The following is a 114,732-nucleotide window of genomic DNA, read 5'->3' on the forward strand; positions in this document are numbered from 1 at the left end:
TGTGATCCCGACGAGTTGATCGCTGCGCTGGTTCGTGCGAATGCGGACAAGGGTGCGAAGCTGGAACTCGAGGCGAAGTGCACCTACACGCTCACGGCTTTTCAGGATGACAATGGTTTGCCGGTGATCGTGCAGCCGGTCAGTATCGAGGGGAATGGCGCGACAAGTCTTCACCGACAACGACGAGGTTGAGGTGGACGGCGAGACGGTGATCGTCAGGAACCGGCCGACCAACTGCGCGGGTAGTGACGTCGAGGTGCCGAACTGCTTCGGCTGATCCCGAGGCGGCACGGAGACATCGACGTCGAGGTGCCCCTGGACAACGGACACTGACGGGGGTGGCCCCGGGACCGAGCCGCGAGTTCGGTCTCGGGGCTCAGGCGTCTCGAGGCCGCTCCACGACCCTGGCCGGGCCGACCGCGTCACGAGTGATCCGAGTCCGACCGAGCCGCAGCGTTGCTTGGGACGGGGATCAGGGACCTGACCCGGCGGCTCCCTCGGGTGCCTGTTCGCTGATTCCGAAGATGGTGGAGCGGATCTGCCGGTTGGTGGTGTCGAGTTCCTTGATGGCGCCGTGGATGCGTTGTTGGACGGCGGGTTCGGTGCTCATGTCGCCGGCGGTGCGCAGGCGTAGGCCGACGCCGAAGAGTCGTTGGATGACGAGGTCGCGCATTTCGTGGGCGATGCGGTCGCGTTCTTCGAGGAGCATGAGGTGTTCGCGGTCGCCCTGGGTGCGGACGCGTTGCAGGGCGAGGGCGGCGAGGTCGGCGAAGGTCTGGATCTGCTCGGTCTCGGCGCGAGCCGCGGCGGCGTGGGGTGAACCGCGATTCCAGCCTACGCAAAGTGCACCCAGGGGCTCCCGGTCGGTGATCAAAGGGATGACCATGCCGAGGCCAAGTCGGTCGACAGCCGTCCACCCCGGCGGTGGCTGGTACCCCGGTAGGCGGGTGTAGTCGTCGCTGACGATGCGCCGCCCGGACGCGAGGACGCGTGAGATGAGACCCCATCGGGGGACGCGGACGTCCGGAGGAATGCCGTCGCGGTCGACCCCCTCGAAGACGATGACGTACATGCTGTCGGGGTCGGTCTGGTCGGCCAGGACGACCCCGGCGATGTCGGCGCCGGAGATCTCCTGGAGTTGGCGGATCACCAACCGCATCGCCTCGTCCCGGTCCACCTCGCCAAGGAGCAGTTGCGCCATCTGGGAGGCGGCCTCGAGCCACCGCTCCCGGCGCCGCTGGTCCTCCTGCGCCCGGACCCGTTGCAGGGTGAGCGCCGTCTGGTTGGCGAACGCCTGGACGAGGTCCACCTCCTGCACGGCGAGACGTGCCTGGGGAGAGCCGCGAAGCCAGCTGACGACCAGGACCCCCATCACCTCGTCCCGGGCGTTCAGCGGCATGAACATCGTGAGCCCGAGGCCGGAAAGGGGCTCCCGGCGCTCCGGAGTCGGCTGGTAGCGCGGGTCCGTCATGAGGTCCTCGGTGACGATCGCCTGCCCGGAGTCGATCACCCTGCGCGCGATGCCGTGGCGCGGGATCCGCTCGCCAGGTCTGGGGCGTTCGTCCAGTCCGGAGACCGCCTGGAAGACGAGGTCGCCCGGATCGTTCGGATCGGCCAACAGGATGACGGAGTAGTCCGCGCCCGAGATCTCGCGGATACGCCGGGCTGCCCTGTGCGTGGCGGTCGCGAGGTCGATCTCGCCGAGCAGGCCGCGGATCATCTCCGACGTCTCCTCGAGCCACTGCTGCCGTCGGTACTTCTGGCGGAGCAGACGGAGGTTGTCGACCGCGCTACACGCCGCCTTCGCCAGCGTGGCGGCGAGTTGTTCGTCCGCCTCGGAGAACAGGTCCCCCTCCTTGTTCAGCAGACACAGTTGCCCGTAGGGCGAACTCTGAAGGTGGATGGGGACGGCGAGCAGGCTGGTGATCGCCGGAGACGTCGTTCGGGTCGTGGAAGGCCATGGCCCGAGCCGCCTCGGCCGGCGTAGTTCGGACGTCTGTTCGGTGAGTTCAGCCGAACTCAGCAGGGCCTGCGCGTCCTCGGTTGTCAACCCAAAGGTGACGAACTCCGGCATGTTCCAGTCTGACTCGGAGACCAGCAGAATGCCGTATCTCGCGCCGGTGAGTTGACACGCGGAGGCGACGATCTGTTGCAGTGTGGGCCTCAGGTCGACGTGTTCCTCCACAACGCCCAGTGTGGACCGCGCCTGCCGCCTGTCGACCGGTAGGTCGCACCTGCACCACACCGGCAGTAGTCGGTTCGCAGGGAGAAGTGAGGTTTGGGGAGGTTTCGTCTCGGGCCCCGGTCGAGTTCGTCGCTCGGTCCGGGGCCCGCTGTGCTGCCTGTCGGCGTTGCGTCGGTTCGCGAACCTGTGGATGAGCCGCGAGCCGTGGATCAGCCGAAGCAGTTAGGCACCTCGACGACAACCCCGTCGCAGTTGGTCGGCCGGTTTTTGATGATCACCGACTCGTCGTCCACGGTGATCGGGTTGCCGGTGAAGACTCCACCGGGCGGGGTCGTCGCGAGGTTCTCGGTGATGCGCGAGTCGACGATGGAGAACGTCGTGTCGCCGGTGTTCGCGACACCGCCGCCCTGCGAGGCGGGACTAACGGCACGGTTCCGGTTGACTTCGCTCCGGCGGAGCACGAACTCCGAGATCTCGCCGAGCCCGAAGTTGTCGACGCCCCCGCCGAGTTCGGTGGCGGTGTTCTCGTTGATCTTGCTGTCCTCCACCACCGCCTGGCCGCCGCCGAAGTTTCCCACGCCGCCGGCGCTCGTGGCGGCCCAGTTGTGGCTGACGTCAGTGTGCTTCACGTAGAGGGTGCCGCCGAAGTTTCCGATACCGCCGGCGACCTCGCCGCTGGTGTTGTCGGTCACCCAACTGTGGGTGACCTTGGTGACCGAGCCGATCTCGACGTCGATGCCGCCGGCGTCGTCGACCGCGGTGTTGTGGTCGACTCGGGTGCTGGTCACGTTCATGACGCCGCCGTCGTTCTCGAGTCCACCACCGAAGACACCGGCGTTGTTGTAGCTCACGGAGCTACCCTCCACACTCAGGTGACCCGCGCTGTAGACGCCACCGGCATCGGCCGTGGCGCTGTTGTTCCTGATCTGGGTGGACGACGTCCAGTCCTTGCCGTCCTTCCCGTCCTTGTCGCCGTCCTTCGCGTCGCCGGTGATCCGGGTGTTGCCGAAGTTGGCGATGGCACCGCCGGAACCGTCGGTGCGGTTGAGGGTGAAGGTGCTGTCCTGGATGGTCGCCCGACCGCCCTGCTGAACCAGGAGCCCACCGCCACCGAACTCCGCGGGAGCATCGCCACCCTTCACAGTCACATCGCGAAGCTTCAGGTTCCCACCGACACCCACGCTGAAGATACGGAACCGCTCCGCGTTCGCCGCGCGCACAATTGTCGCGCCATTCCCCTCGATACTGACCGGCTGCACGATCACCGGCAAACCATTGTCATCCTGAAAAGCCGTGAGCGTGTAGGTGCACTTCGCCTCGAGTTCCAGCTTCGCACCCTTGTCCGCATTCGCACGAACCAGCGCAGCGATCAACTCGTCGGGATCACACCCAACCTCCTTGACCTTCTTACCGTCGCGCCCCTTGTCATCCTTCTTTTTGTCGCCGTCCTTGGAAGCATCGTCCACGGGGCTGATCTGTCGCACGGCGGTGGAGTCCAGAGCTGCCAGCCCGGTCGGCGTCGCCCCCGTCAAACCGCCTGCCAGAACAGTGAGACCAGTCATCCCGGCCAGCCCGCCGGCCGCCGCCAGAAACCAGCGCCTTCGTGTGCGTCTTTGGTGCTGAATCCATCGGTGGTGCCCCCCGACTCGGCGCTACGTCCGTAACAGGCTATTGAGGCGTGGGTAATCAACTCAAAGGCAATCGTCGGTTCGATGAATCAATCTGTGCCTTGGCTCCGGTGTGCGCGCTTTATGAATTGTCGAACGCGGTCGAGCGTCGCGACGGAGCCCTTCGCTGGAGCCACGGCGGGAGCGCGACGTGGCTTTTGGTAAGGCAGCGCGCACGGGTGGGGCGCCGCCCGGACCCTTCGCCGGCGCGGAAATTCGGATGCTCGCTCGCGGCCGGCGCGGAAATTCGGATGCTCGCTCGCGCCGACCGGCTTACCGTATGACCCATGTTCCTTGTCTGAGGGGAGCGGCCGCACCGCGGCCATCTGTGCTGCTGCCCCTGTGACCTTTCTGCCGCAAGGAACTCCCGCATGCCTTCTCATGACATGGCCGTACTCGAAGGTGCCCTCTCGGTCCAGGCCGTTCTGGACTGCCGTACCCGCGACATCGTGCGGATCGACGTTGCCCGTAACGCCCAGGACCCGCGGATCGGTCGGGTGGTCGAGACCGCGCGACGCCATGGTGTCCGCGTCCACGTCGCCGATCGGGCCGCTCTGGACCTGCGCGCCACCGGTCGGACCCACGGCGGCGTCCTGGCACTTGTCGGACCGCGCCGATTCACGCCGCTCGACCAGCTCGGACGTGGCGCCACGACACCCTTCGTCGCCCTCCTGGACGGCGTCGAGGATCCGTACAACCTCGGGCAGGCCGTCCGGTCGCTGTACGCGGCCGGCGCCCACGGTCTGCTCCTGCGCCGCCCCCGTCGGGCCGGAGCCGACATGGTGATCGCCCGTGCCTCGGCAGGGGCGAGTGAGCGGATGCCGACCACTCTCGTCGAGGGGGCCGGGGAACTCGAGGCGGCGGTCCGCGAGCTGCGCGACCGCGGTCTGCGGGTGGTCTGCGCGCATCGCTCCGACGCGGACGTCGTCTACGAGGCCGACCTCTCCGGGCCGCTCGTGCTGGCGATGGGTGGCGAACGTCGAGGGCTGACCCGACGACTCGCACTGAGCGCCGACGTGCGGGTCACGGTGCCGTACGGTCGATGGTTCCGGCCGGCGCTCGACATCACGAGCGCGACGGCGGTGGTCGCCTTCGAGATCGCCCGGCAACGCCGCGCGGCCGCGCCGGCAAGAGGCGGATCCGCGGGTGCGTCACCGGACGGGGAGGCGATCCGCACCTGACGGAGGGCCGGTCACGCTCGTCCGGGGGATCGCAGGCCGAACCCGGTCACCCGTCTTGGACTCGGACGACGCGGTGTTAACGTCATGTCAACGTTTGCTTCTTCTGTGTAGTGCCTCGATCCTCCGCACACCGAGGAGGGGGCATGTCGTTCTCGAGGCAACCCCACCATTCGATGAGCCGCCGTCAGTTCGTCGCGTCCTCCGCGGCAGGCGCGTTCCTGTTCGGTACGGGCGCGGCGGGATGCTCGTTCTTCTCGACAACTCCCAGCCAACGACAACGAGCGGCCGGCCAGGGCACCGACGCCCCCGCCCGGGCCGCTCTGGAGGCGCCGACGCTCACTCGCCGCGTCGAGGCGGGTGACCTTCCTCCCCTGAAGGACCGGCTGCCGGAGCGACCCAAGGTGGAGCAGCCACTCACCACGGCGGGGCGTTACGGCGGGACGCTTCGCGGCGTGGCGTTCGGGCCGGACACCTCCAACGACCTCCAGACCGCCATGGTCCCGGGCCTGTTCCGGTTCTCCCACGATCTGGTCGACAGGTCGCCGGAGGTGGCCGAGTCGTTCGAGCTCAGCGCCGACATGAAGACCTGTGTGTTCCGGTTCAGGAAGGGCATGCGGTGGTCGGACGGTGAACCGTTCACCGCCGATGACGTGATGTTCTACTTCGAGGACTGGCAGTTCGACAAGGACGTCTCGCCGGTCCTGAGTGACGACTGGGCCCCGGGCGGAGAACCGATGCGGGTTCTTCGGGTCGACGAGTTCACCGTACGGTTCGAGTTCGCCATCCCCTATCCGGGCTTCGGGTTGTTGCAGGACACCGGTCGTCCCGCCACGCCTTATGTGCCCAAGCACTTCCTGCGCGACCTCCATCCGAGGTACAACCGTGACGCCGCGGCGCAGGCGAAGGCGGCGAGCTTCCAGAACTGGCAGGACAGGTTCCTGCACTACGCCGAGTCGGACTGGGGCGAGCAGGCTCCGGAGCGTCCGGTCCTGGGTCCGTGGATGCCGGTGGGCAACGACCAGCAACGCCAGCGGTACCAGCGCAACCCGTACTACTGGAAGGTCGACTCCGAGGGCCGCCAGTTGCCGTACGTGGACGAGGTGGTCGTCGACTACATCAACGACGTCGAGCTGCTCGTCCTCAAGGCGCTCGCCGGTGAGGTCGACGTGTCGGCGCTGAGCCTGGAGCCGGTTCAGTTCCCGGTGTTGAAGAAGGGCGAGCAACAGGGCAACTTCCGGGCTCTGCGGATGAGCAGCGTACGGGGCTCGGAGGTCGCGGTTGCCTTCAACCAGGTGCACAAGGATCCTGTGCTCCGAAGGGTCTTCAACGACGTTCGCTTCCGCCAGGCGGCCTCGCTGGCGATCAATCGCGACGAGATCAACCGGCTGGTCTTCCTCGGGCAGGGCACACCGCGCCAGGCCACGATCAACGAGGAGGCCAGTTTCTTCAAGCCGGACTGGGCGCGGCACTTCGCGCAGTTCGATCCCGACCTCGCCAACCAGCTCCTCGACGAGATGGGGTTGAACGAGAGGAACGCCGCGGGAGTACGCCTGCGCTCGGACGGACGACCGATGGGGTTCCAGCTCGAGTTCACTCCACTGGAGGGGCCCAAGGGCCCGGTCGCGGAGTTGGTCGTCGAGCACTGGAGGCGGGTCGGCCTCGACGTGCGAGCATCCCCCAGGGAGAAGAACTCACTGGTCGCCCGGCTGGAGGCCGGCGCCCACGACGCCAGTGCCTGGCATGTCGAACGGCAGTTGGAGCGGGCGGCGTACAGCTCGCGGACGTACGTGCGGCCGGGCGGCGACTCGGTCCTCACCTATGCCCACGACTGGCGGGTCTGGTTCGAGACGGGCGGTGAGGCCGGGACCGAGCCGCCGGAGGAGGCGAAGGAACTCGAGGCCGCGTTCAACGAATGGCCGCGGTACGCGATGGGCAGTCCCGAGTATCGCCGGACCGCCCAGAAGATCTACGACCTCGTGGCGGAGACGCTCTGGGTGATCGGAACCGTCGGGCAGGGGATAGCGCCGGTGACGGTGACGAACGACCTGGAGAACGTCTTCACCGAGGCGGTACTCCAGGGCGAGGTCAGGGTGTGGTGGGGCGGAGACAACTGGATCTGGCTACCCCATCGAGCCGAGCAGTGGTTCTTCAGGTCTGGACGCTAGTCGCGTTCGGTGACGTCGGTGCCTTCCGTGATCTCGGTGTTCTCGGTGTTCTTGGTGTAAGGCGGAAGGTCCGGCGCGCCGGTGAGGGTGCCGGGGTCGAGGAGGGTGGCGAGTTGTTCGGCGGTGAAGCCGTGCTCGACCGCCACCTCGTGCACCGTCCGGTCGGTCTCCAGCGCCTCCTGGGCTATCCGGGCCGCCTCGTCGTAGCCGACGAGCGGTGAGAGGGCGGTGACCAGCATGACGCTTCGCCGGAGGTTGTCGGGACCCTGCCCGGTGGCCGCGATGCCGGCCACGCAGCGGGTCGCGAGGTTGTCCGCGGTGGCGGCGAGCAGTTCGATCGACTCCAGCATCGACACGGTGGCGACCGGCATCATGAGGTTCAGCTCGTGGTGGCTGCCGGTCTGGGCGAATCCCATCGTCGCGTCGTTGCCGACCACCCGCGCCACGACCATGTGCGCGGACTCCAGCACGGCGGGCGGGGACTTGCCCGGCATGATGCTGCTGGTCACGCCGGCGTCCGGGAGGATCAGCTCGCCCAGGCCCGCCCTGGGTCCGGTGGCGAGCAGCCGGATGTCGGAGGCGACCTTCCACACGGCCAGAGCGGCTGCCTTGATCAGGCCGTGCGCGGTGATCATCACGTCGAGGGTCGCCTGGGCGTGGAAGTGGTTCCGCGTCTCCCGCACCTCCAGGCCGGTACGCGTCGACAGCCGGGCGCAGGTCCTGGCCGCGAACTCCGGATGCGCGTTGATGCCGGTGCCGGCGGCGGTCCCGCCGAGCGGGACGTACAGCAGTTCGGCCATCGCCGTACGAAGCCGGCGGCACGACTCCTCCATCTGACCGGCGTAGCCGTGGAACTCCTGCCCGAGCCGGATGGGCGCCGCGTCCTGGAGATGTGTACGGGCGACCTTGACGACCGGCCAGAACGCCCGCGCCTTCACCTCCAGCGCGTGGCGAAGCCGTTCCATGGCCGGAAGGAGTGCCACCCGCACCGCGATCGCCGCGCTGAGTTGCATCGTCGTCGGGATGACGTCGTTGGACGACTGGCACCGGTTGACGTCGTCGTTGGGATGCACCGCTCGCGCGGAACCGGTGGGAAGACGGGTGGTCGCGAGGTTGGCGAGCACCTCGTTGCAGTTCATGTTGGTCGAGGTGCCTGACCCGGTCTGGTAGACGTCGACGGGGAACTGGTGCCAGTGCCTCCCCTCGATCACCTCCTGCGCCGCGGCGGTGATGGCGGACGCCACCAAGGGATCGAGGAGGCCCAACTCCGCGTTGGTCTCCGCCGCAGCCTGCTTGACCAGCGCCAAGGTCCGAAGGAACGCCCGCGGCATCGGCTGACCGGAGATCGCGAAGTTCGCGACCGCCCGGTCCGTGGACGCCCCCCACAGCCGCGGACACTCCTCGGAGGGCTCAGGCACCGTCGGATGCCTTGGAGACCCGGTGGTCGGCCTCGTCGAAGAACGTCTTCGGAACCTCGACACCCCAGCCCGGTGCGTCACTGAGTTCGATGGTCCCGTCGCGGACGACCGGGACGGGTTCGTAGATCTGGCCCACCCGCCGCTGCTTCTCGATGCTCCACTCCTGGAACTGCGAGACGGCCGGCATGGCGAGGGCGAAGTGCGCGGTGAAGATCTGCACCATCGACCGGTTGGAGCAGTGGGGTGTGCAGGGGATGCCGGCCACCTCCGCGAGTTCGGCGACCCGCTTGGCTCGGGTCAGTCCGCCGACGTAGCAGATGTCCGGCTGGATCACGTCGACGAGGCGCTGGGAGATCATGCGCCAGATGATCTCCAGGGAGAACTCCTGCTCGCCCGCGCCGACGGGGATGTCGAGGTCGGCCGCGACCCTGGCCATGTTGTCCAGTTCCCAAGCCGGGTTGGGCTCTTCCAGGTGGCAGTAGCCGTACTCCTCGAGCATCCGGCCGACCCGGACCGCCTGTGCGGGGGAGTAACAGCCGTTGGCGTCGGCCATGATGTCGACGGAATCGCCGAGGGTGTTCCGTAGCAGCGGTACCAGGGTGGCGGTGCGGTTCTTCTGGGCGTCCGCGTCCCGACCGACCCGCTTGCCGATCTTGATCTTGACGCAGTCGAAGCCGAGTTCCTCGACATGCCCGGCCAGTCGGGCGGCCTCGTCCTCAGGGGTGGTCTCGCGGCTCATGCTCGACGCGTAGACCGGAACGTTCTCCCGGACCTTGCCGCCGAGCAGGTCATAGACCGGACGGCCCTGCGCCTTGCCCATGAGGTCCCACAGTGCGGTGTCGACACCGCCGAGCGCGCGGAAGAAGAACGAACCCCAGTACTTGTACTGCGCGCGAGCGCACTCGTCGACGAGCGTGCCGATGGCGAACGGGTCGCGGCCGAGGAAGTGCGGTGCCACCAGGGAGTGCAGCACCTCCGCGCTGATGTGCGCCTGGCCGGGCGCCGTCTGCCCGATCCCCTCGGCTCCGTCGTCGGTGCGTACCCGCACGATGCAGACGTTGTGATGGACGTAGGTCTCGATGCGTTCGACGCGCGTCACGCGATCTCCTGGGCTAGTCGATGAAGTACTGGCAGGGATTGCTCGGTCCCGGAGTGGGATACCGCGCTGCCTCCCACATCACCTTCGGGACGTTGTGGAAGTCGTCTCGTACGATGCCGTATCCATTGGGCGGGAGGCTCATTCCCATGATCCAGAACTCCTGCTTGGCGATCTGGACGATCTCACGCATCGCGTCGAACTGCGCCTGCTCGCTGACCGCCGTCATGAGCTTGTTGCGGTAGATGTCCATCTGCCGCTTCATCGGCTCCGGCGGCTCCTCACGCTCGCCCGCACCGATGTACCAGTTGTTCCACAGCGGGGCGTAGATCGCGCCACCGGTGGAGCCGCAGAAGAACCAGCGTGGGTCGAGCAGCGCGTCCTTGTAGCCGGGTGACCCGTCGTCCAGCGCACCGTCGTGCTCGTTGGCGTCGACGCGTTCGTTCCACAGCGTGCCGTCGACGTTCTGTGCCCGCATGTCCACGCCGACCGCGAGCCAGTACTGGCGCATGAGTTCCAGGGCGTCGAACATCTCGAAGTAGCGTGTCTGGGCCATGATCGAGAAGGTGATCGGGTTGCCGTCAGGTCCGAGTCGGATTCCGGCGCTGTTGCGCTGGGTGTAGCCGGCGCGGTCCAGGAACTCGTTGGCCAGCTTGGGGTCGTACTCGGTGTACTGCTTGCCCATCTCCTCGTCGGCGAACGGCGCCTCCGGTCGCGGCGCGATCTGCCACGGCACGCCCTGCCGTTGGTAGACGATGTTGATGACTTCCTGCCGGTTGATGGCGTGGGACAGCCCGATGCGGAAGTTCTTGTTCCGGAAGATCTGCCGCTTCACCGGATCCTTGTGGGTCATGTTCAGGTGGATCGTCATCGTGTTGAGATAGGAGTTCTTCAACTCGAAGAACTGGTACTTGCCCTTCTCCCGGTTCCTGGCCAGCACCGGCTTGTTCTTGGGTGTGTTGATGTGTCTCTCGTGCATGCCGAGCTCGCCGTTCGACGCCTTCAACACCAACGTCTCCTCGTCGCTGACGACATCGAAGACGACGCGGTCGAGGTAGGGAAGCTGGCTCCCCTGCGGATCCACCTTGTAGTAGTACGGATTCCGCTCGCAGACGAACCGGTTGCCCTGGCCCAGTGCGTTGGTGGGCACCCAGGCGTGCATGCGGGGAAGTTTCGGGTTGGCCCACAGATCGGCCTTGGACTCGAACAGCGCCACCCAGTCCTGCTTGCCCTCCGCCTTGACCACGTCGGCGATCCGGGGGTTGTACTTCTTGTGGAACTGTTCCAGGTAGTGCCGCGGCAGGAGTTCGAACGCGGTGTCGTAGGTCGCCAGCCACTGCAGGAAGAGGCCGCTGGGACGCGCGAAGACGAACTTCACCGTCTGGTCGTCCACGCGCTCGACCACGACCGGTTTGCCGCCGGCCGTGAGGTACTCCGCCCTGACTGGTGTGAGTTCGGCGTCGTTGAAGACGTCCTCGTACCAGAACATGATGTCGTCGGCGCTGAACGATTTGCCGTCCGACCACTTCAGGCCGGTTCGGAGCTTGAACGTGTACTCCGTGCCGATCTCGTTGGTGGCGAAGGACTGCGCGACGTTCGGCACGATCTTCTCCCAGTCCAGGTCCCAGCCGACGAGCCGGTCCTGGGTGAGCAGGGTGCGCGCCAACCAGGCCGTGTCCGAAGGACCAAGGACCGCGGTGTTCCACGTGCCTCCATAGACTCCGACGCGTTCGACCGGTTCGACGACCAGGGGCGTGTCGGGCAGGCGTTCGGCCAAGGAGGGCAGGGCGCCGCTCTTCACCCGTTGGGCGAGCATCGGCGCTTCCTTGCCCTTGGCGGCCTGGGACGCCGCGGGCTTTCCCCCTTCCTTCGCGGTGGGTTCGGTCGAGAACACACTGCACCCGGCCAGCACGGAGGTACCAGCCACCGCGGCGCCACTGATGCGGACGAAGTCCCTACGACTCATGGCGTTCATCAACGGGACCTCTTTCTCCGAGGAAACGCCCGCGGCGAAGGCTCGCGTCAGGAGCCAGGCGTCGGGTCAGCCAGTTGAGATCGGCCTGTTCACCGCCAACTCGCTCATTATGAGGACGGAACGCGCCTACCGAATGGCGGCGTCAGGCTCCGGCCACGGGCATTACCGGGTACGGTCGCCGACCGCCTTGGCGTTGAGATAGCGCTGCTCGGGAATGCTGGTGGCGAGCCGGGCGGCGGTGGCGTAGGCGGCCCTCGCCTCCTCGATCCGGCCGTCCCTCTCCAGCAGATGCGCGTGGACGGCGTACAACCGGTGGTTGCGACGGAGCCGGCGATCACCCAGCAGCGGCTCGAGCATGGCCAGCGCCGCCGCGGGACCGTCCACCTCGGCGACGGCGACGGCGTGGTTCAACGTGACCACCGGGCCGGGTGCGAGGTCGTGGAGCATGCCGTAGAGGATCTCGATCTGCGGCCAGTCGGTGTCGGCGGCGCTCTCGACTTCGTCGTGGACCGCCGCGATCGCCGCCTGCAGTTGGTAGGGACCCACGAGTCCGGTCGGGAGCGTCTGCTCGACCAGCCGGACCCCCTCGGCGATGAGTGCCTGGTCCCACAGTGCGCGGTCCTGCTCGGCGAGGGGGACGAGCGAGCCGTCGGGCCGGGTGCGGGCGGCCCGACGGGCGTCGGTGAGCAGCATCAGCGCCAGTAACCCGCTCACCTCGCCGGCTGCTGGGAGATGGTGGTGCAGTCGGCGGGTCAGGCGGATCGCCTCGTCCGCCAGGGACGTGTCGGTCAGGTCGGCCCCGGTAGTGGCGGTGTGGCCCTCGGTGAAGATGAGATACAGCACCTGCGCGACCGCGGCCACCCGGTCGGGCAGCTGCTCGGCCGCGGGCAGGGTGAAGCGCGCGCCGACCTGCCGGAGCCTGGCCTTGGCCCGGCTGATCCGTTGGGCCATCGTGGCCTCGGGGACGAGGAACGCACGGGCGATCTGTGCCGTACCCAGCCCGGCCACGGCCCGCAACGTCAGGGCCACCTGGGACGGGCGGGGGAGCGCCGGGTGGCAGCACAACAGCAGCAGTGCCAGCGAGTCGTCGCGCTCGGTCCCGAGGGCGTCGTCGGCGGCGGGCGCGAGAAACGCGTCGGGTGGCGTGTGCCGGGCGACCAGGTCCTCCCGGTCGGCGCGGGCCTGGTCGGCCCGCCACTGGTCCACCAGGCGGCGCGAGGCCACCGTGATCAGCCAGCCGCCCGGATCGTTCGGCATGCCGTCCTCCGGCCACCGCCGAGCCGCGGCCAGCAACGCCTCCTGTGCGGCGTCCTCAGCGGTGTCGAAGTCGCCGTACCGGCGGACCAGCGCGCCGAGGACGCGTGGCGCGTACTGGCGCCACGCGTCCTCCAGACCGGCGTAGGTCACTGATCGTCGCCGCCGGGCCACATCACCGGACGGAGTTCGACGACGCCGCCGGGTTGGGCGAACCGCGCGGCGATCTCCTCGGCCCGCTCCCGGGTCTCGCAGTCGATCAGGAAGAACCCGGCCAGCTGTTCCTTGGTCTCGGCGTACGGACCGTCGGTGACGAGGTGGCCCTCCGGGCTCCAGCCGTAGAGCGTGGCCGAGGCGGGGTCGGCCAGTGCCTCCGCCGTCACGAACTCGCCCGATGCGGAGAGCTCGCCGAGCAGGGCCTCGAACTCCCGATCAGCCTTCTCGTGATACTCGGCCGGCAGCGCCCGCCCCTCCGGGTTGTAGCGCGAGGTCGGGTGGCCCCACGGGTCGGGGTTGGCGTGGATCAAGATCACGTACTTCATCGAAGTGCCTCCGTCTGTGGTTCGGTCGGGCGCCGGGTCGCGACCCTGCGATGGAGACGTCGGAGCCGACGACGCGTTCTCGACAGCGAGCAGGCACAGATTCTCAAAGTGGAGGACCGACGCCCGCAGGTGGGGTTCGCCTGGCCGGGCGGGCCGCGTCCACGGCTGCCGCTCCGCTCAGCGTGTGGGGCCGCTCATATTTCCCGCCATCGCGGAATTCCCCCGCTGGTAGGCACGCCGCGCCGACGGGTTCTCAGGCGATTCTTAGCCGACCTCATTACTGTCCGTTTGCGATGGCGTGTGACATCTCGAGTAGAAACTAGATGATCTCTATGCGTCGGCGGCTTCGGGCAATGGTGAAGGAGCGCGTGTCGGGGCATCCCCGGCTGCTTCAGGGGGTGCGGCGGGCTCGAAGGGTCGCTCGTCGTCCGGCGCGGTGGCCGGCGGCGCGGCAGGTCGTGCGGCGGAGGGTCGCGGCTGACGCGCGGTTGGTTCGTTCGCCGGTGTTCGTGATCTGTCCGGTCCGGTCCGGGTCGACGTTGTTGCGGGTGTTGTTGAACAGCCATCCCGACATCTGTGCTCCGCACGAGCTGCACCTGCGGTTCGTGCGGGTGCAGTTCGAACGTCATTACGCCGAGTTGTCGATGAAGGAACTCGGGCTGGAGCAGGACGAGCTCGAGTACATGCTGTGGGACCGGGTCATGCACCGGGAGCTGGTGGCGAGCGGGAAGCGGGTTCTGGTCGACAAAACGCCCGGGAACGCGACGTTCCACGAGCGGCTCGTGGCGGGGTGGCCTGATGCGCGGTTCATCTTCCTGCTGCGCCATCCCGCGTCGATCGTGGCGTCGTTGATGGAGACGAGACCTGACCGCGAGCTCGGCTCGACCGTCAAGGAGGCGTTGACGTACCTCGAGGGTGTCGAGGAGGCGCGCAACTCCGTGCCTGGTCTGGTGGTGCGGTACGAGGATCTGGTCGCCGATCCGGTGGCGGTGACCCAGCAGGTGTGTCGGTACCTCTCGGTTCGGTGGGATCCGCGCATGTTGGCGTACGGCCAAGCCCGGCACGGCACGTTCCGCGCCGGCATCGGCGACTGGACGGTCAAGATCCGTTCGGGGCGGGTGCAGCCGGGGCGAGCGCTGCCTGATCCGGCGGACGTACCCGAAGGTCTGCGGCCGATCGCCGAGGCCTGGGGCTACCTACCTGAGCTGACCCGACTGACCTGAGCTGACCTGCTCAGACCTGGTCGTGCTGCACGCTGTCGGACACGTTCGGCGCGGCGGCACCGTCGGGGTTCGACTGCGTCGTGGATTCCTGGTCCTGCGCGATCGTGGGCAGGGCGGTGGGAGTCGGGTCGTCGTCCCGGAGTTCCTTACGGAACACCCGCAGCGACTGGCCGAGCCCCTTCGCGGTCTGCGGCAGTCGGGTGGCGCCGAAGAGAAGAATCAACACGACACCAATGATCAAAAGTTCAGGAGCGCCCAAACTACCCATAATCGACCTCTCGCTCAGCACATAACCAGGCGAGTCTGCGCCAGCCTTCGGTGACGCACAAGGCAGCGGAGGAATGACTTTGCCGACGTTTGAATCATCGGTGGTGCGGAGGGGGCCGGGTAACGCCGAAGCGCGCCGGTTCGTCGGTCACGCGCGACGGCGCTGGAGGCTCCAACGGACGACCATCGCGATCGCGATCCCCGCCAGTACGCCGACCACGCCGACGAGCACCGCGATCACGATCAGATCAGCAGGTCCCATCAGACATCCCTCCTCTTCCCGGCCGTCGTACGCCAGCACGACACACCCAGCCATACCCAGGCCGACCCCCCACGACGCCGTTCGTGCTGGAAAGCGCGTGAAACCGCGCGCCCGGCATGCACGGACGCGTGGGGAGCCTGGGCGCGACTACCGGATCCGGCTTTCGGCGACACCGAGCCAGTGGCGCACCTCGGCCGGTCCGTGGTGTCGGATCGACCAGTCGACCAGCCGCACGCTCATGTGCGCCCAGTACAGCTGGAGCGTGGCCGGATCCAGGAGGTCGGACAGAAGCCCGTCCAGCCACGCCGCTGTCCTCTCCTCGCGAGTCGCGAGTGAGAGGTCGAACCGGAGGGTGACAAGTGCGAAGTGGCGGTCGCCGCGTCCGAGACCGTCCCAGTCGACGATGCCGGTGATGCGCCCGGACGCGTCGACCAGGACGTTGCCCGGATGGAAGTCGAGATGCACGAGGTCGTCCCCGGTCATCGGCCCCGGGTGGGCGGCGCCGACCTCGCGCGCCCGGCGCAGGAGCCGCCGGGTGCGGTCGCTGTGGCGTTCCAGTGATTCGTGGACGCAGAAGCCGGGGCCGCTCGTTCGCAGATACAGGTCGGGGACGGGGACGTCACGCCGGTCCGTCAGGAGGCCGGCGAACCGTTCGTTCATCGCGATCATGGCCTGGACGAGAGCGCCGTCGGTCCGCGCCGGCCTGGCGCCGGGCAGCCGCTCCTGGACGACGGCGATGGCGTCGGGGAGTTCGGCGACCAGGGTGTACTCCGGGACCGGAATGCCTCGCCCGCGGGCCAGCCGGAGGAGGTCGGCGGTGAGGCGCAGGTGGCGCAATGAGGCCGGCGATCCATCCGGCCACCAGGTCAGTACGCCGTCGCGGCCGTCGGGCCAGCGTACGTAGGCCGCGCCCACCTGGCCGCCGGGCGCGCGGCCGAGCAGGGTGAGCCGGATGCCGGTGTGTTCGAGGATCCCGGCCAGTAGGGCCTCGGCGTCGAGGGTGCGGACCCGGGCGAGCGACTGGTGGTCGTCGGGAGAGTGGCCCAGGCCCGTGGCAGTGGGCTCCGGATGTCTGGTCATGAGACGGGTGCTCCTTGATGTCGACGGGGAAACGTGCCCCCTCTGACATCGGAGCCGGATGGCTGTGCGGCCCATGGCACCAGGGAGATAACCCTATGGGTGCTGTCAAGCCCTGCCGGGTGGAAGCGCGTCGTCCCTGGCGCGAAGGAGTACGACGCAACACCCGACCAGGAGCGGCAGCCCCACCAGGTGGTAGCTGATGTCTGGCCAGTGTCCACCCCGGGCGGTCAGGTTCAGACCCCACAGGAACCCGAGCGTCGTGAACCCGCCGGCGATCAGCCCGGCCGTCCGCGCCCGGGCCGGCGCCAGCAGCATCACGGCGACACCGAGAAGCAGGACGACGCACAGGATCGCCTCGGCGATCCCGGCGTGCTGTGCGTCGAAGGGCTCGGACCGGCCGTCGACCCGACCGGACAGGTGGAGTGCCGATGCCACGGCCAGGCTGACCGCTACCAGCGCCATCACCCCCGCGACCCGGCGTGGGCTCCCGCTCGGCCGGACCGTCGCCATGTGTTCTGCGTCCATGCGTCGATGGTGCGCGACCACGAGGATGCCTGTCGTCATCCCTTCACCGCCACTTCGCCTACCGCCGCCGGGGTAGTGCGCGGGTCGGGCGTACTCCGGCTGAGGTATCCGAAGCGGTTGGGGCCGGGCAGACGCACCGACACGAGCCCGGTGTCGTCGGCGCCACGGCAGCCGTCCGAATTCAAGTCCGTTAGCTGTCGAAAACAAGGGAATCCGATGGGCGAGAGGAAATGCGTTTAGCTGCGCACAGCACACACATGCCGGTGTACCGCGACGGGCCATTCGCATTCTTTGGCCGGTGGTATTTCGGCAGTCGTTCACGTACCGGTCACGGGAATGCGTCGGCCGCGGCCTAGCTTCGTGGACGAGCGGTTCAGCCCGATGCGTCCGCCCTTGAAAGGGTGTGGGATCCGTGCGGTAGCGCCAGGAACACCACGCCGCTACCGGCGTCGATAGGCCATGTCCGCCATTCGGCTGGGTGTTCGCATCGCCATGCCGTTCTCCCGCTCCTCGAGCAAGAAACGAGACTTCGTGGAAAGGACTCAGTGCATGTTGCCACCAGATCAGAGTTTGACACCTGGTGCGAAGAAGAAGCTCCGGCTGGCGCTCACCGCCGCGACCAGCGTGCTGGCCGGACTGGTCGTCGTCCCCGTGTTGACACCGGTCGTCGCCGAGGCGGTGGACCCGCCCAAGGCGACGATCACCGGCGTCGTGTTCGCCGACAAGAACAAGAACGGTACGCAGGACAAGGGCGAGCGTGGCATCAAGGACGTGAGCGTCTCCGACGGTCTGACCATCGTCCGGACCGACCGTGACGGTGCCTACCGGTTCGAGACCGACCCGGAGCGCAGGATCACCGACCTGGTGTTCATCACCCAGCCGGTGGGTTACTCCGTCGGCATGGACGAGTCGTCGACGCCGCGCTTCTACCGCGATCTCGGCCAACTCGCCGACGACGAGGAACGGGCGGTCGACTTCGCGCTCGTTCCGGATCCGAAGAGTCGGCGCGACACCTTCACCTTCGCCAACATCGCCGACCCGCACGTCAACCCCGGCAACCCGTTGCGGACGGCGCAGGCATGGACCGAGCAGATGAAGGAGATCGGCTCGACCCAGGATCTGGCGTTCGTCCAGGTGAGCGGCGACCTCACCGACCGGGCGACCGAGGCCGAGTTCGAGACCTATCGTGCGGGCACAGCCGCTTCGCACGTGCCGGTCTGGCCCGCGGTGGGCAACCACGACGTCACCGGGGGAACGGGCTACAGCAGCCAGATCGACATCTACCGGCGCCAGCTCGGACCCGAGTGGTACTCCTTCGACCACGGCAACCGGCACTTCGTCGTGGTGGAGAACAACGGCCGGGCGCCCTTCGAGGAGCAGTTCGAGTGGGTTCGGCAGGACCTCGCCGCCAACGCGGTCGGCAAGAAGGTCGTGCTGCTCACGCACCAGCCGCTCAACGTGCCGTTCGGTGCGTCGCCGACCTACGACCGCTACGTCGACCTGTTCGGGCAGTACGACACCGAGTTGGTGCTCGTGGGGCACGCGCACTCCAACGACGTGGACGGCGAACTCATCGACGGCGCCAAGCACGTTCAGACCAACTCGAGCTCCTACACCGTCGACCAGACCCCCACGGGCTTCCGCTACGTGCACATGCAGGGGAAGGACTTCAAGAACCCGTTCCGGATGTACGGAGTGGAGAAGAGCCTGACCCTCACCAACCCCGTCCCGGGCGGAGAGGTCTCCTCGGCCGCGCTGGACCAGGTGCAGGTCAACGCCTACGACTCCTCGGAGGAGGTCCGCGAGGTTCGCTACCAGGTGGACGGTGCAGGGCCCTGGTACCGCATGAAGTCCTCGGGCGAGATGACCTGGTTCGGGGAGCGGCGCGGACGTCCCCTGTCGGCCGGCGAGCACTCGATCAGCATCGAGGCGGTGGACGAGACCGGTGCGCGGTGGACGAAGTCCGCGAGCTTCACCGTGACCACCGACAAGCCTGCGGTTCCGGTGGCCGGTGAGGACTGGGCACAGCACCACGGCAACGAGCGGCACAGCGGTGTCGCGGCGAGCGAGCTGGACCCGAACCTCGAACTCGCGTGGAGTTACCGGACGCCCGGCACGTTCCACACCGGCTCGCCGGTCATCGTGGACGGCGTGGTCTACGCCGGCACGCGCGACGAGGACGGCGATGGCAACGCCGCCGTTCACGCGGTGGATCTCAAGACCGGCAAGCGGCTGTGGGAGTTCGAGATGGACTCCTCCGTGCACCGGACCGTCGCCGTCCACGACGGCGTCGTGTACGCACAGAGCCTCCGCAGCAGGCTCCACGCACTGGACGCGGCGACCGGAAAGCAGCTGTGGATGCGTGAGCCCGAAGGGACGCCGGAGCCCTACAATCAGCGCACCACCGGCTACTACGGTGTCACCGTCGCGGACGGCAAGGTGTTCTGGACGCACCAGGAGCGTTTCGGCGTCGGAAGTCGCGGTGTGATCGCCGCGCTCGACTCGAAGTCGGGCGAGACGATCTGGGAGTCGCCGATGGTCTCCAACGGTCCTGCCGGCGGCACCCCCGTGGTCGCCGACGGGCGCGTCTATGTCGGCAACGGTGGCGACAACGGCGGCAAGGTGCTCGCCTACGACCTGGCGACCGGCGAGCAGCTGTGGGCCTCCTCCAACGCGCTCGGCGGCACCGGAAGCGGTGTGCCCACGGTCGCCGACGGGCGGGTCTTCGTCGGTGAGGACAACGCGATCATCGCCCGCGACGCCGCGACCGGTGAGGACCTGTGGCTGCACCGGAGTGGCGGCACGAGCTACCACTCCAACGACGCGACCCCCGCGACCGCGGCGGTCGCGGACGGCACCGTGTACATGGGCTTCCCCGATGGCCGCGTGTCGGCGCTGAACGCGGTGACCGGTCAGGTCGCCTGGACCAAACAGCTGCCCGGCAGGTTCTACTTCGGCGGTGTCTTCGCCTCACCGGTGGTCAGCGGTGACACGCTCTACCTCGGTTCCAACAACGGACACATGTACGCGCTGGACCGAGCGACCGGCGAGCAGCTGTGGGACTACGAGACCGGCGCCTGGAACGCGGCGGGACCGGCGATCAGCGGCAACACCATGGTGTTCGGTTCGTGGGACGGCAACCTCTACGCCTTCACCCAGAAGAAGTAACGAAGACCAGCCAAGAAGTAGGCGGGGGTTGACGTGTCGTCCCGCGGGTGGGGAGGGTCCAGGTGGCCCTCCCCACCCGTTCCGCTGTGGCAGACTCGCCCCGATGAACATCTCCAGGACGCAACCGCCGGCGGTGGCGATGCTGTGGGAGACACACGAGCCGCGCGACGCTCTCCTGAGCAGGTTCGGATTCGACGGTGCCGACGCCGCGGCTCGGTGGCTCGCGGGCGTTCTCGCGGCAGAGTGGGGCGTCACGATGCGCTCCTGCGAACGGGTCGTCATCAGTGCAGGCAACGCGCTCGCCTGGATCACCACGGACGCCGGCCCGCTGATCGCGAAGTGGTCGGCGGTGTCGAAGCTTCATCCGCGCCTCACCGAGGTCGCCGCGCTGACTGCCTGGCTGGACGACCGAGGGCTGCCGGTGTCCGCACCCATCGCGTCCTCCCGCGGCGTCCTGCAGGTCGAGGTTGACGGCGTGTCGATGGGTCTTCAGACGGTGGTGGACGGCGTACACCTCGACGTCGACGACCGCGACCAGGTCCACGAGGCCGGCGTCGTCCTGGCGCGACTGCATCTCGCACTGGCCGACTATCCCGACGGCGACCGCGTCGCGGCACAGCCGAAGCAGCGCCCGGCAACCTCGGCTGAGCCGCTGGTCCAGCGCATCGTCCGGTGGCTCGACTCGATGCCGCTGGAGCGAAGGTCGAGGGCCGCGGAGTCGCTTCGCGAAAGCCTCGCGGCGCTGGGATCGAAGGGCACGGCAAGCCTTGCCGTACAACTCGTCCACAACGACTTCCGTTCCGCGAACGTGCTCTGCAACGGCGGCCGGATCACCGCCGTCCTCGACTTCGAGGAGGTCGGCCTCGACCATCCGGTCGCCGACCTCGCCGGCGCCGCCGTTCTCCTCGGGACGCGCTTTCGGGGCTGGGGACCGGTCTCGGCGCGGACCCGCGAGGTCTTCGTGTCCGGGTACCGGTCGGTCCGCGCGCTCTCGGAGCCCGAGGAGGCCTGGTTGTCCGCGCTGATGTTGTGGCGAACGTTGGGACACGTTCCGGTCGGAGACGATCCCGCCGGATGGGCCGGCTCCGCGGACGAGCAGGCGTTCGGGCACGAGGGAAGCAGACGCTAGAGCCCGTCAGGGTTGCCGGGGTAATGACCGGTCGACGCCGTGGACGGGCGCTTCGTGCCGGCTCGTGGACCGCGCCGATCAGGCGCTGGCGTCGATGCTCTCGACGATGGTGCAGGCCGACTCGTTCGGATCGCTCCCGACCGTACCGAGCGCGGCTCGACTGAGAATGGCACGCAACTGGTCCGCCTCGTCGGGCTGGAGGCCGCCCAGGACGTGGCGTTCGACGTCGGCGACCCTGACGGTGAGTCGCGCGAGCGTCTTGGTGCCCTCGGCGGTGAGGGTGACGCGGCGGGACCGGCGGTCGGCCGGATCAGGCGTCCGTTGAACGAGACCCCTGGCCTCGAGGTCGTCGAGCAGGTACGTCATGGCGGTGCGGTCGATGCCGAGGTGGTCGGCCATCGCGGCCTGGTTCTGACAGACCCCGCTGTTGGCGGAGTCGAGCACCTGGAACCCGCGCGGACCACCGGGGATCTCGGCGATGGCATCGCCAACCGCCTTGTGGTAGGCGCGAAACAGCGTGCCGAGCGCCCATCCAAAGTCTTGGCTGGCCTCTGGCCGATCTTCCTGGCTGCCTGCCACGGGCGCGACTCTACCACCCCGGACGACGATCCTAGGCGAGTCAGATGATCTGTTGCTCAGATCATATTCTGCCGCGAAGGTTGCCTACCGATCGATAGTTCCATACGATCCCCGATGATTCAGATAATCTGATATTGAGACTATTCTCCGAGGAGACCGTTGATGAGCACTGTTTTCCGCCTCGACTCGAGCATCCGCAAGGAGGGTTCGGTCACCCGGGCAGTGGCGTCGAGCCTGGAGTCGGCCCTGACCGCCGAGTTGGAGGGCGCGACGGTCGTCCGCCGTGAGATCGGCCTGACTCCGCTGCCGTCGACCGTGTGGGCGCAGAGCGCGTTCGCCGGCTACGTCGCCGAGGAGCAGCGCACGGCCGAGCAGAAGGACGCCGTCGCGCTGGCGACGACGCTGGCCGACGAGCTCGTCTCGGCCGACGCCTACATCTTCGCTGTGCCGTTCTACAACTACGGCGTGTCACAGCACTTCAAGACCTGGGTGGACGTCGCGCTGACCGACTCGCGCTTCGCCCCCGGCCTGGTGCCGCTGCCCGGACGGCCGGCGTACCTCGTCGTCGCGCGTGGCGGTGCGTACGGACCCGGTACGCCCCGTGAGGGCTGGGACCACGCCACCGACTGGCTGCGCCGGGTCCTGGTGGACATGTGGGGCCTCGAGCTGGAGATCATCGAGAGCGAACTCACGCTCGCGGAGGTCACCCCGGCCATGGAGGCCCTCCGCGAACTCGCCGCGGACAACCTCCGCAACGCGCACTCCGCTGCCCAGGAGCACGGCAAGCACCTTGCCGGCCGGCTCATCTCCGCCATCTAGGCGCCGTCTGGTCGTCGTCTGGCGTCATCCGGGCGCGAGCTGGAACGGTGGGTGCGGAGCGTGTTCCGTCGCGCTCCGCACCCCCTCCGTAGTTGCCCGTGGCCGCCGGGAACCGGTTCGAGACAGCCCGCCGTAGGGTGGCCGTATGTGTGACGAGGCGGCCGATCTGCAAGACGTCCGCACCACCGTGCCCCGACCTGCCGAGGGATCAGTGGTCGACCCGATCGGACTCGAGCCGGTCGACGAGGTGGAGATCCTCACCTTGGTGGACAACGTCTTCGACGGGCTGCTGACCAGTGACGAGCGAACCCGCAGGGCCGGTTTCGGCGCGGGCGTGACGGCGGCGCCGGTGTTCGAAGGGGGCACCACCACCGTCGGCATGATCGCCGAGCACGGGTTCTCCGCGCTGGTGCGGGTCCGACGTGGCGAACAGACGAGCACGCTGCTCTTCGACACCGGCCTCTCGCCCGACGCGATGGTGACCAACGCCGACCGGCTCGGGATCAGCCTCGCCGACATCCACGCGGTCGTCCTCAGCCACGGACACTTCGACCACGTCGGTGGCCTCGTCGGTCTCGCCGGGAAACGCGGGACGCGCTCGCTGCCGATGGTGGTCCATCCGCTGGCGTGGACGAAGCGTCGCCTCGCGATGCCGGGAGGTGCCCGGGAACTCCCGACCCTGAGTAGGCGGGCGCTGCGCGGCGAAGGCTTCGAGGTCGTCGAACGACGCACCCCGTCGTTGCTGCTGGATGGCTGCGTGCTGGTCACGGGCGAGGTGGACCGCACCACGGAGTACGAGCACGGCATGCCTCGCCCGCACGAGGCATGGACCGGATCGGAATGGATCCACGACCCGCTCGTGCTCGACGACCAGGCCCTGGTGGTGCACGTACGTGACCGGGGGCTGGTGGTCCTCACCGGCTGCGGCCACGCCGGCGCGGTCAACATCGTCCGGCACGCGCAACGGTTGACCGGGGTGCGCGAACTCCATGCCCTGGTGGGCGGACTGCACCTTGGTGGCCCCGCCTTCGAGCCGGTCATTCCGCCCACGGTGGCCGCGTTGACCGAGTTGGCGCCGAGCCTGGTGGTTCCCGGGCACTGCACAGGCTGGCGTGCCCAACACGCGCTGGCCGCCGCACTGCCGAGCGCGTGGGTCCAGGGGAGCAGCGGCACCACCTACCGCCTCGCCGCCTGATCACGCCCCTCCACGTCGACGACATCCGTGGAGGGCTCCGAGCGAGCGGCCGCGAGCGCCGAGCGAGCGCCCTACTCCGGAACCGTGCCCCGGCTCGACGCCTCCGCGTCCGTTGCCGCGGCGCGGAGGTGAGCCGCCGTTGCCGCTGGTTCGTAACCGGCGGGCACGCCGTCGACAAGGATCACGTCGCCGTCGATGTGCCGACTGCGCAGAGGCCGGATGTCGTCGTACGCCGGGGACTCGTACCAGTCACGTGCCGCCTCGATGCCGGGAAAGCCGATCACGACCACGGCGCCGGGCCAGGATCCCTCGCGGACCTCGTGCGCCGTCCCGTGGACCAGGAAGCGTCCGCCGAACGGATCGAGCGTGGTCTGGATGCGCTCGATGTATTCCGCGACCTCCGGGTGGAAGTGTGGGTTGTGCAGGTTGGCGATGGCGTACGCGGTCACGATTGCCTCCCGTTTCGTGAGCTGAGCCCGTCGATCATCGTAGCCGCGACCCGACGACCGTTGTGGAGGTCGAGGAGGCGCTCGTCACCGCAGGGCCGCCTCGAGTGGCGCGGGTTGGGTTGTGGGCGCGGGCGACAGGACGGGATAGTCGGTGTAGCCGGCCGGTCCGCCCACGTACATCAGGGCCTTGTCGCGCACGGGATTGACCGGTGCGCCGAGGCGGAGTCGTTCGACCAGGTCGGGGTTGGCGAGGAACGGACGCCCCAGCGCCACCAGGTCGGCGCCCGCGGCCAGCAGCCGCTCGCCCCCGGACCTCCCGCCGTCGGCGGGGATCTGCGCCGCCGGCAGGGTCGGGTTGGCGATCAGCGTGGTCGGCCAGGCCCTCCGTAGCCGCGTGAAGAGGGGCTGGTCGGGGTCGGCGAAGACGATGTGCAGGTACGCCAACTCCAGTTCGGCCAGGGCCGGCACGAGAGCGCGGTAGATGTTCTCGGTGTCACCTTCCTGAATACCGTTGACGGTGAGACCGGGGGAAAGGCGGACCCCCACCCACTCGGGGCCGATCGCGTCGGCGACGGCTCGCGCCACCTCGACGGTGAACCGGACACGGCCGGCCACCGAGCCGCCGTAGGCGTCGGTGCGGCGGTTGGTTCCCTGGGCGAGGAACTGGTGCAGGAGATAGCCGTTGGCGCTGTGCACCTCGACACCTGCAAAGCCCGCCTTGACAGCACGACGGGCGGCGAAGTCGGCCACCGTGCTTCGAATCTCGTCCCGGGTCAGCTCGCGTGGCACGACGGCGGGTCGGTGCCCGCCGGGAGTGTGGATCGGCTCCGGGAACGGGATCGGCGAGGGCGCGACCGGTGTCAACCCGCTGTTGTCGGGGTGCCCGATCCGACCACCGTGCTGCAGTTGCAGGAACATCCGGCCACCCGCCGCGCTCACCGCCTCGGTGACGCGCCGCCATCCGGCCACGTGCGCGTCGCCGTAGATTGCCGGGATGTTGGCGTAGGTCTGGCCCACGGCGTTGGGTGTCGCGGCTTCGGCGATGATCAGTCCGGCGGAGGCTCGCTGCGCGTAGTAGGTGGCCATGATCGGTGTGGGTGTGCCGTCGGCACCGGCGCGGGTCCGCGTCATCGGCGCCATCACGAGGCGGTTGGGCAGCCTGAGTGCACCGAGGCGGGCGGGCTCGAAGAGGCGGGAACTCGAAGCGGTGTCCATGAGGGTGTATCTCCTTCTGGGGTTCGGACGTGGAGGTGGCAGAGGAGGATCGGAGGAGCCGGAACGTTCTGCGTGGGTGTTCGTCAGGTCGCGGCCGTGCGCCTGGCGGGGAAGCCGTGGGTGCGTGCCCCGGTCACGGCGGCGAGCACCGGCACCAGGAGCACCAGGACCGCCCACGGGAACGACGAGGACCCGGCGAGCCCGAGCAGGATGCCGCCGACGACTCCTCCACCGGCCATCGCGACGTTCCACAGCGTGACCAGCATCGCGAGGGCGGCGTCGGCGGAGTCTCCACCGGCGTCGCTCACCGCCGTCTGGAGGAGGGTCGGCACTCCGCCCCAGCCGAGACCCCACAGGGCCGCCGCGAGGAGGACCAGGGCGTGGCTCCCGCTGGTCGCGGCGAGGAGGACCGCGGCCACCGCGACCAGGACGGTGCCGGCGAGAAGCAGGGCGCGCAGCCGACGCTGGATGTGGACACCGACGATCCAGATGCTCACCAGGGAGGCCGCGCCGAAGACGAGCAGGACGACGTCGGTGGAGTCGGCCATGCCGAGGTGCCCGAGGAAGGTGGCGATGTAGGTGTAGAGGATGGTGTGTGCCAGGACGAACACGAGCGTGACGAACAGCACCGGAACCACGCCGGGTACGGCGAGCGCGCGGGTCATCGGCACCCTGGCACCTCGGTCCTGCCCGGCCTGGTCCGGGACCCCCACGCCGATCCACCCGAGCAGGACCACGGTGAGGACGGTCATCGCGAGGAACACAGTCCGCCAGCCGAGCGCGTTGCCGAGGAAGGTGCCGGCGGGTACGCCGAGGGACAGCGCGACCGGGATCCCCGCCATGGCGATCGCGATCGCCTTGCCCTGCAGGTGAACCGGCGCCATCCGGCGGGCGTACCCGGCAAGGAGCGCCCAGGCGAGACCGGCGGCCACGCCCGCGACGAAGCGCGCCACCATGGTCAGGGCGTAGCCGAAGGAGAGCGCGGTGACGGTGTTGGCGAGCGCGAAGCCCGCCATCGCCGTCAACAGCAGCCGCTTGCGGCGCCACGAAGCGGTCGCGGCGCTCAGCGGAATCGCGGTGAGTACGGTGCCGATCGCGTAGATCGTGACCGCCTGCCCCGCCGCGGACTCGCTCACCGCCAGGTCGACGCTCATCGCGGGCAGCAGGCCGGCGGGCAACGTCTCGGTCAGGCTGGTGATGAAGACGGCGGTGGCCAGCGCGAGCAACGCCAGCAGCGGCATCCGCTCCTGCGGGGTGTCGCGGGGAGCGGCGGTCAGCTGTGTGCTTCGCATCGTCGTACCCACATTCCTGGTCGGCTCCGGTCCGCTCGGTGTCCCGGGCGGTCTCGACGAGACGATCGTGGCGGCGGGCGCTTCGGGTCCGCTGATGGTCCGCTGACGGTGGGCTGATGGTGCGACGACGCTTCGCCGGCACGGTCTGGATACGGTCTTCGGATGCGGTTCGGAGTGCTCGGTCCACTGACCGTGTGGGGCGTCGACGGCGAGCCGGTCCGGGTTCCCGAGGCGAAGGTCCGGGCGCTGCTGGCCGATCTGCTGCTGCACGAGGGACGGTCGGTCTCCGTCGACCGGCTGGTCGAGGACCTGTGGGGCGACGACATACCGGGCAAACCGGCGAACGCTCTGCAGGCCAAGGTCTCCCAGTTGCGCAGAGCACTCGGTCGTGAGCGCGTGGTGCGGGAACAGTCCGGATACCGGCTGCGCCTCGACGCCTCCGACGACGTGGACGCCGACGTGTTCCGGTCGCTGGTCGCCAGGGCGGCTCAGCTGGGGCAACCCGCCGCGCGGGCGGGCCTGCTCACCGAGTCGCTGGAGCTGTGGCGCGGCCCGGCCTACGCCGACTTCGCGGACCAGGAGTTCGTTCGTACGGCGGCGGAGCGGCTGGCGGAGGAGCGCCTGATCGCCCTGGAGGAGCGGGCGCGGGCGCGTCTCGCGGCGGGGGAGCATGCTGGGCTGACCGGTGAGCTGGCCGAGCTGGTCGCGTCGCATCCCCTGCGGGAACGGTTGCGGGCCGTCCAGCTGCGGGCCCTGGTCAGTGCGGGTCGGCAGGGCGAGGCGCTGGCGTCGTACGCGGATCTTCGCGAGCGCCTCGCGGAGGAGCTGGGCGTCGACCCGAGCCCGGAGTTGGCCGCGCTCCACGCGGCGATCCTGCGGCAGGACGAGTCGCTCGCCGTGCCCGCGCCGCCGGCCGCCCCGCTCGGCGGCTCCCAGCGGACCAACCTCCCCGTCCCGCTCACCGCGCTGGTCGGCCGTGGCCGGTCGGTCGAGCAGGTCGGGCGTCTCCTCGACAGCGCGCGCCTTGTCACCCTGACCGGGCCCGGCGGTGTCGGCAAGACCAGGCTGGCCGTGGAGGCGGCCGGACGACTCGTCCGTGCGGCCGAGGCCGGCGTTCCCGAGGGGGTCTGGTTGGTCGAGCTCGCGGGCCACCGTGGGGGAGTGACGGACCTGGTCCGGGCGATCTCCGGCGTGCTCGGGGTCCGCGACGACGGGGGCTCCGGGCAGCTCGCCACGCGGCTCGCCGCCGCCGTGCGCGACCGTCGTACTCTCCTCGTCCTGGACAACTGCGAGCACGTCGTCGAGGCGGCGGCCGAGCTCACCGACCTGCTGCTGCGCAGCGCACCCGGCCTGCGTGTCCTGGCCACCAGCCAGGAGCCACTCGGGCTCGCGGGCGAGGCGGTGTTCCTGGTCGAGCCGCTCGATCCGGCGGATGCGGTCCAGCTGTTCGCGACGCGTGCCGCGGCGGCGGCCCCCGGTTTCACCCTCGCGGGAGCCACCCGCGAGACCCAGGAGGCGGTCGCGGAGATCTGCCGCCGCCTCGACGGCATTCCGCTCGCCCTCGAGCTGGCCGCGACCAGGGTCCGCGGCCTCGGCGTCCAGGAGTTGGCGGCTCGCCTCGGCGACCGGTTCCGCCTGCTCGGGTCCGGGCACCGCGGTGCACCGGCGCGCCAGCAGACGCTCCGAGCGATGATCGACTGGAGCTGGCAGCTGCTCGACGCGTCCGACCGTGCCGTACTCCGCCGCCTCGCCGTCCACGTCGACGGCTGCACACTGGACGCAGCGGAGGCGGTCTGCGCGGGTGGTGCGGTGCGGCGCGAGGATGTCCTCGACCTGGTGACCCGGCTGGTCGACAGGTCGCTGGTCGTCATGGTGGACGGGCCCGCTGGCACGGCTCCTCGCTACCGGATGCTCGAATCCGTTGCCGCCTACGCGAGCGAACGGCTGCGGAAGTCCGAGGACGCCGCCGGCGTCGCAGAGCGGCACCTGCGCTACTACCTCGACCTCGCCGAGCGGGCCGAACCTCACCTCCGTGACGGCGAGCAGCGGGCCTGGCTTCGTCGGCTGGACGCCGAGTCCGCCAACCTGCGATCGGCGCTGGCGGAAGCGGTACGTCGGGCCGGTCTGGACGACGAGGCCGCAGCGGAGGAGGCCGAGCGTCTCGCGACCGCGCTGACCTGGTGGTGGCTACTGCGGGGCCGGCTCGGCGACGCCTACCGTGCCCTCTCGGCGGTCCTGGAGGTGGCACCCGGAGCCACCGAAGTCCAGGTGCTGCGCGGCGCGTTCGCGCTTCTCACCGGTGACCGGTCCGCGGCGGTGCCCCTCCCTGATTCGACCACCGGCTCCACCACCGGCTCCGCGGATCCGCTGCGCCGGGCCCGGGCCGGATGGCTCCACGCGTACGGGCTGTTCAACGTCGGCGATCCCGTCGCCAGCGAGGACGCGAACGCCCGCGCGCTGGATCTCTTCACCGCAGCCGACGATCGGTGGGGCACCGCCGCCGCCCTTGGACTGCGCGGGATGCACGCGTTGGTCCGGGGCGACCTCACCACCATCGAGCACGACGGCCTGCGCGGCGCTCGCCTCTTCGCCGAGGTCGGCGACCGTTGGGGGGAACTCCAGACCGTCCAGCCGCTCGCCGCGCTCGCCGAGATCAGGGGCGCGTACGACGAGGCCGCACGTCGCCAGCACGACGGGCTGCGCATCGCGGAGGAGCTCGGCCTGTGGACCGAGGTGTCCGCACGGCTGTCCGGGCTCGGCAGGCTGGCGCTGCTCCGTGCGGACTGGGAACGCGCCCACGACCTGCACGAGCGCGCCCGACGACTGGCTGCCGAGCAGGGCTACACCTACGGCGAGATCCACGCCGAGATGGGGCTCGCCCTCGGCGCGCGTCGCTGCGGTGACCTCGACGCCGCCCAGGGGTATCTCGTCCGGATCCGCGACGGGCACGCTGGGGTGTCGTCGAAGATCGGGGACCATCTGCTGCTCGCCGAACTCGGCTTCCTCGCCGAACTCCGTCGGGACGCGGACGCGGCGACGGCCAACCACCTTCGTGGCCTGGAGATCGGGGCCGCTCTTCGCGAGCCACGAGCGCTCGCCCTCTCCCTGGAGGGCATCGCGGGCGCGGCGACGCTGTCCGGCGACGCGGCTCACGCCGACCGTGCGGGCCTGCTGCTCGGCGCGGCGGACGCGGCGCGTCGAAGTGTCGGCGCACCGTTGCCGGCAGCCGAACGCGGGGACGTCGACCGGATCGCGACGGCGGCGACGGCCGTGCTGGGCGGGGCGGCCTTCGACGACGCGTTCCGCCGGGGTGCGCAACTGAGCCTTGCGGAGGCGGTGCGGGTCGCGCGGGCCACCCGGAACGCGCCGGACGCGCCGGACGTGCGGGACGTGCGGGCAACGGGAGACGAACCCTAGGTCTTCGTCGCCAGACGTCCCGCCGCGAGTGCCGCGAGGTCCACCTGGTCGAGCGCGGTGACCACGATGTCGGCGTCGGCCTTGGCCAACAGCTCGGCGTCGTTCGCGCGCGCGATCCCGATCGCCCACATCGCACCGGCCTTGGCCGCCTCGACACCCGCCTCGGCGTCCTCCAGGACGATGGCGTCCCTCGGCGCCACGTCGAGCTCGTGCGCGGCGGCGAGATAGATGTCCGGGTGCGGCTTTCCGTGCGCGAAGTCCCTGCCCGACACGTCGGCGTCGAAGAAGTCCAGCAGGGTGAGCCCGGGACCCACGGAGGACGAGGAGATCTTCTGCTCGGCGGCGAACTTGTCAAGCCGGATCTGACGCAGGAACAGTTGGGCGTTCTTCGACGACGACGCGGCCGCGACCCGGAGTCCGGCGTCCTTCACCGCGATGATGAACCGCAGTGCGTCCGGATAGGCGGTGAAGTCGCCGGCCTCGATGAGCCGGACCACCATCGTCTGCTTCCGGTCGGCGTACTGGGTCGCCCTGGTCTCCTTCTCGTCGTCGGGGACGTGGAAGTAGCTCAACGCCGAGCGGGCGCCGTCCATGCGGGGCTTGCCCGACATCTCCTCCTGGTAGACCTGGGGCGTGAACGCGTCGGCCGACCAGGTGGTCTGGCCGGCGATGTCGCGCCAGTCGGACTCCATCAGTTCGCGCAGCGACTCTCGCCATGCCTTCTCGTGCGGCGAGTCGACGAGCACACCGTCCACGTCGAAGATCGCGCCCATGAAGCGTGTCGGCATGCGTCCTCCCTACCTGTCTAGGTGACGAGCGGTTCCGCGAGGCCGTTGTTTCTCAGCACGAACGAGGTGCTCTCGCCGGGGCACAGGTCCCGGACGTCGGAGCCGATGCCCACCCGGACCGGTCGGCTCACTCCCTCGGGATGGACCGAGAGCCGCAGGCAGCCACCCTCGAAGGCCACCATGAGCGGCGTACCTCGAAACGTCATCGCGAACCTCAAACCGTCGAGCCGCCGTGGCAGCCGCGGATCGAAGTACAGAACGCCGTCCCTGATGTGGATCCGCGGGTACGAGCGTTGGACCAGGTCGAGAGTCCCGCACATGACACCCATGTGGATGCCCTCCTGAGTGGTGCCACCCTGGATGTCGCGGAGGTCACTCTCCAACGCCACGAGGAACCGTTCCCAGGAGCTCCTGGGGTCATAGGCCGCGAGAACCCCCGCGTGGGTGACGAAACTGAGGGTCGAGCCGTGTGAGGTCCGCCGGTCGTAGTAGACGATGTTCCTGTGCGCGGTGTCCGGACCGTAGGCGTAGTCGAGTCGTTCGAAGATCTCCGCCAGCTCGTCCTCGGCGAAGAGGAAGAACAGCATCACCGTGTCGGCCTGCTTCGCGAGCTTGTAGCGGTTCGGATCGTCGCCCTCTGCCCGCAGGATCCGGTCCAGCCGTTGGATGTTGCCGTACTTCGCGCGGTAGGCGTCCCAGTCGAGCTCCTCGAGGTCCTCGTATCCCTCGAACTGGCTGATGATTCCGTCGTCATGGAACGGCACGTACATCCGCCGGCTCATGTCCTCCCAGCTGGTGAGCTCCTCGTCGGTGAGGTCGAGACGCTCGCACAACGCCTCGGCGCGACTCTTCGGCAGCAGCGACAACACGTCGTGCGCGAGCCGACAGAGCCACGCCACCATCACGTTGGTGTAGGCGTTGTTGCGCAGGCCGCCCTCGGTGGAGCCCGGGTACTTCTCGTGGAACTCGTCCGGCCCCATCACGCCGTGGATCTCATAGCGACCCCGCTCGGCGTTGAAGACGGCGATCGAAGCCCAGAACCGCGCGATCTCGAGCATCATCTCCGCGCCGTAGTCGGCGAGGAAGGCCAGGTCGTTGGTCGCCTGGAAGTAGTGCCAGATGTTGTAGAAGATCGCCGCGCTCACATGGCGCTGGTTGTGGCTGAGGTCGGGCTCCCAGCGGCCGGTCAGCGGATTGAGGTGGATGCGTTGTGTCTCCTCCTTGCCGTCACTTCCGCTCTGCCAGGGGAACATCGCCCCGCGCAGCCCGGCGTCGTGGGCCGCTGCCTGTGCCGCGCCCAGCCGGCGGTAGCGGTACATCAGCAGGCCGCGGGTGACCTCCGGCATCCGGAAGGTCAGGAACGGATACACGTAGAGCTCGTCCCAGAAGACGTGCCCGCGATAGGCCTCGCCGTTCAGGCCGCGGGCTGGTACGCCGGCGTCCAGGTCGACGGTGTGGTGCGAACAGACCTGCATGAGGTGACCGATGTGCAGGCGTAGCAGGAGTTGCACGTGGTCGTCGCCGGGCACCACCATGTCGCAGTCGCGCCAGAGTTCGTCAGAAGCAGAGATGTGACGCTGCAGGGCGTCGCTGAAGTCGCTGTAGCGCAGCGCCGACGTGCCGGCCCGCTCGAGGGTGTCACTGGTCGCCGGATCGCGGGAGTTGATGAAGGCCACCATCTTCTCCACCCGTACGGGCGTTCCCTGGTGCACGTCGAAGGCGAGCACCTGGTGGATGTAGTCCTCCATCTGGTAGAGGCCGCGCTCCACCGCGACGGGCTCCTCGCCCTCGAACACCCGGGTGCGCGCCGCGTGGCTGACGTACAGGTTCGACTGTCGTGTCTGCACCTTGAGCGCGATGACCTCGGGCCCGAACGTGCGCGGGGAAACAGGGTCGAGGTGGCGCCCCTCCAACGGCTTGTAGCGGGCCACGCCCTTGTTGGTCATGCGTCCGTCGATCGCCGATATCAGCTCCACCCGGCCCGACCAGTTCTGCGGCGTGAGCGTCCACTCGATACCGGCGTGGTGGACGTCGGCCATGCTGACGAAGCGCCGACTGCGCAGTGTCGTCTCGCGACCCGCGTGGTCGCGGAAGCGAAGGTCGCGGATGACGGTGGCCTGGTGGATGTCGAGTTCGTGGCGGTAGCTGAGCAGTTCGACGTCGGCCAGCCTGATCGCGTCCTCGCCCTCGATCCGGAGCTTGAGCACCAGCCAGTTGGGCAGGTTGACCAGATCCTCGTTGAGGACGGGTAGGCCGCCGAGGATCGTGGTCTCGCGGTTGTAGATTCCGTGGACGTACGTGCCTGGGTAGTGCACGCCGTCGGCGTCCTCCCACTCCGCCGTGCCGCGCGAGCACAGATAACCGTTGCCCGTCGAGGTGAGTGCTTCGCGCAGCCCTTCCTCGGCAGGGTCGAAGCCGTCGAACGTCAGTGCGAAGTCCTTCACCTGACCTCCTGATCGTTCCCTTGGAAGATCGGCAGAGGTGCGTGTGGATGCTCGACACATCCCGGGAGAATCGGACGAGTCTCGCTATCCGCGTGTAGTCCGAACTGGCGTTGGACGGGAACAGCCGCGACGGAATGCGCCATGTCTCGTTTCGGTGTCTTGTGACTCCAGGCTACCTCCCGGCGCGGGGCGACGGCCGACCTTCGCTCAGGCGGACCGCGCGCTGAGGGTCTGGAAGTGGACCAGCCGTCGCTGCATGTCTGCGTACGACGGCACCGAGGTCGCCGCCGGCACCGCGCGCTCGGCGCGGACGCTCGTCGCCACCGCCACCGCCGCGTCGACGGCCGCCCGGTAGGGGAGCGAACCGGTGCTCACCCGTCGGACGCCGAGCTTCGCGAGGGCGCTGAGCGACAGGCCCGGCGCCACGAGGACGTTCACGGGGACAGGGACGTGGGCGGTGAGTTCGCGCAGGTCGGCCGGCGCGGACACACCGGGGACGAAGATCCCGTCGGCTCCGGCCTCGACATAGGCGTTGGCGCGCCGGAGAGTCTCGGAGATCCCAGCCTCCTGCCCGAGCCAGTAGGTGTCGACCCGAGCGTTGACGTACACGTCGGGGCGGCGTCGCTTGACGGCGGCGACCTTCGCCGCGTGCGCGCTCGGGGCGACCAGCCGCTCGGCGGAGCTGTCCTCGATGTTGACCCCCGCGACGCCCAGGCCGGCGACGTAGTCCGCCACCTGCTCGGGATCGTCGTCGTATCCATCCTCGATGTCCGCGGAGATGTGGGCGGGAAGCACGGCGAGCACCCGGGCCAGTGCGCGGGTCGGCTCCTTGCTCGACCGGCCGCCGTCGGGACGGCCGGCGCTCGCCACCACACCGAAGCTCGTCGTCCCGATGGCGGGGAACCCGGCGTCGACGAAGGCGAGCGCGGACGCCACGTCCCAGGCGTTGGGGAGCAGCAGTGGAAGGTCATCGTCGTGGAGTTCACGGAACGTCGTGCGTGGAACATCCATGCCCAGAAGGTTAACGCCGGGACTCTTCGGCACTCGCCGAAGCGACGTCGTGTCAGCGGCCGTCCGAGGGAGTGTCAGCGGGCGTCCCAGGGAAGGGTGGGCCGCCGGGACTGCACGGCCATGCCGGCGATCATGGTGAGCACGACCACGGCGCCGTAACCCGCGATGGTCGTTCGCAACCCGATCAGGTCGACGAGTTCTCCCGCGACGAGAACGGGTGCGCCGTAGGCGAGATAGGCCACCAGATAGATCGCGGCGAAGACCTCGGCACGCTGGTGCGCTTCCGTCAGCGGCGAGATTACCCGGAGTACGGCGGGAAAGACCCAGCCGATGCCCGCACCACTGAGAACCACACCGAGGAGGAGGAGCCAGAACACGCCACCGACCACACTCAGCACCGTGATGGCGGCTCCCGCGACAGACACGGCGGCACCGGTCGTGATGCTGCGGCGATGGCCCATCCCGCCAAGGAGGATGCCGACCACGGCGGAGGTGGCGGGTTGCAACGCCACGACGACACCGTTGACGAGTCCGCTGTCCATCCTGAAGACGGCACTGTCGATCGAGGGAGCAAGGCCCAGGAACAGTCCGGACAGCATCCACGCGGCGGTGAGCACGGGCAGCGCGGCGAAGAACTCCGGCTGCACTGCGCGGGTCACTCGCAGCCGGGGAACGAGTGAGCGGACCGCACCCGCGCGCCGCGAGACCGTTTCCGGTGACGCGATGAGCACGATGATCGCGCCCACGAAGAACAACGACAGCGCCCCGAACACGATCGGGCCCGGATTCTGGCTGAACTGCGCCGCGACCCCGGAGACGAGCGCGCCCAGAGCGAGTGCGCCCATCGGGGTGATGCTGCTGATCAGGGTGCCGAGCCGGCGATGTCGCTCGGGAGCGAACTCGATGATCGTCGCGGTGAACGTACTCGTCGCGACCCCTGTCGCCGCCCCCTGAACGGCGCGTGCGACGACGATCCAGCCGATGCTCGGTGCGACGACGAAGATGAGCATCGCCGCGATCTGGAGGACGAGGGCGCCCACGAGTACGGGTCGTCGTCCGATGTGGTCGGACAGGGATCCCGCTACGAGCAGGGTCAACAGGAGCGTCAGGGCGTAGATGGCGAACGCGACCGTCAGCGTCCCGTCCGTAAAGTGCCATTCCTGTTGGTAACGGACGAACAGCGGGCTTGGTGCACCCGCCGCGAAAGGTATACCGACGAAGGCGATGATCGCGCCCACGAACGCCGCCATCGGGGAGAGTCGGCTCCGCCGCGTTCGCGCGGAGTCGTCGTCCCGGACCGTTCTGCTCCGGGATCCCTCCGAATGCGCCAGGTCCACTCCTCACCGCACGAGCGATTACGTCGAGCGGTCGACGCTAGCGCGGCCGTCCGGATGGGGGCAAACGGGCCCGGCGTTAGGGTGAAGGAGTCAAGAGGGCCTTGCGCCCGGTGGAGGCAAGCTGGTCCTGACGCGGGGAGTGGCGACAGATGACCAGAACCGACATCGAAATCACCGCCGCCGGTCGTCGCGTCACCGGAGTGGGTACGGGATCTGTCGACTCGGGCGCCCCGCTGATCGTCGCTCTGCCCGGTGGGAGCTACAACGCGAGGTACTTCGATCTGCCCAGGCACTCACTGCTCGAGGTCGGCGCGGCCACCGGCTTCCAGATCGTCGCCCTGAACCGCCCCGGCTACGCGGGTAGTGAGCGTCTCCCGGGTGATTCGGTGACCTTCGCCGGCAACGCCGAGATGCTCGACCACGCCATCGGCGCACTGTGGGAAAGGGTCCCGGGGCGCTGTCCTGGCGTCGTCGTCATCGCCCATTCGATCGGGGCGGCCATCGCGGTTCACCTCGCGGCGAGGGAGCCGCGGTGGCCGCTGCTCGGCGTCGCGCTCAGTGGGCTGAGCGACTTCTGCCGCGAGCCGATCGTCGACCTGTTCCACGCGATGCCGCCCGGGCAGGCCGTCGTCTTCAGCCCTGAGCAGCGTCGCGGGTTCATGTACGGTCCGGACGACACCGTCGACGCCGACGTACTCGAGGTGTCCGCGCCCTCGATGGAACCCGTCCCGGTCGAGGAACTGCTCGAGCTCACCGGTGAATGGGCCACCATGGCGCCCGAACTCCTCGCCGGCGTACGGGTCCCCGTCTTCAGCGTGCTGGCCTGCTTCGACCACCTGTGGGAGATCGACCAGGCCGGTCTCGACAGGTTCAACGGTTACTTCACGGGCACGCCCAGGTTGGAGACCGAGCTCCTCCGGGAGAGCGGACACAACATCGACCATCACCACGTCGGGCGCGCGTTGCACCTGGGGCAACTGAGCTTCGCGTGGGCGTGTGCCTTCGACCGATAGGCCGGTCCGCCGCGGCCGCGTGTGAAACAGCCACTAGGTCGTCCGGACCGGGAGGGTGCGGGCGCCGATCATCTCCGGCGTCGGCATGAACACGGGCGGGTTGCCCGGAACCGTTCGCAGCGACGGGAACCGGTCGAGCAGGATGTCGAGGGCGACCCGGCCTTCCAGTCGGGCCAACGGTGCGCCCAGGCAGAAGTGCACGCCGCGGCCGAAACCAAGGTGCGGGTTGGGGTCGCGGGTCGGGTCGAACACGTCCGGGTCGGCGAACTGACGTTCGTCCCGGTTGGCGGCACCCACCCACACCATGAGCATCTGGTCGGCCGGCACGCGCTGCCCGCCGATCTCGGTGTCCACAGTGGTGGAACGGGCGACCGTGGGGAACGGCGAGAGGATCCGGACGGTCTCCTCGATCACACCTGGCACCTTCGACCGGTCCGCCCGTACGGCCTTCGCCTGGTCGGGGTGGAGGTCGAGGGCCAGGACGGCGTTGCCGAGCAGCAGGGTGGTCGTGATGTGGCCGGCGACGAGCAGCAGGTTGGCGAAGTTGACCACCTGGTTGTCGGTGAGCCGTTCACCGTCGACCTCGGCGTGGACGAGCTTGCTCAGCAGGTCCTCGCGCGGCTGCCGCCTACGCTCCGCCGCGTGCTCGCCGAAGTAGTCCAGCATCGCCTGCAGGTCGCCGAGGCCTTCCGCCTCGGCCGTTGCGCCCAGGTCGGTGTCACCCTCCCAGAACCGCGCCTTGCTGGCGAACAGTTGGTCCACCCATTGCCGGAAGAGGTCCCGGTCGCTGGCCGGGACGCCCAGGAGTTCGGCGATGACGATCACGGGCAGTGGGTAGGCCAGGTCTCCCACAAGGTCGAACTCGTCCCGATCCGCCACGGCGTCGAGCAGTTCGTGGGTGATCTTGGCGATTCGGGGCTCCAGGTCGGCCACGACCTTGGGAGTGAAGACGTGGCTCACCAGTCTGCGCAGGTTGCGGTGGTCCTGCCCGTCCATCTGCAGCAGGTTGCCGTCGTTCAGTCGCGCCATGGTGCCGTCGTCGTCCGCGGCGAAGAGCCGGGTGAGATCGGAGGAGAACGTCCTGGGGTCGTTGAGGATCGTGAGCGCCTCCGGGTAGCCGAACACGTTCCACATCCCTATCTTCTCGTCGAACTCGACGAGTCGTTCCGGTCGGCGTCCGCGCAGCCAGAAGTGCTGTTTGCAGGCGCCCCATTCCTCGGCGACTCTCATCGAAGTGCCCCTCGTTCCGGTGGCCCTGGTGGCCACTCTCGCGAGCAGGATGCGGGGAGCCGCTTTTACCGCGGTTTCACGCTGGTTTCAGGCCCGGCCGACGCTCTCACTCGTCGTCGGTCTCGCTTCGGTCCACGCGGACCACGTCCTCGTAGGTGACCTGCAACCGAGCACGCCCACGAAGTGCAACCCGGTCACGACCAGGGCGAGGACGGGTAGCCGGAACTCAGGCAGGTGGGTGGCCGGCCGCGGCCAGTTGCCGCCGGATGAAGCGCTCCGCTCGTTCGTGTTCGAGCATCGGGTCGCAGAACTCGTCGTACAGGCGCTCGGTCAGCTTCCGCACCCTGGCCGGCTCGGTGGGAGCCAGGTCGTGTAGCTGGTGTGGATCGGCCTCGAGGTCGAACAGCTGATGCGGTGCGCGGGCGTTGTAGAGCAGCTTCCACTGGTTCTGACGCACCATGTAGGCACTGCCTCGGGTGCCGTGACCGTGATACTCGGCGAACACCGCGCGTTCGCTGGGCGAGGCCTGCAGATCCTGCAGCGGGGAACCTGCGAGGTCCGCCGGCCGTGGCACGTCGACCGCGGTGAAGACGGCGGCGTTCAGGTCCCAGTGGGTGACGGGCGTGGTGACCCGCTGTCCTCGTCCGAAGCCGGGCCCGGCGACGACCAGGGGAACCCGTGCGGAGTCCTCGTACATGCTGCACTTCCACCACATGCCGAACGTCCCGAGCATCTCGCCATGGTCGGAGGTGTAGACGACGACCGTGTTGTCCGACTGCCCGGTGCGTTCCAGCGCGTCGAGAAGCAGGCCGAGTTGCTGGTCGACGTAGGTGACCCTGCCGTAGTAGGCGCGACGGTGCTGACGGGTCAGCTCCTCGGTGAAGACCTGGGTGCCGAAGTGACGGCGCAGGTCTGCCGCGTAGGGGTGGTGCGCCGGTGCCGCGTCGACGCCGTACTCCGGTAGGTCGTCGTGGCCGGCGTAGCGGTCCCACAGCTCCTGGGTGACGTAGTGGGGGAAGTGAGGTGCGATCAGGTTCACCTCCATCGTCCAGGGTGTGCCGGGTTTCGGGCGTTCGATGAAGGCGAGCGCGTCCGCTACGCGCTGATCGTCCACGCGGAAGGGGTCCTCACGGACACCGACACCCTGTGCCCGCTTGTGGGAGTCCTGCCGCAACGCGAGAGGACTGCGACTGACGTGGATGTCACCGGCCAGCCGGTAGTCGGCGCCGAGCATCTCGGTGAAGCCGAGCTCGTCCGGTGGGCGATAGGCGTCGACCTTGCCGACGTGCACCGCGTGGACGCCGGCGGCGTCGAGCAGGCTGCCGTAGGACGGGTAGTTGGGCCGCTCGATCGCGAGGGAGTTGTTGTAGCACTGAATCTCGTGCACCGGTCGTCCCGCGATGAACGACGACCGCGACGGGCAGCACAGCGGAGACGGGGAGTAGGCGCTCTCGAACACCACACCGCGTTCGGCGAGCCGATCCAGGTGGGGTGTTTCGACGAACGGATGCCCGTCGGTGGAGGCGATCCTGGGATTGTGCTCGTCGGACTTGAGGATGAGGACGTTGTGACGGGACGGGCTACTTGACGGCACCGGCGACTCCCTCGACAAAGTAACGCTGGAGGAACAGGAACAACACGATGATCGGCAGCAGACCGATCGTCGCCGCCGCGGCCATCCCGCTCCAGTCGGTGAAGTACTGGCTCTGGAACGAGTAGATCCCCACCGACAGGGTACGCAGGTCCGGCTGGTTGAGCGTCAACACGAGCGGTAGCAGGAAGTCGTTCCAGGAGTGCATGAACTGCAGGATGATCGCGGTGGCGACGACCGGTTTCGCGAGCGGGAGGTAGATCCGCCAGAAGATCCGGAGGAACCCGGCGCCGTCCAGCATGGCCGCCTCCTCGAGTTCCTTGGGCAGTTGGCTGAAGTAGCCCGCGAAGAGCAGGGTCGCGACGACGTGCGCCCCGCCCGCCTCGGCGAGGGTGATGCCCCACAGAGAGCCCTGCAGGTGAAGCTTGTTGATCAGATCGAAGACCGGGATGATCGTGTAGCCCTCTGGCAGGAAGATGGCAGCGGCCAACACCCCGGCGACGACGCGCTTGCCCGGGAATCGGTAGCGGCCGAGGACGTAGCCCATCATCGCCACGGCGGGCACCGAGATGAGGATCGACATGACGGTCACGAAGACCGTGTTGAGGAAGTAGCTCCCGATGTGCGCGTCCTGCCAGGCACGGACGTAGTTGTCGAGGCGGATCACCGAGGGAAACAGCCCGAGCCCGCCGAAGATCTCGGCGTTCGACTTGATCGACGACGACACCATCCACAGGAACGGGTAGATCCAGACGAGGCACACCGGAACCAGAACGGCGCTGATCAGGGTCAGGCGCAGCCAGGTCCGTCCGCGACGGGAACGCCGTGGTCGTCGGGTCGGCTCGGTGCGGTTCCGTGGCCTTGTCGCGAGGGTCACCATCAGTCGTTCACCCGTTCACCAACTGCGACCGCGCCTGCCCGGCCTTGCGGGCGGCGTACACCTGCAGCAGGGCGATCAGCATGACCACGACTCCGAAGAAGCAGCCAGCCGCGGAGGCATAGCCGAGGCGGGGGACGCCTCCGGCTTGGTCGGCGGCGAAGGCGGTCTGGTAGATGTACACCTCGATCACCTGGGTCGAGAAGTACGGCCCGCCCTTGGTCATCGCCTGGACCACCGCGAAGACGTGCAAGGTCGCGTTGGCGGTGAGGAGAACGATGATCGCCGCGAAGGGCAGGAGCATCGGCACGGTGATGTGTCGGAGCAGCTGGAAGCGGCCCGCGCCATCCACCTGGGCCGCCTCGTAGAGCATCCTCGGAACTGTCTGCAGCGCCGCCAGCCAGTAGATCATCGTGATGCCGAAGTTCTTCCAGATCTCCACGGCCATGACAGACCACAGCGCGGTGTGTGGGTTGCCCAGGAAGTCGATGGGGGCGTCGATCAGTCCGAGGCCGGTGAGCGCCTGGTTCACCGGGCCGTGGAAAGGGCTCATGACGAACGTCATGACGATGCCGACGATCGCGGCTGTGGTCACCACGGGTAGGAAGAAGAACGTCCGGAACACCGGAGCGAGCTTGAACGCCTGGTTGTTGAGCAGGATCGCGATCAGGAGCGAGAGCACCAGCCGGATCGGCACCGCGACGAGCACGAACAGGAACGACCTGCCGAAGGCGTGCCAGAACATCGGGTCGTCGACCAGTTCGCGGTAGTTTTCGAGGCCGACGAAGTTCCGGTCGGCGGTGAAACCGGTCCAGTCGAGGAAGGAGAAGTACCACGACATCACCATCGGGTAGAACGTGAACATCCCGGCCAGCACCAGCGCCGGGAGCATGAAGACATAGCACCAGCGCGACGTCAGGAGTTGCCTCCACGTACTGGTGGACGGTCCTCCCGTGCTGGTGAGTTCAGCGGTGGTGCGTGTGATCGCCATCGAAGGCCTCCCGGGCCACCCGGGCTGTCAGGACAGTTCCGCGTACATCTCGGGCGTGTAGTCCTTCGCCGGATCCCAGTTGGGAAACTCCCAGTCCGCTCGGGACACCTTGGCACCCTTGGCCCGCGCCGCCTTGACGGCGTCCTCCAGCGCCCGTTCGCTGCGATCGTTGAGGTCGCGCAAGGTGGCCTTGATGTCGTCGATCTGGCCGCTGAAGATGCCCTGGGCGATGTCGACCAGGGCCGGCTTGACCGGCTTCTGCGCGAGGGTCACATGGACGGCGTCGGGGTTGCGGACCTCCACCATCGGCGCCATACGCAGCAACCTCGCGGCGATGTCCCAGCCGGCCTTGGCGCGGTCGCTGAGCAGGTCGGTACGCCGGGCGCGGGCGTTGGCGTCGGGTCGCTGCGAGGTCAGGTTGCCTTCGGAGGCCGTGACGATGTTGGTCTGTCCCTCCAGGCTGCCCATGTAGGAGAAGAGGTCACCGGCGATCGACTTGTACCTGCTCTTCGCGAAGACGAACGCCTGGTTGGCACCGACCTCCTGGTAGGCCGACGGCGCCCAGGTTCCCTTCGTCGGGCTTGGAGGCATGGCGACGCCGAAGTCGTAGTCGGGGTTGATGGTCGGCCATTCCGGGATGTCCCACGGTCCGTCGAAGATCATGCCCGCGACACGCTGCGGCATTCGCGCCCGTGCGTCGGACTCGCCGAGGCTGAGGAACCCCGGGAAGATGCTCCCGTCGGCCTTGAGTGCGAGGAGCAACTCGAACGCGTCGTACAACTCCGGCGCGGTGTAGGCGTACCGGCCCGTCTTCCAGTCGATCCAGAAGTCGGAGCCGCGGCGAGCGCCGGCGAGTTCGGCCAGGGCGCCGACGACGGCGCTGATGCCCGTCCCGTAGAGCATGAGCCCGTAGTAGTTTCCCTTGCCCTGTTGGGTGATCTTCTTGGCCGCGGTGCGGAACGTGTCCCAGCTCATGGGCTCGTTCTCCGGGTCGTGGCCCGAGCGTTCGAGGTACTCACGGTCGTACATCAGCATCTGGCCGTAGCGCTTGCTCGAGGTCACGGGCCAGGTGTAGGTGCGGCCGTTGAAGATGTGCACCCCGGGAACGAAGGAGTTCCTGGGGAATCCTGCCTTCCACTTCTCGAAGTCAGGGATCACGTCGTCGATCGGGACGACCCAGCCCTCGTTCACCATGACCTGGACGGGCACGTTGTTGGGCTTGGCGAAGACGTCGGGGGCGGTGCCGTTGCGTACGCCGAGGGGCACGACCTCGTTGATCCGATCCCAGGGCGAGTCCTGGTAGTCGATGCGGATGTTGGGGTGCTTCTTCTCGTACGCGCGGAACAACGGCTTCTCGAACATCGCCTTGAGGTCGCCGCTGTCCATCCAGTGGAAGGTGACGTCGCCGGTCGGGAGCTTCGCGCCGCTGTCGGGAAGGTTGTAGTCGTGCGTGGGTTTCGGGCTCGCCGCGCCGGCCGCGTTCGGATCCGTCACCACCTTGCAGCCCGCCAGTCCCAGTCCGAGGCCGGTAGCGCCCAAGGCGGCCAGTACCTGTCGCCGAGACATCGCCCCTCGGCCCACCCACGTGCTACTGCTCATTCCCTACTCCTGCTCGCCTGTCCGGGAGGGCCGGCGCCCCGTCGGGTCGTCGTCGGCCTGGCTGGGAGCGTACCCACTATTCCTATCAATCCGATAGGAAGTCCGGTAGATGAGACATGGCGGCTTCGGGTGGTTCGTCGGGCCTAGCCTCGACGGGACGGCTCGTCCTCGCGTGACGAGCGGAAAGGTTCGGCAGCGTGACGGGTGGCAGCGCAGGACCCAACGTGGTGGTCTTCTTCACCGATCAGCAGCGTTGGGACACGACCGGGCTTCATGGCAATCCGTTGGAGCTCACCCCGAACCTCGACCGGCTGGCACGGCAGGGCACCCACCTGTACCACTCGTTCACTTGCCAGCCGGTGTGCGCGCCCTCCCGCGCCGTACTCCAGACCGGCCAGTACCCCACGACGACCGGGGTCTTCCGTAACGGCCTGCGGCTGCCGCCGACCACGCCGACGCTGGCGCATCACTTCGGTGCGGCGGGCTACGCCACCGGATACATCGGAAAGTGGCATCTGGCGGACCGGACCGCGGTCGGCCCGGTCGCCCCAGAACAACGCGGCGGATACCAGTACTGGCTCGCTTCCAACGCGTTGGAGCACACCTCGGACGCCTACGACACGGTGATGTACGACGAGAACGGCGAGCCGGTCAGTCTGCCCGGCTACCGGGTCGACGCCCTCACCGACGCGGCCATCCGTTACGTCGACGCGCACCAGGCCGAGCCGTTCTACCTGTTCGTGTCCTATCTGGAGCCCCACCACCAAAATCACCGCGACGACTACCCGGCACCACACGGGTACGACGAGCGGTACCGCGGGCGTTGGGTGCCGCCAGATCTGGCCGCGCTCGGTGGCACCGCGCACAGTCACCTCGGCGGCTACTTCGGCATGGTCAAGCGCCTGGACGAAGCACTCGGTCGGCTGCTCGACGCGCTGGAGAGCATGGGCATCCTCGACAACACCGTCGTGCTCTTCACCTCCGACCACGGCAACCACTTCAAGACCCGCAACGGCGAGTACAAGCGGTCGGTGCACGACGCCTCGATCAGAGTGCCCACCGTCATCTCCGGTCCCGGCTTCCAGGGCGGCCGGGAGATCCGAGACTTGGTCAGTCACATCGATCTCGCGCCAACGCTGCTCGACGCGGCCGGCCTCGCGGTACCCGAGGAGATGCAGGGTCGCTCCCTCCTGCCGCTGGTGCGCGGAGAGAGGAACGACTGGCCGGACGACATGTTCGTTCAGGTCAGCGAGTCCCAGGTCGGTCGTGCCGTCCGTACGGCGCGGTGGAAGTACGGCGTGGTGTCGCCGGATGCCGACCCGACGACCGAGCCGGGCGCGAACCGCTATGTGGAGACATACCTCTACGACCTGCGGGCGGACCCGTACGAGCTGCGCAACCTCGCTGGACTCACGTCCCATCGGGTGGTCGCGGACCGTCTGCGTGAGCGCCTGGTCCGCAGGATGATCCAGGCCGGCGAGGCGGAGCCGAAGATCGAGCCGGCCACGCCGGCTGACGGGAAACAGTTGCGGGTGGCCGTCAACGAGGTCGGACAGTAGCGGAGCGGACGCCGGACGACCACGTCCGATCGCCGCCGGTACGCCGGGCCCAACGCCGACAGGCTGGACCGGTGTCCGATTTCACCAGGTCATACCGCGCCCTCAGGACGCCCGACTTTCGTCGACTCTGGACGGGAGCGACGCTCTCCACCCTCGGCGACGGCATGACGTTCGTCGCACTGTCGTGGCTGGTTCTGGCGCGACCGGGGGGTACGACCCAGCTCGGTCTGCTCGGCGTCTGTTACACCGCACCTGTCCTGGTGGGCGGGCTCGCGGTCGGGCCTGTGCTCGACAGGTTCGACAAGCGGACCGTCCTCATGGTGGACAGCGGGTTCCGTGCCGCGGTGGTGGCCACGATCCCGCTGACCGTCGCGTTGGGCGCGATGCCCACCTGGCTGCCGTTCGTCGTCGCCGGCTGCTACGGCCTGCTGAAGATGGTGCCGCTGGCGGGTTTCCCGGCGGCGATCCCGCAGCTCGTCGCAGACCACGACCTGGACTCCGTCAACGCGCTCGAGTCACTCAGCTTCAGTGTCGCGAGCGTGGTCGGCCCGGCCGCCGCCGGCGTGCTGATCAGCCAGATCGGCGCCGCCAACGTACTGATCGTCGACAGCGTGTCCTTCCTCCTCTTCGCCCTCACCGCGAGGACGGTACGGCGACCACTGCGACCCCTGCGACCCCTGCGGCCACAGCGACCGCTCGCGAACGCAGACGGGCTTGGCGGGCAGGTGCCTGCCCCGCCTCGTTCGGCCGCACTGGCGAGCCTTCGCGGTGACCGGGTGATCGTGGCCACGACCCTCGCGTTCATGGCATTCAACATCGCCGAGGGCATGCTGATGGTGGCCGCTCCCTGGCTTGCGAAGAACCACCTCCCCGGTGGGGCCGGCGTCCTCGGCGCTCTGCTGTCGGCGACCGCGGCCGGCGAGATGGTCGGCGCCGCCCTCGCCGGACATCGCCAACCGCGTCGACGGCTGCCCGCGATCGGATTGCTGCAGATCCTCGCCGGCACGGCGTTTCTCGCGCTGCTCGTGACGTCCCAGCACCTGGTGGTGATAGCGGGGTTCTTCGCGGTCGGGATGCTGAGCGCTCCCATGACGGTGTGGGCACAGTCCCTGCGGATGCGTCGGATCGCGCCCGCGCTCCACGGTCGGGCGTTCGCCGCGCTCCGTACGCTGATGCAGTCGACCCCACCGATCGGCACGGCGCTGGTGACGCCGCTGCTCGTGCACTCCCAACTCGCCATCGCCGCGGTTGTCATGGCTGCCGTCGCGGGGCTGCCCGGCCTCTACCTGCTGTTCGCGGTGTCGGAGGAGTCGCCGACCCGCGCGGTCGCGACTGCTACCTGAGTGCGGACGCTACGACGCGACGCGTGATCGCCGGGAACCTTCGGTCGACGAAGCGGGCTGTGGAACCGGCTCGCCGGTCCCGCAGCCCGCTCGACACTTGGCCGACCCCGCCGCCACGATCACGTCACCCGTGGCAGGAGGCAAGCCCATCTTGACGTCGTAGGTCAGTTGACCCGCATGCGGTCGAGCGTGGCCGAACGACGTTCTTCCTGCGCCTTGGTGAGCCGCAGGCCCGACGCGGAGGTGGCGGCACAGAACCGGTCGTTGGCGGGACGCTTGCCATCGACCAGGAACTTGGTGGTGACGTTCAGCGCGCAAGGGTTGTCATTGAACAGGTAGACGCCGTGTCCGCCCTCGTCGACGCTGACGAGCCGCGCGCGGTCACCGAGCTTGTCGCGCATCGCGAGCCCACCGACGTATGGCGTCGCGGGGTCCCGGAGGTTCTGCAGCAGCAGGATGTTGGACGGCCCGTCGTCGGTGATCTCGACCTTCTTCTCCAGCGGAGCCGGCCAGTACGCGCACGGCAGAATGTTGGCCGCCGATCCTCCCATGATCGGGTAGCGCGCCCGGTCGATCCGAGTGTTGCGCTTGTACGTCGCAACGTCACTGGGCCATTCGGTGTCGTTGCAGATGATGGCGAGCTGAGCGGAGGTGGGGTTGTCGTACGGGTTCGGTGTGGCGGCCTTCGCGCCGGGCTTCGCGCCGACCTGGGCGCCGACCGGCGGGAGGCCGGGTGACGTCGACTTGTCCATCGCCTTGCGGACCGCGGCCGTGTCGGACTCGGCCAACGCCTGCCAGAGTTGGGCGACCAGTGGGAAGCTCTGGTCGGAGTAGAGGCCGCTGAACACCTGCAGCCGGAACATCTTGCCGTTCATGCCCAGCACCGGCTCCTGGTCGAGTCGGGCGACGAGCTTGAAGAAGTTGTCACGCACCGCGGCCGGGGTCCGCCCGAGTCCGTAGGTGCCGTTGCGGGCGGCGGCGTACTTCGCGAAGTCGGGGAACCTGTCCTCCGCGCCGAGGCCGAACTGCCGGAAGCCGTCGACGTCCAGCGCCGAGTCACCGACGTTGCTGTCGAGGACCACCCGGTCGGTCCGGTCAGGGAACATCGACACGTACGCCGAACCGAGGACGGTGCCGTAGGAGATGCCGTAGTAGCTGATCTTCTCCTCGCCGAGCGCGGCCCGGATCATGTCCATGTCACGTGCGGTGTTGGCCGTGGACATGTGGCGAAGGGTGCCGGCCGTGTCGTGGTCGAAGCACTGCTTCGCGACACCCTTGGCAATCTCGGCCTGTGCCGCCACTTCGGCGTTGTTCGAGGCGTACGGCGGGATGTTGCTGTCGTAGCCCTGCTCCAGGGTGAGCCCGCAGGTGACCGGTGCGGAGGCGCCGATGCCACGCGGGTCGAAGCCGATGATGTCGTAGCGGTCGAGCACGTTCGCGGGCATGCCGAGGTTGAGCAGATCGAATGGCATGGACAGCCCGGGACCACCTGGGCCGCCGGGGTTCGTGAGCAGCACGCCACGACGCTTGGCGGGGTTGCCGATCGCCAGCCGGGAGACCGCGATGTCGATCGTCGCGCCGTCCGGCTTGGTGTAGTCGAGGGGAACGGTGACCGTCGTGCACTCCATCGGCGGCGGCAGCGGCCCGACGAGTGGATTCGTCGGGCAGGGGCCCCATTCGAGCTGCGACTCGCTCGCCGTGTTGGCCGTCGTGTTGGTCTTTGTGGTGGCCCCCGTGGCACTGGTGTGTCCCGTGCTCGCTCGCGCTTCGGCGGCGTTCGCGCTCGGAGTCGCCAGCAGCGACATGGCGAGGGCAGCAGTGGCGCCCAGCACCAGGCCACTTCGGCCAACCTGTCGTCGATGCATCTCAACCCTTTCGTTGGAATATGTCGACGTTGTCAGGCTAACCGCACGTACGCGTGCTCTGTGTCGTGTTCGTCCGTCCTGTCGGCGCGTCCTCTGATCAAGAGGGATGACACCTGGGGGATGACACTGAGGGGATGACACTGAGGGGATGACGCCGACGGGATGACGCCGACGGGATGACGCGGACGGATCGGGTCCGAGGAGACGACAAGAAAGGGCCGTCACCCGCGTGTCCCCGGGTAGGTTCAGTCGGTGTCCGGCCGCGCCACGTCGATGGGACCGCGCCCGAGGGAGCCGAGCCGGACCAGCGACTCGGCATCCGGGCTGCCCGGTTGAGCCGTACCGACCAGCAGTAACTGACCAGGAGTGCGCTGGACGTCGAAGCTCTGGTACGTCAACTGGATCCGCCCGACGTCGGGGTGGTTGAACACCTTGTGCTTGCGGCCCAGGGCGCTGACCTGGTGGCCGTGCCACAGTCCCGCGAACTCCGGGCTGGTGGCGAGGAGGTCCTCGACGAGGAGGGCGGTCCGTGGGTCGTTCCGGTCATGTCCGGCGCCCAGCCGCAGCGCCTCCACCGTGTCGCGGGCGACGGTCGCCCACTCGGCGAAGAGCTCTCGTGCGGCCGGATCGTGGAACAGCGAGCGGACCATGTCGCGAGGGTCCGCCAACGGGGACAGCAGGGCCCGCGCCAACGGGTTCAGGGCGAGGACTTCGAGGCGGCGGTTGATGACGTAGGCGACCGCCGCGGGGAAGGAGTCGACCAACTGGGCGAGGGAGTGGTCCACCTGGTCAGAACCGCCGGGAGCCGCGGGCGCGGGAACGAGGCCGGCGAGCCGGTACGCGTGCCAGCGGGCGTCGGTGTCCAGTCGGAGCGCTCGTGCGACGGCGTCGACGACCTGACCGGACGGGTTGGTCTCCCGCCCCTGCTCGAGGCGCGCGTAGTAGTCCGCGCTCACCCCGGCGAGAACGGCGACCTCCTCGCGGCGAAGTCCGGTGACCCGGCGTGTACCGGCACTGGGGAGGCCCACATCAGCGGGAATCAGGCGGGAACGCTGTGCGCGCAGGAAGTCACCCAGTGTTTCGCCACTCATGTCATCAGCCTACGGACGGCTTCCTGGGTGTCCCGCACCCAGGAAGCCCTGCCCTGGTTGCCGGGTGCCGCTTCGACGCATGCTCGAGCCCTTGGCGAGCAGGTGCCACGCTCGTCGGCCAAGGCAGCCAGTCAGTCTGATCGAAGGGGCCTCATGACGTTCTCGACCGACCCGACCAGCAAGGTCGTCCTGATCACCGGTGCGAGCAGCGGGATCGGCGAAGCGACCGCCAGGCGGCTGGCCGCCTCGGGCCACCGCGTCGCGCTCGGTGCCCGTCGTACGGACCTCGTCGCCGCCATCGCCGAGGACATCCGTCACGACGGAGGTGCGGCGAACCATCACGAGGTGGACGTCACGAGCCTGTCGAGCATGCGGCACTTCGCCCGCGCGGTGCACGAGAAGTACGGGCGGGTCGACGTTCTCGTCAACAACGCGGGTGTCATGCCGCTGTCGACGGTGGACGCTCTGCGGGTCGAGGAGTGGAACCGCATGATCGACGTCAACATCCGCGGAGTCCTGCACGGGATAGCGGCCGTCCTTCCCCTCATGCGGGCGCAGGGTTCGGGACACATCGTGAACCTCGCGTCGGTCTCAGGACATCGCGTCGACCCCACGGCGGCGGTCTACAGCGCGACCAAGTTCGCTGTTCGCGCCATCTCCGAGGGTCTGCGTCAGGAGAGCAGGGACGTACGTGTCACCGTTGTCAGCCCTGGCTTGACGCGAAGCGAACTCACCGAGGGAATCAGTGACACCGCGGTTCGGGCGGCCGTTCAGGACCAGATGGAGATCGCGATCCCCGCCGCTGCGATCGGTGCGGCGATCGACTACGCGATCCGTCAGCCCGCCGAGGTCGACGTCAACGAACTCCTCATCAGACCCACCGTGCAGGGCTGAACCTCAGCACCGGAGGTCGACGCCGAGGTGGCGGCGTAGGTGCTCAATCGTGGGGTCCTCGAGAGGCTGCGGCCAGGTCGCGCCCGTCCGCTCGGCGAGGGCCAAGGCCGCGCCGGATGAACTCTCGGTGCGCCGGATCGATCAGGTCCACAGATCACCGTGCGCTGTCGTATGCCGCCCGGGCCTCGAAGACGTCGTCGAGTCGGCCCTCGACCCAGCGGGTCAACGCCCACACCTGCTGGGCGACGTCGCGACCCATCGGTGTCAGGGAGTAGTCGACGCGTGGCGGGATGACCGGCTTGGCGTCGCGGTGGACGAACCCGTCGCGTTCGAGCACCTGGAGGGTCTGCGCGAGCATCTTCTCGCTGACGCCGCCGATCTCGCGGCGCAGCTCGCTGAAACGGTGCGAACGCTCGAGCAGCGCGGCCAGCACGAGCACGCCCCAACGGCTGGTGACGTGTTCGAGCACGAGCCGGGACGGGCACTCGACGCGATTGACGCTCGGGCGCGAGGCCGGGGTGTCGGAGGTGGCGGTGGCGGCAGCCGCGGACTCAACACTTACGTTCACGTCAGTACCTTACTTCAAGGTGGGTACTTACTTCTGTGCCGGTACCCCTCATATGGTGAGCCGCGGGTCAAGGACCCTTCGAACCTGCGTTGTCGTCCATGGGAAGAAGAAGTTCGATGAGCATCGTCATCACCGGCGCGACCGGACAGCTCGGCCGTCTGGTCATCGCGGACCTGCTGGCCGCCGGAGTACCCGCCGACGGGATCACCGCCGTCGCACGGAGCCAGGAGAAGGCCGCGGACCTGGTGGAGCAGGGCATCCGGTCGCACCTCGCCGACTACGACCGGCCCGAGACCTTCGCAGGAGCGTTCCGGCCCGAGGACCGGGTCCTGCTGATCTCCGGCACCGACCTGGGCCGGCGCACCGCCCAGCACGCCACGGTGATCGACGCGGCGAAGGCGGCGGGCGTCGCGCAGTTGGCGTACGTCGGCGTCTTCGGCGGCCCGAAGGCCACCTTCGCCCTCGCGGACGAGCACCGCGAGACCGAGCACCTCATTCTTGACAGCGGCCTGCCGTACACGTTCCTGCGCAACAACTGGTACTCCGACGCATGGATGTTCACCGATGAGCTCCCGCGCATCATCGAGCGCGGAGCCATCACCAACAACGTCGCGCCCGGCAGTCGAATCGCCACCGCGCCGCGGATCGACTACGCGGAAGCCGCCGCGGTCGTCCTGCGCACCGACGGGCATCTGGACAACGCCTACGAGCTGGGTGGCGACACCGCGTGGACGTTCGAGGAGTTCGCCGACGAGGTGACCCGGCAGAGCGGCACGAAGGTGGTCCACAACTCCCTCACCGCCGCGGAGAACAAGGCGCTCCTCACCGGCGCGGGCCTTCCGGCCGCCCTCGCCGACATCCTCGTGGACGTCGACGACGCGATCAGCAAGGGCGCCTTGGCGGACACCCCCGGCGACCTGTCCCGCCTCATCGGCCGCCCGACGACCCCGATCGCGGACACGATCGCCGCTGCCCTGGAAGCCACCCGGGCGTAGGACCTCAGAGACGTACGGAGCCGCCCGGAGTACGTCAGATCACGGCTCCGCCTTCAGCCCAGCCGGCGTTCCAGAGCCGTGCTTGAGTCTCCGGCGAAAGCGCGCCGGAGTCGATCCCGTCGCCAACCGAAACGTGCGGCTGAAGGCGGAGTCGGAGTTGTAGCCGACATCGGCAGCCACCGTCGCGACCGGGAGATCGGTCTCGGTGAGGAGTTCGGCCGCCGCCATCAGTCTGACGTGGGTCAGGAACTCGCCGACCGTCATACCCGTGGCGTGGGTGAAGTGGCGTACGAAGGTCGCCCTCGACATGGCCGCGACCCCCGCGAGACGAGCGATCGTCCAGTCGGCACCGGGGGCGCGGAGGACCTCGTCCACGACTGCGCGGAGCCGCTCGTCGTCTGCCGCTGTCCACAGCCCGGAGCCCGCGAGACGCCCACTGGATGTTCGCAGCACCATCGCGAGGAGGGTGTTGCACAGCAGGGAGAGGATCGCGGCCGTCCCCGGTCCGTCGAAGCCGGCCTCCTGACGAATGAGGCCGGTGAGCGTGCGTACGGTCGCGTCGGCCCCGCCGGCCTGGCGGAAGGACACGTGCGAAGGGTCAGGGAGACTCCGCAGCAGTATCGACCCAGCGCCGGGGCCGGACGCGTAGTGACCGCAGAAGAGGTCGATGACACTCTCGCCTTTCCGGCTGCGCACGACCGAGAAAGCACCACCTCCTTCCTCGATCACATCCTGGCGCGGATCCGTCGTCCCGCTGGTCAGGACGCGGTGGGCACTTCCGCCAGGTAGCAGGAGGAAGTCGCCCGCTCGCAGTTCGATGACCCGGTCGGGGAGTTCCACCACGCAGGCGCCGTCGAGGAGCAGGTGAAAGGGCGCCTTGCCCTCGCCGCAGGCGGGTACCTCCATGGCCGTGGCACGGGCGAGTAGGCAGCGTTTGTCCACGGTCGCGTCCAACCTCGCCAGTCGGATGAGGTGGCTGACTGAGTCCATGATCCGGGTCTAAGTTGAGACGCTCGCGAGGAAACGCGAGACGAATTCGCCTTCCGTGGCTCGATCGTAGCGCGCGAGACTGACGGCCTATGGGGATGACGAATGACACTCTTCGCGCGGACGTGCTCGTGATCGGCTTCGGGAAGGGTGGCAAGACCGTGGCCGCCACCCTGGGGCGTCTTGGCAGACGTGTCGTACTGGTCGAACAGTCCGACCGGATGTATGGCGGCACCTGTCCCAACGTCGGCTGCGTGCCGACCAAGGCACTCGTCCACCACTCCGGACTGCGACGGGAAGCCGACGCGGCGCAGGAGTACTACGAACGTGCTGTCGACGAGGTGCAGGCGCTGACCGCGCGGCTTCGGGCGGGCAACTACGACGCGCTGAACAACGCGGACACGGTCATGGTCGTCACCGGGCGAGCCGAGTTTCTCGACTCGTACACCGTCGGCGTAGGTGTGGGGAACGACCGCCTGTCCATAACGGCGAAACACATCCTGATCAACACCGGTTCGGAGCCGATCATCCCGGACATCCCGGGCCTGCGCGCGAGCAAGTACACCTTGACGAGTGGGGAGCTGATCCAGCGGACCGAACTGCCGGAGCGGCTCGCGATCCTGGGTGGTGGATACCTCGGCCTGGAGTTCGCTTCCATCTACCGCCGATTCGGCGCGCGGGTCACGGTGTTGGAGAGTTCCCCCGCGATCCTGCGGCACGAGGATGACGACGTGGCGGCCGCCGCGACGGACATCCTCCTCGGTGAGGGCGTCGAGATCCTCACCGGAGTCCAGGTGAGTGAGGTACATGACGGTGAGTCCGACGCGACCGTCACCTACCGAGTCGACGACGTCCCGCACACCCTCGACGTCGATGCCATCCTGGTGGCGGCGGGGCGAGCGCCGGTGACGCGCGACCTTGGCCTGGACGTCGCGGGTGTGCGCACCACCGAGCGTGGCGCGATCCAGGTCGACGAACACCTACGGACCAGCCAGAGGCACATCTACGCCCTGGGTGACGTCAACGGCGGACCGCAGTTCACCTACATCTCCCTCGACGACAGCCGGATCGTCCTGGACCAGCTCATCGGTACGGGCAAGCGGTCGACCGCGGATCGGGTAGCGATCCCACACACGCTGTTCATGACGCCACCCCTCGCGACCGTGGGCCTCACCGAGAAGGAGGCGCGCCGAGCGGGACACCGGATCAAGGTGACGCGTCAGGCCGTGGCCGACATCGTGGCGATGCCGCGGGCGCACGTCGTCGAGGAAACGCGCGGGGTGATGAAGTTCGTCATCGACGCCGAAACGGACGAGATCCTCGGTGCCGCGCTGCTGAGCATCGACGCGCAGGAACTCATCAACACCGTCGCGCTCGCCATGCGCCACGGCATCAAGGCGTCCGCGTCCAGACCGCTGTCTACACCCACCCCAGCTCGACCGAGGCCTTCAACGAGGTCCTCGGCACCATCGTGTCGAGCTGAGGAGGAGCCACCTCACATCCAGCCGGTCACGCCCAGGAGCTCCCGGGTCTCCTCATCGGCGTCGGTGAGCAGCGCGTCGGTGAGTGGGTTGGCCGGCCGCTCGCCGTAGATGGACCGCTTCATCCAGGTGGGGCCGTAGCCGAACAGCAGCAGTCGCCGGATGGTTCCCTCGGCGCTGTTGGGCGCGGCCCGATGCCACAGGGACCCGTGGCACATGACGGCGGTGCCGGCGGAGGGACGGAGCACCACCTGACCGGGCTGCTCGCCGTACTCGTCGGCCGGAAGGGCCCGGTCGATCCAGTGATGGGAGCCGGGTACGACGGAGAGAGGACCGTTCGCGTCGTCGATGTCGTCGAGGTAGAGCAGAACGTCGATGGTCTGTGGACGAGTGAAGAACGCCGGTACCGGGTCGGGTACGAGGCGCTGGTGGAAGTGCCAGTGTGTCTCCTGGTTCGGCTGGTCGGGATAGGTGATCCGGGCCGAGACGCCACGCAGCTGGACCTGGGGTCCCAGCAGCGCCCTGGCCACCGACAGGGTGGGCGCGAACCGCAGCAGGTCGAGGAACGCCGGGTGCTTGTCCATCAGGTGCCGCAGGAAGAGGCCGCCGAAGCGCCCGGAAGCGTTGGGTTTCTGCTCGCCCCGCTCGGCCGCGGCCACGTCGTCCATGGCCGTCCGCAGACGGTCGAGCTGAGCATCCCGCACGAGCCCTTCCCGGACGAGGTACCCCTCGGTCGCGAACCGTTCGATCTCCTCGGGGGTTGCCTGCACCGAGACTGGCCTGGCCGAGTCCTCGAGGTCGTGGTTGCGCAGCCGATAGTCGACCGTGTACATACCCGTCCCTTCCGTTGACACGCGATGACGCCTAACTGATGAAGAACTGCTCGGGCCGGTCGGGCCCCGGGTCCGGGTGCAGGTAGGAGAGGATCATCGGCTCCGGAGCGTTGTGGAAGTTCGTGGTCTTGACGCCGTACACACTGAGTGGCAGCACCGTCCCGATGACGTAGAACTCCTCCTTGGCGATCTGAAGGATCTGCTCGAAGAGTTCCTTGCGTGCGTTCTCCTCGGGCTCGCTCAGGAGTTGCCAGTACAACTCCATCTGGCGTTGCGCCGGCGCGGGCGGCCGCTCGCCGTTTCGGCCTCGGGACAGGAACCAGGTCGCCCACGGGATGGCGTAGTTGGACTCGCTGCTGGAGGGGAAGTACCAGCGCGGGTCGAGCATGGCGTCCTTGAGCCCGCCGTCGCCTCCCCAGACGTTCGCGTCGTGCTGGTTGGCCTCCTTGCGGGTGTAGAAGAGGGAGCGTTCGAGCGCACGGATCTCGATGCCGACGCCGATCCGGCCCCAGTCGGCACGGACGATCTCCAGGGCGTCGATGGCCTGGGTGTCGGTCGTCGCGACGTCGACGAAGAACGAGATCGGCGCGCCGTCCGGACCGAGGCGCGCGCCGTCACCGTCACGGCGGTATCCCGCGGCGTCGAGGTGGCTGTTGGCCTGGTCGAGGTCGTACGCGGTGTACTGCGTGGCGAGTTCCTCGTCGTAGAACTCCGACTCCTGGCGCGGTGCCGCCTGCCACGGCTTGCCGGTGCGCTGGAAGACGGCGTTGATGAGCTTGGGCCGATCGATGGCGTAGGACAGCCCGATGCGGAAGTCGCGGTTCTGGAAGATCTCCCGTTTCACCGGATCCCGGTGGGCGAGGTTGAGGGCGATCACCATCCAGTTCATCCGGGTGAAGGTCATGTCGAAGACTCGGCAGTCGCACGTGTCCTTGCTCCGTGCAATGACCGGCTTGTTCTCCAGCGTGTTGATCCCGGGGAAGTGGAACTCGTACTCGCCGCTCGTGACCTTGAGCAACATGGCGTTGACATCGCTCGACACGTCGTACTGGATGGCGTCGATGTAGGGGAGTTGCTTGCCGTCCGGATCGACCTTCCAGTAGTACGGGTTACGCTCGGCGATGACCCGGCCGGACGTGCCGAGCGGAGTGGTGACGCGCCATGCGTTCAGGGTGGGTAGCTCGGGGTTGGAGGTGTAGCTGGCCTGCGCGAAGAAGAGGTCGGTCCAGGCGGTGTACTTGAGTCGCCTGGCCTCCTCCTCGACGGCGGGGTTGTACTTCGGGTGGGACTTCTCCAGGTAGTGGCGGGGGTAGGCGGCGGTGTCGCCGAAGATGGTGCCGTAGGACTGCGACGCGAGGCGTTCCAGGAAGAGGCCGCTGGGTTCGTCGAAGACCACACGGAACGTTCGGTCGTCCTCGACGTTCAACCTCGCGGGTGTACCGTCACCGCTGGTGAGGAAACTCATCGGGAGCGGGAACAGCTGCTGGTCGAGGATCCCGTCCTCGAAGGAGAACTCGATGTCCGCCGTGGTGAAGGGCTCACCGTCGGACCACTTCATCCCCTCGCGCAGGACGAAGGTGAACTCCCGGCCGTCGGGTGAGGCCTCGAACGACTCGGCGACGTTGGGAATCACCTTCTGCCACTGGACGTCCCAGCGCACGAGCCCTTCGTATCCGGCGGTGTAGTTGACCCAGTAGCTGTTGGCCGGGCCGAGGAACCCGGTGTGCCAGGTGCCGCCGTAGGTGCCGATCCGTTCGGTGGGCTCGATCACCAGCGGCTTGACGGGTAGCCGCTCCCGGAGTGGAGGCAGCGATCCGGTGCGCACCTTGTGCGCGAGGTCGGGAGCCTCCTTGACGGCCGTCGGAGCCGTGCCTGCGGGGTTCTGACGTCCGTCAGCGCCTTCGGCACCTTGGGCGCTGGGCTTGGTCGACAGGAGATCACACGCTGCCGTGGAGGCCGCGAGCAGGACGGCGCTTCCGGCGAAGTTGAGGACGGAACGTCTGGTCGGCGTGGAGGCACCTGATCCGGATCCCTCCACCCGCCCGCACCCCCTCGACCCGTTCGGGACGGCCGCTCGGATCACGCTGGCGGCAGTTGACGCACCGCGACGCGAGGACCTCTTTTCGAGTTTCGGCGCGTACGTGGGGGATGTCAATGTCGGTGTCTGGGTCCGGCGACGCCGCGCCTCTCGATGCACACGACGAGGCCCGTGTCGCGCCGATCTCCGGCACTGGCCATGGCCTGTCCCGGCCTTCCAGGCTTCGGGATTTGCCGAGCTCCCGAACCTATCGTCGAACTGTGGACGAGCGGGGACAGGCCATTGACGACCTTGAGGGTCACGGTGTGCTCGAGGGATTCAGGTGGGCGTGGGACAGTGCCAGCGCGCAGACGGTGCGGACGTTCGATCCCGCGACTGGCCACGATCAGGGCTGGCTGGGCTACAACGCCTTCAAGGTGCTCACGGATCGCTTGGACAGGGTCTTCTCGTGCGGCCGGTTCGAGATGAAGGCGGACGCTTTCTCCACGGAGCGAGGGCGGCTACTGCGCGAGGGGCTCATGCCGGGCGAGTTCGAAGGGATGCCGCGCCTGGCGCCAGGGATCGTGGTCCGCGAGGACTTGTCCAGATCCTTTGGCTGGCGGTGTGGCGTATGGCGTGTGCTGTTGCAGTCATTCGGCAGTGTCGGAATAGACGGCATCCTCTGGTCGCAGAAGAGCCCGACGAAGCAACGTGTGGCCGCCGAGGCATCCCCAGACCAGCCCCAGTTGTCGTTGTGGGAGCCCGATGCAGGGCCGATGGCAGAAGTCGACGACGCGTCCTCGGACACGTCGCTCGGCGTTTCGGTGAGAACCCTTTTTGTTGCCCACGGAATCGACGCGTCCACCGGTGATTCGGCCCTCTATCTCGGCCGCGCACGCTGCAACCGGAACGGCGACAGCCCCTGGGTCTGGCGGGTTCGGCTCGATCACGAGGGCGACGACGATCGCCCGGACGAACCGCGCACGCAGCGGCTGGACGTCCCGTCGCCGGGAGGCGGTGCCGACGGGGCCGTTTCGCGCCAGTTGCCGAGCGAGGAGGACTCGCGGCGGTAGCGAAGCCCTCAGCAGTCCGGCTCGAGGTTCAGCCTGGCCAGGTCGAGGCCGTTCATGCTCCACGCGTGCCAGGAGTCCGGTTCGAACGCGAGCTGTGGCAGCGTCTGGGGGAAGCCGTCGGTCAGCCCGTCGAGGATGATCCTCGGCTGGTCGAGGTCTGGCCCGAGGAGAAAGACCAGACCGTCGTGCACCGCCGCGTACACGCGATCCTGGTGGACGGTGAGCTCGCCGTAGGAGTGGGTGCCGGGAAGCTGACCCTGCGAGAGGACCTGCCGGGTCCGCGGGTCCATGGTGAACCACGCGCCCGAGATCCGTTTGTTGACGCCGTAGAGCACACCGTCGTGGACCGCGATTCCGGCGATACTGCGGTGTCCTTCGAGCGGGGCGACCTCCCACAGCTTGCGCCTGTGCACGAGGTCGAAGGCGGCGATGGTCGCGCTGGCCTGAGTCGGCGGCACGCTCACGCCCTGAGCGTCGCCGGCGAGATAGGCGATGCCGTCGTCGACGGCGATGGAGGCGACCGCCTGGTCGTGCAGGATGTCGGTCAGCACCTCGAGCGTACGGCGGCGAATGTCCACGAGGGTGAGGGCTCCGGCGAGCTGGCCGTTCACGGGCGCGGTGCCGACCAGAAGGTACTTGCTGATCGGGTCGTACTCCATCGCCAGCGGACGATACTGCGGACGTCCGATGATGCCGAGCGACCGGGCCCTGTTGATGCGGATGTTCAACTCGACGATCTCGGTGCGCGGATAGGTCGCGGCGTACAGGTGGCCGTTGACGAAGCGCAGCTGCTTCGACTGGCCTGGCACCCGGAAACGGAGCGGCTTGGCGTACCTCGGGCCGTGTGCGGTCACGATGCTGCTGCCGGCGACGTACGCGGTCTCCCCGTCGTGTCCGAGCGTGATCGACTGCGCCGGCTCGGGTTCGGCGAGGCCGAGGTCGGCCAGGTCGATCATCGTCACTCCGCCGGTCTCGATGTCCACCCACCACAGTGCGCCGCTGCCCCCGGCGCCGAGGAGGGTGCGCTCGTCGAGAGCGAAGAGTGCCCGGGTCTCCTCCAGCGTGATGGGTGTGGCGATGGGGACGAGCTCGTCTCCCACCCGTTTGTACACCGAACCGGTCGCCCGGCCCGTGAGATAGAGCGTGCCGTCGGTTCCGACCGCCATGGCGTCGGCGATACCGTCCGGCAGGGACAGCAACCGCACGTCGGAGCCGTCCGGACGCATGTCGACGATGTGCGGACCGGCTCCGTAGACGACCCGACCGCCGGTCGTGATCAGGACGGTGATGCCCGGCAGGTCCTCCAACGGAACGCTGATGTCGTGCTTCTCCCCGGTCGTACGGTCGTACACGACCACGTGTCCGGCCGGTTGGGTGCCGGCGTAGACGTAGGTGTCGTCGGCCGCGACGACTCTCGCGTACTGCTGACCGGGTACGGCGACGCCCAGGTTGCGCAGCGTCTCCGTGGTCGGTGAGATCTCCCAGACCTGCCCCGCCGGGTACACGCCGGCGTAGACCATTCCGTCCGGTGCGGTGGTCATGCACCAGGTGGTTCCCGCGCCCGACCCGAAGTTGCCGAGCGGTCTGAGGTCACCGTTCGCCGGATCGAAGACGTACGCGTCGAGTTCGACGCCGAAGAAGACCCTGCCGTTCGAGGTGGTCATTCCCCAGGCGCTGCCCTCGCCCTGGAAAGGCACGGCGCGACGCAGGGTCCGGGTGGCGAGGTCGATCTCGGCGAGCAGGCCACGCGTCGCCGTATAGGCACAGCCGTCGAGGACGACCAGGTTCTGCATCGCGGCGGTGAGCGCCGATGGTCCGAAGGTCTGGACGCGTGCTCCTCGACGCTCCACCTTCACGTCGTCGACGTGGAACGTCGACCTCGCGGCCGCGGGGGAGTAGACTAGTACGGCTGCCTGGGTGGTCCGGGCGGGAGCCGTCGCGCCCACGGCGATGGTCTGCCAGCCGTCCTCCACCGTGCTGAAGGACCTGCTGTACGTCGCGAGCAGAACCCCGGCCGCGTCGTGGAAGTAGAGGTACAGCGCGACCGTTCCTCGTTCGAGGTACGCCTGCGCGGAGGCCAGATGGAACTCCTGCTCCACCGCCGCGAACAGGTCGCTTCGCAGCCCGAGGGCGTCGTCGGTGGCGTCGTCGAGGATGCGCAGGCTGTGCGTTCCCTCACTCGCCCGGGTGTCGACCACAGAGAACGTGGTGGCGCGGCCGAACGTCTGTGTCCAGCCCAGAATCCGGCCGTCGACCACGGGATCCTCGAATCCGCCGTTCACCGGACCCGCGACCGTGCAGGCGGCGCTGTCGGCCAGTCGTCCCACCATGCCCTCGGCGGTGGCGACGGGAGAGTCGGTCAGGACGCTCGCGCCCGGACCACCCACCGTGGCCGCCGCGACGACCGCTCCGCGGAGGAAGTTCCGTCTGTTCACCATGAGGACCGCCTCACCGAGCCGGGCTTCCGGTCACGACTGAAACCAGTGTGCGATCCGCGGATCAGGATCGGGTCCGCGTCGCCGATCTTGGACACCGCCGCGCGGGATGCGTCGTTGCCCTCCGAACGCGTCGTCGTACGCAGGAAGTACTCTCGCGCGATGCGGATCAGGACGGCCACCGACGAGGACTGGCCCCACATCTATCCCTTCTACGCCGCGATCATGGCCGAGGGGAAGACGTACGCGTTTCCGGAGGGGCAGTCCCTCGAGGAGGCGCGGCCCTGGTGGATGGAGCAACCTCCGGGCCAGACCGTCGTCGCGACCGTGGACGACACGATCGTGGGGTCGGCGAAGATGGGCGCCAACCGCCCAGGCCGAGGTGCGCACGCGGCGACGGCGTCGTTCCTGGTCGACCCCGCCCACCAGGGTCGGGGCATCGGCCGGGCCCTCGGGCTCCACGTCGTCGGCTGGGCGCGTGACGCGGGTTTCCGCGGTATCCAGTTCAACGCCGTGGTCGAGGCGAACGCCCCGGCCGTCCACCTGTGGCGCTCGCTCGGCTTCGACCTCATCGGGACCGTGCCGGAGGCCTTCGACCATCCAGAGCACGGCCTGGTGGGTCTGCACGTCATGTACCACCAGCTCTGAGCGACACTCCCACGGACCGGCATCCTGCTTGCGCAGGCGACGCGCGTCGGTAATCCTGACCTAACCAGTCGGATATGTAGGGAAGGTGCCCAGTGAGCTCCCAACTCGTCCAGGAGTCCGCCCAGACCCATGTCGACGCCGTGCCGACCACACCGCTCCCGTCGTGGGACGGAGCGGAGAACGGGTACGAGACCATCGCTGTCCGCCGGGTCGCCGGCAACATCGGCGCGGAGATCGGCGGCGTACGGATCAGTGGCGACCTCGACGCGACCACCGTCGCGGAGATCCGTCGCGCCCTCCTCGCGCACAGGGTCGTCTTCCTCCGCGACCAGCACCATGCCGACGACGCGACCCAGCGGGCCTTCGCCGCCCTGCTCGGCACGCTGACCAAGCCACACCCGACCGTGGCCGGAGACGGGGACGCCGTACTCCCGATCGACTCCGACTACAGCCGGGCCAACAGTTGGCACACCGACGTCACCTTCGTCGACCGGATCCCCGCGATCAGCATCCTGCGCGCCATCACACTGCCCCCGTACGGCGGGACGACCACCTGGGCCAACACGGTCCGCGCCTACGCGAAACTGCACCCGAGCCTCAGGGCGCTCGTGGACAACCTGTGGGCGGTGCACTCCAACCTCTACGACTACGCGGCCGAGCGGGACGAGAAGCGGGTCGGGGGGATCGACGTGAAGGAGCAGTCCTACCGGGACGAGTTCGGCCACCTGGAGTTCGAGACCGAGCACCCGGTCGTCCGCGTCCACCCGGAGACGGGTGAGCGTTCGCTCGTGCTCGGCCACTTCGTCCGCCGGTTCGTCGGGCTCAACACACACGACTCCCAGGACCTGTTCACCCTGCTCCAACGCCACGTCACCCGGCTGGAGAACACCGTCCGCTGGAGTTGGCGACCGGGCGACATCGCGATGTGGGACAACCGCGCCACCCAGCACTACGCGATCGACGACTACGACGACCACCCGCGGCTGCTGCACCGCATCACCCTCGCCGGCGACGTCCCGGTCAGCGTCGACGGTGTGCGCAGTACGCCGCGCAAGGGCGACGCGTCACACTTCTCGCCGCTGAGCTGACCGCTGACCGGGCGACCCTGCGCGGTTCACGGGACCGTCTCGTCGGTCGGCGGGGTGGGGTCCAGGTACACCCGGGTGACGGCGGGAAACCGCCGCTGCAACCGCCGTTCGGCCTCCTCGGCCGCCTGCTCGATCTGGTCGGACGTCGCGGCCCCCGCGAAGTCGACCTTGGCGGAGACGACCACGTCCCGTGGTCCGAGGACCGACGTCACCAGGTCGAGCACCGCGACCACGTGCGGCGCCGACTCGAGTTCGCGGCGGATCGCCGCCACGGTCCTCGGCGGGAGCGCGCGCCCGATGAGCATCGACGTGTTGTCCCGCCCGAGGACGAACGCGACGCCGGCGAGCAGGGCGCCGATCAGGATCGAGGCCAGTCCGTCCCAGATCCCCGATCCGGTCAGGTGGCCGCCGGTCAGGCCGCCGGCCGCCAACAGCAGACCGATCAGCGCCGCCGAGTCCTCCAACACCACCGCCTTGACCGTGGTGTCGGGCGTCCACCGGAAGTACAGCCGGGCCGGAACCTCGTGGTGTCGTGCCTCCCGCCGGATCTGCCGGGTCCCGCGTAGGAGAGACACACCCTCCAGAACGAACGCCACCAGGAGCACGAGGTAGGCGACGAAGGGGTTGCCGAGCCGCTCGCCGGCCACGAGGGTGTGGACCCCGTCGTACACGGAGAAGACGGCACCGCCGACGAAGGTGGCGACGGACGCCAGGAGAGCCCAGACGTAGCGTTCCCGCCCGTATCCGAGCGGGTGTCTGACGTCGGGCGGGCGGCCGCTGCGGCGCAGCGCGGTGAACAGCAGCACCTCCGTCACGGTGTCGGCCACCGAGTGCGCCGCCTCGGAGAGCATCGCGCTGGAACCACTGATGAGCCCGCCCGCCGCCTTGGCCACGGCGATTCCGAGATTCGCCGCGGCGGCCACCAGCACCGTGCCGACGCTCTCCTCGCGGCCCGGCTCGGCACCGCCGCCGCCGCCTCCGTCGCGAGCGGTCGTCATATCGACGAAGTATGCAGCGATCGATCGGGTTCGCGTCCCCGTTCGTGGCTTCACCCTCACCGGGTGGGACCTTCCACCCGTGGCGTCGCAGGCTGGAGACATCGGAGCCTGGGACGGGGCACGCTGGGTGCGGCGCCAAGCGGACGGATGGGACTTATGGGTGGACAGATCGACTCCATGGTCATCTTCGGTGCGACGGGCGACCTCGCGAAGCTGGAGACCTTCCCCGCGCTGGTCGGCCTGGTCGGGCGCGGGGTACTCGACGTGCCGATCATCGGAGTGGGTCGCAACGGTTGGGATCTCGCCAGATTTCGGGACTACGCCGTCCAGTCACTGCGCCTGGCCGACATCGACCCGCACGGTTCCGCCGCGGCGAGCATGCTGGGCCTGCTCGACTACGTGGACGGCGATCTCGGTGACCACACGACGTACAAACTCATCTCCGACAAACTCGGCCATCGCCACTCGACGTTGTTCTACCTCGAGGTTCCGCCCCAGCTGTTCGCACGAGTGGCCGAGGGAATCAGCGAGGTCGGCCGGGCCGACGGCGTGCGCATCATGGTCGAGAAACCGTTCGGCGCCGACCTCGCGAGTGCCCGCGAGCTCAACCAGACGATGCACCGGTTCTTCGAAGAGGACGACATCTTCCGGGTCGACCACTGGCTCGGCCTGGACCCGGTCGAGAACCTCCTCGTCGTCCGCTTCGAGAACGCCGTGATCGAACCACTTCTCAACCGGACCTACGTCGACAACATCCAGATCACCATGGCGGAGGCGTTCGACGTCTCTGACCGCGGGCGCTTCTACGACCAGACCGGCGCGATCCGTGACGTCCTGCAGAACCATCTGCTCCAGGTTCTCGCGACCACGATGGCCGATCCACCCTCCGGTGACCTCGACCTGTGGCCGGACTCCAAGGCCTCGCTGATCAAGTCGCTGCGGCCGTTTGGGCCCGAGCACACCGTGCGTGGCCAGTACGACGGCTACCGCAGCGTCGAGGGAGTGGCACCGACATCGACGGCGGAGACGTTCGTGGCGGTGCGCACGTTCTCCGACTCCTGGCGCTGGGCCGGCGTGCCCATTCTGATCCGGGCCGGCAAGTGCCTCCCGGTGACCGCGACGGACGTGACCATCTCCTTCCGGGAACCACCGGTTCGGGTGTTCGGCGTCACCCCACCGGAAGGTCTGAACAGACTGCGCTTCCGGGTCTGGCCGGAGACCGCGGTCGAACTGACCCTCGCCGGCAAGAAACCGGGCGCGGACGTCACGATCCAGCCGGAGGAACTCCGCTTCTCCGAGCAGCCGGGGTCGGACATCCGGCCGTACGACCGGCTGATCGGCGCGGCGATCGAGGGCGACCAGGGGCCCTTCGCGCGGGAGGATCTGGTCGAGGCGTCCTGGCGGGTCGTCGACTCCGTGCTCGGTGACGCCGTGTCCGTACGTGCGTATGCGCGGGGAACCTGGGGGCCCGCGGAGTCCGACGTCCTGCTCCCGCCCCGCCGGAACTGGTACGACCCGAAGGAAGAGTGACGGAAACCCAGGCCTACCCCAAACCGCGCCCTGCTCTGCGGCGGGTTTGTTTCCCGGGTCGTGCCAGAGTTAGCGTGACCCAGGGGAAGTTGCCCTAGTCGTACAGGTGCTCACGAGCGGGACCTCTGGAACTTCTGCCGAATCGGCGGTAGCAAGCGGAAATCCTCGCGGAAACACCCTGGTGATAGTTGTGGCGGATCGGGCAGTACTACGGCGTTGCGGTGTGGTTCTTCTTCAGAACCTCCTCACCGTGCTCGCCTACTTCGCGGTGGCCCAACCTGGCCTGGTCCAAAATATCGATTTGACCGGCCAGGCGCGCATATTGTTCCCTGCCGTCGGTCTGACACTCGCCGCTTTGTTGTTGCTGGGTTGGAGGGTCTGGCCTGGCACTGTCCTGGGTTCCCTCGCGGTATCCCTTTTCCTGCAGCGCTCGCCAGGGAGCGCGGCGCTGATCGCGCTCGCCACGTCGGTCGGACCGTCACTTGGATATCTTTTGATGCGCAGGATGCATTTCCGGTCCCAGCTGGACCGACCTCGAGATGCCGTGTCGTTGGTGGTGTTCGGTGCGGTGGTCGGGATGCTCGTCGGCTCGGTCCTTCGTACCGGTGCGATGGTGGCGACCGGGACGGCTGCCATGCAGAACTTCTGGTATCTGTTCGTCTCCACGTGGGTGAGTTCGATTCTCGGTGTCCTCGTCGTCACGCCGTTCCTCTTGGTGCTCAGAAGGTTGCACTGGCCACGGGGCGTGCGCCCGGTCAGGGTCGCCGAGATCACGGCAATCCTGGCGGCCACGGTCGTGTTGACGTTCGTGGTCTCCATGGTCAATCCCGGCAGGGAGATGCTCTTCCTGGTCTTCCCCGTGCTGATCTGGGCGGCGTGGCGCTTCCAACTGCCGGGAGCGACCCTCTGCACGCTGATCGTCTCGGGGATCGCGGTCTACTCGGTGCAGCAGTCCGGCCCCTTCGCTGATCACGACCTTCGCTACACCCTCCTCGTCGTCGAGGCGTTCATCGCATCGGCCTCGCTCGCCGCGCTTCTGCTCAGCGTGGCTGTGACCGAGCGCGACCGGGCACGCGACCAGATCCACGACGCCTCCGTCGAGCTCGTGCGCGCGGTGGAGCGACTCGAGGACAGCCTTCGACCACGAAGCGCTCCGCTCATCAGGCAACGGAGTAACCCCGACCCGGAAGGATCAAGCGAGGCCGAGGGAGCCGAGAGGAACGGCGTCACCGGTGCGGGCGGCGGGCCCGCTGGCGGCGGACTCGGGGGCGGCGGGCTCGGGGGCGGCAACACCGGCCGCCGGGGTTGGCGTACCGACTGAACGGGTAGGCGTTGAGGACGCTGTACACGCTGGGCTCTTCCGCGCCGGACATCTGATCCGGACATTCGCAGCGACAGGGGAGGCGGCGTTGGCGGGGCGCGAAGACGTCACGGCGCCGCGGTTCGACGGACTGCGTGCGTTGTACGTCAACGCCACCTTGAAACGCTCTCCCGAGATCAGCAACACCGACGGTCTGATCGACCTGGGCGCGGGCATCATGCGCCGGCACGGTGTCGAGGTGGAGATCGTCCGTGCTGTCGACGAGGAGATCGCGACGGGTGTGTGGCCGGACATGACCGAGCACGGATGGGCCCGCGACGTCTGGCCGGAGTTGTTCACCAGGGTGCTGAACGCCGACATTCTCGTGCTGTGCGGGCCGATCTGGCTCGGCGACAACAGTTCGGTGATGAAGCGGGTCATCGAGCGGCTCTACGGATGTTCGAGCCTGCTGAACGACAAGGGGCAGTCGATCTACTACGGCCGGGTCGCCGGATGCCTGATCACCGGAAACGAGGACGGGATCAAGCACTGCGCGATGAACGTCCTCTACAGCCTGCAGCATCTGGGGTACACGATCCCGCCGCAGGCCGACGCCGGCTGGGTGGGGGAGGCCGGTCCTGGTCCGTCCTATCTCGACCCGGGTTCGGGCGGCCCGGCCAACGACTTCACCAACCGCAACACCACGTTCATGTCCTACAACCTCATGCACCTGGCGCACCTGCTGAAGCAGGCCGGTGGTGTCCCGGCGTACGGCAACCAACGGGGTGAGTGGGCAGCGGGACACCAACCTGACTTCGAGAACCCCGAACACCGGTAGGGGAATGATGGGCGACGTCGACCGTACGGCAGTGCTGGAAGGGCTCAGTTGCGCGTCGCTCGTCGACGCGATGGGTCGGATCCACTCCCACCGCGCGCACATCTCGTCGATGGTCAGCCCGGACCCGACGCGCCGGCTCTTCGGCCCGGCGGCGACGCTCGCCTTCCTGCCGACGCGTGACGACCTGCCGGAGGCCGATCTCGGCTTCGCCACGTTGTTCTACGAGGCGGTCGGGGACCAGCCGGCGGGCCAGGTGCTGGTGCTCGCCAGCGGTGGCTACCCGGACGTCTCCCACGCGGGTGGCACCAAGCTGTCCAGGGTGGAACACCAGCGGCTCGCCGGTGTGTTGGCCGACGGCAGGCTCCGCGACTTCGAGGAGCTCCGCGGCTACGGCTTCGCCACCTGGTGTCGTGGGGAGGCGACCCACTGGGGTGGAGACACCGTGATGCCGTACGCCGCCGGGGTGGCGGTGGAGATCGGCGGCGTGACCGTCGTTCCGGGCGACTACATCTACGCCGACAGCACCGGTGCCGTGGTCCTCCCGGCCGCGAGCCTTGAGCGGGTCCTCGCCGAGGCACGCAAGGTCGAGGAGGAGGACGCGCACGAAGGGGTCCAGATCCGATCCGAGGACCCCGCCTCCTTCCGCCGCTGACCGACCGATTGGTCGCGCTGGCTCGGCACGCCGGCTCGTCACCCTGGCACGGCGTCAAGGCTTCGTTGACGTGTCGTCAGTCGAAGGTGAGTTCCGGGTTCTGGGGCGTTGGACCGTCCAGCAGCGGTGGGACCGGGTGACCGAGCAGGTGGGCGTCGAAGAACGCCACCAGAAGGGACCGCGTGAGCTCCGTCGCACGGACGTTGTCACCCGCGCCGAAGTTGAACCGGAACGTCTTCTCCGAGGTACGTCGGTCCACCCCGGCCGGCCGGGCCCACAGACCGAGGTCGGCGAAGGAGTAGTGGCCGGCCCCGGCGACGGTGACCAGCCGGTGCCATCCGCGCAGAGCGGGCAGGAAGGTCCGCCAGGACGGGTCGATCTCGGTGGTGTGCTGCGGCTGGCGTACGACGAGGAACGGTCGGTCCAACCCCTTGCCGGCAACCGGTCCGGCGACGAGTCCGTCGAGGTTGACGCCGGCACGGAACCGGTCGTCGGCGTCCATCGCGCCCGCCGCCGTCGCGCCACCGAGTGAGTGTCCGAGGATTCCGAGCCGGTCCAGGTCGATCCGGCCGGGCAGTCCGTCGGGGACGTTTCCGGCTACTCCGATCCGCTGCGCCGTGGCGCCCGCGTCGGCGCTCTGGTCCAACCCGTCGACCCGGCCCAGTGCGGCGACCACCGCGCGCACGTCGCCCACCCGTACGGCGACCTGCTCGACGACCGCCGGGCCGGTGAGGTCCTCGGGCTCGATGTCGTCCGGCAGTTCCGGCTTGGTCCGGGCGACCAACTCCCCGTCCGGGAGCGAACCCTCGATGGCGTCACCGAGGTGGTCCACCGCGACGACGAGGTAGCCGTGACTCGCGAGGTCCTCGGTCAGTGCGGTGCTGTCGGTGCGGTTGCCGCCGTCTCCGGGTGAGAAGACGAGGACGGGCAGGCGTCCGGCGCCCGCGCGGACCGGCGCGGCCTCGGTCGCGTGGGCGCGTACTCGGGTCAGGCTCTCTGGCGCGAAGCCGTAGCGCTGGGCCGCGTGCCGTGCGACGTTTTGATGTGCCCACGGGGCGGGCCTGCCGGCGGCCTCGGCGGGATACCAGAGTTGGACCGCGAGATCGCGGTCGCTGCCCGCCTGCCAGGGATCCGGCCGGCCGGCCCCGTCGAGGGACCACGCCACCGTGCCGACGGCGTACGGGCCGGTGGGAGCGGGCAGCTTCGCGGTGAACCGGGCGGGCTTGCGGGCCTCCACGCCGTTCGCTGTGGCTTCCGCGTCGGCGACGGTACTGACCGCGGCCGATGCCAGGGCCAGGGCGAGGACGGCGAGCAGCGCAGGCCGGGCCAGGCGGGATCGCAGACGGGTCATGAGGTCCTCTCCAGGAGTGCGGGCCGACGACGCGGCGTCCGATGCAGGAGGCCGAGGGTGAGCAGCGTGCCGATCAGCGCGAGGACGCTGAGCGCGGCCAGTGCCGTGGCGGTGCTGAGCTGGAGCGCCCAGAAGTCCTCCCGCCAGGTCCGGGGAACCCACCGCGGCAGTCCCGTGTCCAGGACGAACTGGGTGGCCATCCACCCGACCGCGGTGACGGCCACCGCTCCGATCGTCCGTCGTGTCAGCGCACCCGCGAGCATCCCGAGCGACACCATCCAGACCACTCGGGCGTACGGCACCGCGCCGGCGGTCCCGAGTCCGTCGAGCGGTGGTGGCAGGACAAGCGGCGAGGCACCCTCGGCCACCACGATGGTCACCGCGTGGACGGCGGCGGTGGCGGCGAGGGCGACGACCAGCGCGACAAAGTAGCGCTCGGCCAGCCACCGGATGCGCGTTACGCCCTGGGTCCAGGCCATCCGGTGGGTCCCGTGCTCGAACTCCTGCGCGAGCAGGGGAGCGCCGAGCAGCGCCCCGACGAACAACGACAGGTAGATCGACAGGCTCCTGGTCATGCCGCCCATCTCTTCGGTGCGTTCGAGGAACGCCAGGGCGGTGAAGCCGACGGTCACCGCAGCCAGACCGAAACTGACCGCGCGGATCTGTCGCCAGGCGACCCAGGTCATCGTGAGTCCTCCGTACGGATCAGGGTGGGTCGGGTCAGGGACGTCGCCTCCGGCGCGCGGAGGTAGGCGAGGACGATGTCGGAGAGCGCCGGTGTCCGGACCGCCCAGCGGGGGTCGCTCGGGGGCCGCGCCGCCCGCCACAACAAGGAGGCGTGGTCGCCTCGGCGCGAGGCGTGCACGACCGTGCCCGCGCTCGGCAACGCGGCGATCAGATCGGCGGGTCCGGAGAGGGCATGGTGCCTGGACCGCACGTCGTCCAGCTCGCCGGCCACCTGTACCCGGCCCTCGCCGAGGACGACGAGGTGGTCGCAGGTCTCTTCGAGTTCGGCCACGACGTGGGACGACAGGACGACCGTCATCCCCGTCTCCGCGGTCAGTGCCATCAGGTCGGCCATCACCTCGTGCCGGCGCAACGGGTCGAGGTCGGCGAGCGGCTCGTCGAGCACGATCAGGTCGGGGCACTTGGCCATCGCGAGCGTGATGGCGACCTGCGAACGCTGACCTCCGGAGAGCCGGCGGACCTTACGGTCGAGCGGGATGCCGAGGCCGCGCAGCCGTTCGTCCGCGAACTCCTGGGATCAGCGGGAGTTCAGGTAGCTGCCCATCCGCACGGTCTCGGCGACGGTGAATCCGCCGTACAGCGGCTTGTCCTGAGCGAGGAACGCGACCCGGTCGAGAGTCTCCGGGTCACCGCCGGGCTCCCGGCCGAAGACGCGGACCTCGCCCTGGTCGGGGCGGAGCAGGCCGACGAGCAGGTGCAGCAAGGTGGTCTTGCCGGCCCCGTTCGGGCCGATCAGTCCGACGACACGGCCCGGGGGCAGTGCCAGGGAGCAGTCGCGTAACGCCTGGACGCGGCCGTGCCGGTAGCTCACGCCGGTCATCGCGACGGCGGGCAGGTCGTTCATCACGCCACCCCGCTTCGGTCGGGGTAGGTCGTGTGGACGGCCGTGGCCACCAACGCGAGGACGTCGTCGGCGCTCAGCCCGGCGGCCCTGGCGCGTCCGACCCAGGCGTCGAGTTCGTCGCGCAGGACGGGGTGATCGGGGACGGCCGGTCGTGCCAACCCGGCGCGGACGAAGGTGCCCCGGCCGGGCTGCGCCTCGACCAGGCCGGCGTGCTCCAGCTCGCGGTAGGCCTTGAGCACGGTGTTGGGGTTGATCGCGAGCTGCGCGGACGCCTCCTTGACGGTGGGCAGCCGGTCGCCGGGGTGGAGGGCACCGACCCGGAGAGCGTGCGTGACCTGATGGACGAGTTGCAGGTAGGTCGGGACGCCGGCGTGGCGGTCCAGGTAGAACTCCAGCACGCCGCTCATCTTAACTATCTACAGTGTTAGTGCAATAGGTAATTCCGACGACCGGTCACCGCGGCACCCGGTCAGGCGCAAATGACTTGCGCATCCGAGGAGGTGTCGCCACACTCCCCGGGTGGTGGAGAGCCTGTACGTCGACGGCCGCGCGGGAATCGACGCGGGGCTGGTGAAGCGCCTGATCGCGGCGCAGTTCCCGCGGTGGAGCGACCTTCCGGTGGCGCCGGTCGCGGTGGACGGGTGGGACAACCGCACCTACCGCCTCGGAGACGACATGACGGTGCGGCTCCCGACCGCCGAGGGCTACACGCCGGCGGTCGAGAAGGAGCACCGGTGGCTGCCGGTCCTCGCGCCCGCGCTGCCCGTTCCGATCCCGGTGCCGCTGGCTCTGGGCGCCCCGGGCGAGGGATACCCGTTCCAGTGGTCGGTGCGGCGCTGGCTCGACGGTGAGGCCTCGCGCCTCGACCGCATCGACGACCTGCCGGGATTCGCCACCGCGGTCGCGGAGTTCCTCCTCGCCCTGCAGCGCGCGGACGCGACCGGCGGCCCGCTCGCCGGCGCGCACAGCTTCCATCGCGGTGCTCCGCCTGCCTTCTACGACGAGGAGACCCGGAAGGCACTCAGCGCCCTTGACGGTCGCGTCGACACCGCCCGGGCGCTGGCGGTGTGGGAGGCCGCTCTCGCGGCCGAGTGGCGGGGGTCCCCGGTGTGGTTCCACGGCGACGTCGCGAGCGGCAACCTGCTGGTCCGGGACGGCCGGCTGGCCGCCGTCATCGACTTCGGAACCTCCGGCGTCGGTGATCCCTCCTGTGACCTGGTGCTCGCCTGGACGATGTTCGAGGGCGCGAGCCGGGAGGCCTTCCGCGCCACCGTCGGCCAGGACGCCGGGATGTGGGCACGGGCCGGCGGCTGGGCGCTGTGGAAGGCCCTGATCGTGTGGGCCGGGGAGCTCGACCGCGACGAGGGGAACGTGGACGAGGAGAAGGTGGCCGTCAACAGCCGGGTGGTCGACGAGGTCCTGGCCGACCACGATCTCGCCGGCTGACCTTCGGGCGACGCGCGGCCGGGCGACCACGTCGAGGGCCGACCACGTCGAGGCCCGGGCCAGTTCGGCCGAAGCCGGTCTCGTCCGAGACGACGTACTCCGTCCTCGCCCGGTTAGGCGTTAGCCTTGATCGACCGGTCATGAACCGGTTCAACGTCACGTGCGACCTCAACCGCCTCGTCGATTCGTCCTCGACGCCGTCCCGATGGAGCCGCCGCATGCCTCGTCTGACCGTCGACCCGTCGGGAACGCACCTCCTCCTCGACGGCAGCTTCTTCCCGCTCGTCATCGACACCGCGTGGAGCAGCTTCGCCGACCCGAGCGAGGACGAGTGGCGCCTCTACCTCTCGACCCGACGCCGGCAGGGGTTCACCAGCGTTCTCATCTCGGTGCTGCCGATCCTGCACGACCGGGACGAGCGGCCGGGCGCACGTGAGCCGTTCGCGCTCGACGCCGACGGCCGCCACGACTTCTCCCGCCTCGACGACGCGTTCTTCGCGACGGCACGGGAGTTCACCCGGATCGCGCACGAGGAGTTCGGCCTGCGCCTGATGATCGGCGTGCTCTGGAACAACTACCTCGCCGGAACCTGGGGCGCCCGCCGGACACCGCACGCGGTGATGTCGGACGAGGCACGGCAGGCCTATCTCGAACGCGTGGCCGACACATTCGGTGACCTGGAGCCGATCCTCGTGGTCGGCGGGGACGACAACTACACCGTGCCAGGCGCGAACGCGAGCTATCTCGAGGCGCTGGAGTATCTCCGCAAGGCCACGCCCAACTGCCTCTTCACGACGCATTCCGCGCCGAACGCCGTACTCCCCGACGACCTCGCCGACGGGCTGGACTTCTTCGTCCACCAGTCCGGGCACAACGTCGAGAACCAGGAGCTGACCTGGCGGCAGGCGGCACCGTACCTCGCGCACGAGCCGCGCAAGCCGGTCGTCAACGCCGAACCGCCCTACGAGCAACACGGCAAGGTCAAGGGATACGGCCGTTGGAGCCGCGAGGACGTTCGCCAGGCGAACTGGACCAGCGTGCTCGCCGGAGCCTCGGCAGGTATCGGTTACGGCGCGCACGGCATGTGGATGTGGCACTCACCGAGTGGCATCTTCCAGGCGAGCGGTTCGTCCCTGGAGCCCTACCACTGGCCGGAGGCGCTCGCCCTCCCCGGCGCCCTCGACATCTCCCTCCTGGCGCGGTTGCTCGCCGACCACCGCCTCTACCGCCTCGAACCCGCGCAGGACCTGCTCGCGGACAGCGCGGCAGAGCAGTTCCGGCTCGGCGCGAGCCCCGACCGCGCACTTGTCGCGCTCTACCAGCCCTACAGCCGGGAGGCGGAGGTGCTGCTCGACCTGTCGACCTACCGCATCGTCGGCTGGGACCTCGCCGAACGCGCCCCCCTCACCGTCGACCCCGTCGTGACCGACGGGCGGACCCGCTTCCGCCAGGTCACCAGCCTGGCCGACCAGCTCGTCATCGCCGAGCGCCGACCCTGAGCCGCAAGCCTGCCTTGACAGGGCAGACGAGTGTGCCCGCGTCGCTTTCGTCCGATCGGGAGGTGTGGGTCGATGAGTGAGGGGTCGGGACGGCGAAAGGCGGTCCGGATCAGCGACGTCGCGGCGGCTGCCGGCGTGAGCAAGGCACTCGTGTCGTACGCGCTCAACGACCGCCCGGGGGTCAAGGAGTCGACCCGCGCACGCATCGTCGAGACCGCTCGCACCATGGGGTGGACGCCGAGCCTGCGGGCGCGCTCACTGTCGGTGTCGCGCGCGTACGCGATCGGGCTGGTCTTCCAGAAGTCACCTGAGGCGCTCGCGAGCGACCAGTACTTCACCAGCCTCATGGCCGGTCTGCAAAGCGTTCTGTCGACATCGCAGTACTCCCTCGTGACCGAGGTCGTCGACACACCCGAGGCCGAGAGCGCGGCCTACCGGCGGCTGGCCCGCGACGGGCGGGTGGACGGCATGGTCGTCGTCGATCTGCGCCGCGACGACGCGCGCTTCGCCCTCGTCCGGGAGGCCGGCCTCGCCTTCGCGAGCCTCGGCCGGCCGCCAGGCCCGACCACGATGCCCGTCCTGGTCTACGACGAGGAACCCGCGATCACCGACGTGGTCGACCACCTGGTCTCGCTGGGACACCGCAGGATCGCCCAGGTGGTCGGCCCGCAGGGCAACGCCTCCGCCCAGGTTCGGCGCGAGCTGTACCAGCGACTCTTCCGCGCCCGAGGGATCGACGACTCGCACTGGATCGAGAGTGACTACACCGCCGCCGGCGGACGGGCGGCGACGGCACGACTTCTGGACGCCGAGGCGCACCCGACGGCGATCGTGTACTCCAACGACCTCATGGCGGTCGCGGGCATGAGCGCGGCCATCTCGCGCGGCCTGCGGGTGCCCGGTGACATCTCGATCGTGGGATGGGACGACATCACCCTCTCGCAGTACCTCCACCCCGCGCTGTCGACGGTGAGCCAGCATCCCTTCGACGACGGTCGTATCGCGGCGAGGCTGCTTCTCGAGGCGATCGGAGGTCGCGAGTTCGTCGAGCCGGTGCGAACCCCCGATCCGGTGTTCGTGCCGCGTGAGTCGAGTGGGCCGGCACCGCTCTGAGCGTCGAAGAACTGCATCGCGATCAGCGTGAACACAACCTGGAGGGGCGTGCGATGAGGCCGATACGAAGGCGCGACATCATCAAGGGACTTGGAGTTGGTGGGCTCGGGGTCGGTCTCGGCACCGGTGCGCTGGGCTCCACCGGTTGGGCGGCGACGACCGGCGCGTCGACCGGAGCCGCCTCGGCGGCGCGGGCTGTCGACCCGCTCCCCGTCTCCGATCCGACCAACGCGGGCGGCTGGACGCTCAACCCCGCGTTCAGCGACGAGTTCGACGGCGACGAACTGGACCTTCGGAAGTGGTACAACTTCCACACCCACTGGGAGGGTCGTTCTCCGTCGTACTTCGAGCCCACGAACGTCACCGTCGGCGACGGACACGCGGTGATTCCGTTCCGGAACGTCAACGAGGTGCTCAACCCAAGTTTCGAGGAGGGGCTCACCTCGTCGTGGGACATCTCCGCGTCCGGGGCCAGGAGCGTCGCGGACGGAAACTTCAGCCCCAGAGTCCTCCGGCTCGACGCGGGCGCCTGGGCGCGACAGACGATCGGCACGCTCCGGCCGGGGACCCGCTACCGGCTGACCGCCTACGCGAGGGTCGCGAACGGCGGGACCGGAGTGTTGCGGCTCGCGGACTACGGCGGCCGTGCCCGGGACGTCGCTCTCAGGGGCCAGAACTTCGGGGTCGTGGAGCTCACCTTCCTCACCGGGCCGGACGCCACCTCGGCCACGGTGTCGGTGGAGAACACCGCGTCCACCGGAAGCCTCGACGTGACCATGGTCGCGATCGTCGAGGTACGCCGGGAGGACCCGCCGGTGGGCAGCTACTTCAGCACCGGCGTCATCCAGTCCAGGTCCGAAGCCCACTACGGTTACTACGAGGTTCGCGTGCGGGTCGCGGACTCCTCCTCGACCTCGTCGTTCTGGTTCCAGGGCTCGGAGTCGGAGATCGACGTGGTGGAGGCCATCGGCGCGTCGACACTTGATCCGAGTATGGGCACGAAGATGCCGATGAACCTGCACTACTTTCCCGGCGGATGGCAGAACGACCAGGCCTTCCCCGTCACCTACGACACCGGTGTGCGCCTCGCGGACGGCTTCCACGTCTTCGGTCTCGACTGGCAGGCGGACGCGATCAGGTTCTACTTCGACGGGCGTCTCGTCCGGACCCAGGAGAACCTGCACTGGCACGAGCCGGAGTACCTGTTCCTGGACAGTGAAGCCTTCCTCTGGTGCCTCGCCCAGCCAGCTGCCGAGCCAGTTCCAGATCGACTATGTGCGGGCGTGGCTGAAGTCGTCGTGAGTCCTGCCCTGGAACGTGGTCCGGGTGATCCGCGTGGTCCGGTTGTCACGTCCTAGGCCCGGCGAGCCGACGCCACGAAGAGCGGCAGCGCGAGGAACAGGCGGTGGGAGTACGCCCGCTCGGTCTGCTCGGTCTTCCAGGCGTCGGCCTGCTCCGGCGTGATCGCACCGACCGAGTGGGCGGTGTCGGCGAGGCCGACGAGCATGGGAAGCATCACGCTGTCGGTGAAGACCGGCGTGTGAACCTCGGCGGTGACATCCACGAAGCCCACGTCCAGAAGCAGGTTGCGGTAGCCGCGAGCGCTTCGTGGGCTGGGAATGGTGTTCGACCGGGCGCGCATGATCTCCCGGGTGAGCTCGGGATCCGCCGAGTCGATCACGAAGCTGTCCCAGTCCTGGCCGAGCAGGACGATCCGTCCCTCCGGTGCGAGCACCCGGCGGGCTTCGCCGACCGCCCGCTTCGGGTCGTGGAGTTCGTGGAAGACCTTGTCCGCTCGGTACCCGGCCACCTGGCCGTCCGCGAAGGGCAGGTCGTAGGCGCTGCCGAGCCGCAGGTCCGCCGTCGACGAACGACGTCTAGCGATGGCGATCATCTGGTCGCTGACGTCGACACCGACCGCGGCCGCTCCGCGTTCGGTCAGCTCCGCGACGGCTCGTCCGGCCCCACAACCCACGTCCACCGCGACCGCGCCGGAAGTCAGGTGCAGCAGGTCGTAGGAACGGGCGCGCAGCGCGGCCGCGCCGGGAAGCGCCTCGACCGCCTCGAGAACGCGGACGAGGGCTTCGGCGTCTGATGTCTGCTCCATGGACATGCGCCTCATGGTCTGACTTAATGTCGACATGAAGTCAACCGGTGAGATGAGCATCGGGGAGATCGCTGAGCGCTTCGGCCTCGCCACCCACGTACTCCGGCACTGGGAGTCGATGGGGCTGCTGTCACCGGCTCGGGCGGAGGGTCGCTGGCGCGTCTACGGCGAGGGGGACGTCTACCGCGTCGCGATCATCCTGCGCGCCCGCGACGCGGGACTGAGTCTGGAGCGGATCCGCGAGATGGTCACCGCCCAGGACCCGGCGGTCCGCGCCGAGGTCCTGCAGGGCCAGCTGTCCGAACTGCGGGCCCGGCTCGCCCGCATCCAGGCCTCGATCGATCTTCTCGAATGCGCGCTGAGCTGCGACCACGACGACTTCACCCAGTGCGCGCACTTCCAGGCGGATCTGGCCGAGCGGGTCTCCGGCATCGGCTGGAGCGCCGTCCAGTGAACGCGGACGTCAGGCCCGAGATGGTCGCCCTCGCACCGGGCCAGGTGCTGCTCTCGGATCGACGGACGCAGCGGACCTGGCCGGTCGAGGTCGCGGCCTACCACCTGTCGGCCGTCCCGATCACCCAGTTCGTGTACGCCGAGATCACCGGGCAACGGCCGAGCAACGCCCTGGGTGATCGGCTGCCGGTCGAGGGCGTCTCGTGGTGGGACACGATCCGGTTCTGCAACGCCCTGTCCCTTCGCGAGGGGCTGACACCGGCGTACAGCCTGCACACCGCCGACGACACGGTCGAGTGGGACGCCTCCGCCGACGGCTACCGGCTGCCGACCGAGGCCGAGTGGGAGTACGCCTGCCGGGCGGGTTCCACCGGACCGAGGTACGGCCCGCTCGACGAGATCGCGTGGTATCGCGGCAACTCCGACGGGCGGATGCACGACGTGGGCGGCAAGGAGCCGAACGCGTGGGGGCTCTACGACATGTTGGGCAACGTGTGGGACTGGTGTTGGGACGTCTACGACGCGGAGGTCTACGGCCCGTATCGCGTACTCCGCGGCGGCGGATGGTTCGACGAGCACTGGAGCTGCCGGGCATCCGTACGGCGGCGCAGCCACCCGACCCTGCGGATCGAGGACGTGGGATTCCGGGTGGCGCGTTCGGTGGCGCCCGCTACGCCGTGATGTCCCTGCGCATCTGGATCTGCACGGGACGGCAACCCCCACTCGTCCGCGTGGTCGAGCGGCACCGATAATCGCTCGGCCTCGAGCCTGGCCTCTGCTAGCTTCGACGCCACAACCGCACATGCCCTTCAGAAGGTCACGCACCGGTTCCGCACAGCGGTTCTCGGTCGCGGTAGCTCAGGCAGCTTCGGCTAAGAGCGTCTGAAGTCATCAAACCTCGAGCCGGCCAGCAGGCCGGTTCCGACGCGATGACTTTGGGCGCTTTTCCATTTCCGCCGGGGCGCCGCTCGCCTCGGCCACACAGGCAGGGGCGAGGCAGATGGCGAACGAGAAGCAGTTCCGAGCCCGCACGCGGATCGTCGCGACCCGAAGCGTGGCGGAGTATCGAGCGACCATCCCCGCGCTGGTCGACCGCGACGATGTCGTTCTCGAGGTGGGCTGTGAATGGGGGACGACCACGCAGGTTCTCGCCCGCCACGCCCGTCAGGTCCTCGGGACGGACATCAGTCCCCGTTGTGTGGAGCGGGCCACGAAGATGCGCCCGGATCTGGACTTCCGGGTGCTGGACGCGTTCGACGTCCGGTCGGTTCTGGACCTTCCCCAACAATTCAGCAAGGTCTACATGGATCTGTCGGGCCTGTCGGGATATCGAGGGCTGCTTGACCTGATGGCGCTGGTCAACACCTATGCCGCCGTCGTCGGACCCGACACGGTGGTGGTGAAGAGCGGCGCCCTGAAGCACTTCGCGCAGCGCTGCACGCCGTGGCCGGGGCGATGAGTTCGACCGCGGTCACGGCGTACGGTGGGCGCCGCCGACCCGGTCCGCGGGGTCGACCAGGACGACCCGGGCGACGCGGTCCTCGAGGGCGGCGCGCGCCTCCACCGTCAGGCCGATGTCGCTGACGACGATCCGGGCCTCCTCGAGTTGCGCGAAGGTCGCGAGTCCGGCGCGTCCCCACTTGGCGCTGTCCACCAACACGACCAACTCACGGGCTCCCGCGACGAATGCGCGGTTGGTCGCCGCCTCCAGCAGGTTGGGGGTACGGAACCCGCCGGCCGCACTCATCCCGTGCGCGCCCAGGAACGTGCGCTCGACATGCAGGCCCTGCAGGGCGGTCACCGCGATCGGACCGGCGAGTGCGTCGGAGGGGGTTCGCGTACCTCCCGTCACGATCACCGTCTGGTCGGGTCGGCCGAAGTGGTGAAGGACGTCGCTCACCGGCAGGGAGTTCGTGACGACGGTCAGGCCCGCGACACCGGCGAGGTGCTGTGCGAGCAGCATCGCCGTCGTACCTCCCCCGATGGCGATGGCACTGCCGGGTTCGACGAGCCGGGCGGCGGCCGCCGCGATGGCGTTCTTCTCGCGGTGGTGGGTCGTCGAGGCCGGCGGGCGGAACCAGCGTTCGCCGAAGTCGCGCGGCGGGGAGGACGCGGTTGACGCCGCACCGCCGTGCACCTTGACGACGATCGCCTTGTTGGCAAGGGCTTCGAGGTCACGGCGGACGGTCATGTCCGACACGCCGAAACGGGCCGCCAGGTCGACCACCCGGACGACACCGTGCACCCGGACGAGCTCGGCTATCTCGGCCTGTCGCTGTTGGGCGAGCATGCCGCAGCCTATTCCAGCCCGGTCCCGACGATCCCTCGGACGAACCACCGTTGTGCCAGCAGGAACGCGATGACGACGGGAATGATGCTGATCACCGCCGCGGCCAGGCCGATGTTGGGAGTGATGGTGGACAGCTGACCCCTCGCCAGCGGCGCGAGGGCGACGGGCATCACCTGGAGCTTCGGATCAGGTGCCACGATCAACGGCCAGATGTACATGTTCCAGGCGTTGAGGAACGTGATCGAGGAGAACGCCGCGACCGCCGGCCTGGACAGCGGTACGACGATGGTCATGAGGACCCGGAACCAGCCCGCCCCGTCGATGCGTGCGGCCTCGATGAGACCCGGCGGAAGGTTCACGAAGAACTGCCGGAACAGCAGCGTCGAGAACGCCGTCGATCCCGCGATCGGCAGGATCATGCCGGCGTAGGTGTTCACGATCCCGAGCTCGCGGGTCACGATGTACAGCGGGATGATGGCGACGTTGTTCGGCAGGAACATCGGGACGACGAACAACACCATCACCGCGATCGCACCCCGGAAGGGGATCTTCGCCAGGGCGAAGCCGGCCGGGAGACCCAGGACGAGCTGGAGCACGACCACGCCGAGTGCGAAGACGAAGGAGTTCAGGATCGTTCGGCCGGTGAGATAGCTGTAGGCCTCGCCGTAGTTGGAGAACGACAACGAGGGCGGCAGGAAGTGCGGCGGATACGCACCCACGTCCTCAGCCGACATCAACGACGCCGACAGGAGATACAGCAGGGGTGCGATCATGACCAGGCCGAACACGATGATCGCGGTGTAGCGGACGACCTTCGCGGCTGTGGCGGGTCTCATCGTGCTCTCCGTAGGCTCACGAGGCGGTTGGTCAGGCGAAGCCCGCCGGCGACCACGACGATGATCAGGAACTGCACCATCGAAAGCGCGGCGGCATAACCGACGTCGGCTTGTTCGAACGCGACCTTGTAGATGTAGAGCGAGAGTGCCTCGGTGCTGCCCAACGGGCCGCCATCGGTCATGATGAGCGACACCTCGAACGGCGCGCCCATGAAGTTCACGAACTGCAGGGCGAGGACGAGCAGGGTGCCCGTCGAGACGTTCGGCCAGGTGATGCGCCACAGCCGCGCCCACATACCGGCGCCGTCGATCTTGGCCGCCTCGTAGACACTCTCCGGAATCCGCTGCAGCGCGGCGAGGTAGAGGATGATGACGATCGGCAGGGCGAGCCAGATCAGCATGAGAGTCAGGGCCGGTAGCGCCCACGTCGTGTCGACCAGCCACGCGGGTCCCTGGATCCCCACCTTGCTGAGAACGAGGTTGATCACGCCGACGCCCGGTTGGTACAGCCACGACCACAGGACCGCGGAGACGGCGGCGGACACGACGACCGGCATGAAGTAGGCGACCCGGATGACTCCGACGCCACGCAGGTTGGTGTTGACGAGCACGGCCAGCATGAAGCCGATGAGGACGGTCGGAACGACGCCCAGCACCAGATAGACGATGGTGTTCTTCAACGCCACGAGCATCTCGGGATCGTGGACCAGTTGGAGGTAGTTCGCGGCGCCCACGAAGCGGGGCGGGTCGAACATGTTCCAGTCGTAGAAGCCGAGCACGATTCCGGTGACCGTCGGCACCACGATGAACAGGCAGTAGAGCGCGACGTTCGGGGTCAGGAAGGCCGCAGCGGCCAGCAGGTCACGCGCCCGGTTCCGCTGGTGCCACGGAGGTGGGCCGGTGACCGGAGGGCTGCCTGGTCGGCCGGTCGGGTCGGTGCGCGTCGCGGTCACTGCCATGGTCTGCTCTCCGATGTCTGGCCGGACCCGCGCGGGCGCGAAGTCCGGACGTCTCGGTCGGGAGATGGCACTCAGCGGCTGTCGAGTGCGTCGTTGACCTTCCGCTCCGCCTCCTGGAAGGCCTCACTCACCGGAACACCGCGCAGGACGACCTTCTGCGTCGCCTCCTGCACGCTGTTCTCCAGTACGGCCTGGGCTCGGCGGGGAAGAGCGGGTGCGAGTACGGCGGCCTTGGCGTCCTCGTCGAACACGTCGATGTTGTGCGGGGGCCCGGGCAGGTCACGCCAGACGCCCTCAGCGAGCCCGACGCTGGTCGGCGGGACCGCCTGGTAGGTCTGCTCCAGGAACCGCATGCCGCCGTCGGGCCGGTAGAACCAGGTCAGGAACTCCCACGCGACCTCCTTGCGCAGCGAGGTCGTGGTCATCGACAGGCCGTAGCTTCCACCGCCCACCGGACGCTTTCCGTCGACGAGTGGGATCGGCGCGACGTCCCAGGGATCCTTGAGTTGGTCGCGGATCGTCGGCACGTTGCCGCGTACGCCGATCTGCATGGCGACCTTGCCGCTCTCGAAGTTCGGGGCGGCGCCGGAGGTCGCGATCCCGTACGACGCGTACGTTCCGTCGGTGTAGGGGGTGAGAATCCGCTCCCACGCCTTGACCGCCTCCGGCGAGCCGATCCTGCTCTGGTTGGTCTCGCCGTCGTAGACGAAGCTGCCGTACAGATGGATCATCGGGTTGTAGACGGCCTGCCAGGGATCGCCGTTGACCATGCCGTAGAACTTCCCGGCGCCGGCCTCGGTGATGGTCCTGGCCGCCGCGTTCATGTCGTCCCACGTCCACGCGTCCGTCGGCAGGTCGACGCCCGCCTCCTGGAAGAGGTGCTCGTTGTAGAACAGCACGGTGGCGTCCGCGCTGACCGGCATGCCGTGGATCTCTTCCGGGCTGGACAGTGGCCGGTACTGACCGAGGAACTCCGGCAGGATGTCGTCCTCGGTGAGTTCCCCGCCCCGGGCGAACCACGGGCGCAGATCCTCGGTCACCCGCGCGTCGGCGAGTTGGTTGATCAGGGTGTCGACGTTCTCGACGATGTCGGGAAGTTGCTCGCCGAGCCGGGCCGTGACCAGCCGTTGGGTCCAGGAGCCGGCCTCGTCGGGAATGGTCTGGACCTCGATCGTGAGGTCGGTGTTCACCTTCTCGTAGGCGGCGGCGATCTGTCGCATCTGCGCGACGAAGTGTCCGGCCACCGCGATGACCAGGTGGTGGGGGTCGTCCCGTGCGGGCCCCGAGGCGCAGCCGCCCGCCACCATGGACATGACGATCAACAGGAGGAGTGCCGCCAACGGCCCACGGCGTGAACGCTTCGACATCAGCGCACCGTCTCTCACGTTCGTATAGCACCGAGATCGCACAGGCACGAACAGAAAGTTCCGTCAGGGTGGCGCGCGAGTCGGGTCCCGTCAAGAGAGTGTCGGCACTGGAGACACCAGGGCCTGGCCGCTCGCGGACAAAGGGTCCGGGCGGGAGGATGTCGCGTCGGCGCTGGGATCAGCGTCGCGTGAGGGTGTGCGTTCGCGTGTGAACGCGGTGGAGTATGTCGAGGAGCGTCGACATGTGTGCGGAGTTTCCATCTCCGGTCGGGCGGCGGCGCGTGTCGGCGCCGGGCGTGCGTTCGAGGATCAACGCCTGCTCAGGTGCCGTTCGCGCCGCCGCCTCGGACGGGGGCGTACCGCGTCCGGGTAGGTGTGTCGGGTGATCGGGTACGGATCGGATCGAACGGGGAGACGCGTCCTAGCTCTCCTCGCTGATGTTGACCATCCAGGTGATGCCGAACCCGTCCACACAGGCGCCGTACTCGTCGCCCCACATCTGCTTCTCCAGCGGTTGCGAGACGGTGCCGCTCTCGGACAGCTTCTTCCAGTAACCGCGCAGCTCCTCAGCAGCGGTTCCGCTCAGGCTGATGGTGATGTTGTCGCTGGTGTCGTCCTCCATCCCGGGCGGGGTGTCGCCGGCCATGATCGTGTAGCCGCTGTCGGTCTCCAGCAGGCTGTGCATGACCTGGTCGGCGATCTCGGCGTGGCTGGAGTCGAACTCGCCGAAGGTGCTGATCGTCAGCTTGCCGCCGAAGACCTGCTGGTAGAACTCCATGGCTTCGCGAGCGTCGCCCTGGAACATGATGTAGGGGTTGAGGCGAGAGGTGGTCACTGTTCCTCCTTGAACGTGACGAGAGGTCAGGCCCCGCACACTAGACCTCGACGGCCGGATCTGGACATCGACGCGGCCGAGCGAGGTGTCCACGACCACGTGCCGTTTCCCGCCCGGCCACCTGCCGCGGCCACCAGCGCAGGATCCCCGGTTCGGAAACGCCCATGAACCCGCCCTGCGGACCGGTCCGCAGCCAGGCGATTCCCTCGTTGGCACCGGTTGTCTCGTCGGGGTTCCAGAAGCCGTACGCCGTCGGCGTTTCGGCGGCGAGCGCGCGGATGAGGTCGTCGCCGGTCAGAGTCGGGTCCGCCTCGTACCGGATCCAGTGCCTCGCCGTACTCACCAGCAGCGATCCGTCCACGAGGTCGGCCGCGGTGGGCTGCCAGTTGACGCCCGCCGGTGGTCGCAGTCGGGCCACCGGAACCGCGTCGACGGCACCGCCGCCGACCTGGGCCGGAAGCCGGAGCACCTGGCCGACCGTGAGCGGCCCGCCAGCCGCGACGTTCTTGACGATCAGGTAGAGCGAGCCGTGGAGCGCGAGCAGCGACTCGCAGTTGCCCTGCGGGCCGGTGTGGTCGGGGTTGGTCCAGTACGTCAGAAGCCCGTCGAGGGTCACCTCGGCGTCGAGGTACGGGTTCGGTTCGGCGCACCGCCACAGGCGTCCGGCGTGGGCGCCGAAGTTGTTGTTGCCGATGTCGCCGCACCAGAGCATGTCCGGACCGCCGTCGGACGCCGGCGCGAGCGCGATGTCCTCCGACACCATCCGCGGCACGGTGCCGTCAGCGTCGCGCATCGGGACGTAGCGGAGGTAGCCGCCTCCGTAGACGGACGGTACGCCGGTCGGCCAACGCAACAGCCGGCCGCTCAGCGGGTTGAACCGTACGGCGTACAGCGCGTTGCGGTACCGCGAGCGGACCGGCTCCGGCTGGTCGAACTGGTAGCCGTCCCGGATGATCCACAGCACGCCCGGGTAGCGCCGGCTCGCCACGGCACCGCTGGCCTCCACCAGGTTGGGGCCCTGGTAGACCCCGCCCACGATCTCGGGGAAGTCGGCGTTTCCGAAGGAGATGGGCAACCTGACGATTCCGTCATGGTTCGGCTCGACGCCGGCCGCCGCACCAGACGTCGTGCCAGACGTCGTGCCAGAGGTAGCGCGGGAGGTCGTCGCCCAGGCGGGCGCGCCGGTGAGCGGGGACACGGCGACCCCGGCCGTGGCGCCGGCCGCGACGCCGAGGAGGCGCAGGACACTACGACGAGTGGGCTGATGATGGGCGGGCACGCGGCCTCCAGAAGCTCAGGTCATCGATACGACCTCGAGCGTCCCGATCATGGAGGGCCATGCCCTGACCGCGAGGCGGCCGAGGGCGGAACTGCGTGTAAAGGGCCGGCACGCGGGACGTGGGGCTGGCGCAGCGCTTCCGCGACGCCTCAGCCGGCGCAGAGGGATACGAGGTCGAGGGTGGTGGCTCGCATCCGCATGCCGTCCCAGGACCACCGCACCACCTCGACGTCGGAGAACCGGAGCGTCCCGACGTCCAGGTCGGCCCGCGCATCGCACCAGGCGACGACGTCCGCGGGACAGGACACGGGTGCGGCGAAGTGGACGAGGTTGGCGTACCAGTCGCGCTGTGGCGGTCCGTCCGCCGTCTCGTCGCTTCGGAGGGCTTCCCACAACCGGAGGCGCAGCAGGTCGGCGGTCTCCTCGACGGGTTCACCCAGCACTGCGACACCACGAGGGTGCGGACTCAGCCCACGAAGACGCAGGTGGAAAGGGATCAGCCCGACGACCGCCGCCGCCAGCGCCTGCCGGTAGCGGGACAGCCGGGGATCGTCCTCCCCGATGACGCGACGGTGTGGTTCGAACGTGCGGATCGTGAGGTGGACTTCGGTCGCGCCGTGCATCCAGTGACCCGGGCCGGCGACGGCGGACGCCCGGTCGGCGAGGTCGACGAGGGACGCCAGAACGGCCCCGGTCGGGCGGAGGAGTGCCGTGAGACCCCAGCGGCCTCCGTCCTCCGGCGGGGTGTCGAGCGCGACCTGGCCGGCCGCCAACGCCGCCCTGCCCCTCGCGCGGAGTTCGCTGGAACGGATACCGACGCCCTCGACCATCCGGCGATGATGGCACACGCCGCGCGGCGAGGGTCTACGACAGACGACCGCGCGGCGGAACGCATCCGCCGCGCGGTCGTGGTCGAGCGTCCCGGGCCGAGACGAGGTCGGCGACGGACTACCAGTCGGAGACCGAGTTGTCGTCGCGGCGCAGGATGTGCAGGCCTGCCATCTGGTAGGGGTTGGCGAGCGCCGCCTCGTCGTCGAGTTCGACACCGAGACCGGGGGAGCCACCGCTGTAGAGGTTGCCACCCTCGAGCCGCATGTCGGTCTTCACGATGTCGGCGAGGATCTCCGGCCGCCACGTGAGTTCCTGGACGGCGAACAGCGGGGTGGACAGGTCGAAGTGCAGGCACGCGGCCGTCGACACCGGGCCGAGCGGGTTGTGCGGGACCTGCTCGATGTAGTGGGCCTCACACCAGCCGGCGACCTTGCGCGCCTCGGTGAGACCGCCACAGATACACAGGTCGACCCGGCAGTAGTCCATCAGGTCCTGCTCGATCAGGTCGCGCCAGTCCCATTTGCTGGGCAACTGCTCACCGGTCGCGATCGGAACCGAAATGTGCTGACGGAGATAAGCGAACTCGGCGGGATTCTCGGCCCGCAGCGGGTCCTCGACGAAGAAAGGCCGCATCGGCTGGAGTTCACGGGCCAGCTGAATGGCATAGGGCGGAGTGGTGCGCTGGTGGAAGTCGACGGCGATCTCGATTTCCGGTCCGACCGCGTCTCGCAGCGCGCCGAACGCCTCGACCGTCCAGCGCACCGCACGAGCCTGTTCGTACACGCCGGCTCGGTTCTCGTTGCTGCCCTCACCGACGCCGAACCGGATGAACTCCCAACCCTCCTGGACCTGCTTCTTGGCGTATTCGACCATCGCGTCGATACCGCCCCGCGGGCCCTCGCCGCCGGCCCGCTGCACGTGGCAGTAACAACGGGCGTAATCGCGGGTAAGGCCGCCCAACAGGTCGTAGACGGGAACTCCGAGCGCCTTTCCACGCAGGTCCCACAGGGCGATGTCGATGGCGGCCACCGCAGCTGAGTGCACGTGTCCGCCACGGAAGAAGTGCCCACGCCACAGGGTCTGCCAGATGTGTTCGATCCGGGACGGGTCCATTCCCCGCAGAATTGGTGCGAAGCTTTCGACCATGCCCTGGACGGCGAGTTCTCGGCCGGTGACGCCGGCCTCACCGAGTCCGGTCAGTCCTTCGTCGGTGTAGATCTTGACGAACGTGTAGTTGCGGGACGGGCGCTCACGGTCGTGGACCAGGAAGGTCTTGACATCCGTGATCTTCATTCGTCTCCCTAGGACAGATTGTGGAGCGAGACTGTGGTCTCGGCGGCGTACGCAATGGCCTCATCGCCCCGGCCCATCGCGCGCGAGATCATCGCCGAGCGGAGCCACTGGTAATGCCGCCCGCGGCATGATCCTAGTACTGCCACCACAGGTCGTAATCGCGCGCGAGAGCCTTGTGGCGCGAAGCGGCCACCGCCGCCGGACGGCTGGTCAGCGCGACGTCAGGCCGACAGGCCGCCGTCGACCATGAAGGTCGCGCCGGTGACGTAGGACGCCTCGTCACTGCCGAGGAACAGGATGCTGTAACCGATCTCGCGGGGATCGGCCTGCCGCTTCAGCAGCGTCGGCGTGCCGGCACCGAGCTTGGCGCGCGCCTCCTCGAGGGACTCACCGGTGGCCTGCGCCCTCCTGCGTACGTGGAACATCGTCAGCGTCGGACCGGGGCAGACGGCGTTGACCCGGACACCGTCGTCCGCGTGGTCGTGCGCCATGGACCGGGTCAGGGCAAGGACCGCGGCCTTGGTCGCGTCGTACTGCGCCATCCCTCCCCGCCCCGAGATCGCGTTCGCCGAGGAGACGTTGACGATGCTGCCGCCGCCGCCGCCCCGCCGCATCTCGGGGACGGCGTACTTCGAGCAGTACGCGACCTGCAGCAGGTTGCCGCGCAGGATGGTGTCCCAGGACTCGGCGTCGGCCTCGGTGATGGGTCCGTACACGCGGACCCCGGCGACGTTCGCGAGGACGTCGAGCCGACCGAACCTGCCAGCCGTCTCGGTGACCACCCGCTTCGCCTCGGCCTCCTCGTCCAGTCGCGCGGCGAGGGCGAGGACCCGTTCGCCGCTGGGGTCGATCTCCTCGGCAGCTCGCTTCGCCTCGGCGCCGTCGACGTCGACGACCGCGACCGACGCGCCTTCCTCCCAGAACAGTTGGGCGGCGGCCTGGCCGATGCCGCCACCGCCACCGGTCACCAGAGCGACCTTGCCCGTCATACGTCCAGTCATCGAGTCGTCCTCCCAGCTCGTCGGTACCGCTCCTCTCACCCTTGCAGCCGCTCTGGCCGAACGCCGGTGAACCGCCGTCCGGGTTCGGACAGCCCACCGGTCAGGCGGGATGAACCGATCCGATCCGGGATCCGTGACGGATGTGTCTCGACGGCGTTCGCTTAGCAAGGAGCCGACCGTGCCAACACCGCTGACCCGCACCCTCAACCTCAACAAAGCGAGCCGCACGGTGCAGGTCGCCGACGACGGTGAGCAGCTGCTCTACGTCCTGCGGAACCAGCTGGGCCAACACGGCCCGCGGTTCGGCTGTGGCGTCTCCCAGTGCGGTGCCTGCACCGTTCTCGTCGACGGCCAGATCCGCCGTTCCTGTGTCGCCCCGCTCCGCACGATCCCCGAAGGGGCGAACGTGGAGACGCTCGACGGACTGGGAACGCCGGAGGATCCCCACCCGCTGCAGAAGGCGTTCACCGACGAGCAGGCCGGCCAGTGCGCCTACTGCATCAACGGCATCATCATGGGCGCCCTCGGATGGCTGCGTCAGCGTCAGGCCGCGGGCACCACCACGGCGCCGACCGAGGAGGAGATCGCCGCGTTCCTGTCCGGCGAGGCCCCCGGCTCGACGCTCAACTACCTGTGCCGGTGCGGAGCCCAGTAGCGGATCACCAAGGCGATCCGCTCCGCTGCTGAGGAGATGCTGCCGTGAGAACGAAGGAACTGAGCAGGCGTGGTTTTCTGACGGGAGCCGGTACGCTCGCCGTCGCGTTCAGCTTCGGCCCGAGCATGGTGGGCGTGCCCGCGTCCCAGGCAGCCGCCGCGTCCGGTCCGCCCGGACTGCGCGTGGACGAGGAGGCGGCCGCCGGTTCGCTGGCCTGGCTGGTGCTCCAGCCCGGCCGCGTCGCCATCCACAGCGGGAAGGTCGAGCTCGGCACCGGCGTGCACACGGCCCTGACCCAGATCGTCGTCGAGGAACTCCACCTCGGCGCTCGCGGCGTCACCTACGTGCAGGGCGACACCGAGACGACGCCGGACCAGGGGACCACCGCGGGGAGCAAGACGATCCAGAACGGCGGGCCGCAGCTGCGCGCGGCCGCGGCGACGGCGTTCCAGGCCCTGCTCGACCTCGCCGCCAAGCGGCTGGGCGTCGCCAAGGACCAGCTCGTGGCCCGGGACAGCATCATCACGGTACGGGGCACGAACCGTCGGGTGACCTACGAACAGTTGCTCTCCCGCGCCGACGTCGTGCTCGTCGCCGACGAGGACGTGCCGCTGACCGCTCCCGCCGACTATCGCGTCGTGGGGCAGTCGGTCGCGCGGGCCGACCTGCCCGACAAGATGACCGCTCGCTTCAGCTTCATCCAGGACGTGAAGGTGCCCGGCATGCTGCACGGCCGGGTCGTCCGCCCGAACGGTCGCAACGCCAGTTTCGTCTCGATCACTCCGGAGTCGATGACGCGGGCGCGGGCCATCCCCGGGTTCGTCGACGTCGTACAACGGGGCAACTTCGTCGGCGTCGTGGCGACCACGGAGTTCGCGGCGATCCAGGCGGCCACCCCCGCCACCGGTGTCGAGGTCGTCTGGGCGGACGGGCAGCCCCTCGTACCGCAGGCGTCCTACCCTGAGGCTCTGCGTGACCCGGCCAACCACTACCGGACCACCCAGGAGGAGACGGTCGGGGACGTCGACGCGGCCCTTGCCGGTGCGGCGACGACCCACCAGGCGAGCTACTTCTCGCCGTTCCACATGCACGCCGCGATGGGCCCGTCCTGCTCCATCGCCGACGTCCGCTCGACCCCGGACACGACCGGCATCCAGGTGCGGGTGTGGTCGAGTTCGCAGGGCGTCTTCGCGCTCCGCACCACGCTGGCCAACCTGCTCCAGGTGCCGGCGGACTCGGTGCACGTCATCTACGAGGAGTCGGCCGGCTGCTACGGCCACAACGGTGCCGAGGACGCGGCCGCCGACGCCGCCGTCCTGTCCCAGGCGGTCGGCAAGCCGGTGCGGGTCCAGTGGTCGCGACAGAACGAGCACGGCTGGGAGCCGCTCGGTCCGGCGATGGCCCACGACATGCGCGGCGGCATCACCGGGGGAGAGGTCGTCGCCTGGGAGCACGTCGTGAACACACCGACGCACGGAAGTCGGCCGAACGGCAGCCCGGGGACGGTGCTCGCCGGCATCCTCACCGGGTCGCTGCCCGCGTCGCTGCCGACCTCGGCGGGCAACAGCGGCGGCCGGAATGCGCCTGTCAACTACACCTTTCCCAACCGGCGGCTGATCGCGCACCTCGTCCGTAGCTTCGAGACGGCCGGGCCGACCTCGAACGTTCCGCAGGCACCTCTGCGGTACCGCTTCCCGCGGACGACGGCGTTGCGTTCACTCGGTGGTTTCTCCAACACCTTCGCGAACGAGTCCTTCCTCGACGAACTCGCGGTCGCCGGCGGAGTGGACCCGCTCGAGCTCCGGATCCGGTCCCACGAGGACCCCAGGGCGATCGCCGTCCTGGAGGCCCTCCGCGAGACGTGGGCGGAACGGCCGCGCGGCGGCGACGGCGTGGGCGCGGGTGTCGCCTTCGCCCGCTACGAGACGGAGTTCACCTACGTCGCGACCTACGCCGAGGTGACCGTGGACACCTCGACGGAAGCGATCCGGGTGCGCCGGGTGGTCGTCGCCCACGACTGCGGCCTCGTCATCAACCCTGACGGGATCCGCAACCAGATCGAGGGCAACGTCATCCAGGGCATCGGGCGCACGCTGAAGGAGGAGGTCCAGCTGGACAGCCGTGGCGTGACGAGCGTGGTGTGGCAGCAGAACCAGGCCAACCCGACGCCGCAGTACTCCGTCCTGCGCTTCAGCGAGGTGCCGACGATCGAGTCGATCCTCATCAACCGGCCGGACGAGTCCGCCTGGGGTGCCGGCGAGCCGGCGATCGGGCCCATGGGCGCGGTGATCGGCAACGCGGTGTTCGCGGCTACCGGAGTACGCATCCGGACCCTGCCGATGACGCCGGCCCGGGTGCTCGCCGCTCTCCAGGGCGCACGGTAGCGCGGGTTTCGGTCGCGGTGCGGGCTGGCGATCCTGGCGGTGCCGGCCCGCACCGTTTTCGTCGAGGAGCGGGCTCAGTGACCCGCGGCGGCCCGATGGATCGGGCCGTCGGTGGTCATGAGGGACCTGCCGGTGCCGCCCCACCGGTGCTGGACGAGTTCGGCCGCGATCGACACCGCCGTCTTCTCAGGAGTACGCGCACCGAGATCGAGCCCGATGGGCGAGTGCAGTCGACCGAGCTCCCGCTCCGTCAACCCCGCCTTGCGTAGCTGCGCCAGCCGGTCGACGTGGGTCCTGCGGCTGCCCATGGCGCCGACGTATCCGGCCCGGGTGCGCAGCGCGAGGGTGAGCAGCGGGACGTCGAACTTCGCGTCGTGGGTGAGGACGCAGATCACCGTACGGTCGTCGACCTCGGTCCGGGCGAGATAACGGTGCGGCCAGTCGACCACCACCTCGTCCGCGTCCGGGAACCGCTTGTGGCTGGCGAACCGCGCCCGGGCGTCGCAGACGGTGACGCGGTAGCCGAGAAACCTTCCGATCCGCGCCGCCGCGGCCGCGAAGTCGATCGCGCCGAAGATGAGCATGCGTGGCGGTGCGGCGAGCGAATGGACGAAGACGGTCCGCTCCGTCAGGACACGTTCACCTCGCGGTCCGTACTCTCGCGTTCCACTCACGCCCTGGGCCAGCAGTCCGCGAGCGTCGTCGTCCACCGCCGCGTCGAGCTCGGGACAACCCAGCGAACCGAGCGCACCGGCGGGCCAGACCAGCCTTCGGGCCGGGGACGTGAAGCCGGCACCGATCCCGGTCGCGATGGCGACCGGTACGTCCCTGTCCACCGCGGCGGCGACCTCGGCGAACTCCGGAAAGTACTCCCCGCCCATCGGCTGGACGAACACCTGGAGCCGGCCACCACAGGTGAGGCCGGTCGCGAACGCGTCCTCGTCGGCGATGCCGTAGGCCTCCACCATCGGCACGCCGGTCTCGATGACCCGCAGCGCTAGTGTTGCGTGATTCTGGTCGCGTTATTTCGCGTTGTTGTCGACGAGTTTCTTGACGTTGGTCTGGACGAGGCGGACCTTCGCGAGGATCTCTTCGCTGGTAGCGGTCCAGGCGAACGGCTTCGCGTCGACGTTCCAGGTGTCGATGTAGTCCTTGATCTGCCTGATCAGCACGTTCACCGAGGTGAAGGTGCCGCGGCGGATCGCCTGGCGGGTCAGGATCCCGAACCACGTCTCGACCTGGTTGATCCAGCTCGATCCGACCGGGGTGAAGTGGAACTTGACGTGCGGATTCTCCTCCAGCCAGGCCTCCACCTCCGGCGTGGTGTGAGTGGACAGGTTGTCCAACACCACATGGACCTCTTTGCCCGCATGGGGTTTGACGGCCTTCTTCAAGAAGGCCAGGAAGTTCACCCCGTCCCGGGTCGGCCTGCACTCCCCGACGACCTGGCCGGTGCCCACATCCAGGGCTGCGAACAGGTTCGTGACACCGTGCCGCACGTAGTCGTGGGTGCGTTTCTCGGTGACCCCGAAGTCCAACGGCAGTAGCGGCTGGGTGCGGTCCAACGCCTGGATCTGTGTCTTCTCATCGATGGAGAGCACCACCGCACCACCGGGCGGGTCCAGATACAACCCGACCACGTCGGCGACCTTCTCCGCGAACGCGGGATCCTTGGACAACTTGAACGTGCCATGCCGGTGCGGCGCAAGCCCCTCCTCCCGCCACACCCGAGCCACATAGCCCCACGACACACAGATCCCCTCGACCCGCTTCAGATACCCAGCCAACCCACGGGTCGACCAGTGCGACAGCCCCGTCCCAGCCGGCGGAGAAGTCCTGGTCAACGCCACCACCCGAGCCCGCACCCGCGCAGGAACCTGCACCCGCGGCGCAGCCCGATCACGATCATCCAACCCGGCCACACCATGCTCGGCGTAGCGGCGGACCCACCGATCCACCGTCGGCAACGACACCCCCGCCAACTCCGCGATGTCCTTACGACGCCGCCCTTCCCCATGCCACAACACGATCCGCGCCCGAGTCGCCAGCACAGCCGACACATCCCGACTGTTCACCAACGCCCGCAACTCAGCGTCCTGCTCCACCGAAAGCTCCACACCGAGTCAACGAGCCACAACACGAAAAGTAACGCAACCAGAATCACGCAACACTAGGTCGTAGACGGCGCTCTCGACACAGCCACCGGACACGCTCCCGACCACCTCGCCAGAGCGGGAGACGGCCATCGAGGCGCCAGGTTGCCGTGGCGCGCTGCCGAAGGTGCCCGTGACAGTGGCGATCCCGAAGGTCTCACCGGCCGCGTGCCACTCGACGATCTCGTTCCAGATGTCCCGCATCGCACATCACCCTTCACGGATCTCAGTGGCTCCGACGGCTCGTCGTGGTCGCGGCGAGTGGGTGCTGGCGACACCGACGCGTACGTTCACACGGTTGCCGACACCGAAGGGTTCAGTGCTCGACCGACCGTTTGTGGCCGTCCGATGCGGAGTCCGCGGTACGCCGGACAGTCACGTCGGTCGCGTCGGTCGCGGCCGGAACAGTGTCGGCGTAGCGGGTCCGGAAGCTCTCGCTCGCGGCCGGGCCCGCGGTGAAGACGAAGTTCTCGTTGTCGACCCGACGGCCCGTCGTCCGATCGACGAGGACCGGGTCGACCTCGACGCCGGTCGCGGCGTCCACCAGGACCATGCTGCGCTCGGCGGGATCCAACCGGGAGTTTCCCCAGGCGGCCAGCGCGAGGAGCACCGGGCGAAGCGAACGCCCGAGGTCGGTCAGGACGTACTCGTACCGCACCGGGTTGGTCTGGTAGGGCCGGCGCTCGAGCAGGCCGTTGGTAACCAGAGTCTTCAGGCGGGCGGTCAACATGCTGGAGGAGATCCCCATGTTCTCCTGGAACTGGTCGAAGCGGGTGTAGCCGTCGAACGCGTCATGCAGGATCAGCAGCGTCCACCATTCGCCGACGTAGCCGAGGGCCGTCGACAACGGGCACTCGCGATCCTCCAGTCGGATCCTGCTCACCATGCTTTGACCCCTCCAGTCGTTAGTGCTAACTTCGAAGTCACTAGCTTTCATCTTAGCACCGTCCCTGGAAGGGCGCATGTCTGTCGGCACTGTCGACCAGCCGAAGATCCTCGCGGGGAAGCGGGCGTTGGTCACCGGCGGTACGAAGGGCGCCGGAGCGGCCATCGCCGACCGACTGCGCGAGGAGGGTGCCGTGGTCACCGTCAGTGCCCGCCACTGCCCGCACGGCTATCCCTACCCGGAGCGGTTCGTCGCCGCGGACACGGCCACGGTCGAGGGCGCCGAGGCGGTCGTCGGACGCGTCACGTCCGAAGGAGGTGTCGACATCCTGGTGCACGTCGTGGGTGGATCGGACGCGCCGTCCGGGGGATTCGCCGCCCTCTCGGAGCAGCACTGGATGGACGAACTCAACCTGAACCTGCTCGGTGCGGTTCGCCTCGACCGCGGGATCCTGCCCGGCATGATCAAGGCCGGTGCGGGTTCCGTCGTGCACGTCACCTCGATCCAGCGGCGGATGCCGCTCTACGAAGCAACCCTCGGCTACGCCGCTGCCAAGGCCGCATTGACGGCGTACAGCAAGGGCCTCGCCAACGAGGTCGCACCCCACGGTGTCCGCGTCAACTCGGTCGCGCCCGGCTTCATCCAGACCGCGTCGGCCGACGCGCTGGTCGAACGCATCGCCAAGGGGCAGAGGATCGACACCGACGCGGCTCTCGAGCAGCTCATGGGCTCACTCGGCGGCATCCCGTTGGGAAGGCCCGTTCGTCCTCGCGAGGTTGCCGAGCTCGTCCTCTTCCTCGCCTCCGACCGCTCCTCCGCGATCACCGGCGCCGAGCATGTCATCGACGGCGGCACCGTGCCGACGGTGTGAGCCCACTACGACCTCCGCTCGTCCCGCAAGCACACCTTGCCCCGAACTCACCAGGGAGAACGACCATGACACCTGACCTGACGAACGATCTGACGAACGACGCGGCAGCTCTTCCCGCGGCGGTCGAGACCTACCTCGCCACGCCCAAGGACGAGCTCGGACCGATCCTCGGCGAGGTCTTCGCCGCCGACGCGGTCGTGCACGACGAGGGCAAGACCCATGTCGGCATCGACGCGATCCGTGCCTGGAGCGACGCGGTGGCGGCAGCGTTCTCGTTCACCCGTGAGGTCGTCTCCGGTGTGGTTCGAGGTGGTGCGGTGATCGTACGGGTCGACGTGAAGGGAGACTTCCCCGGCAGCCCGGTCGAGTTGCACCACCACTTCTCCATCGCGGACGGAAAGATCACGGCGCTGACGATCTGTCCCTGAACCGGCGGCCCGATGCTGCTACGTTGCGGGCCGTGAAGACCCTCATCGTCGGCGGTAGCGGCTTCCTCGGCAGCGAGCTCGCGCGACAGTGCGTGGCCCGAGGTGACGAGGTCGCCGCCACCTATATGACTCGGCCGGGCGCGCTCGCGGACGTCGACTGGCGTCCATGCGACGTTCGTCGACGTGAGGGCGTCGCTGCCCTGGTCGCGGCCCTGCGGCCGAGCGTGGTGGTCAACGCGGCGTTCCGTCAGGCCGAGTGGAGGAGCACGGCTGATGGCGCCGCACACGTTGCCCTGGCGGCGGCCGCCACGGGCGCGCGGTTGGTGCACGTGTCCTCCGACGCGGTCTTCTCCGGTGCGGCCGTCCACTACGACGAGACGTCCGCCCCGGATCCGATCACTCCGTACGGCGCCGCCAAGGCCGCGGCGGAGACGGCGGTGCAGGCCATCGCGCCCGACGCGGTGATCGCACGAACCTCGCTGATCGTCGGCGACGGGAGATCAACCCACGAGGTGTTGGTGCACTCCCTCGCCACTGGTCGAATCAGTGGAGTGCTGTTCACGGACGAGATGCGTTGTCCTGTTCACGTTTCTGACCTCGCGACGGCTCTGCTGGAGCTCGCGGCGTCATCGCATGCCGGTGTCCACCACGTCGCGGGCGCCGACGCCGTGAGTCGCTACGACCTGGGACGCCTCATCGCTCGGCGGGACGCCCTCGATCCGGATGGGCTGCCGGCAGGACTGCGGGCCGACAGCGCACTGCCCGGTCCCATCGACGTTCGACTGGACTGCACCATGACGCAAGGCCGCCTGCGTACCAAGCTGCGTGGCGCCCGCCAGTTCCTTGGGTGAGGAGCCTGGTGGAGGACGTCTGCTCGGGACGACCGCAGGTATCCGGTGCCGATCAAGAATTGTTCGAAGAAGTTCACTGACGCGGGCTGAATGCCCTTGTTTTACAGGGGTTGTTGTCGGTGGTCGGGTCTAGGGTTTGGTCATGGACATCGACGCCGGCAGTGCCAGCGGGGGTGCGGGTTTCGCGCATCCGTTGCTGGCTTGGCTTGCCGATGTCGGTGCGGGCATTGACGCGGCTATCGAGTGCCCGACACTGTCGTTGCCGCTGGATCACTACGAAGGGGCGTTGCGGCAGATCGCTGTCTACGAGGCGAAGCTGGCATCTCTTCGGTTGAGGTTGACGCGGCAGGCCGAGCTGAATGAGGTGAAGAAGCTCAGTGGTGCTGCGACCACGGCGGGGTGGGTGCAGCAGGTGACGCGGGTGGGGCGGCGTGAGGCGTCGGTGTCGGTCCGGTTGGCGAAGGCCCTGGATCAGACGCTCCGTTCGACTGGCGAAGCCCTCTCTGACGGCGAGATTTCGTTGGGTCAGGCACAGGTGATCGAACGCGCGATCCGCCGCCTCCCCAACGACGTCGACACCGCCGTAAAGGCGGAAGCGGAGGCGTTCCTCCTGGACAGTGCGCAGGCACTTGATGTCGATGACCTGGACAAGGCGGGCAAGCACTTGTATGAGGTGATCGCCCCGGAGGAAGCCGAACGCCGGATCGGCAAGCAACTGGAAGAGCAGGAACGCCGCGCTCGGGAGAACCGGACGTTGAGCTTCGGGCCGGTGCGCGACGGGATGGGCACCATGTTCACGCGCCTCGACGTCCCCACCCTCGCGATCCTGCAAGCGCTCCTCGACCCCCTCGCTCGCCCGCGTCCCAGCGGTCCTGACGGGCCGGACCTGCGCAGCAGCGAACGCCGTCAGGCAGACGCCTTCGCCGAACTCGTCGCCCTGGCCCAGGCGGCAGCCAGCGCACCTTCCCGCGGCGGCATCAGGCCGCGCCTCACCGTGACGATGAACCACGACGACCTCGTGGCCCGGCTCGGCTACGGCACCCTCAACTCCGTGCTCACCGACTCCGGCCCCACCCACCTGAAAGTGAAAACCTACGGCGACGAGAACGGGAGCGGGAGACAGGAGCTGATCGGCTATCGGATCACGGGGCCGCCGCTGTCAGCCACCCTGGTACGGCAACTGGCCTGTGATGCGGAGATCATCCCCGTGGTGCTTGGTGGTGACGGCGCCGTCCTCGACCTCGGGCGCGGCACCCGCCTGTTCACGTCCTCCCAACGACACGCCCTCGCCGAACGCGACGGCTACTTCTGCCACTTCCCCGACTGCAGACGAGCCGAGAAGTGGACCGAAGCGCATCACATCCGGCACTGGGTAGACGGGGGCGCGACCGACTTGAACAACGGCGTCCTCCTGTGCCAACACCACCACACCGTCATCCACACCCAAGACTGGACCGTGCGGATGGGACCCGACGGGCACCCCGAATACATCCCGCCGCCCTGGGTGGATCCCTACCAGAACGTCATCCGACCCAACGACGCCACCCTGATCCGGCGGTGAACGCCGTGGAGCCGACGGGGCACGCGATCCGGCCGGTCGAGCGGCTCGCCGACGTTGGTCGGCCAGGACGGGGACACCTGTCGACCGGCCCACTGGCCGTTCATGGTCGGGAAGGTCGACGAAGGCTGGCCAAGGAGCCGGTCGCTAGTTACAGTCCGGACCGGAAGCGTCACAGGTTGGACGACGTGACAGAGACGGCGCGCACGCACCCGCACGTGCGTACCCGGGTCGGCAGTGGCTGGAGGCCAACGGATGGTGAAGCCAGAGCTGGGACTCACCAGGCGACGTGTGCTCGCCGCGGCAGCGGCTGGTGCCGTCGCGGCGACCGTTCCTCACCCGGCCGAAGCGGACGACGGATCCGGCGGCAGCCCGCTCTCCGAGTCGCCTTCGGAGCCGACCCCGACACCGGCCTCGAAGGCGACCGCATCGCCTGCCCCGACGCCGGTCGTGACGAGCCTGGGCCCGGCGGTGTTCGGTGCGCCGATCGTCGGCGCGACCGTGGCCGGAAACAGCGCGTTCCTCATCATGCGTGGCCTCGAGCCGGCGACGCTCGCGGAGTACGACCTGAGCACCGGCCGGGTGGTCGTCAACCACGACCTGCCAACCGGTCTCGGGGGAGCTGTCGCGGTCGGTGGTGCGGTGTACGCGGGGATGTACGCCATCGCCGACATCCATCGACTCGATCGGGCGACCGGCCAGGTCGACCACCTCACTCGGCTCGGCAACGAGCAGTACGCGTTCGACCTGGCCGCGTCGCCGGCTGGGCTGATCTACGCGGGAACCTACCCGGGCGGCAAGGTCTACGAGATCGACCCGACCACCGGCGGCACCCGTGATCTCGGCGAGGCTGTTCCGGGCTTGCGCTACGTGCGCTGTGTCGCGGTCGCCGGCGACGGCACGGTGTACGCGGGCACGGGGACCTCCGCCCGTCTGGTCACGATCGATCCGGCGACCGGGGCGGGGGCCCAGATCCTGCCGGCCGCCCTGCACGGTGAGTCCTTCGTCTACGACGTCGCGGTGAGCGACGAGCACATCGTCGCCGGCACTGAGCCGGGTGGCTTCCTGGCGGTCATCGACAGACGTGATCCCTCGCGCTTCCAGGTCGTCGCCACCGGGGGACGGACCATCGACGCGATCACCATCGACGGCGAGACGGCGTACTTCACGGTCCGTCCGACTGGGACGCTGTACGCCTGCCGACTCGACACCGGCGAGCTCACCAGGCTCGCGACGCCGGTCGAAGGTCAGGAGACGCGCGGGGTCTTCGTCCGCGACGGCGTGGTGCACGGAGCGGCCGGCGCCGGAGTGTGGTGGACCCTCGCCGACGGGGCGGTGACGAGCGTCGACCTGGCCGACGTCGGCCTTCGTACGGCGCCCGAACCGCCCCAGTCCCTGTCCAGCGTCGACGGCGGCCGCGTGCTCGTTGGCGGCAACTTCGGTCTCCAGGTGCACGATCTGCTTCGGGGTGGCAGTCACCGGATCGCGGTGGACGGTGAGCCGAAGTCGATGGTGCCGGCACGTGGTCGGACCTGCCTCGCGGTCTACCCAGGTGCGCTCGTCGAGACCTACGACCAGCGTGAGGACAGGGTGGCCCCGCTCGCCACGATCGGCGGCGAGTCCAACCGCCCGCGTGCGATGGTCACCGACCCGGCAGGTCGAGTCCTGCTGGTCGGAACGCGCAACCAGTACGGTCGGTCGGGCGGGGCGCTCGCCGTCGTCGACCCACGTACCGGCCGGGTCGATCGCTACGATGATCTGGTCGCCGACCAGGCCGTCGCCGCGGTCGCGGTGGACGGGCGAACGGTGTACGCCGGAACCGAGATCACCGTGGACGGCGCGCTACCGATCGCCTCCGAGGCCTGCCTCGTGGGCTTCGACCTGACCAGGCGTCAGGTCGAGTGGACGTCGGCGCCGGTGTCCGGCGCGACCGGTTACGTGAGCCTCGTCCACCATGACGGACTGCTGTACGCCGTCACGGTGCAAGGTGTCCTTGTCGTCGTCGATCCGTCCACCCGCGACGTCGTCGGCTCCGCCCGGATCCCGACCGGGCGCCCCGGCTACCTGGGAGTTCGTTCCGGCGTGGTCTACGCGATCACCACCGATGCCCTGCTCCGCGTCGACCCGGACGCTGCGGTGACGCCGGTGGTGTCCGGTCTCGCGGCGGAGTGGTACAACGAGCCGCAGTTCGCGGTTGACGGGCAGACCGGCGACGTCTTCACGGTGCGCGAACGGGATCTGGTTCGCATCCACATCCCGGACTGACGCGCGGCTAGGCCGTGATCCGCAGGACCCGACCTAGCTCTGGATGAAGTACTGCTCCGGATGGCTCGGCCCAGGGGTCTGGATCGTGTAGGTGTCGATCATCTCGGCAGGCACGTTGTGAAAGTGGCTCTTGACGATGCCGTAGCCGTTCGCCTCGAGCCCGACGCCGATGATCTGGAACTGCTCCTTCGCGATGGCGAGGATCTCCTTGATGAGGGTGGCCTGCCGGTCCTGGTCTGTGGTGGCGAGGATCTGGTCGTAGAGAGCCATCTGCCGCCGGTTCGGCTCGAGCGGCTCCTCGCCGGACTTGCCGCGGGTGGCGTACCACTCCGCCCACCGGATGCCGTAGCGGGACCCGGTGGTCTGTGGGAAGAAGTAGAACGGCTCCAGGATGGTGGCGCGCATGTTGAATCCGCCCTGGTCGCCCTGCCAGATCACCACGTCGTGCTCGTTGGCCTCCACCCGTTCCACCCACAGGGCCCGACTGCGCGGCTGCGCCGAGGCGGTGATGCCGACGGCCTTCCAGTACGTCGTGAGCAGTTGCGCGGTGTCCGCCCACTCGGGGCGGAGTTCGGCACTGAACTCGAGGGAGAAGGCGATCGGCTTGCCATCAGGTCGCAGCCGTCGGCCGTTGCCGTCGCGCCGGGCGTAGCCGGCCTCGTCGAGGGTCCTGTTCGCGAGGCTGACGTCGTACTTCGTGTACTGGGTCGCCATCTCCTCGTCGAACAGTTCGGACTCCGGTCGGGGCGCGGCCTGCCAGGGCCGACCCTGCTTCTGGAACGCGGTGTCGATGATCTCCTGCCGGTTGATGGCATGGGACAGCCCGATACGGAAGCTCTTGTTCTGGAAGATCTTCCGCAGCACGGGGTCCTTGTGCGTTTGGTTGAGCTGGATCAACGTGTGGTTCATCGAGCCCGAACGCAGGTTGAAGAAGTCGTAGTCACCCTGGGTACGCCCGCGTGCCAGGACGGGCTTGTTGGTCAGGGAGTTGAAGTGCCGGCAGTGCATGTCGAAGTCGCCGGCGATGGCCTTGGTGACCATCACCTGGACGTCGCTGATCACCTCGAAGGAGACCTGGTCGATGTAGGGAAGCTGGCGCCCGTCCGGATCGACCTTCCAGTAGTACGGATTGCGTTCGGCGACCGCTCGGGTACCGCCGTTGGCGGGACGGGTGAACTTCCAGGCGGACAGCACGGGAAGGTCGACGTTGAGCAGCGGGTCGGCCTTCGTGCCGAACAGCGCGGCCCAGTCCTCCAGCCGTTCCGCCTTGGCCTGTTCGGCCACGTCGGGGCTGTACTTCAGGTGGAACCGCTGCAGGTAGTGACGTGGGTACCCGATGAGGTACTGACCGAGGTCGGTGCACTGCCGCTGCAGGAAGAGTCCGTCCGGCCGGTCGAGCGCGATCCGTACCGTGAGATCGTCGACTCGCTCGGCGTGCCCCGGCCACGGTGCCACGGGGAAGAGTTCGGTGTTGTTGAGGACGTCGTTCTGTGCGAAGACGATGTCGTCCGCGGTGAAGGGCTTCCCGTCGGACCACTTGATGCCCTCGCGGAGGACGAAGGTGTACTCCGTGCCGTCAGCGTTGGCCTCGAAGCGTCCCGCGAGGTTGGGAAGCATCTGCTTCCACTCGAGGTCCCAGCGCAGCAGATAGTCGTAGGAAAGGATCCGTCTGGCCCACGACGAGTCGGCGCTGCCCTGCAGGGCCGTGTGCCACTCCCCGCCGTACTGGCCGGCGCGATCGACGGGTTCGACGACGACTGGCTTTGCGGGCAGCCGATCCTTCAACGCGGGCAGCTTCCCGTTCTTGACCTGGCTGGCCAGCTTCGGCGACTCGACAGCGGCGGCGTCGGCACCGCCGCCAGCGCCGCCGTCACCGGTCTGGCCGCGGCCCTGCGGATCGGTGGAGAGGAGGTCGCAGCCGGGTACGCCAAGCGCGAGCAGTCCCAACGCGCCTCCCGCGCGGAGGAAGTTCTTACGCGAGATGCCGCGACCGTCCGCGTTCCGAGTTGCCATCGTGTCTCCTGACGGCTTCGCCAGTGGAGGATCCACGGTGACACTGGTGTGTGGAGGAGGTAAAGACAGCATCCGGTGCCGGCCAGCCTGACCGCGTGGGGAACCCGCCGTCCTGAACAACACGACCGAACGTTCGACGACCACCTTTACCCAGACGCTTGACATCCGGTCAGGTCCTGATGAGTCTGTGGCGATCCAACGTTGGAATGGCGTCCTCTGCTGGTGCGCCTCGAACGAGACAAGGCCGTCGCGGCCGGATCATGGAGATGGATGTCCATGGGAGACCAGAAACGGAACTTCTCGAGGCGCGATCTGTTCCGGTCCGCCGGCGGTGCGGTGCTCGCCACGACGTCGTTGGCAGGTTGCGACCTGCTGAGCACCGATCCGACGACCAACAAGAGCAATGGCCGACCGGCCGGAAAGAAGGGACTGGAGGCGCCGAGTCTTGCCGCTGCGGTGAAGGCGGGCACGTTGCCGGCACTCAAGGATCGGCTGCCCGCGCAGCCACTCATACTCAAACCCGCGCAGGAGATCGGCACGTACGGCGGCACCTGGCGGACGTTCATCCAGGGGATCGACGGGTCGTCGGTCTATGAGAACATCGGGTACGACGGCCTGGTGCGGTGGGCTCCTGACTTCTCCGGTGTGATTCCCAACGTCGTGTCGTGGGACGTCGGCGCCGACGGGCGTGAATACACGTTCCATCTGCGCAAGGGAATGAAGTGGTCCGACGGCAAACCCTTCACCGCGGACGACATCGCGTTCGCCTACGTGGACGTCCTCAGTAACGACGAGCTCTTCCCGGTCTTTCCTGAGTGGCTCGCGCCGGGTGGGACGCCCGCACGCTTCGCCAAGGTGGACGAGGTCACCTGCACGTTCACCTTCGCGGAGCCTCACGCGTTCTTCCTGGAACGGCTCGCGAGCCCGGAAGGCAACATCCTCGCCGCGTCGCCCAAGCACTACCTGCAACGCTTCCACAAGAAGTACAACCCGGACGTCGCCACCCTGGTCAAGGAGGCGAAGGTCGCCGAGTGGATCCAGCTGTACTTCGGCAAGGGTGGCGACGGCACCTCGGGCCTCGCGATCTGGCAGAACCCGGAGCTGCCGGTCCTGCTGCCCTGGGTCGTCGTCACGCCGTTGACGAAGGACCGGCTGGTCGCCAAGCGCAATCCGTACTACTGGAAGATGGATCCCGACGGGAGTCAGCTGCCCTACCTCGACGAGGTGGTCATCGACATCGTCGCGAGTCCGGAGACCGCGACGCTGCGGGTGAGCAACGGTGACTTCACCCTTCCCTCCACCGACGTGCTGATCCCCGCCAACAAGCCCATCTTCGCGCGCAACGCCGAGCAGGGTCGCTATCGGTTGATCGACCAGATGACCTCCGACATCAACAACGGGGTCGTCTGCCTCAACCTGACGCACAAGAACCGCGCGGTGCGCGAACTCTTCCAGAACAAGGACTTCCGGATCGGCCTCTCCTACGCCATCAACCGTGCCGAGCTCATCAAGGCGGTCCACCAGCGGCAGGGTGAGCCGTACCAGTCCGCGCCGCGACCGGAGTCGGACTGGTACGAGGAGACACTCGCCAAGCAGCACACGAAGTACGACGTCGCGGAGGCCAACCGCCGGCTCGACCGGGCCGGCCTGACCCGGCGCGACGCGGCTGGCTGGCGGCTGCGTCCGGACGGCAACCGGGTCGCGTTCACCGTCGAGCTTCCGACCGGCTTCGACCCCACCTACCCGGCGACCGCGGAACTGATCCAGACGTACTGGAAGGCGGTCGGCATCGAGATGCGGGTCCAGTCGCAGGGCGGCCCGCTGTTCTGGGAACGGCTCTTCGCCAACCAGTGCGACGCGGTCCTCTACAGCGCGGAGAACGGCCTGCGCGACGCCATCCTGGACCCGGGTTGGTTCTTTCCGGTGGGCGGGCGTTGCTACTACGCCCGTCTGTGGGCCGACTGGTACGCCAGCGGAGGCAAGACCGGCGAGGCTCCTCCGCCCGCGCCGCGCCGGCAGATGCAGTTGTACGACACGATCAAGACCACTGCGGACGAGGCCGAGCGCAACCGTCTCTTCGCCGAGATCCTGCGCATCTCGCGCGAGGAGTTCTACACGATCGGGACGGTCCTCATCGCCGGCCGCTACTCCATCGTGCAGGACAACTTCCGCAACGTTCCCGAGCCGATTCCGGAGGGATCGCTGTATCCGGACCCGGCGCCGGTCGGCCCCGAGCAGTTCTACGTCAGGAGCTGAGTCCGGCGTATGCCGATCGGCTGAGCGGAGCGGCGTTCGGGCGCACCGATCTCGGCCGTTCGGCAGATCTCGCCGTCCCCGCGATCCACGACGCTCGGGGTATGACGCGCAGAGACGGTCAGTCGACGTGGTTGCCCCTTCTCGCGGCGGGCTGGGCCGCGGCGTACGGAGTGGTCCGGACCTGGTGGGCACTCGGTCATGCGCCGCGCTTCGGCGACTATCCCGCGGAGTCGTTCGTCCCGGGCGCCTGGACTCCCGTCGTCCTTGCCGTGGCGGGAGTGGTCGCCGGCGCGCTCATCGGCGCGGGGACGAGGCGGCAGTGGGGAGCCGGCGTCCGCTGGGCGCTCGCCGCTCTCGGCTGGTTCGCCGGTGCCGGACTGGTGCTGTACTCGTTCATGTTCGCGCTGAACGTCGCGGGCCTGCTCTTCGGTGAGGGCTTCGCCGGCGTCGGGCTGACGGCGCGGGGGAGTGGCGTGGTCGGTGGGATCCTCGTCGCGGCGGCCGCGGCCGCGGAGTTACGCCGCGCCAGGAACGGTTGCGCGCACTGCGGTCGCGTTCATGGGCGTACGCCGGAGCGGCGGAGCGATCCCTCGCCCGGGTGGGCGTACGTGGCGGCGTACCTCACCGTCGGGGGCTGCTTCGCGCGCGTCGGTGCCCAGGTGCTCCTCGGGTTCGAGGACTGGGACGCCACGTTCGTCGTCTTCGTCGTCGGGATGGTGCTCGCCGGTACGCTCCTGCCCCTCGCACTGGTGCACCGATGGGGGCGGATCTGGCCGCGGTGGGTCGTGCCGTTCGCCGGCCGCGCGGTGCCGCGCTGGGTCGTGCTCGTCCCGGCATGGTTCATGGGCGCGGGCCTGACCGGCTACTTCGGGATCGCCCGCGTCGGGTCGATGGTGGGGGACGGCCTCGGCGGCGCCTACCCGGTCTGGTGGGAACTCGCGGCGATCGGCGGCTACGTGGTCTGGGGGATCGGCCTGCTGGTCGCGTCGATGTCGTACTTCGTCCTCACGAAACCAGCGTGCCCCGTTGGGCGAGGATCTCGTGTACCCGTGCCGCCGTCGCTCGTGGGTGGGTGAGGAACCCGGCGTGTGATCCCGGGAAGTCGACGGCCGGCAGGTCCAGCGCCCGAGCGAGCGCGATCGCGCACTGGTGGCCCATGCCGTCCGGTGAGGTCGTACTGCACCCCGGAACTACCTTCGCCCGTTCCGCGGCGATCGCGTCCAGGTCGAGGAGGTGGCGATGTGACTGGGGCGCGTGGCTGCCCAGGAAGATCGGTGTGTTGTTCTCGTCGCGCTGCGAGGGCTCGGGCCTGGGCGCGTCCGGTTCCCACTCGTCGAACCTCATGCCGGCGAAGTCCTGGAACCTCGCCATGGCGAGGGCCGGACCCTGTTGCTCGAAGAGCGTGGCGACATCGGACAGGATCCGTTGGAGTTGCTCGCGTTCGGCGGCTGGAAGCACCTGGACGACGGGAGCTTCGTGCGCGATCAGGGTGCGTATCTGGTCGGGGTGTTTGGCCAGCAGGTCCAGCCCGATGAAGCCGCCGAAGCTGAATCCGAGGATGTGAGCCGCTTCGGAGGTCACCGTGCTCAGGAGGCGGTGCAGGTCGTCGGTGTGATCGGTCAGGTCGTACTCCGCGTCGGGATCGTCGAGCACGCTGCGGGACAACCCGCGCCGGTCGTAGGTGATCACGGTGTGCCGGTCCGTCAGGTGCGCGACGAGGCCGCTCGTGGCGTCGGCGTCACCGTCGCCGGCCGGCACCACCAGCAGGGGCGGACCGGCTCCCTGCAGGCGGTAGAAGAGGGTCGCGCCCGGGACGGTCAGGGTGTGTTCGGAACGTTCGGAGTGGGTGCTCATGCCGGGGCCCGTACTTCCGCAGTGACTGGCAACTCCACCGTAACCCGGCCTGTCCCGACCCCCGGTAGACACTGTCTACGGAGCTGCGGTAGACAGTGTCTATTGCCCCTTCCGTCCCACCAGAGGACTCCGCGCCGGGTGAGGAGTCTGCGCCGGCTGAGAGTCCAGCGCGCCCGGAAAGCTCCCTTCGCGAACGCCTGGTCGACGTCGGGGTGGACCTCGTGACGACCGAGGGGACCGCCTCGATCGGCCTCCGGGAGATCGCCCGCCGGGCGGGGGTCTCCCACGGGGCCCCACGCCGGTACTTCCCGACCCACCACGCCCTGCTCTCCGCGATCGCCCATCGGGGGTTCGCCGACCTGCGGGAACGCTTCACGGTGGCGCTCGCCGGCGCGACCTCGGCGCGGGACCAGGTACGAGCGCTCGCGCGGGCCTACGTCGGCTACGCCCTGGAGAACCGCGGCATGTTCGAGCTGATGTTCCGCCACGACCTGCTCGACAGCGAGAGGCACCCCTCCGACCGGCCGCGGCTTCGGGAGTCGACGCTCCCGATGTTCGAGGTCACGGTCGGGCTCGTCGTCCGCTGCCGGGAGGAGCGGGACGCCACGACCGGCGCTGGCCCGAGGTCCCGCGACGCCGACGCCGACGACGACCCGCCGGCCGCCGTGAGCGCCGCCGCCCTGTGGGCCAACCTGCATGGCGTCGCCCAGCTGTGGAACTGGGGCAGCCTGCAACTCGCCCTTGACGTGGGACCTGACGACGGTACGGCCGGGCGCGAGCCACTGGAGGAGCTCGACCAGATCATCGCGGCGGTGCTGGACGCCCACCTCGGCCGGGCGACCCGGTGAGCGGGGCGGTCCTCGCGCCCGACGGCGTACGTCTGCGTCTCGCGCTCCTGGTCAGCGTGGCCGGGGCGATGATCGTCGCGCTGGACGGCACCGTGCTGTTGGTGGCGCAGCCCAGTCTGGGACACGAACTCGGCGCGAGCGTCGCGCAGGTCCAGTGGACGAGCACCAGCTACCTGCTCGCGGTGGCCGCGCTTCTCGTCGTCGCCGGACGCCTGGGCGACCGGTACGGCCACCCGCGGATGCTCTTCGTCGGCGTACTCGGCTTCGCCGCCGCCTCCGCGGGTATCGCCCTCGCGCCCGGAGTCCGCTGGGTGATCGCTTTGCGCGCCGTCCAGGGCGTGTTCGGCGCGCTCCTTCAGCCGGCGACGCTCGCGCTGCTCCGGTTGACGTATCCGGCGAACCGGCTCGCGGGGCCGATCGCCGTCCGGACTAGCGCCATCGGGCTCGCCGGCGCGGCCGGTCCGGTGCTCGGTGGCGTGCTCGTCGCGCACCTCGGATGGCGCGCGGTGTTCGTCGTCAACGTGCCGGTGGCACTCGCCATCGCCGCGATCACCCGCGCCGTGCGGGCGCCCTCGGTGCCGGGTCCGGGGTCGCGGCGGCTCGACGTCACCGGCGCGGCACTCCTCGCGATCATGCTCGGGGCCCTCGTCCACACCCTGGTCGGCGTACCGGCGCACGGGTGGGTCGGCGCGCCGACGCTGCTCGGGCTGGTCGTTGTCGTGGCCGTCGCGGTGGTGCTGGTCGGGCACGAACGCCGTACGCCGGACCCGATCGTGCCCGCCGTCGTCGCCCGGTCCGTACCGGTGACGGCATCGATGGCGATCCTGCTCCTCGCGAGCGGCGGGATGTTCGGCGCGCTCTTCGTGGCGAACTTCTTCCTCCAGGACGTCCTCCGGCTCGACCCGCTGGCTACCGGGCTGCGGGTGCTTCCCCTGACCCTCCTCATGGTGCTCGGCGCGCCGCTCGCCGGTGCCGCGCTGCGCTGGTTCGGCCCACGCGGGGTCGCGGTCGTGGGCACGCTCCTCGTCGCGCTCGGCATCGTCGGCCTGGCCGTCCTGTCCACCCTCGGGCCGACCGGCCCGTGGTGGGTCGGCGCAGCGACCTTCGCCGTCCTCGGTGCGGGGTTCGCGACCGTCATGGTCACCGCCACCGGAAACGTCGTCGGTGACGCGTCACCCGGATACGCCGGGGTCGTCGGTGGGCTCAAGCAGACGGCGATGAATCTCGGACCGACCCTCGGCATCGCCGTCGCCGCCAGCGTGCTGCTGCTGGGATCCTCGCGTGGGGGTCCGCCCGGTTCGGGCGCGGTCGAGCCGGGTGGTGTCGTGGGAACCGGCGGCGTCGTGGGAACCGGCGCGGGGATGGGTCCGACCCTGCTGGTGCTGGCCGGACTCGCCGCGCTCGCGTTGGTCCCGGCGGCGCTGCTCCCCTCGCCGGACCGGAGCACACCCTAGGGCGATCCCGACCGCGATATCGGGGACTTCCCGCATGGTTGGCCGGCTCGACCCGTCCTAGGGTCGTCCTACGTGAGACGCGTACGCCGCCAGCACGAACGGCAGCAGCACGAACGGCAACGACAAACGGGTGACGGTGCCGGCGGGCATCCCCGTGACCGGCCGGACCTCCAACGGCGGGATCACGTTGAGCGCCGTGGGCGACGTCGACGTACGGACGAGCTCCGGGCAGATCCGGCTCGAGAAGATCTCCGGAGACGTCAGTGCCCGGACCAGCGACGGCCAGGTCGTGGGCCGGGCGGTGGCCGGGCACGTCGAGGCGCAGACGTCCAACGGCACGATCGACCTCGCCACGGCGAAGGCGCAGGACGTGCGGGCCGTGACCAGCAACGGTGACATCAAGCTCGCCGTCCCGGCCGGTCACTACCAGGTGTCGGCCCACACCAGCCACGGCGACCGGACGATCGGCGTCGCCGACGAGTCGGGTGCTCCGCATCGGCTCGACCTGCGCAGCAGCAACGGCGACATCACCGTCGAATCCGCCTGAGCTGGCGCGTCCCCTGTGGACGCCTCCGACCCGATTCGACCCATCTCGCGTATCTTGTCCGCGAACGTGGGAAAGGCGTGCCGTGGCGAGAAGCAACACGAAGGTGGCCCGAGCGATCGTGCGCCGCCTCAGGGCGATGACGCACCGTGAGGTCAGGGTGGTGCAGGCCGGCGGGCCGCGCAACTGGACCCGCGAGCTCAACCGCAGCCGCAGGCGCGGCACGAACTCCGCCAACTGGCGCCCGGAGACGATCTACCAGGTTCATAACGGCCGGGCCAACAGCACCTACGTCTACATGACCGACGCGCACGGCCGGGTCGTCCGGGCAGAAGGCCAGCTCGTCCTGCGCAGCAGCGTCCGCCACGGCACTCAGCAGGGGCGGGCCGGTTACGGCGCGGGCCGTGGCGTCGGCAACAGCGGGGACGAGGGCGGCCACCTCTTCGGCACCCAGTTCGGCGGCGCCGGCGAGGGCCTCAACATGCTCCCGCAGTCGGCCCAGCTCAACAGCCAGGGACGCCGGGAGTGGTACAGAATGGAGCAGATGTGGGCCCAGGAGCTGCGTGCGGGCAACGAGGTCCACGTGAAAATTCTGCCGACCTACCCCCGGGGACCCGGTGATCGTCCGAACCTGTACATAGTTGAGTACACCATCACGGACAAGAACGGCAGGAGCCGGACGATCCCGAGGGTCTTCGAGAACAACTGAAGGGGCAGTAGATGGCGGACCAAGCTGATCTCTACCAGCAGATCGGGCAGGCGCTGGTGGACGAGCTTCCCGAGGACGGGTGGGAGTCCGTCAAGGTGACCTGTTACATGGTCACTGTCGTCACGGAGTTCCGTGGGACGCTCGTCCGGTCCGGCGGCGAGGAGGACTTCACTCCGCCCGCTGCCACGATCTACTACCCGTTCAAGCAACTCCGCGAGGAGACCTACGAGCCCGGCAAGGGCGCCTGGTTCACCGCGACCTTCCGGATGAGCGCCACGGGTAGCTTCTCGATCGACTACGACTACGACAGCAAGCCTGACCTGCGGCCCGAGCCGCTGGACGAGACCTGGTTCGACGATCTCGAGACCTACCCGCGTGACCCCGAGCTGATCCCGGCCTGGATGCCTCGACCCGATCGGTAGGCCGCTCGGCAGTACGTCGATCAGTCACGCGTCGGAGCGGCGCGCACGTGCATGCGTTGCCCCTGCGGCCCGAACAGGCTGAGGAACTCCACGCTCTCCTCGCCCGCTCGCCCGAACCAGTGCGGCGTCCGAGTGTCGAACTCCGCCGCCTCGCCTGCGGGGAGAACGATGTCGTGTTCGCCCAGAACGAGGCGAAGCTCACCCTTGATCACATACATCCACTCATAACCCTCGTGGACCTGTGGGGTGGGTTCACCCTTCGGGGCGCTGGCCGGGATGACGTGCTTGAACACCTGGAGCCCGCCCGAGCCGCGGCTCAGCGGCAGGATCACCTGTCCGTAACGCGTGATCGGACGGATGTGGACACGCGGGTCGCCGGTGGCGGGGGCGCCGACGAGATCGTCGAGGGGTACGCCGTGTGCCCGGGCGAGTGGGAGCAGCAACTCCAGCGTGGGCTTGCGTTGCCCGGACTCCAACCGGGACAGCGTGCTGACGGAGATGCCAGTCGCGGTTGACAGATCGGCGAGGGTGACCTGCCGCCGAAGGCGCAGGGCCCGCAGTCTCGGCCCGACCTCGGCGACGACGCGTCCGGTGGTGTCGTCCACCTCGTCAGTTTGCCATAGCGGCAAGAACCTTTGTCGTTCCCGAAGGTGGCCGCCGACCATGGTCCCAGGTCCGGAGCCGATCGCTCCGGCGGCGACGAAGGGAAGCGCGATACAGATGGCGGCAGAGGTGTACGACGTGGTGGTCATCGGCGGAGGCGCGGCCGGACTGAGCGCGGCCGTGACGCTTGGACGGGCGCGGCGTTCGGTGGTGGTGGTCGACGCGGGCGAGCCGCGGAACGCGCCGGCGGCGGGCGTGCACGGGTTCCTCACCCGCGACGGCATGAGCCCTGCGGACCTGGTCCGCGTGGGGCGTTCCGAGGTCGCGTCGTACGGCGGTGTCCTTCGTGACGGGCAGGTCGTCTCGGCCGAACGCGACGGCACCAGGTTCACCGTGCGGACGGACGACGGACAGGCCGTTCACGGGCGCCGGATCCTGGTCGCCACCGGACTGCTCGACGAGCTTCCGGACGTTCCGGGGCTGCGGGAGCGGTGGGGGAAGGACGTCGTGCACTGCCCGTACTGCCACGGCTTCGAGGTGCGCGACCGGGTCATCGGGGTGCTCGGCAGCGGGCCGATGGCGATGCACCAGGTCCAGCTGTTCCGGCAGTGGAGTCCGCGGATTGTGCTCTTCCGCAACGACGTCGTGCAGCCCTCCGATCAGGAGTGGGAGGAACTCGCGGCGCGCGGCATCACGGTCGTCGACGGCGTGGTGGAGTCGGTCCGGATCGAGGGGGACGCGATCGTGGGCCTGGTGCTCGCGGGTGGGCGGGTCATCCCGGTCGACGCCGTCGCGGTGCAGCCCTACGTCAGTGCCCGCGCGGACTTCCTCAAGGGCCTCGACCTCACGGCGACGACCGACCCGCAGGGGCTCGGCACCTTCGTCGCGGCGGACGAACGTGGACTGACGTCCACCCCAGGCGTGTGGGTCGCCGGCAACGTCGCCGACTTCATGGCGCAGGTGGTCAGCTCCGCGGCCGCCGGCGTGCGGACGGCGGCGACGATCAACGCCGACCTGGTCGCCGAGGAGGTACGCCTCGCGGTGGCGGCGTACCGGGATCCGTTCTCCGCCGCGTCCGAGGCCCGGCACGCCGAACGACTGCTCGGCGACCGCCGGCACGGTCTCGACCAGGAGCAGGGTCGTTCAGGAGCGGGTGGTCCCGGGCCGCGCGCGTGACCTCCTGCGCGATGGCGATGGCGTTGTCGCTGTCGTTGTCGACCCCGATGTCGGCGTCGATCCGGGGCCGGCCTCGCCGACGCACAGGCGGTCCAGATGCGTGGCCACGACGCGGCGTGCGGCTTCGTCGTCGAGCCGACCGATCAGGACGTGCGCGGTGAGTCCGTCGACGAGGGCGAGCAGGGTGGCGGCTTCCTGCTCGGGATCGACGTCCGCCGGCACCTGGCCGGCCTGCTGGGCGAGCCGGAGCACGATCGCGATCAGTTCGTGCCCGGCGTCGTAGTGCCGGCCGAGTTCGGTGCGCAGCGGCGGCGAGACGACCGCGCGGGCGAGGAACGCGATCCAGACCCGGGCCTCCTCGACGTAGGTCTCGTCGGTCATCAGGATCTCCCCGGCGACCCGCTGGAGGAACTCGCGCGCCGGTAGGCCGGGCTCGACCTCGGCGACGTACCGCTCGATGCGGGTGCCGAGGTGGGCGAGGCTGTGCTCGAACGCGGCCTCCAGGATGTCGTCCTTCGTACGGAACTGCCGCTGGACGAAGCCGAGTGAGGTGCCGGCCTCGGTCGCGACGGTCCGCAGGCTCACCGCGTCCAGCCCGTCGCGGCGGGTGATCCGCAGCAGGGCGTCCAGGACAGCCTGGCGGCGGCGTTCGCGCTCATCACTCACGTGCTCAGTATGCCCGTCATCGATACGATCGCATCGATACGACTGACTCGGACGGATTGTCCGGGCGATCCACGAGCCGCTGGGGGTAGGAGCGATGGACGGGAAGACCTACGACCTGTTGAGCTTCGTCACGCTGTTCGTCGGGGTGTGGCTCGGTGTGGTCCCGCTGGTGGTCAAGCTGTTCGGGGGCGACCACTTCCGGATCGCGCTCACCCTCGCCCTGCCCACGCCCTACGACGTGGTCGTCGCCGTCGCGGTCGTCCTGGTGGCGTTCCTGCTCCTCGTCGTCATCGACGGTGCCAAGAAGAGGGCCAGCGCCTGAGCGCGTCCGGGTCCGGCCCGCGCGTAACGAGCCGTCAATGATCTTGAAGCGCCCCTGGAACGCGTCCCCAGGAATCTTCGGGTGACGTGTTCCTTCGGGTATGGAGGCCAGACTTCGTGAAGCCAATCGATCCAGCCAGCCCTTCCGTCTCGATGGCGATGCTCAGCCGGCGCGGCGTCCTGCGGGCGGTCGGCGCCTCCGGTGCCGGGCTCGCGCTCGGTACGGCGATGACCTCGCCGGCCTCGGCGGCGGCGACGTCGGGTTCGCCGGCGGCCAGGGGTGGGGCCCGCAAGCCCGTGGTCCTGCGGACCACACAGGAGACGGCGTTGTGGGGCTACTTCCCGGTCGACCGCGCCCCGGTGATGCGGGTCGCCTCCGGATCGGTCGTCCGCATCGACGCGGTCAACCAGTCGGGCGTTTCCGCGGCGCAGGGGCCGGTGGCCTACTTCGAGGACCTCGGCGTTCCGGCCGATGAGGTCCTGCCCGAGCTGGCCGAGGTCGCGAAGAACCCGCGCCCGGCCGGAGCCAGCGGCCACATCCTCACCGGTCCGCTCTACGTCGAGGGCGCGGAGCCGGGCGACGTACTCGAGATCAAGATCATGAACGTGTCGCCGCGCGTGGCGTACGGCGTCAACAGCACCGGCCCGGGCAGCGGTGTGTGCCCGGACCTGCTGGACGCGCGTTCGACCCGCCTGCTGCGACTCGACAAGCACAACCGGTACTACCAGTTCGCGCCCGGCATCAGGGTGCCGTTCAGCCCGTTCATGGGGATCATGGGCGTCGCGCCACCCACCTCCGCGGGCTTCGTCTCCGCCAACCCGCCGAACAAATGGGGCGGCAACCTCGACTTCCGCGACCTCATCGCCGGATCGACGTTGTACCTGCCGGTCTTCCAGCCTGGCGCACTGTTCTACACCGGTGACACACACGGCGCACAAGGACACGGTGAGGTCGACCAGACCGCGGTCGAGCACTCGATGTCGATGACGGCGCAGTTCACCGTTCGCAAGGGTGCGAGTCTGGAGTTCCCGCGCGCGGAGAACAAGCAGTACATGTTCTGCATGGGGATCGACGCCGACCTCGACGTCGCCCTGCAGATCGCCGTACGGGAGGCCTGTGGGTACCTCGTCGAGGCCACCCGTGGCGCGCTCACCACGGCGGACGCCTACGCGTTGTGCAGCATCGCGGTGGACTTCATCGTCGCCGAGGCCGTCGACGGCAACAAGGTCATCGTCGCCTACATCGCCAAGTCCCTGTTGCCCTGACCCGGGCGGTGGTGACCGCGGGGCCCGTGACCGGGCGCACATCCCGGTCGCGGGTCCCGCCTGGCACGTCGGTGTCGCCGCGGTGCGCAAGTAGAGGTTGACAGTCTCCTACGGTCGGGTCAGGACCGCGAAGGGAACGACGCGCGGTTCAGGCCCGGCCGGCGTTGTGCACGATCAGCGCGATCTGGACCCGGTTGGTGACCTCGAGCGGCACCCTGGCCGCTGCCATGACCTGGTGGTGGCAACCGGCCGCGCGGGTGCTGGGTGATCGCTTCCCGTGGTACCAGTGGTACCCCTTCGACGGCATCGGCCCGGTCGTCGTCGGCCTGTCGGTGCTCCTTCTGCTCATCGGAATCGCGGCCGGCCTGATCCTGCGCCGGACGGTCCTCGCGATGGGCGCGGCACTGGTCGCGGGCGGATTGGTGCTCTACGTCCTGGAGCACGTGCGTGCCCACCTGCTGCCGACCACGACGGCGACCGTGCAGCACAGCCTGACCGTTCCCGGCCTGGACAACGCCTGGGTGCTGGCCGAAGGCCCGCTCTCCCCGTCCGGGCGCCGCGTGTCGGACCTACCGGCCTGTTACGCGATGGACGACTTCCGTGCATGTCTCGTGCAACACGGACGGACGGGACGCTGGGCGGACTTCCACCCGGCCACCCAGCTCTGGCCGCTGCAGTGGGCGGAGGCCGGACTGTGTGTCGTCGTCGCGGCCGCGCTCGCCGCCCTCTGTGTCTGGTGGATCCGTCGCCGGCTGGCGTGACGCCTCTCCCACACCTGCTCCGAACTCGCATGCCCAGAAAGAAGCCATGCAGACCTACCCAACTTCGCCGACGCCGCGACGAGCCCGACTTCTCGTGGGACTTGCCACGCTCGCGGCCCTGGCCTGCGGCCTGAGCGCGTGCGGCACGTCGTACCCCGTGACGTCGCCCAGCGACGCGCGCACCGACACCGCCGCGACCACCATCCACGCCATGACCACACCGAGTCGACATGCGCCTGCGGACCAGGCGGGCAGCGCCGACCAGGGCAACTCGGTCGACTGCCGGAAGGCAAAGTGTGTCGCCCTGAGCTTCGACGCGGGACCGAGCGAGAACACGCCGCGGTTGTTGAGCATCCTG

Annotated in this window: 100 protein-coding genes and 1 pseudogene (2 of these 101 cut by a window edge); 48 read left to right on the forward strand and 53 right to left on the reverse strand. The window is 68.8% G+C overall.

Going from position 1 to position 114,732, the window contains the following annotated elements; genetic code table 11:
* Positions 1-192, forward strand: the 3' portion of a protein-coding gene (locus HEB94_RS18380) for a hypothetical protein (RefSeq protein WP_192751026.1). 183 nt of this gene lie to the left of the window's left edge; the window shows 192 of its 375 coding nt (coding positions 184-375); its start codon lies off the left edge, out of view; its stop codon occupies positions 190-192.
* Between the two features lie 280 nt (positions 193-472).
* On the opposite strand, the gene HEB94_RS18385 is transcribed toward HEB94_RS18380, so the two are convergent.
* Together HEB94_RS18385 and HEB94_RS18390 are read right to left on the reverse strand one after the other, a co-directional pair.
* A complete protein-coding gene (locus HEB94_RS18385; RefSeq protein ID WP_192751027.1) occupies positions 473-2,185 on the reverse strand; it encodes a GAF domain-containing protein in 1,713 nt (570 codons plus the stop codon).
* Between the two features lie 209 nt (positions 2,186-2,394).
* The gene (locus HEB94_RS18390; protein WP_192751028.1) at positions 2,395-3,651 is read right to left on the reverse strand and encodes a hypothetical protein; all 1,257 of its coding nucleotides are present in this window, start codon (positions 3,649-3,651) and stop codon (positions 2,395-2,397) included.
* 572 nt (positions 3,652-4,223) lie between these two features.
* Here HEB94_RS18390 and HEB94_RS18395 point away from each other — a divergent pair.
* Together HEB94_RS18395 and HEB94_RS18400 are read left to right on the forward strand one after the other, a co-directional pair.
* On the forward strand, positions 4,224-5,033 hold the full coding sequence (locus HEB94_RS18395) for a TrmH family RNA methyltransferase (RefSeq protein ID WP_192751029.1): 810 nt from the start codon (positions 4,224-4,226) through the stop codon (positions 5,031-5,033).
* Positions 5,034-5,176: 143 nt separating this feature from the next.
* Positions 5,177-7,198, forward strand: coding sequence for an ABC transporter substrate-binding protein (locus HEB94_RS18400; protein ID WP_192751030.1), 2,022 nt, complete (start codon positions 5,177-5,179; stop codon positions 7,196-7,198).
* On the opposite strand, the gene HEB94_RS18405 is transcribed toward HEB94_RS18400, so the two are convergent.
* From HEB94_RS18405 to HEB94_RS18425, 5 genes are all read right to left on the reverse strand, one after another.
* Positions 7,195-8,616: a lyase family protein gene (locus tag HEB94_RS18405; RefSeq protein WP_192751031.1), complete on the reverse strand. Its 1,422-nt coding sequence runs from the start codon at positions 8,614-8,616 to the stop codon at positions 7,195-7,197. The genes HEB94_RS18400 and HEB94_RS18405 overlap by 4 nt on opposite strands.
* Positions 8,609-9,715, reverse strand: coding sequence for a mandelate racemase/muconate lactonizing enzyme family protein (locus HEB94_RS18410; RefSeq protein WP_192751032.1), 1,107 nt, complete (start codon positions 9,713-9,715; stop codon positions 8,609-8,611). The genes HEB94_RS18405 and HEB94_RS18410 overlap by 8 nt, the downstream gene beginning before the upstream one ends.
* Before the next feature lie 13 nt (positions 9,716-9,728).
* Positions 9,729-11,678, reverse strand: coding sequence for an ABC transporter substrate-binding protein (locus HEB94_RS18415; RefSeq protein WP_192751033.1), 1,950 nt, complete (start codon positions 11,676-11,678; stop codon positions 9,729-9,731).
* Positions 11,679-11,849: 171 nt separating this feature from the next.
* Positions 11,850-13,094 (reverse strand): DUF6596 domain-containing protein, encoded by a 1,245-nt coding sequence (locus HEB94_RS18420; RefSeq protein ID WP_192751034.1) that lies wholly within the window; start codon positions 13,092-13,094, stop codon positions 11,850-11,852.
* Positions 13,091-13,483 (reverse strand): YciI family protein, encoded by a 393-nt coding sequence (locus tag HEB94_RS18425; protein WP_192751035.1) that lies wholly within the window; start codon positions 13,481-13,483, stop codon positions 13,091-13,093. The genes HEB94_RS18420 and HEB94_RS18425 overlap by 4 nt, the downstream gene beginning before the upstream one ends.
* A 368-nt stretch (positions 13,484-13,851) precedes the next feature.
* Between HEB94_RS18425 and HEB94_RS18430 the strand changes: the two genes are divergently transcribed.
* The gene (locus tag HEB94_RS18430) at positions 13,852-14,706 is read left to right on the forward strand and encodes a sulfotransferase family protein (protein WP_337917781.1); all 855 of its coding nucleotides are present in this window, start codon (positions 13,852-13,854) and stop codon (positions 14,704-14,706) included.
* A 10-nt stretch (positions 14,707-14,716) separates the two neighbouring features.
* On the opposite strand, the gene tatA is transcribed toward HEB94_RS18430, so the two are convergent.
* The 3 genes from tatA to HEB94_RS18445 form a co-directional block, all read right to left on the reverse strand.
* The gene (gene tatA, locus HEB94_RS18435; RefSeq protein WP_192751037.1) at positions 14,717-14,974 is read right to left on the reverse strand and encodes a twin-arginine translocase TatA/TatE family subunit; all 258 of its coding nucleotides are present in this window, start codon (positions 14,972-14,974) and stop codon (positions 14,717-14,719) included.
* A gap of 408 nt (positions 14,975-15,382) precedes the next feature.
* On the reverse strand, positions 15,383-16,315 hold the full coding sequence (locus HEB94_RS18440) for a phosphotransferase family protein (protein ID WP_192751038.1): 933 nt from the start codon (positions 16,313-16,315) through the stop codon (positions 15,383-15,385).
* 105 nt (positions 16,316-16,420) lie between these two features.
* Positions 16,421-16,840, reverse strand: coding sequence for a hypothetical protein (locus HEB94_RS18445; protein WP_192751039.1), 420 nt, complete (start codon positions 16,838-16,840; stop codon positions 16,421-16,423).
* Between the two features lie 549 nt (positions 16,841-17,389).
* Here HEB94_RS18445 and HEB94_RS18450 point away from each other — a divergent pair.
* Both HEB94_RS18450 and HEB94_RS18455 read left to right on the forward strand, forming a co-directional pair.
* Positions 17,390-20,008: an outer membrane protein assembly factor BamB family protein gene (locus HEB94_RS18450; RefSeq protein WP_192751040.1), complete on the forward strand. Its 2,619-nt coding sequence runs from the start codon at positions 17,390-17,392 to the stop codon at positions 20,006-20,008.
* Positions 20,009-20,111: 103 nt separating this feature from the next.
* Positions 20,112-21,137: a phosphotransferase enzyme family protein gene (locus tag HEB94_RS18455; RefSeq protein WP_202896418.1), complete on the forward strand. Its 1,026-nt coding sequence runs from the start codon at positions 20,112-20,114 to the stop codon at positions 21,135-21,137.
* Between the two features lie 78 nt (positions 21,138-21,215).
* Here HEB94_RS18455 and HEB94_RS49345 read toward each other — a convergent pair whose 3' ends face one another.
* Positions 21,216-21,716, reverse strand: coding sequence for a MarR family transcriptional regulator (locus tag HEB94_RS49345; RefSeq protein WP_192751041.1), 501 nt, complete (start codon positions 21,714-21,716; stop codon positions 21,216-21,218).
* A 162-nt stretch (positions 21,717-21,878) separates the two neighbouring features.
* Between HEB94_RS49345 and HEB94_RS18465 the strand changes: the two genes are divergently transcribed.
* Positions 21,879-22,535 (forward strand): FMN-dependent NADH-azoreductase, encoded by a 657-nt coding sequence (locus HEB94_RS18465; protein WP_192751042.1) that lies wholly within the window; start codon positions 21,879-21,881, stop codon positions 22,533-22,535.
* A 145-nt stretch (positions 22,536-22,680) separates the two neighbouring features.
* Positions 22,681-23,730 (forward strand): MBL fold metallo-hydrolase, encoded by a 1,050-nt coding sequence (locus HEB94_RS18470; RefSeq protein WP_192751043.1) that lies wholly within the window; start codon positions 22,681-22,683, stop codon positions 23,728-23,730.
* A gap of 71 nt (positions 23,731-23,801) precedes the next feature.
* On the opposite strand, the gene HEB94_RS18475 is transcribed toward HEB94_RS18470, so the two are convergent.
* The 3 genes from HEB94_RS18475 to HEB94_RS18485 all read right to left on the reverse strand — a co-directional run bounded on the left by HEB94_RS18475 (position 23,802) and on the right by HEB94_RS18485 (position 26,686).
* Positions 23,802-24,179: a DUF1330 domain-containing protein gene (locus tag HEB94_RS18475; protein WP_192751044.1), complete on the reverse strand. Its 378-nt coding sequence runs from the start codon at positions 24,177-24,179 to the stop codon at positions 23,802-23,804.
* A gap of 84 nt (positions 24,180-24,263) precedes the next feature.
* Positions 24,264-25,394, reverse strand: a complete 1,131-nt coding sequence (locus tag HEB94_RS18480; protein WP_192751045.1) for an alkene reductase — start codon at positions 25,392-25,394, stop codon at positions 24,264-24,266.
* A gap of 83 nt (positions 25,395-25,477) precedes the next feature.
* Positions 25,478-26,686 carry an MFS transporter gene (locus HEB94_RS18485; protein WP_192751046.1) on the reverse strand — a complete coding sequence of 403 codons (1,209 nt, stop codon included), beginning with the start codon at positions 26,684-26,686 and terminating at the stop codon, positions 25,478-25,480.
* Positions 26,687-26,848: 162 nt separating this feature from the next.
* On the opposite strand from HEB94_RS18485, the gene HEB94_RS18490 reads away from it, so the two are divergent.
* Positions 26,849-30,103 carry an AfsR/SARP family transcriptional regulator gene (locus HEB94_RS18490; protein ID WP_192751047.1) on the forward strand — a complete coding sequence of 1,085 codons (3,255 nt, stop codon included), beginning with the start codon at positions 26,849-26,851 and terminating at the stop codon, positions 30,101-30,103.
* Here the strand turns inward: HEB94_RS18490 and HEB94_RS18495 are convergent.
* The 4 genes from HEB94_RS18495 to HEB94_RS18510 form a co-directional block, all read right to left on the reverse strand.
* Entirely contained in the window at positions 30,100-30,891 is a 792-nt protein-coding gene (locus HEB94_RS18495) for an HAD family hydrolase (RefSeq protein WP_192751048.1), read from the reverse strand. The genes HEB94_RS18490 and HEB94_RS18495 overlap by 4 nt on opposite strands.
* Before the next feature lie 17 nt (positions 30,892-30,908).
* Positions 30,909-33,335 carry a glycoside hydrolase family 65 protein gene (locus tag HEB94_RS18500; RefSeq protein WP_202896419.1) on the reverse strand — a complete coding sequence of 809 codons (2,427 nt, stop codon included), beginning with the start codon at positions 33,333-33,335 and terminating at the stop codon, positions 30,909-30,911.
* A 207-nt stretch (positions 33,336-33,542) separates the two neighbouring features.
* Entirely contained in the window at positions 33,543-34,346 is an 804-nt protein-coding gene (locus HEB94_RS18505) for an isocitrate lyase/PEP mutase family protein (protein WP_192751050.1), read from the reverse strand.
* A 74-nt stretch (positions 34,347-34,420) separates the two neighbouring features.
* Positions 34,421-35,596 (reverse strand): MFS transporter, encoded by a 1,176-nt coding sequence (locus HEB94_RS18510; protein ID WP_192751051.1) that lies wholly within the window; start codon positions 35,594-35,596, stop codon positions 34,421-34,423.
* A gap of 236 nt (positions 35,597-35,832) precedes the next feature.
* Here HEB94_RS18510 and HEB94_RS18515 point away from each other — a divergent pair, with 236 nt between their 5' ends.
* Positions 35,833-36,696 (forward strand): alpha/beta hydrolase, encoded by an 864-nt coding sequence (locus HEB94_RS18515; RefSeq protein WP_192751052.1) that lies wholly within the window; start codon positions 35,833-35,835, stop codon positions 36,694-36,696.
* 33 nt (positions 36,697-36,729) lie between these two features.
* Here HEB94_RS18515 and HEB94_RS18520 read toward each other — a convergent pair whose 3' ends face one another.
* The 5 genes from HEB94_RS18520 to HEB94_RS18540 form a co-directional block, all read right to left on the reverse strand.
* Positions 36,730-37,926 (reverse strand): cytochrome P450, encoded by a 1,197-nt coding sequence (locus HEB94_RS18520; RefSeq protein ID WP_192751053.1) that lies wholly within the window; start codon positions 37,924-37,926, stop codon positions 36,730-36,732.
* 226 nt (positions 37,927-38,152) lie between these two features.
* On the reverse strand, positions 38,153-39,520 hold the full coding sequence (locus tag HEB94_RS18525; RefSeq protein ID WP_192751054.1) for a sulfatase-like hydrolase/transferase: 1,368 nt from the start codon (positions 39,518-39,520) through the stop codon (positions 38,153-38,155).
* On the reverse strand, positions 39,507-40,397 hold the full coding sequence (locus HEB94_RS18530) for a carbohydrate ABC transporter permease (RefSeq protein WP_192751055.1): 891 nt from the start codon (positions 40,395-40,397) through the stop codon (positions 39,507-39,509). The genes HEB94_RS18525 and HEB94_RS18530 overlap by 14 nt, the downstream gene beginning before the upstream one ends.
* 7 nt (positions 40,398-40,404) lie before the next feature.
* Positions 40,405-41,385, reverse strand: a complete 981-nt coding sequence (locus tag HEB94_RS18535; protein WP_192751056.1) for a carbohydrate ABC transporter permease — start codon at positions 41,383-41,385, stop codon at positions 40,405-40,407.
* Positions 41,386-41,412: 27 nt separating this feature from the next.
* Complete coding sequence (locus HEB94_RS18540; protein WP_192751057.1) at positions 41,413-42,984, reverse strand: ABC transporter substrate-binding protein; 1,572 nt, start codon at positions 42,982-42,984, stop codon at positions 41,413-41,415.
* Between the two features lie 197 nt (positions 42,985-43,181).
* On the opposite strand from HEB94_RS18540, the gene HEB94_RS53610 reads away from it, so the two are divergent.
* Together HEB94_RS53610 and HEB94_RS18550 are read left to right on the forward strand one after the other, a co-directional pair.
* A complete protein-coding gene (locus HEB94_RS53610; protein ID WP_202896420.1) occupies positions 43,182-44,543 on the forward strand; it encodes a sulfatase-like hydrolase/transferase in 1,362 nt (453 codons plus the stop codon).
* A 71-nt stretch (positions 44,544-44,614) separates the two neighbouring features.
* Complete coding sequence (locus HEB94_RS18550) at positions 44,615-45,886, forward strand: MFS transporter (RefSeq protein WP_192751058.1); 1,272 nt, start codon at positions 44,615-44,617, stop codon at positions 45,884-45,886.
* Between the two features lie 164 nt (positions 45,887-46,050).
* On the opposite strand, the gene HEB94_RS18555 is transcribed toward HEB94_RS18550, so the two are convergent.
* Positions 46,051-47,751 (reverse strand): alpha/beta hydrolase, encoded by a 1,701-nt coding sequence (locus tag HEB94_RS18555; protein ID WP_192751059.1) that lies wholly within the window; start codon positions 47,749-47,751, stop codon positions 46,051-46,053.
* Between the two features lie 245 nt (positions 47,752-47,996).
* Positions 47,997-48,842 carry a helix-turn-helix transcriptional regulator gene (locus HEB94_RS18560; protein WP_192751060.1) on the reverse strand — a complete coding sequence of 282 codons (846 nt, stop codon included), beginning with the start codon at positions 48,840-48,842 and terminating at the stop codon, positions 47,997-47,999.
* Positions 48,843-48,995: 153 nt separating this feature from the next.
* Between HEB94_RS18560 and HEB94_RS18565 the strand changes: the two genes are divergently transcribed.
* The gene (locus tag HEB94_RS18565; protein ID WP_192751061.1) at positions 48,996-49,736 is read left to right on the forward strand and encodes an SDR family oxidoreductase; all 741 of its coding nucleotides are present in this window, start codon (positions 48,996-48,998) and stop codon (positions 49,734-49,736) included.
* A 154-nt stretch (positions 49,737-49,890) separates the two neighbouring features.
* Here the strand turns inward: HEB94_RS18565 and HEB94_RS18570 are convergent, their stop codons facing one another.
* Positions 49,891-50,304 (reverse strand): winged helix-turn-helix transcriptional regulator, encoded by a 414-nt coding sequence (locus tag HEB94_RS18570; RefSeq protein WP_192751062.1) that lies wholly within the window; start codon positions 50,302-50,304, stop codon positions 49,891-49,893.
* Positions 50,305-50,420: 116 nt separating this feature from the next.
* On the opposite strand from HEB94_RS18570, the gene HEB94_RS18575 reads away from it, so the two are divergent.
* On the forward strand, positions 50,421-51,299 hold the full coding sequence (locus HEB94_RS18575) for an SDR family oxidoreductase (RefSeq protein ID WP_192751063.1): 879 nt from the start codon (positions 50,421-50,423) through the stop codon (positions 51,297-51,299).
* A gap of 39 nt (positions 51,300-51,338) precedes the next feature.
* Here the strand turns inward: HEB94_RS18575 and HEB94_RS18580 are convergent, their stop codons facing one another.
* On the reverse strand, positions 51,339-52,289 hold the full coding sequence (locus HEB94_RS18580) for a cupin domain-containing protein (RefSeq protein WP_192751064.1): 951 nt from the start codon (positions 52,287-52,289) through the stop codon (positions 51,339-51,341).
* A 95-nt stretch (positions 52,290-52,384) separates the two neighbouring features.
* Here HEB94_RS18580 and HEB94_RS18585 point away from each other — a divergent pair, with 95 nt between their 5' ends.
* Positions 52,385-53,878 (forward strand): dihydrolipoyl dehydrogenase family protein, encoded by a 1,494-nt coding sequence (locus HEB94_RS18585; protein ID WP_238361564.1) that lies wholly within the window; start codon positions 52,385-52,387, stop codon positions 53,876-53,878.
* Here HEB94_RS18585 and HEB94_RS18590 read toward each other — a convergent pair.
* Both HEB94_RS18590 and HEB94_RS18595 read right to left on the reverse strand, forming a co-directional pair.
* A complete protein-coding gene (locus tag HEB94_RS18590) occupies positions 53,782-54,600 on the reverse strand; it encodes a phytanoyl-CoA dioxygenase family protein (RefSeq protein ID WP_192751065.1) in 819 nt (272 codons plus the stop codon). The two genes, HEB94_RS18585 and HEB94_RS18590, sit on opposite strands and share 97 nt — an antisense overlap.
* Before the next feature lie 31 nt (positions 54,601-54,631).
* A complete protein-coding gene (locus tag HEB94_RS18595) occupies positions 54,632-56,638 on the reverse strand; it encodes an ABC transporter substrate-binding protein (protein ID WP_192751066.1) in 2,007 nt (668 codons plus the stop codon).
* A gap of 260 nt (positions 56,639-56,898) precedes the next feature.
* On the opposite strand from HEB94_RS18595, the gene HEB94_RS18600 reads away from it, so the two are divergent.
* Positions 56,899-57,690 (forward strand): hypothetical protein, encoded by a 792-nt coding sequence (locus HEB94_RS18600; protein WP_192751067.1) that lies wholly within the window; start codon positions 56,899-56,901, stop codon positions 57,688-57,690.
* 8 nt (positions 57,691-57,698) lie between these two features.
* Here the strand turns inward: HEB94_RS18600 and HEB94_RS18605 are convergent, their stop codons facing one another.
* Complete coding sequence (locus HEB94_RS18605; protein WP_192751068.1) at positions 57,699-60,128, reverse strand: PQQ-like beta-propeller repeat protein; 2,430 nt, start codon at positions 60,126-60,128, stop codon at positions 57,699-57,701.
* A gap of 159 nt (positions 60,129-60,287) precedes the next feature.
* On the opposite strand from HEB94_RS18605, the gene HEB94_RS18610 reads away from it, so the two are divergent.
* Both HEB94_RS18610 and HEB94_RS18615 read left to right on the forward strand, forming a co-directional pair.
* The gene (locus HEB94_RS18610; RefSeq protein WP_192751069.1) at positions 60,288-60,773 is read left to right on the forward strand and encodes a GNAT family N-acetyltransferase; all 486 of its coding nucleotides are present in this window, start codon (positions 60,288-60,290) and stop codon (positions 60,771-60,773) included.
* Between the two features lie 92 nt (positions 60,774-60,865).
* Positions 60,866-61,861, forward strand: coding sequence for a TauD/TfdA dioxygenase family protein (locus tag HEB94_RS18615; RefSeq protein WP_337917784.1), 996 nt, complete (start codon positions 60,866-60,868; stop codon positions 61,859-61,861).
* Between the two features lie 26 nt (positions 61,862-61,887).
* On the opposite strand, the gene HEB94_RS18620 is transcribed toward HEB94_RS18615, so the two are convergent.
* Positions 61,888-62,859 (reverse strand): cation diffusion facilitator family transporter, encoded by a 972-nt coding sequence (locus HEB94_RS18620; RefSeq protein WP_192751070.1) that lies wholly within the window; start codon positions 62,857-62,859, stop codon positions 61,888-61,890.
* A gap of 156 nt (positions 62,860-63,015) precedes the next feature.
* Between HEB94_RS18620 and zwf the strand changes: the two genes are divergently transcribed.
* The 4 genes from zwf to HEB94_RS18640 all read left to right on the forward strand — a co-directional run bounded on the left by zwf (position 63,016) and on the right by HEB94_RS18640 (position 67,179).
* A complete protein-coding gene (zwf, locus tag HEB94_RS18625) occupies positions 63,016-64,389 on the forward strand; it encodes a glucose-6-phosphate dehydrogenase (protein ID WP_192751071.1) in 1,374 nt (457 codons plus the stop codon).
* A 250-nt stretch (positions 64,390-64,639) separates the two neighbouring features.
* Positions 64,640-65,710 carry an MASE1 domain-containing protein gene (locus tag HEB94_RS18630; protein ID WP_337918534.1) on the forward strand — a complete coding sequence of 357 codons (1,071 nt, stop codon included), beginning with the start codon at positions 64,640-64,642 and terminating at the stop codon, positions 65,708-65,710.
* 88 nt (positions 65,711-65,798) lie between these two features.
* Entirely contained in the window at positions 65,799-66,527 is a 729-nt protein-coding gene (locus HEB94_RS18635) for a flavodoxin family protein (protein WP_192751073.1), read from the forward strand.
* 7 nt (positions 66,528-66,534) lie between these two features.
* Positions 66,535-67,179 carry an RraA family protein gene (locus tag HEB94_RS18640; protein ID WP_202896421.1) on the forward strand — a complete coding sequence of 215 codons (645 nt, stop codon included), beginning with the start codon at positions 66,535-66,537 and terminating at the stop codon, positions 67,177-67,179.
* 76 nt (positions 67,180-67,255) lie between these two features.
* On the opposite strand, the gene HEB94_RS18645 is transcribed toward HEB94_RS18640, so the two are convergent.
* From HEB94_RS18645 to HEB94_RS18660, 4 genes and pseudogenes are all read right to left on the reverse strand, one after another.
* On the reverse strand, positions 67,256-68,530 hold the full coding sequence (locus tag HEB94_RS18645; protein WP_192751075.1) for an alpha/beta hydrolase family protein: 1,275 nt from the start codon (positions 68,528-68,530) through the stop codon (positions 67,256-67,258).
* Positions 68,527-69,216, reverse strand: a complete 690-nt coding sequence (locus HEB94_RS18650) for a hypothetical protein (RefSeq protein WP_192751076.1) — start codon at positions 69,214-69,216, stop codon at positions 68,527-68,529. Before HEB94_RS18650 ends, HEB94_RS18645 begins: the two co-directional genes overlap by 4 nt.
* Positions 69,213-70,121: pseudogene (locus HEB94_RS54620) on the reverse strand (ABC transporter ATP-binding protein). The gene HEB94_RS18650 and the pseudogene HEB94_RS54620 overlap by 4 nt, the downstream one beginning before the upstream one ends.
* A complete protein-coding gene (locus tag HEB94_RS18660) occupies positions 70,121-70,528 on the reverse strand; it encodes a GntR family transcriptional regulator (RefSeq protein ID WP_202896423.1) in 408 nt (135 codons plus the stop codon). Before HEB94_RS18660 ends, HEB94_RS54620 begins: the two are co-directional and overlap by 1 nt.
* A 112-nt stretch (positions 70,529-70,640) precedes the next feature.
* Between HEB94_RS18660 and HEB94_RS18665 the strand changes: the two genes are divergently transcribed.
* The 4 genes from HEB94_RS18665 to HEB94_RS18680 all read left to right on the forward strand — a co-directional run bounded on the left by HEB94_RS18665 (position 70,641) and on the right by HEB94_RS18680 (position 75,537).
* A complete protein-coding gene (locus tag HEB94_RS18665) occupies positions 70,641-71,567 on the forward strand; it encodes a phosphotransferase (protein WP_192751077.1) in 927 nt (308 codons plus the stop codon).
* Positions 71,568-71,785: 218 nt separating this feature from the next.
* The gene (locus tag HEB94_RS18670; RefSeq protein ID WP_192751078.1) at positions 71,786-73,066 is read left to right on the forward strand and encodes a glycoside hydrolase family 140 protein; all 1,281 of its coding nucleotides are present in this window, start codon (positions 71,786-71,788) and stop codon (positions 73,064-73,066) included.
* Positions 73,067-73,138: 72 nt separating this feature from the next.
* Entirely contained in the window at positions 73,139-74,179 is a 1,041-nt protein-coding gene (locus HEB94_RS18675) for a LacI family DNA-binding transcriptional regulator (RefSeq protein ID WP_192751079.1), read from the forward strand.
* Positions 74,180-74,232: 53 nt separating this feature from the next.
* Positions 74,233-75,537, forward strand: coding sequence for a family 16 glycosylhydrolase (locus HEB94_RS18680; RefSeq protein ID WP_192751080.1), 1,305 nt, complete (start codon positions 74,233-74,235; stop codon positions 75,535-75,537).
* Here HEB94_RS18680 and HEB94_RS18685 read toward each other — a convergent pair.
* A complete protein-coding gene (locus HEB94_RS18685) occupies positions 75,534-76,292 on the reverse strand; it encodes a methyltransferase domain-containing protein (protein WP_238361566.1) in 759 nt (252 codons plus the stop codon). The genes HEB94_RS18680 and HEB94_RS18685 overlap by 4 nt on opposite strands.
* A gap of 28 nt (positions 76,293-76,320) precedes the next feature.
* Here HEB94_RS18685 and HEB94_RS18690 point away from each other — a divergent pair, with 28 nt between their 5' ends.
* From HEB94_RS18690 to HEB94_RS18700, 3 genes are all read left to right on the forward strand, one after another.
* Positions 76,321-76,740 carry a MerR family transcriptional regulator gene (locus tag HEB94_RS18690; RefSeq protein ID WP_192751081.1) on the forward strand — a complete coding sequence of 140 codons (420 nt, stop codon included), beginning with the start codon at positions 76,321-76,323 and terminating at the stop codon, positions 76,738-76,740.
* Positions 76,737-77,420 (forward strand): formylglycine-generating enzyme family protein, encoded by a 684-nt coding sequence (locus tag HEB94_RS18695; RefSeq protein WP_337917785.1) that lies wholly within the window; start codon positions 76,737-76,739, stop codon positions 77,418-77,420. Before HEB94_RS18690 ends, HEB94_RS18695 begins: the two co-directional genes overlap by 4 nt.
* Positions 77,421-77,739: 319 nt before the next feature.
* Entirely contained in the window at positions 77,740-78,198 is a 459-nt protein-coding gene (locus HEB94_RS18700; protein ID WP_192751082.1) for a class I SAM-dependent methyltransferase, read from the forward strand.
* Positions 78,199-78,210: 12 nt separating this feature from the next.
* Here HEB94_RS18700 and HEB94_RS18705 read toward each other — a convergent pair whose 3' ends face one another.
* The 9 genes from HEB94_RS18705 to HEB94_RS18745 form a co-directional block, all read right to left on the reverse strand.
* The gene (locus HEB94_RS18705; RefSeq protein ID WP_192751083.1) at positions 78,211-79,029 is read right to left on the reverse strand and encodes a DeoR/GlpR family DNA-binding transcription regulator; all 819 of its coding nucleotides are present in this window, start codon (positions 79,027-79,029) and stop codon (positions 78,211-78,213) included.
* 8 nt (positions 79,030-79,037) lie between these two features.
* Positions 79,038-79,865 carry a carbohydrate ABC transporter permease gene (locus HEB94_RS18710; protein WP_192751084.1) on the reverse strand — a complete coding sequence of 276 codons (828 nt, stop codon included), beginning with the start codon at positions 79,863-79,865 and terminating at the stop codon, positions 79,038-79,040.
* Positions 79,862-80,824, reverse strand: coding sequence for a carbohydrate ABC transporter permease (locus HEB94_RS18715; RefSeq protein WP_192751085.1), 963 nt, complete (start codon positions 80,822-80,824; stop codon positions 79,862-79,864). Before HEB94_RS18715 ends, HEB94_RS18710 begins: the two co-directional genes overlap by 4 nt.
* A gap of 71 nt (positions 80,825-80,895) precedes the next feature.
* Positions 80,896-82,191 carry an ABC transporter substrate-binding protein gene (locus HEB94_RS18720; RefSeq protein ID WP_192751086.1) on the reverse strand — a complete coding sequence of 432 codons (1,296 nt, stop codon included), beginning with the start codon at positions 82,189-82,191 and terminating at the stop codon, positions 80,896-80,898.
* Positions 82,192-82,612: 421 nt separating this feature from the next.
* The gene (locus HEB94_RS18725; RefSeq protein ID WP_337917786.1) at positions 82,613-83,026 is read right to left on the reverse strand and encodes a VOC family protein; all 414 of its coding nucleotides are present in this window, start codon (positions 83,024-83,026) and stop codon (positions 82,613-82,615) included.
* Between the two features lie 40 nt (positions 83,027-83,066).
* Positions 83,067-84,305, reverse strand: coding sequence for a hypothetical protein (locus tag HEB94_RS18730; RefSeq protein WP_192751087.1), 1,239 nt, complete (start codon positions 84,303-84,305; stop codon positions 83,067-83,069).
* A gap of 149 nt (positions 84,306-84,454) precedes the next feature.
* A complete protein-coding gene (locus HEB94_RS18735; protein WP_192751088.1) occupies positions 84,455-85,135 on the reverse strand; it encodes a 2'-5' RNA ligase family protein in 681 nt (226 codons plus the stop codon).
* Positions 85,136-85,253: 118 nt separating this feature from the next.
* Complete coding sequence (locus HEB94_RS18740) at positions 85,254-86,429, reverse strand: mandelate racemase/muconate lactonizing enzyme family protein (protein ID WP_192751089.1); 1,176 nt, start codon at positions 86,427-86,429, stop codon at positions 85,254-85,256.
* Between the two features lie 221 nt (positions 86,430-86,650).
* Complete coding sequence (locus HEB94_RS18745) at positions 86,651-87,430, reverse strand: SDR family NAD(P)-dependent oxidoreductase (RefSeq protein WP_192751090.1); 780 nt, start codon at positions 87,428-87,430, stop codon at positions 86,651-86,653.
* Between the two features lie 178 nt (positions 87,431-87,608).
* On the opposite strand from HEB94_RS18745, the gene HEB94_RS18750 reads away from it, so the two are divergent.
* Positions 87,609-88,085 carry a 2Fe-2S iron-sulfur cluster-binding protein gene (locus tag HEB94_RS18750; RefSeq protein WP_202896424.1) on the forward strand — a complete coding sequence of 159 codons (477 nt, stop codon included), beginning with the start codon at positions 87,609-87,611 and terminating at the stop codon, positions 88,083-88,085.
* A gap of 44 nt (positions 88,086-88,129) precedes the next feature.
* Positions 88,130-90,469, forward strand: a complete 2,340-nt coding sequence (locus tag HEB94_RS18755; RefSeq protein WP_192751092.1) for a molybdopterin cofactor-binding domain-containing protein — start codon at positions 88,130-88,132, stop codon at positions 90,467-90,469.
* A gap of 74 nt (positions 90,470-90,543) precedes the next feature.
* On the opposite strand, the gene HEB94_RS18760 is transcribed toward HEB94_RS18755, so the two are convergent.
* From HEB94_RS18760 to HEB94_RS18775, 4 genes are all read right to left on the reverse strand, one after another.
* Complete coding sequence (locus HEB94_RS18760; protein WP_192756537.1) at positions 90,544-91,437, reverse strand: XdhC family protein; 894 nt, start codon at positions 91,435-91,437, stop codon at positions 90,544-90,546.
* A gap of 54 nt (positions 91,438-91,491) precedes the next feature.
* Complete coding sequence (locus tag HEB94_RS18765) at positions 91,492-92,574, reverse strand: IS630 family transposase (RefSeq protein ID WP_202896425.1); 1,083 nt, start codon at positions 92,572-92,574, stop codon at positions 91,492-91,494.
* Positions 92,575-92,592: 18 nt separating this feature from the next.
* Positions 92,593-92,826: an XdhC family protein gene (locus tag HEB94_RS18770; RefSeq protein WP_192751094.1), complete on the reverse strand. Its 234-nt coding sequence runs from the start codon at positions 92,824-92,826 to the stop codon at positions 92,593-92,595.
* A gap of 112 nt (positions 92,827-92,938) precedes the next feature.
* On the reverse strand, positions 92,939-93,508 hold the full coding sequence (locus tag HEB94_RS18775) for a winged helix-turn-helix transcriptional regulator (protein ID WP_192751095.1): 570 nt from the start codon (positions 93,506-93,508) through the stop codon (positions 92,939-92,941).
* A gap of 76 nt (positions 93,509-93,584) precedes the next feature.
* Between HEB94_RS18775 and HEB94_RS18780 the strand changes: the two genes are divergently transcribed.
* The 5 genes from HEB94_RS18780 (at position 93,585) to HEB94_RS18800 (ending at position 99,481) form a co-directional block, all read left to right on the forward strand.
* Positions 93,585-94,379, forward strand: coding sequence for an SDR family oxidoreductase (locus HEB94_RS18780; protein ID WP_192751096.1), 795 nt, complete (start codon positions 93,585-93,587; stop codon positions 94,377-94,379).
* Between the two features lie 65 nt (positions 94,380-94,444).
* Positions 94,445-94,807 (forward strand): nuclear transport factor 2 family protein, encoded by a 363-nt coding sequence (locus HEB94_RS18785; RefSeq protein WP_192751097.1) that lies wholly within the window; start codon positions 94,445-94,447, stop codon positions 94,805-94,807.
* Between the two features lie 32 nt (positions 94,808-94,839).
* Complete coding sequence (locus HEB94_RS18790; RefSeq protein ID WP_192751098.1) at positions 94,840-95,658, forward strand: sugar nucleotide-binding protein; 819 nt, start codon at positions 94,840-94,842, stop codon at positions 95,656-95,658.
* A gap of 142 nt (positions 95,659-95,800) precedes the next feature.
* On the forward strand, positions 95,801-97,219 hold the full coding sequence (locus HEB94_RS18795) for an HNH endonuclease signature motif containing protein (RefSeq protein ID WP_192751099.1): 1,419 nt from the start codon (positions 95,801-95,803) through the stop codon (positions 97,217-97,219).
* A gap of 252 nt (positions 97,220-97,471) precedes the next feature.
* Positions 97,472-99,481 carry an SMP-30/gluconolactonase/LRE family protein gene (locus tag HEB94_RS18800; RefSeq protein WP_192751100.1) on the forward strand — a complete coding sequence of 670 codons (2,010 nt, stop codon included), beginning with the start codon at positions 97,472-97,474 and terminating at the stop codon, positions 99,479-99,481.
* A 33-nt stretch (positions 99,482-99,514) separates the two neighbouring features.
* Here HEB94_RS18800 and HEB94_RS18805 read toward each other — a convergent pair whose 3' ends face one another.
* A complete protein-coding gene (locus tag HEB94_RS18805; RefSeq protein WP_192751101.1) occupies positions 99,515-101,494 on the reverse strand; it encodes an ABC transporter substrate-binding protein in 1,980 nt (659 codons plus the stop codon).
* 276 nt (positions 101,495-101,770) lie between these two features.
* Between HEB94_RS18805 and HEB94_RS18810 the strand changes: the two genes are divergently transcribed.
* Both HEB94_RS18810 and HEB94_RS18815 read left to right on the forward strand, forming a co-directional pair.
* Positions 101,771-103,750 carry an ABC transporter substrate-binding protein gene (locus tag HEB94_RS18810; RefSeq protein ID WP_192751102.1) on the forward strand — a complete coding sequence of 660 codons (1,980 nt, stop codon included), beginning with the start codon at positions 101,771-101,773 and terminating at the stop codon, positions 103,748-103,750.
* 101 nt (positions 103,751-103,851) lie between these two features.
* Entirely contained in the window at positions 103,852-104,826 is a 975-nt protein-coding gene (locus tag HEB94_RS18815) for a hypothetical protein (protein ID WP_192751103.1), read from the forward strand.
* Here HEB94_RS18815 and HEB94_RS18820 read toward each other — a convergent pair.
* A complete protein-coding gene (locus HEB94_RS18820) occupies positions 104,756-105,604 on the reverse strand; it encodes an alpha/beta fold hydrolase (RefSeq protein ID WP_192751104.1) in 849 nt (282 codons plus the stop codon). The genes HEB94_RS18815 and HEB94_RS18820 overlap by 71 nt on opposite strands.
* A 212-nt stretch (positions 105,605-105,816) precedes the next feature.
* Between HEB94_RS18820 and HEB94_RS18825 the strand changes: the two genes are divergently transcribed.
* The 5 genes from HEB94_RS18825 (at position 105,817) to HEB94_RS18845 (ending at position 109,581) form a co-directional block, all read left to right on the forward strand.
* Positions 105,817-106,452: a WHG domain-containing protein gene (locus HEB94_RS18825; protein WP_192756538.1), complete on the forward strand. Its 636-nt coding sequence runs from the start codon at positions 105,817-105,819 to the stop codon at positions 106,450-106,452.
* Complete coding sequence (locus tag HEB94_RS18830; RefSeq protein ID WP_202896428.1) at positions 106,449-107,906, forward strand: MFS transporter; 1,458 nt, start codon at positions 106,449-106,451, stop codon at positions 107,904-107,906. The genes HEB94_RS18825 and HEB94_RS18830 overlap by 4 nt, the downstream gene beginning before the upstream one ends.
* Positions 107,907-108,036: 130 nt before the next feature.
* On the forward strand, positions 108,037-108,453 hold the full coding sequence (locus HEB94_RS18835; protein WP_192751105.1) for a DUF4097 family beta strand repeat-containing protein: 417 nt from the start codon (positions 108,037-108,039) through the stop codon (positions 108,451-108,453).
* An 82-nt stretch (positions 108,454-108,535) separates the two neighbouring features.
* Positions 108,536-109,159 (forward strand): DNA/RNA non-specific endonuclease, encoded by a 624-nt coding sequence (locus tag HEB94_RS18840; RefSeq protein WP_192751106.1) that lies wholly within the window; start codon positions 108,536-108,538, stop codon positions 109,157-109,159.
* Between the two features lie 11 nt (positions 109,160-109,170).
* Positions 109,171-109,581, forward strand: coding sequence for an immunity protein YezG family protein (locus HEB94_RS18845; protein WP_192751107.1), 411 nt, complete (start codon positions 109,171-109,173; stop codon positions 109,579-109,581).
* Between the two features lie 20 nt (positions 109,582-109,601).
* Here the strand turns inward: HEB94_RS18845 and HEB94_RS18850 are convergent, their stop codons facing one another.
* On the reverse strand, positions 109,602-110,186 hold the full coding sequence (locus HEB94_RS18850; RefSeq protein ID WP_337917792.1) for a helix-turn-helix domain-containing protein: 585 nt from the start codon (positions 110,184-110,186) through the stop codon (positions 109,602-109,604).
* Positions 110,187-110,244: 58 nt separating this feature from the next.
* Between HEB94_RS18850 and HEB94_RS18855 the strand changes: the two genes are divergently transcribed.
* Positions 110,245-111,360 (forward strand): NAD(P)/FAD-dependent oxidoreductase, encoded by a 1,116-nt coding sequence (locus tag HEB94_RS18855; protein WP_238361567.1) that lies wholly within the window; start codon positions 110,245-110,247, stop codon positions 111,358-111,360.
* Here the strand turns inward: HEB94_RS18855 and HEB94_RS18860 are convergent.
* Positions 111,328-112,026: a TetR family transcriptional regulator C-terminal domain-containing protein gene (locus HEB94_RS18860; protein WP_192751109.1), complete on the reverse strand. Its 699-nt coding sequence runs from the start codon at positions 112,024-112,026 to the stop codon at positions 111,328-111,330. The two genes, HEB94_RS18855 and HEB94_RS18860, sit on opposite strands and share 33 nt — an antisense overlap.
* 94 nt (positions 112,027-112,120) lie before the next feature.
* Here HEB94_RS18860 and HEB94_RS18865 point away from each other — a divergent pair, with 94 nt between their 5' ends.
* From HEB94_RS18865 to HEB94_RS18880, 4 genes are all read left to right on the forward strand, one after another.
* Complete coding sequence (locus HEB94_RS18865; protein ID WP_192751110.1) at positions 112,121-112,348, forward strand: hypothetical protein; 228 nt, start codon at positions 112,121-112,123, stop codon at positions 112,346-112,348.
* 116 nt (positions 112,349-112,464) lie between these two features.
* Positions 112,465-113,613: an acetamidase/formamidase family protein gene (locus tag HEB94_RS18870; RefSeq protein WP_192751111.1), complete on the forward strand. Its 1,149-nt coding sequence runs from the start codon at positions 112,465-112,467 to the stop codon at positions 113,611-113,613.
* A gap of 197 nt (positions 113,614-113,810) precedes the next feature.
* Positions 113,811-114,374 (forward strand): hypothetical protein, encoded by a 564-nt coding sequence (locus HEB94_RS18875; protein ID WP_192751112.1) that lies wholly within the window; start codon positions 113,811-113,813, stop codon positions 114,372-114,374.
* Positions 114,375-114,420: 46 nt separating this feature from the next.
* Positions 114,421-114,732: the beginning of a polysaccharide deacetylase family protein gene (locus tag HEB94_RS18880; protein WP_192751113.1), read on the forward strand. It continues 474 nt past the right edge of the window; only the first 312 of its 786 coding nucleotides appear in the window; it begins with the start codon at positions 114,421-114,423; its stop codon lies beyond the right edge, outside the window.

Origin of the sequence: Actinopolymorpha pittospori, from assembly GCF_014873875.1 — a bacterium.
GTDB classification, from domain to species: Bacteria; Actinomycetota; Actinomycetes; order Propionibacteriales; family Actinopolymorphaceae; genus Actinopolymorpha; species Actinopolymorpha pittospori.

Excerpts from the sequence above, each read along its gene's own strand:
- HEB94_RS18800 (WP_192751100.1), top strand. The coding sequence starts at position 97,472 with ATGGTGAAGCCAGAGCTGGGACTCACCAGGCGACGTGTGCTCGCCGCG.
- HEB94_RS18510 (WP_192751051.1), bottom strand. The coding sequence starts at position 35,596 with ATGGCGGCGTTCGTGGGCGCGATCATCGCCTTCGTCGGTATACCTTTC.
- HEB94_RS18555 (WP_192751059.1), bottom strand. The coding sequence starts at position 47,751 with ATGCATCGACGACAGGTTGGCCGAAGTGGCCTGGTGCTGGGCGCCACT.
- HEB94_RS18760 (WP_192756537.1), bottom strand. The coding sequence starts at position 91,437 with ATGGTGGAGGCCTACGGCATCGCCGACGAGGACGCGTTCGCGACCGGC.
- HEB94_RS18450 (WP_192751040.1), top strand. The coding sequence starts at position 17,390 with ATGTTGCCACCAGATCAGAGTTTGACACCTGGTGCGAAGAAGAAGCTC.
- HEB94_RS18715 (WP_192751085.1), bottom strand. The coding sequence starts at position 80,824 with ATGGCAGTGACCGCGACGCGCACCGACCCGACCGGCCGACCAGGCAGC.
- HEB94_RS18745 (WP_192751090.1), bottom strand. The coding sequence starts at position 87,430 with ATGACTGGACGTATGACGGGCAAGGTCGCTCTGGTGACCGGTGGCGGT.
- HEB94_RS18705 (WP_192751083.1), bottom strand. The coding sequence starts at position 79,029 with ATGCTCGCCCAACAGCGACAGGCCGAGATAGCCGAGCTCGTCCGGGTG.
- zwf (WP_192751071.1), top strand. The coding sequence starts at position 63,016 with ATGGGTGGACAGATCGACTCCATGGTCATCTTCGGTGCGACGGGCGAC.
- HEB94_RS18445 (WP_192751039.1), bottom strand. The coding sequence starts at position 16,840 with ATGGACGCAGAACACATGGCGACGGTCCGGCCGAGCGGGAGCCCACGC.
- HEB94_RS18645 (WP_192751075.1), bottom strand. The coding sequence starts at position 68,530 with ATGACCCGTCTGCGATCCCGCCTGGCCCGGCCTGCGCTGCTCGCCGTC.
- HEB94_RS18820 (WP_192751104.1), bottom strand. The coding sequence starts at position 105,604 with ATGAGCACCCACTCCGAACGTTCCGAACACACCCTGACCGTCCCGGGC.
- HEB94_RS18490 (WP_192751047.1), top strand. The coding sequence starts at position 26,849 with ATGCGGTTCGGAGTGCTCGGTCCACTGACCGTGTGGGGCGTCGACGGC.
- HEB94_RS18670 (WP_192751078.1), top strand. The coding sequence starts at position 71,786 with ATGCCTCGTCTGACCGTCGACCCGTCGGGAACGCACCTCCTCCTCGAC.
- HEB94_RS18580 (WP_192751064.1), bottom strand. The coding sequence starts at position 52,289 with ATGGACTCAGTCAGCCACCTCATCCGACTGGCGAGGTTGGACGCGACC.
- HEB94_RS18485 (WP_192751046.1), bottom strand. The coding sequence starts at position 26,686 with ATGCGAAGCACACAGCTGACCGCCGCTCCCCGCGACACCCCGCAGGAG.
- HEB94_RS18605 (WP_192751068.1), bottom strand. The coding sequence starts at position 60,128 with ATGGTGAACAGACGGAACTTCCTCCGCGGAGCGGTCGTCGCGGCGGCC.
- HEB94_RS18865 (WP_192751110.1), top strand. The coding sequence starts at position 112,121 with ATGGACGGGAAGACCTACGACCTGTTGAGCTTCGTCACGCTGTTCGTC.
- tatA (WP_192751037.1), bottom strand. The coding sequence starts at position 14,974 with ATGGGTAGTTTGGGCGCTCCTGAACTTTTGATCATTGGTGTCGTGTTG.
- HEB94_RS18470 (WP_192751043.1), top strand. The coding sequence starts at position 22,681 with ATGTGTGACGAGGCGGCCGATCTGCAAGACGTCCGCACCACCGTGCCC.
- HEB94_RS18560 (WP_192751060.1), bottom strand. The coding sequence starts at position 48,842 with ATGAGTGGCGAAACACTGGGTGACTTCCTGCGCGCACAGCGTTCCCGC.
- HEB94_RS18620 (WP_192751070.1), bottom strand. The coding sequence starts at position 62,859 with ATGACGACCGCTCGCGACGGAGGCGGCGGCGGCGGTGCCGAGCCGGGC.
- HEB94_RS18700 (WP_192751082.1), top strand. The coding sequence starts at position 77,740 with ATGGCGAACGAGAAGCAGTTCCGAGCCCGCACGCGGATCGTCGCGACC.
- HEB94_RS18680 (WP_192751080.1), top strand. The coding sequence starts at position 74,233 with ATGAGGCCGATACGAAGGCGCGACATCATCAAGGGACTTGGAGTTGGT.
- HEB94_RS18415 (WP_192751033.1), bottom strand. The coding sequence starts at position 11,678 with ATGAGTCGTAGGGACTTCGTCCGCATCAGTGGCGCCGCGGTGGCTGGT.
- HEB94_RS18585 (WP_238361564.1), top strand. The coding sequence starts at position 52,385 with ATGACGAATGACACTCTTCGCGCGGACGTGCTCGTGATCGGCTTCGGG.
- HEB94_RS18610 (WP_192751069.1), top strand. The coding sequence starts at position 60,288 with ATGCGGATCAGGACGGCCACCGACGAGGACTGGCCCCACATCTATCCC.
- HEB94_RS18400 (WP_192751030.1), top strand. The coding sequence starts at position 5,177 with ATGTCGTTCTCGAGGCAACCCCACCATTCGATGAGCCGCCGTCAGTTC.
- HEB94_RS18530 (WP_192751055.1), bottom strand. The coding sequence starts at position 40,397 with ATGGTGACCCTCGCGACAAGGCCACGGAACCGCACCGAGCCGACCCGA.
- HEB94_RS18480 (WP_192751045.1), bottom strand. The coding sequence starts at position 25,394 with ATGGACACCGCTTCGAGTTCCCGCCTCTTCGAGCCCGCCCGCCTCGGT.
- HEB94_RS18815 (WP_192751103.1), top strand. The coding sequence starts at position 103,852 with ATGACGCGCAGAGACGGTCAGTCGACGTGGTTGCCCCTTCTCGCGGCG.
- HEB94_RS18590 (WP_192751065.1), bottom strand. The coding sequence starts at position 54,600 with ATGTACACGGTCGACTATCGGCTGCGCAACCACGACCTCGAGGACTCG.
- HEB94_RS18455 (WP_202896418.1), top strand. The coding sequence starts at position 20,112 with ATGAACATCTCCAGGACGCAACCGCCGGCGGTGGCGATGCTGTGGGAG.
- HEB94_RS18515 (WP_192751052.1), top strand. The coding sequence starts at position 35,833 with ATGACCAGAACCGACATCGAAATCACCGCCGCCGGTCGTCGCGTCACC.
- HEB94_RS18795 (WP_192751099.1), top strand. The coding sequence starts at position 95,801 with ATGGACATCGACGCCGGCAGTGCCAGCGGGGGTGCGGGTTTCGCGCAT.
- HEB94_RS18565 (WP_192751061.1), top strand. The coding sequence starts at position 48,996 with ATGACGTTCTCGACCGACCCGACCAGCAAGGTCGTCCTGATCACCGGT.
- HEB94_RS18535 (WP_192751056.1), bottom strand. The coding sequence starts at position 41,385 with ATGGCGATCACACGCACCACCGCTGAACTCACCAGCACGGGAGGACCG.
- HEB94_RS18425 (WP_192751035.1), bottom strand. The coding sequence starts at position 13,483 with ATGAAGTACGTGATCTTGATCCACGCCAACCCCGACCCGTGGGGCCAC.
- HEB94_RS18775 (WP_192751095.1), bottom strand. The coding sequence starts at position 93,508 with ATGGTGAGCAGGATCCGACTGGAGGATCGCGAGTGCCCGTTGTCGACG.
- HEB94_RS18395 (WP_192751029.1), top strand. The coding sequence starts at position 4,224 with ATGCCTTCTCATGACATGGCCGTACTCGAAGGTGCCCTCTCGGTCCAG.
- HEB94_RS18720 (WP_192751086.1), bottom strand. The coding sequence starts at position 82,191 with ATGTCGAAGCGTTCACGCCGTGGGCCGTTGGCGGCACTCCTCCTGTTG.
- HEB94_RS18710 (WP_192751084.1), bottom strand. The coding sequence starts at position 79,865 with ATGAGACCCGCCACAGCCGCGAAGGTCGTCCGCTACACCGCGATCATC.
- HEB94_RS18520 (WP_192751053.1), bottom strand. The coding sequence starts at position 37,926 with ATGAGAGTCGCCGAGGAATGGGGCGCCTGCAAACAGCACTTCTGGCTG.
- HEB94_RS18505 (WP_192751050.1), bottom strand. The coding sequence starts at position 34,346 with ATGGATGTTCCACGCACGACGTTCCGTGAACTCCACGACGATGACCTT.
- HEB94_RS18690 (WP_192751081.1), top strand. The coding sequence starts at position 76,321 with ATGAAGTCAACCGGTGAGATGAGCATCGGGGAGATCGCTGAGCGCTTC.
- HEB94_RS18805 (WP_192751101.1), bottom strand. The coding sequence starts at position 101,494 with ATGGCAACTCGGAACGCGGACGGTCGCGGCATCTCGCGTAAGAACTTC.
- HEB94_RS18495 (WP_192751048.1), bottom strand. The coding sequence starts at position 30,891 with ATGCCGACACGCTTCATGGGCGCGATCTTCGACGTGGACGGTGTGCTC.
- HEB94_RS18640 (WP_202896421.1), top strand. The coding sequence starts at position 66,535 with ATGGGCGACGTCGACCGTACGGCAGTGCTGGAAGGGCTCAGTTGCGCG.
- HEB94_RS18685 (WP_238361566.1), bottom strand. The coding sequence starts at position 76,292 with ATGTCCATGGAGCAGACATCAGACGCCGAAGCCCTCGTCCGCGTTCTC.
- HEB94_RS18770 (WP_192751094.1), bottom strand. The coding sequence starts at position 92,826 with ATGCGGGACATCTGGAACGAGATCGTCGAGTGGCACGCGGCCGGTGAG.
- HEB94_RS18675 (WP_192751079.1), top strand. The coding sequence starts at position 73,139 with ATGAGTGAGGGGTCGGGACGGCGAAAGGCGGTCCGGATCAGCGACGTC.
- HEB94_RS18660 (WP_202896423.1), bottom strand. The coding sequence starts at position 70,528 with ATGAGCGGCGTGCTGGAGTTCTACCTGGACCGCCACGCCGGCGTCCCG.
- HEB94_RS18780 (WP_192751096.1), top strand. The coding sequence starts at position 93,585 with ATGTCTGTCGGCACTGTCGACCAGCCGAAGATCCTCGCGGGGAAGCGG.
- HEB94_RS18575 (WP_192751063.1), top strand. The coding sequence starts at position 50,421 with ATGAGCATCGTCATCACCGGCGCGACCGGACAGCTCGGCCGTCTGGTC.
- HEB94_RS18650 (WP_192751076.1), bottom strand. The coding sequence starts at position 69,216 with ATGACCTGGGTCGCCTGGCGACAGATCCGCGCGGTCAGTTTCGGTCTG.
- HEB94_RS18810 (WP_192751102.1), top strand. The coding sequence starts at position 101,771 with ATGGGAGACCAGAAACGGAACTTCTCGAGGCGCGATCTGTTCCGGTCC.
- HEB94_RS18540 (WP_192751057.1), bottom strand. The coding sequence starts at position 42,984 with ATGAGCAGTAGCACGTGGGTGGGCCGAGGGGCGATGTCTCGGCGACAG.
- HEB94_RS18785 (WP_192751097.1), top strand. The coding sequence starts at position 94,445 with ATGACACCTGACCTGACGAACGATCTGACGAACGACGCGGCAGCTCTT.
- HEB94_RS18735 (WP_192751088.1), bottom strand. The coding sequence starts at position 85,135 with ATGGTCGAGGGCGTCGGTATCCGTTCCAGCGAACTCCGCGCGAGGGGC.
- HEB94_RS18740 (WP_192751089.1), bottom strand. The coding sequence starts at position 86,429 with ATGAAGATCACGGATGTCAAGACCTTCCTGGTCCACGACCGTGAGCGC.
- HEB94_RS18845 (WP_192751107.1), top strand. The coding sequence starts at position 109,171 with ATGGCGGACCAAGCTGATCTCTACCAGCAGATCGGGCAGGCGCTGGTG.
- HEB94_RS18440 (WP_192751038.1), bottom strand. The coding sequence starts at position 16,315 with ATGACCAGACATCCGGAGCCCACTGCCACGGGCCTGGGCCACTCTCCC.
- HEB94_RS18855 (WP_238361567.1), top strand. The coding sequence starts at position 110,245 with ATGGTCCCAGGTCCGGAGCCGATCGCTCCGGCGGCGACGAAGGGAAGC.
- HEB94_RS18465 (WP_192751042.1), top strand. The coding sequence starts at position 21,879 with ATGAGCACTGTTTTCCGCCTCGACTCGAGCATCCGCAAGGAGGGTTCG.